The 115,343-nt window shown below is 37.6% G+C and carries 98 protein-coding genes and 1 tRNA gene (2 of these 99 only partly in view); 45 read left to right on the forward strand and 54 right to left on the reverse strand.

Annotated features, from left to right (window positions below; translation table 11 throughout):
• The 7 genes from APB85_RS11925 to APB85_RS11955 form a co-directional block, all read right to left on the reverse strand.
• Positions 1–281, reverse strand: partial view of a hypothetical protein gene (locus APB85_RS11925; RefSeq protein WP_037320628.1) — the 5' portion only. The gene continues 208 nt to the left of window position 1, outside the view; only the first 281 of its 489 coding nucleotides appear in the window; the start codon lies at positions 279–281; its stop codon lies off the left edge, out of view.
• Between the two features lie 475 nt (positions 282–756).
• Positions 757–1,215, reverse strand: a complete 459-nt coding sequence (locus APB85_RS11930; protein WP_057481495.1) for a DUF6730 family protein — start codon at positions 1,213–1,215, stop codon at positions 757–759.
• An 11-nt stretch (positions 1,216–1,226) separates the two neighbouring features.
• Positions 1,227–2,099, reverse strand: a complete 873-nt coding sequence (locus APB85_RS11935) for a relaxase/mobilization nuclease domain-containing protein (protein ID WP_057481494.1) — start codon at positions 2,097–2,099, stop codon at positions 1,227–1,229.
• A complete protein-coding gene (gene mbpA / locus APB85_RS11940) occupies positions 2,096–2,392 on the reverse strand; it encodes a mobilization protein MbpA (protein ID WP_057481493.1) in 297 nt (98 codons plus the stop codon). The genes APB85_RS11935 and mbpA overlap by 4 nt, the downstream gene beginning before the upstream one ends.
• A 124-nt stretch (positions 2,393–2,516) precedes the next feature.
• Positions 2,517–3,386 carry a toprim domain-containing protein gene (locus APB85_RS11945; protein ID WP_057481492.1) on the reverse strand — a complete coding sequence of 290 codons (870 nt, stop codon included), beginning with the start codon at positions 3,384–3,386 and terminating at the stop codon, positions 2,517–2,519.
• Between the two features lie 199 nt (positions 3,387–3,585).
• Positions 3,586–4,767, reverse strand: coding sequence for a VapE domain-containing protein (locus APB85_RS11950; RefSeq protein WP_057481491.1), 1,182 nt, complete (start codon positions 4,765–4,767; stop codon positions 3,586–3,588).
• An 11-nt stretch (positions 4,768–4,778) separates the two neighbouring features.
• On the reverse strand, positions 4,779–5,066 hold the full coding sequence (locus APB85_RS11955; protein WP_057481490.1) for a helix-turn-helix domain-containing protein: 288 nt from the start codon (positions 5,064–5,066) through the stop codon (positions 4,779–4,781).
• 483 nt (positions 5,067–5,549) lie between these two features.
• Here APB85_RS11955 and APB85_RS11960 point away from each other — a divergent pair, with 483 nt between their 5' ends.
• Complete coding sequence (locus APB85_RS11960; protein ID WP_057481489.1) at positions 5,550–7,187, forward strand: hypothetical protein; 1,638 nt, start codon at positions 5,550–5,552, stop codon at positions 7,185–7,187.
• A gap of 52 nt (positions 7,188–7,239) precedes the next feature.
• On the opposite strand, the gene APB85_RS11965 is transcribed toward APB85_RS11960, so the two are convergent.
• The 14 genes from APB85_RS11965 to mnmE form a co-directional block, all read right to left on the reverse strand.
• Entirely contained in the window at positions 7,240–8,484 is a 1,245-nt protein-coding gene (locus APB85_RS11965) for an NAD(P)/FAD-dependent oxidoreductase (RefSeq protein ID WP_057481488.1), read from the reverse strand.
• 34 nt (positions 8,485–8,518) lie between these two features.
• Positions 8,519–10,246: a gamma-glutamyltransferase gene (gene ggt, locus APB85_RS11970; RefSeq protein ID WP_083482191.1), complete on the reverse strand. Its 1,728-nt coding sequence runs from the start codon at positions 10,244–10,246 to the stop codon at positions 8,519–8,521.
• Between the two features lie 100 nt (positions 10,247–10,346).
• On the reverse strand, positions 10,347–11,933 hold the full coding sequence (locus APB85_RS11975; protein WP_057481487.1) for an N-acyl-D-amino-acid deacylase family protein: 1,587 nt from the start codon (positions 11,931–11,933) through the stop codon (positions 10,347–10,349).
• On the reverse strand, positions 11,934–13,487 hold the full coding sequence (locus tag APB85_RS11980) for a glutamate racemase (RefSeq protein WP_057481486.1): 1,554 nt from the start codon (positions 13,485–13,487) through the stop codon (positions 11,934–11,936).
• An 86-nt stretch (positions 13,488–13,573) separates the two neighbouring features.
• Positions 13,574–15,220 (reverse strand): hypothetical protein, encoded by a 1,647-nt coding sequence (locus APB85_RS11985; RefSeq protein WP_057481485.1) that lies wholly within the window; start codon positions 15,218–15,220, stop codon positions 13,574–13,576.
• Positions 15,221–15,250: 30 nt separating this feature from the next.
• On the reverse strand, positions 15,251–16,378 hold the full coding sequence (locus APB85_RS11990; protein WP_057481484.1) for a serine hydrolase domain-containing protein: 1,128 nt from the start codon (positions 16,376–16,378) through the stop codon (positions 15,251–15,253).
• A gap of 30 nt (positions 16,379–16,408) precedes the next feature.
• The gene (locus APB85_RS11995) at positions 16,409–16,891 is read right to left on the reverse strand and encodes a hypothetical protein (protein ID WP_057481483.1); all 483 of its coding nucleotides are present in this window, start codon (positions 16,889–16,891) and stop codon (positions 16,409–16,411) included.
• 11 nt (positions 16,892–16,902) lie between these two features.
• Positions 16,903–18,387 carry a SusD/RagB family nutrient-binding outer membrane lipoprotein gene (locus APB85_RS12000; protein WP_057481482.1) on the reverse strand — a complete coding sequence of 495 codons (1,485 nt, stop codon included), beginning with the start codon at positions 18,385–18,387 and terminating at the stop codon, positions 16,903–16,905.
• 11 nt (positions 18,388–18,398) lie between these two features.
• A complete protein-coding gene (locus APB85_RS12005) occupies positions 18,399–21,866 on the reverse strand; it encodes a SusC/RagA family TonB-linked outer membrane protein (RefSeq protein WP_083482190.1) in 3,468 nt (1,155 codons plus the stop codon).
• Between the two features lie 18 nt (positions 21,867–21,884).
• Positions 21,885–22,913 carry a FecR family protein gene (locus APB85_RS12010; RefSeq protein ID WP_057481480.1) on the reverse strand — a complete coding sequence of 343 codons (1,029 nt, stop codon included), beginning with the start codon at positions 22,911–22,913 and terminating at the stop codon, positions 21,885–21,887.
• 100 nt (positions 22,914–23,013) lie between these two features.
• Positions 23,014–23,586: an RNA polymerase sigma factor gene (locus tag APB85_RS12015; RefSeq protein ID WP_057481479.1), complete on the reverse strand. Its 573-nt coding sequence runs from the start codon at positions 23,584–23,586 to the stop codon at positions 23,014–23,016.
• 167 nt (positions 23,587–23,753) lie between these two features.
• Positions 23,754–24,473: a hypothetical protein gene (locus APB85_RS12020; RefSeq protein ID WP_057481478.1), complete on the reverse strand. Its 720-nt coding sequence runs from the start codon at positions 24,471–24,473 to the stop codon at positions 23,754–23,756.
• Positions 24,463–25,605 carry a site-specific integrase gene (locus APB85_RS12025; protein ID WP_057481845.1) on the reverse strand — a complete coding sequence of 381 codons (1,143 nt, stop codon included), beginning with the start codon at positions 25,603–25,605 and terminating at the stop codon, positions 24,463–24,465. The genes APB85_RS12020 and APB85_RS12025 overlap by 11 nt, the downstream gene beginning before the upstream one ends.
• A gap of 223 nt (positions 25,606–25,828) precedes the next feature.
• Entirely contained in the window at positions 25,829–27,265 is a 1,437-nt protein-coding gene (gene mnmE, locus APB85_RS12030; protein ID WP_057481844.1) for a tRNA uridine-5-carboxymethylaminomethyl(34) synthesis GTPase MnmE, read from the reverse strand.
• 130 nt (positions 27,266–27,395) lie between these two features.
• On the opposite strand from mnmE, the gene APB85_RS12035 reads away from it, so the two are divergent.
• Positions 27,396–27,734 carry a DUF4870 domain-containing protein gene (locus APB85_RS12035; RefSeq protein WP_057481477.1) on the forward strand — a complete coding sequence of 113 codons (339 nt, stop codon included), beginning with the start codon at positions 27,396–27,398 and terminating at the stop codon, positions 27,732–27,734.
• A 78-nt stretch (positions 27,735–27,812) separates the two neighbouring features.
• On the opposite strand, the gene dnaN is transcribed toward APB85_RS12035, so the two are convergent.
• From dnaN to APB85_RS12055, 5 genes are all read right to left on the reverse strand, one after another.
• Entirely contained in the window at positions 27,813–28,931 is a 1,119-nt protein-coding gene (dnaN, locus tag APB85_RS12040; RefSeq protein ID WP_057481476.1) for a DNA polymerase III subunit beta, read from the reverse strand.
• A 199-nt stretch (positions 28,932–29,130) separates the two neighbouring features.
• Complete coding sequence (gene gldG / locus APB85_RS12045; protein ID WP_057481475.1) at positions 29,131–30,801, reverse strand: gliding motility-associated ABC transporter substrate-binding protein GldG; 1,671 nt, start codon at positions 30,799–30,801, stop codon at positions 29,131–29,133.
• Between the two features lie 3 nt (positions 30,802–30,804).
• A complete protein-coding gene (gldF, locus tag APB85_RS17515) occupies positions 30,805–31,542 on the reverse strand; it encodes a gliding motility-associated ABC transporter permease subunit GldF (RefSeq protein WP_057481474.1) in 738 nt (245 codons plus the stop codon).
• A gap of 167 nt (positions 31,543–31,709) precedes the next feature.
• A complete protein-coding gene (locus APB85_RS12050) occupies positions 31,710–32,003 on the reverse strand; it encodes a putative quinol monooxygenase (protein ID WP_057481473.1) in 294 nt (97 codons plus the stop codon).
• Complete coding sequence (locus tag APB85_RS12055; RefSeq protein WP_057481472.1) at positions 32,000–32,839, reverse strand: SAM hydrolase/SAM-dependent halogenase family protein; 840 nt, start codon at positions 32,837–32,839, stop codon at positions 32,000–32,002. Before APB85_RS12055 ends, APB85_RS12050 begins: the two co-directional genes overlap by 4 nt.
• 219 nt (positions 32,840–33,058) lie before the next feature.
• Between APB85_RS12055 and APB85_RS12060 the strand changes: the two genes are divergently transcribed.
• The 3 genes from APB85_RS12060 (at position 33,059) to APB85_RS12070 (ending at position 36,193) form a co-directional block, all read left to right on the forward strand.
• On the forward strand, positions 33,059–34,012 hold the full coding sequence (locus APB85_RS12060) for a PhoH family protein (protein ID WP_057481471.1): 954 nt from the start codon (positions 33,059–33,061) through the stop codon (positions 34,010–34,012).
• A 52-nt stretch (positions 34,013–34,064) separates the two neighbouring features.
• A complete protein-coding gene (locus APB85_RS12065) occupies positions 34,065–35,009 on the forward strand; it encodes a phosphoribosylaminoimidazolesuccinocarboxamide synthase (RefSeq protein WP_057481470.1) in 945 nt (314 codons plus the stop codon).
• A 167-nt stretch (positions 35,010–35,176) separates the two neighbouring features.
• Positions 35,177–36,193, forward strand: coding sequence for a hypothetical protein (locus APB85_RS12070; protein ID WP_057481469.1), 1,017 nt, complete (start codon positions 35,177–35,179; stop codon positions 36,191–36,193).
• A gap of 157 nt (positions 36,194–36,350) precedes the next feature.
• On the opposite strand, the gene APB85_RS12075 is transcribed toward APB85_RS12070, so the two are convergent.
• Positions 36,351–39,323, reverse strand: a complete 2,973-nt coding sequence (locus tag APB85_RS12075) for a DNA polymerase III subunit alpha (RefSeq protein ID WP_083482189.1) — start codon at positions 39,321–39,323, stop codon at positions 36,351–36,353.
• Positions 39,320–40,537, reverse strand: coding sequence for a DNA polymerase IV (dinB, locus tag APB85_RS12080; RefSeq protein ID WP_057481468.1), 1,218 nt, complete (start codon positions 40,535–40,537; stop codon positions 39,320–39,322). The genes APB85_RS12075 and dinB overlap by 4 nt, the downstream gene beginning before the upstream one ends.
• 211 nt (positions 40,538–40,748) lie before the next feature.
• On the opposite strand from dinB, the gene APB85_RS12085 reads away from it, so the two are divergent.
• Entirely contained in the window at positions 40,749–41,300 is a 552-nt protein-coding gene (locus APB85_RS12085) for a hypothetical protein (protein ID WP_063870577.1), read from the forward strand.
• Complete coding sequence (locus tag APB85_RS12090; RefSeq protein WP_057481466.1) at positions 41,300–41,731, forward strand: hypothetical protein; 432 nt, start codon at positions 41,300–41,302, stop codon at positions 41,729–41,731. Before APB85_RS12085 ends, APB85_RS12090 begins: the two co-directional genes overlap by 1 nt.
• 4 nt (positions 41,732–41,735) lie before the next feature.
• On the opposite strand, the gene APB85_RS12095 is transcribed toward APB85_RS12090, so the two are convergent.
• The 9 genes from APB85_RS12095 to APB85_RS12135 all read right to left on the reverse strand — a co-directional run bounded on the left by APB85_RS12095 (position 41,736) and on the right by APB85_RS12135 (position 54,114).
• Complete coding sequence (locus APB85_RS12095) at positions 41,736–43,478, reverse strand: hypothetical protein (RefSeq protein WP_057481465.1); 1,743 nt, start codon at positions 43,476–43,478, stop codon at positions 41,736–41,738.
• Positions 43,471–45,696, reverse strand: coding sequence for a hypothetical protein (locus tag APB85_RS12100; protein ID WP_057481464.1), 2,226 nt, complete (start codon positions 45,694–45,696; stop codon positions 43,471–43,473). Before APB85_RS12100 ends, APB85_RS12095 begins: the two co-directional genes overlap by 8 nt.
• Positions 45,693–46,949: a BatA domain-containing protein gene (locus tag APB85_RS12105; protein ID WP_057481463.1), complete on the reverse strand. Its 1,257-nt coding sequence runs from the start codon at positions 46,947–46,949 to the stop codon at positions 45,693–45,695. Before APB85_RS12105 ends, APB85_RS12100 begins: the two co-directional genes overlap by 4 nt.
• 1 nt (position 46,950) lies before the next feature.
• Positions 46,951–47,847: a DUF58 domain-containing protein gene (locus APB85_RS12110; protein ID WP_057481462.1), complete on the reverse strand. Its 897-nt coding sequence runs from the start codon at positions 47,845–47,847 to the stop codon at positions 46,951–46,953.
• Positions 47,848–47,882: 35 nt separating this feature from the next.
• Complete coding sequence (locus APB85_RS12115; protein ID WP_057481461.1) at positions 47,883–48,899, reverse strand: AAA family ATPase; 1,017 nt, start codon at positions 48,897–48,899, stop codon at positions 47,883–47,885.
• A 193-nt stretch (positions 48,900–49,092) separates the two neighbouring features.
• Positions 49,093–49,710, reverse strand: coding sequence for a DUF4159 domain-containing protein (locus tag APB85_RS12120; RefSeq protein WP_057481460.1), 618 nt, complete (start codon positions 49,708–49,710; stop codon positions 49,093–49,095).
• Positions 49,711–49,990: 280 nt separating this feature from the next.
• Positions 49,991–51,304 (reverse strand): TldD/PmbA family protein, encoded by a 1,314-nt coding sequence (locus APB85_RS12125; RefSeq protein WP_057481459.1) that lies wholly within the window; start codon positions 51,302–51,304, stop codon positions 49,991–49,993.
• Between the two features lie 33 nt (positions 51,305–51,337).
• A complete protein-coding gene (locus APB85_RS12130) occupies positions 51,338–52,978 on the reverse strand; it encodes a TldD/PmbA family protein (RefSeq protein WP_057481458.1) in 1,641 nt (546 codons plus the stop codon).
• 443 nt (positions 52,979–53,421) lie between these two features.
• The gene (locus tag APB85_RS12135) at positions 53,422–54,114 is read right to left on the reverse strand and encodes an arylesterase (protein ID WP_057481457.1); all 693 of its coding nucleotides are present in this window, start codon (positions 54,112–54,114) and stop codon (positions 53,422–53,424) included.
• Between the two features lie 73 nt (positions 54,115–54,187).
• On the opposite strand from APB85_RS12135, the gene APB85_RS12140 reads away from it, so the two are divergent.
• The 3 genes from APB85_RS12140 to APB85_RS12150 are packed head-to-tail and all read left to right on the forward strand — an operon-like array spanning position 54,188 to position 58,064.
• Complete coding sequence (locus APB85_RS12140; RefSeq protein ID WP_057481456.1) at positions 54,188–54,874, forward strand: ABC transporter ATP-binding protein; 687 nt, start codon at positions 54,188–54,190, stop codon at positions 54,872–54,874.
• Entirely contained in the window at positions 54,874–57,423 is a 2,550-nt protein-coding gene (locus APB85_RS12145; protein WP_229792194.1) for an ABC transporter permease, read from the forward strand. The genes APB85_RS12140 and APB85_RS12145 overlap by 1 nt, the downstream gene beginning before the upstream one ends.
• 47 nt (positions 57,424–57,470) lie before the next feature.
• Positions 57,471–58,064 carry a hypothetical protein gene (locus APB85_RS12150; RefSeq protein WP_057481454.1) on the forward strand — a complete coding sequence of 198 codons (594 nt, stop codon included), beginning with the start codon at positions 57,471–57,473 and terminating at the stop codon, positions 58,062–58,064.
• Between the two features lie 16 nt (positions 58,065–58,080).
• On the opposite strand, the gene APB85_RS12155 is transcribed toward APB85_RS12150, so the two are convergent.
• Both APB85_RS12155 and APB85_RS12160 read right to left on the reverse strand, forming a co-directional pair.
• Positions 58,081–59,229 (reverse strand): MFS transporter, encoded by a 1,149-nt coding sequence (locus APB85_RS12155; RefSeq protein WP_057481453.1) that lies wholly within the window; start codon positions 59,227–59,229, stop codon positions 58,081–58,083.
• A gap of 34 nt (positions 59,230–59,263) precedes the next feature.
• On the reverse strand, positions 59,264–60,646 hold the full coding sequence (locus APB85_RS12160) for an MATE family efflux transporter (RefSeq protein WP_057481842.1): 1,383 nt from the start codon (positions 60,644–60,646) through the stop codon (positions 59,264–59,266).
• Positions 60,647–60,868: 222 nt separating this feature from the next.
• Here APB85_RS12160 and APB85_RS12165 point away from each other — a divergent pair, with 222 nt between their 5' ends.
• Together APB85_RS12165 and APB85_RS12170 are read left to right on the forward strand one after the other, a co-directional pair.
• Complete coding sequence (locus APB85_RS12165) at positions 60,869–61,090, forward strand: heavy-metal-associated domain-containing protein (RefSeq protein WP_057481452.1); 222 nt, start codon at positions 60,869–60,871, stop codon at positions 61,088–61,090.
• 18 nt (positions 61,091–61,108) lie between these two features.
• A complete protein-coding gene (locus tag APB85_RS12170; RefSeq protein WP_057481451.1) occupies positions 61,109–61,792 on the forward strand; it encodes an aspartate/glutamate racemase family protein in 684 nt (227 codons plus the stop codon).
• 21 nt (positions 61,793–61,813) lie between these two features.
• On the opposite strand, the gene APB85_RS17360 is transcribed toward APB85_RS12170, so the two are convergent.
• Entirely contained in the window at positions 61,814–61,987 is a 174-nt protein-coding gene (locus tag APB85_RS17360; RefSeq protein ID WP_160319241.1) for a hypothetical protein, read from the reverse strand.
• Positions 61,988–62,014: 27 nt separating this feature from the next.
• Between APB85_RS17360 and APB85_RS12175 the strand changes: the two genes are divergently transcribed.
• Positions 62,015–62,551: a 5' nucleotidase, NT5C type gene (locus APB85_RS12175; protein WP_057481450.1), complete on the forward strand. Its 537-nt coding sequence runs from the start codon at positions 62,015–62,017 to the stop codon at positions 62,549–62,551.
• A gap of 76 nt (positions 62,552–62,627) precedes the next feature.
• On the opposite strand, the gene serA is transcribed toward APB85_RS12175, so the two are convergent.
• Positions 62,628–64,520: a phosphoglycerate dehydrogenase gene (serA, locus tag APB85_RS12180; RefSeq protein WP_057481449.1), complete on the reverse strand. Its 1,893-nt coding sequence runs from the start codon at positions 64,518–64,520 to the stop codon at positions 62,628–62,630.
• A 323-nt stretch (positions 64,521–64,843) separates the two neighbouring features.
• A complete protein-coding gene (gene azu, locus APB85_RS12185) occupies positions 64,844–65,389 on the reverse strand; it encodes an azurin (RefSeq protein ID WP_057481448.1) in 546 nt (181 codons plus the stop codon).
• A 177-nt stretch (positions 65,390–65,566) separates the two neighbouring features.
• On the opposite strand from azu, the gene APB85_RS12190 reads away from it, so the two are divergent.
• Positions 65,567–67,720, forward strand: coding sequence for a M3 family metallopeptidase (locus APB85_RS12190; RefSeq protein WP_057481447.1), 2,154 nt, complete (start codon positions 65,567–65,569; stop codon positions 67,718–67,720).
• A gap of 76 nt (positions 67,721–67,796) precedes the next feature.
• Here APB85_RS12190 and APB85_RS12195 read toward each other — a convergent pair whose 3' ends face one another.
• Positions 67,797–68,216, reverse strand: a complete 420-nt coding sequence (locus APB85_RS12195) for a nucleoside-diphosphate kinase (protein WP_057481446.1) — start codon at positions 68,214–68,216, stop codon at positions 67,797–67,799.
• Between the two features lie 107 nt (positions 68,217–68,323).
• Positions 68,324–69,364, reverse strand: coding sequence for an alkaline phosphatase D family protein (locus APB85_RS12200; RefSeq protein WP_057481445.1), 1,041 nt, complete (start codon positions 69,362–69,364; stop codon positions 68,324–68,326).
• 257 nt (positions 69,365–69,621) lie between these two features.
• Here APB85_RS12200 and APB85_RS12205 point away from each other — a divergent pair, with 257 nt between their 5' ends.
• The 3 genes from APB85_RS12205 to APB85_RS12215 are packed head-to-tail and all read left to right on the forward strand — an operon-like array spanning position 69,622 to position 72,363.
• Complete coding sequence (locus APB85_RS12205; RefSeq protein WP_057481444.1) at positions 69,622–70,635, forward strand: DHH family phosphoesterase; 1,014 nt, start codon at positions 69,622–69,624, stop codon at positions 70,633–70,635.
• Positions 70,632–71,192 carry a gliding motility-associated peptidyl-prolyl isomerase GldI gene (gene gldI, locus APB85_RS12210; protein WP_057481443.1) on the forward strand — a complete coding sequence of 187 codons (561 nt, stop codon included), beginning with the start codon at positions 70,632–70,634 and terminating at the stop codon, positions 71,190–71,192. Before APB85_RS12205 ends, gldI begins: the two co-directional genes overlap by 4 nt.
• 43 nt (positions 71,193–71,235) lie before the next feature.
• Complete coding sequence (locus tag APB85_RS12215; protein WP_057481442.1) at positions 71,236–72,363, forward strand: peptidylprolyl isomerase; 1,128 nt, start codon at positions 71,236–71,238, stop codon at positions 72,361–72,363.
• A 78-nt stretch (positions 72,364–72,441) separates the two neighbouring features.
• Here the strand turns inward: APB85_RS12215 and APB85_RS12220 are convergent, their stop codons facing one another.
• On the reverse strand, positions 72,442–73,902 hold the full coding sequence (locus APB85_RS12220) for an aminoacyl-histidine dipeptidase (protein WP_057481441.1): 1,461 nt from the start codon (positions 73,900–73,902) through the stop codon (positions 72,442–72,444).
• A gap of 145 nt (positions 73,903–74,047) precedes the next feature.
• On the opposite strand from APB85_RS12220, the gene APB85_RS12225 reads away from it, so the two are divergent.
• The 8 genes from APB85_RS12225 to APB85_RS12260 all read left to right on the forward strand — a co-directional run bounded on the left by APB85_RS12225 (position 74,048) and on the right by APB85_RS12260 (position 85,750).
• Positions 74,048–75,121, forward strand: coding sequence for a DUF3810 domain-containing protein (locus tag APB85_RS12225; protein ID WP_057481440.1), 1,074 nt, complete (start codon positions 74,048–74,050; stop codon positions 75,119–75,121).
• Between the two features lie 102 nt (positions 75,122–75,223).
• Positions 75,224–78,229, forward strand: coding sequence for an amidohydrolase family protein (locus APB85_RS12230; protein WP_057481439.1), 3,006 nt, complete (start codon positions 75,224–75,226; stop codon positions 78,227–78,229).
• A 13-nt stretch (positions 78,230–78,242) separates the two neighbouring features.
• Entirely contained in the window at positions 78,243–79,544 is a 1,302-nt protein-coding gene (locus APB85_RS12235; RefSeq protein WP_103294460.1) for an amidohydrolase family protein, read from the forward strand.
• Positions 79,545–79,649: 105 nt separating this feature from the next.
• Positions 79,650–80,444, forward strand: a complete 795-nt coding sequence (locus APB85_RS12240) for a TrmH family RNA methyltransferase (protein ID WP_057481437.1) — start codon at positions 79,650–79,652, stop codon at positions 80,442–80,444.
• Between the two features lie 52 nt (positions 80,445–80,496).
• Positions 80,497–81,732 carry a M48 family metallopeptidase gene (locus tag APB85_RS12245; protein WP_057481436.1) on the forward strand — a complete coding sequence of 412 codons (1,236 nt, stop codon included), beginning with the start codon at positions 80,497–80,499 and terminating at the stop codon, positions 81,730–81,732.
• Positions 81,733–81,770: 38 nt separating this feature from the next.
• Entirely contained in the window at positions 81,771–83,981 is a 2,211-nt protein-coding gene (locus APB85_RS12250) for a RelA/SpoT family protein (protein ID WP_057481435.1), read from the forward strand.
• A 29-nt stretch (positions 83,982–84,010) separates the two neighbouring features.
• Positions 84,011–84,466, forward strand: a complete 456-nt coding sequence (locus tag APB85_RS12255) for a Fur family transcriptional regulator (RefSeq protein WP_057481434.1) — start codon at positions 84,011–84,013, stop codon at positions 84,464–84,466.
• Between the two features lie 12 nt (positions 84,467–84,478).
• Complete coding sequence (locus tag APB85_RS12260) at positions 84,479–85,750, forward strand: adenylosuccinate synthase (protein WP_057481433.1); 1,272 nt, start codon at positions 84,479–84,481, stop codon at positions 85,748–85,750.
• Between the two features lie 97 nt (positions 85,751–85,847).
• On the opposite strand, the gene APB85_RS12265 is transcribed toward APB85_RS12260, so the two are convergent.
• Together APB85_RS12265 and APB85_RS12270 are read right to left on the reverse strand one after the other, a co-directional pair.
• Positions 85,848–86,690 carry a ferritin-like domain-containing protein gene (locus APB85_RS12265; RefSeq protein ID WP_057481432.1) on the reverse strand — a complete coding sequence of 281 codons (843 nt, stop codon included), beginning with the start codon at positions 86,688–86,690 and terminating at the stop codon, positions 85,848–85,850.
• A 27-nt stretch (positions 86,691–86,717) separates the two neighbouring features.
• A complete protein-coding gene (locus tag APB85_RS12270; RefSeq protein ID WP_057481431.1) occupies positions 86,718–87,461 on the reverse strand; it encodes a ferritin-like domain-containing protein in 744 nt (247 codons plus the stop codon).
• 256 nt (positions 87,462–87,717) lie between these two features.
• On the opposite strand from APB85_RS12270, the gene APB85_RS12275 reads away from it, so the two are divergent.
• The 8 genes from APB85_RS12275 (at position 87,718) to APB85_RS12310 (ending at position 98,081) form a co-directional block, all read left to right on the forward strand.
• Positions 87,718–89,601: an OstA-like protein gene (locus APB85_RS12275; RefSeq protein ID WP_083482188.1), complete on the forward strand. Its 1,884-nt coding sequence runs from the start codon at positions 87,718–87,720 to the stop codon at positions 89,599–89,601.
• On the forward strand, positions 89,594–90,793 hold the full coding sequence (locus tag APB85_RS12280; protein ID WP_057481430.1) for an aspartate aminotransferase family protein: 1,200 nt from the start codon (positions 89,594–89,596) through the stop codon (positions 90,791–90,793). Before APB85_RS12275 ends, APB85_RS12280 begins: the two co-directional genes overlap by 8 nt.
• 179 nt (positions 90,794–90,972) lie before the next feature.
• Positions 90,973–92,370, forward strand: coding sequence for a tetratricopeptide repeat protein (locus APB85_RS12285; RefSeq protein ID WP_057481429.1), 1,398 nt, complete (start codon positions 90,973–90,975; stop codon positions 92,368–92,370).
• Between the two features lie 40 nt (positions 92,371–92,410).
• Entirely contained in the window at positions 92,411–93,349 is a 939-nt protein-coding gene (locus tag APB85_RS12290; protein ID WP_057481428.1) for a DUF368 domain-containing protein, read from the forward strand.
• Entirely contained in the window at positions 93,336–94,361 is a 1,026-nt protein-coding gene (locus tag APB85_RS12295) for a DUF368 domain-containing protein (RefSeq protein ID WP_057481427.1), read from the forward strand. Before APB85_RS12290 ends, APB85_RS12295 begins: the two co-directional genes overlap by 14 nt.
• On the forward strand, positions 94,358–95,086 hold the full coding sequence (locus tag APB85_RS12300; protein WP_057481426.1) for a shikimate dehydrogenase family protein: 729 nt from the start codon (positions 94,358–94,360) through the stop codon (positions 95,084–95,086). The genes APB85_RS12295 and APB85_RS12300 overlap by 4 nt, the downstream gene beginning before the upstream one ends.
• A gap of 104 nt (positions 95,087–95,190) precedes the next feature.
• Positions 95,191–97,443 carry a DUF349 domain-containing protein gene (locus APB85_RS12305; RefSeq protein WP_057481425.1) on the forward strand — a complete coding sequence of 751 codons (2,253 nt, stop codon included), beginning with the start codon at positions 95,191–95,193 and terminating at the stop codon, positions 97,441–97,443.
• Between the two features lie 11 nt (positions 97,444–97,454).
• On the forward strand, positions 97,455–98,081 hold the full coding sequence (locus APB85_RS12310) for a class I SAM-dependent methyltransferase (RefSeq protein WP_057481424.1): 627 nt from the start codon (positions 97,455–97,457) through the stop codon (positions 98,079–98,081).
• 2 nt (positions 98,082–98,083) lie between these two features.
• On the opposite strand, the gene mazG is transcribed toward APB85_RS12310, so the two are convergent.
• The 4 genes from mazG to APB85_RS12330 all read right to left on the reverse strand — a co-directional run bounded on the left by mazG (position 98,084) and on the right by APB85_RS12330 (position 101,424).
• The gene (gene mazG / locus APB85_RS12315; protein ID WP_057481423.1) at positions 98,084–98,857 is read right to left on the reverse strand and encodes a nucleoside triphosphate pyrophosphohydrolase; all 774 of its coding nucleotides are present in this window, start codon (positions 98,855–98,857) and stop codon (positions 98,084–98,086) included.
• A 387-nt stretch (positions 98,858–99,244) separates the two neighbouring features.
• Positions 99,245–99,320 (reverse strand) — tRNA-His (locus APB85_RS12320).
• A gap of 144 nt (positions 99,321–99,464) precedes the next feature.
• On the reverse strand, positions 99,465–100,181 hold the full coding sequence (gene bshB1 / locus APB85_RS12325) for a bacillithiol biosynthesis deacetylase BshB1 (RefSeq protein ID WP_057481422.1): 717 nt from the start codon (positions 100,179–100,181) through the stop codon (positions 99,465–99,467).
• Between the two features lie 88 nt (positions 100,182–100,269).
• Positions 100,270–101,424 (reverse strand): trans-sulfuration enzyme family protein, encoded by a 1,155-nt coding sequence (locus tag APB85_RS12330; RefSeq protein WP_057481421.1) that lies wholly within the window; start codon positions 101,422–101,424, stop codon positions 100,270–100,272.
• A 180-nt stretch (positions 101,425–101,604) separates the two neighbouring features.
• Here APB85_RS12330 and APB85_RS12335 point away from each other — a divergent pair, with 180 nt between their 5' ends.
• The 3 genes from APB85_RS12335 to APB85_RS12345 all read left to right on the forward strand — a co-directional run bounded on the left by APB85_RS12335 (position 101,605) and on the right by APB85_RS12345 (position 105,388).
• Complete coding sequence (locus APB85_RS12335; RefSeq protein ID WP_057481420.1) at positions 101,605–102,654, forward strand: NAD(P)-dependent alcohol dehydrogenase; 1,050 nt, start codon at positions 101,605–101,607, stop codon at positions 102,652–102,654.
• 488 nt (positions 102,655–103,142) lie between these two features.
• Positions 103,143–104,378: an imidazolonepropionase gene (gene hutI, locus APB85_RS12340; RefSeq protein WP_057481419.1), complete on the forward strand. Its 1,236-nt coding sequence runs from the start codon at positions 103,143–103,145 to the stop codon at positions 104,376–104,378.
• Between the two features lie 2 nt (positions 104,379–104,380).
• Positions 104,381–105,388: a formimidoylglutamase gene (locus APB85_RS12345; RefSeq protein WP_057481418.1), complete on the forward strand. Its 1,008-nt coding sequence runs from the start codon at positions 104,381–104,383 to the stop codon at positions 105,386–105,388.
• A gap of 98 nt (positions 105,389–105,486) precedes the next feature.
• Here APB85_RS12345 and treA read toward each other — a convergent pair whose 3' ends face one another.
• The gene (treA, locus tag APB85_RS12350; protein ID WP_083482187.1) at positions 105,487–107,091 is read right to left on the reverse strand and encodes an alpha,alpha-trehalase TreA; all 1,605 of its coding nucleotides are present in this window, start codon (positions 107,089–107,091) and stop codon (positions 105,487–105,489) included.
• Positions 107,092–107,216: 125 nt separating this feature from the next.
• On the opposite strand from treA, the gene APB85_RS12355 reads away from it, so the two are divergent.
• Positions 107,217–107,675: a GNAT family N-acetyltransferase gene (locus APB85_RS12355; protein WP_057481417.1), complete on the forward strand. Its 459-nt coding sequence runs from the start codon at positions 107,217–107,219 to the stop codon at positions 107,673–107,675.
• Positions 107,676–107,738: 63 nt separating this feature from the next.
• Entirely contained in the window at positions 107,739–108,548 is an 810-nt protein-coding gene (locus APB85_RS12360; protein ID WP_057481416.1) for an MBL fold metallo-hydrolase, read from the forward strand.
• A gap of 79 nt (positions 108,549–108,627) precedes the next feature.
• On the opposite strand, the gene APB85_RS12365 is transcribed toward APB85_RS12360, so the two are convergent.
• Positions 108,628–108,963, reverse strand: coding sequence for a hypothetical protein (locus tag APB85_RS12365; RefSeq protein WP_057481415.1), 336 nt, complete (start codon positions 108,961–108,963; stop codon positions 108,628–108,630).
• Between the two features lie 189 nt (positions 108,964–109,152).
• Positions 109,153–110,346: an ADP-forming succinate--CoA ligase subunit beta gene (gene sucC, locus APB85_RS12370; RefSeq protein WP_057481414.1), complete on the reverse strand. Its 1,194-nt coding sequence runs from the start codon at positions 110,344–110,346 to the stop codon at positions 109,153–109,155.
• Between the two features lie 268 nt (positions 110,347–110,614).
• On the opposite strand from sucC, the gene APB85_RS12375 reads away from it, so the two are divergent.
• The 7 genes from APB85_RS12375 to APB85_RS12400 form a co-directional block, all read left to right on the forward strand.
• Positions 110,615–111,787, forward strand: coding sequence for an MFS transporter (locus APB85_RS12375; protein WP_057481413.1), 1,173 nt, complete (start codon positions 110,615–110,617; stop codon positions 111,785–111,787).
• Positions 111,788–111,909: 122 nt separating this feature from the next.
• Positions 111,910–113,142, forward strand: a complete 1,233-nt coding sequence (lysA, locus tag APB85_RS12380; protein WP_057481412.1) for a diaminopimelate decarboxylase — start codon at positions 111,910–111,912, stop codon at positions 113,140–113,142.
• Positions 113,143–113,148: 6 nt separating this feature from the next.
• Entirely contained in the window at positions 113,149–113,526 is a 378-nt protein-coding gene (locus APB85_RS12385; protein WP_057481411.1) for a hypothetical protein, read from the forward strand.
• 99 nt (positions 113,527–113,625) lie between these two features.
• Positions 113,626–114,165, forward strand: a complete 540-nt coding sequence (locus APB85_RS12390; protein WP_057481410.1) for a 2'-5' RNA ligase family protein — start codon at positions 113,626–113,628, stop codon at positions 114,163–114,165.
• A 68-nt stretch (positions 114,166–114,233) separates the two neighbouring features.
• Complete coding sequence (locus APB85_RS17605) at positions 114,234–114,359, forward strand: hypothetical protein (RefSeq protein WP_262506241.1); 126 nt, start codon at positions 114,234–114,236, stop codon at positions 114,357–114,359.
• A 152-nt stretch (positions 114,360–114,511) separates the two neighbouring features.
• Positions 114,512–114,904, forward strand: a complete 393-nt coding sequence (locus tag APB85_RS12395) for a hypothetical protein (protein ID WP_057481409.1) — start codon at positions 114,512–114,514, stop codon at positions 114,902–114,904.
• A gap of 19 nt (positions 114,905–114,923) precedes the next feature.
• On the forward strand, positions 114,924–115,343 hold the beginning of the coding sequence (locus tag APB85_RS12400; protein ID WP_057481408.1) for a CPBP family intramembrane glutamic endopeptidase. It continues 432 nt past the right edge of the window; 420 of the gene's 852 nt are visible here — the first part of the coding sequence; its start codon is at positions 114,924–114,926; its stop codon lies beyond the right edge, outside the window.

Here is a 115,343-nt window from a genome sequence, read left to right on the forward strand (position 1 = left end):
TCATTAGCCAACTCACTTTTTAATTCTGGGATTAAAATAAATCCATCTTTAACTAATATCCCCGAAATAACATCCCTTGGATTTACGCTTTTGCTTGTTGAATAATATTGACCATTGACTGATGCGCCGGAGCTTGAAGTCAAGCTACTTGTTTGAGAAATAAAAATGTACTTGTAAGCACTAATGGATTTATTTTTAATTGATGTCACGGGTTGTAATGGAGCACAGCTACTTAAAATGATACTTGAAATTAAAAAAATTAACAGTCTTATTTTTTTCATTTTCTTAATGTTTTAATAAGAATTGCTGTATGTAGCTATAATTGGCGATATAAATTTAAAAATCAATAGTTTAACTATTTTCCTAGAGTTTCTAAAATACTACTTTTTTAGCAAAAACCTTTATAACAACCAATCAGATTTGGAAGTTCCTAAAACTAGTTTATTCGAAATACCCTGCCCCATAATCTACCATAATCTGCGCTGGATCCTCTGCTGTTTTTATAGCGTACGGGAAGTTAAGCGTAAAGTAAAAACAGCAGGGGGCGCAACCTATTTAATTTTATAAAACCAGTAAATTTCTGCCTGTTTTCAGGGTCTTTCAAGCCATTTACTGGTAATCTCCTCGCTTTGCACCAACTATTTAAAAAATTGCACTAAACTTTACTAAATTTTTGCCGCAAATTTCAACGGTTTTACTGAGGGTTACAGGGCATTTGCCGCAATTTTACTAATTTTTACACCAGGGCATTTGTCATTACAAACCCTGGTATCCACCCTGTATCCACTCGCAGTATGCCTGGTGGATTTTCGGATACGCTGCAAAATAATCTTCATATTGGGTATTCTGAGATTCCATAATCGTTCGGTAAACTTCAAAATTGTCTTCTACCTTTTCTTTGGAGGTATAACCAAAATACCCCACGAAGCCTAAAGCAATAATTCCCGATATTCCGAAAAGAATCAGCAGATAATTGGGTATGATCCTGGCGCGCTTTAATTTCCGGTCTATCTCCTTTAGTATTTCATCTGTTTTTCCCTTTTCTATTTCCTGTTTTTGCAGGAATGTGTTCAGGTTCTTTTCCAATGCTTCCGTACTAATGGGGATGCTCATCTTTTCTAACTGTTCCGAGAGCTTTTGAAGCTCCAGCACTGCCGTTTTGAAATCCTTCATTTCATCGGCCATCAGTTCCATAATCTCATCTAGTTTTTTCATCACTTAAAGTTTTAATATCCCATACCTATTCCGGTATCTCTTATAATTTTTATTGTTCCTTTTAAAATCTCTTTAGCTATTTTGGTTGAAAGGTTGCTGCTTAGTTGCACTGTCTTATCCAATACCTGGAAGGTTTTAGGTACTTCTTTTAGCCTTGTGAAACTTTTGTTTTGGGCGATCTGGGGAATTAATCTATTCCCACTCATCGACCGGTCCACTTCACTCGCTTTTAGATTTACTCCTTTGTATTCCACCCGGAACCCCTGTAGTTGATTGGCTTTATTGATGGTGGGAATCACTTCAACCTTTTGGGCTTTCATCTTACTGATATATTCATCTAGCGATTTTGGTCTGGACTGAAGTACGCGATCATGTATATTTTTAATTTCTTGTCGCAAGTGCTTTAATTCGTGTAGTTTTTCCTTTTGTACTTCCCGAACCCTAGTAAGTCCTAATTCTTTAGCAACATTATCTGCGGCTATCTGGCTTCGTTTTCCGATAAAGCTGTCATTGTAAGCTTTGCCATCAAAACCAATCCTGTTGGTATAGATATGAACGTGAGTATGCGCCTTATCCCGGTGTACAAACCCAATGGATTGATTGTTTTGCAGGTTCATTTCCTTTAAAAACTTCTTGGCAATCTCTTCCAGATCTGTTTTACTCAGATCCTGTCCATCTTCGATCGTCGGGCTTACGATAAAGCTTAAGGTATTATTAATACAGCGTTCATTTTGCGACTGGATAATCCTAAACTCTTCGGCTATTTCCGCTGGAGTATCTCCGGCCACGTGTTCTCTAAGCACAACTTCAGCATCTTTCTCCTGGTTCCAGCCATAGGAGATGGAAACCCTGGTGCCAGAAACGCTATGCCCCTTCCCAATCATTTTTTAAAGTTTTTTAAGTGATTCCTGATTTCTCTGGCAAGATCTTCCACTTCCCTGGCCAACTTCGGATCCCGTTTTTTAAACATATTTCCAATACGGGTAAAGTTATTCTTGTACTGTACCAGCATTTGGTAGGTTTCTACTTGTTCCGGGGTAATTCGTTCTACGATATCTTTATCAAAGGCCGTGGCTCTTATATATTCTGAAAGGGAAATTCCTGCCCTGGCCGCTCTTCTTTGAAGCAGCTTCTTCTCGTAGATCGAGCAGCGAACCTGGATGTATTCCCTTTTCATTTTTTCGTTTTAAAATCTTTGCAACCATCGGGCGCAAAGCAAGATTGTCATTACAATGACACATCTTGCTTTTCCCTTTCAACTGAAATTCTCCGATAGGGGTTCCCTATTTACCAAAGCCTCATTATTTTAAAGTCAGGGATTTTTCAGCTTTCAATTTTTCATTTAGATCTATATAGTCACAGTAGGAATTGCTGCAATCAGTCACATTCTGAAACTGATTTAAAAGCGAGCCAGCTGCTTTTTTACCTGCCGGATCATTATCCAGATAAAGCAGGGCCTTTTCATATTTAGGGATGAGCATTTTTATCCTTTCCAAAAAAGCCAGGGAGTTTAAAATGATGCAATCTGAATTTTGTACTAAGTCTTCATCAATAGTAGCCAGGGAAAGAAAATCAAACATCCCCTCCGTGATGATTAACTGCTTAGATTGTCTTTCAAAAAATGAAAAGGTTTTTGGTCTACTGGAAGTTTTAAAGTATTTATTTCTAAGTTCCCAGCCTCTTTTATAATTTTCAAGGCCAAGTGCAAAAAACCGTTTTCCTCTACAGCGATACCAAACCTGCGTGCAGTATTTTCTACCAATCTCATATGGTATATTGCGTGAATGCAGATAATCAATTAATGCTTTCAGGTGAATAATTTGAACGTCCAGGATACTAATTTCTGGTTCCTTAGAAATAGGTTCAATATTCGGCGGGCTAAAAGAAAGAGAGCTCATATCGTTCTTTAAAAATTCCAGGGTTTCCCTTACAGACCAGGATTTCATAAGCATAATGAGATCAATAGTATTCCCTCCTGTTCCTAACCCGAAGTCAAACCATAAATTTTTAATCAAAGAGACGCTAAAAGAGGCTTGCGTTTCTGACCGCAGGGGACTCAGAAACCAAGCTTCTTTTTCCGTTGTCCTGGTGGGAAAGTGCCCTAATTTTGCAAGCGTTTTTACGATGCAAATATTACGGGCACTTTTACACGATAAGTTATTTAAGTTCATTTTTTGATTTTTTAGTTACCTATTTACCCAAGGCTTATAAACACTGGGTTTTAATTCTTTTTTTGCTGTTTTTCCTATCTACCATAATTACCCTGAGAGTAGATAGGGTAGATAGTTTTTGATATCTATTTACCCAGTGAAACTCCCTTTGTTTATAGCCTCTTCAGGGCTTTTGGGTAATTAGGGTAAATAGATTTTATTAAAATTCTAAAGGAGAGGTCTTGAACCTTTGTTTGATCAGATAACCATAACTCCCATTTTGAGATGATTTTACCCTTTCATAATTCTGAGCTTTTAGAGCTCTTCCCATATAGTACATGTTCAATCGCGGATTGATACAATTTAGCGCTAGCACTATATCTGAGGCCGTTTTAAAGTCGGCGGGATCTGAACTCTTGCGATAGTATTTACAGAGCAGTTCTTCTTCCATACTGGCTTCCCGGTAAGTCTTGTTCCTTTCTTCATTTGCAATGATATCCTCCAGGGTCATTTCCGGGTTAAATTGTTCATCTACATAGGCTAAATAATAAGCCTGAGCCCATACTTTGTCTATATCTACTTCCCGGGAGTAAGCGAAATCAATCTTACCAATAAGCTCAAAACATAGCCAACGCACAGAACCGGTTTCATCATTAAGAAAGGTGGCTCTGTTTGTAGATCCTATAAAACTGCAGATCCTTCGCAGGTTTGAGTTTTTACGATCATAAGGCAGCCTTTCATTGATCATCGTTTTTGAGAAATAAGCTTTAAGCGCATTTATTTCTTTTCTGGCCAGCACAGATAATTCATCCAGATTGATGATAAAATTTCTGATAAGCTGAATCCTGGCGTCTTTATCTGTGGTCATATCTTCAGCAAAATACTTTGATAAAGCCGGTGGACAGAGAAACCTGCACCAGGTTGATTTTCCAGAGTTTTGTTCTGAATGCACTAAAACCAAACATTGCTTATTGAAGTAATTTTCATCCAATGTACCCTTAACTGTTCGCACCAGCCATTTTCTGAAATGATAAAGAAATTGTTCAGGTTCTTTAGCCGGAAGGTAGGAAGCGAGTGTTCTTATATGATCTCCACCAACCCATTTTGGAAGCTTATCAAAGTATTCCGCAATGGGGTTAAATCTGGGAATTAGATTAGACCGTAAATAGATGTCCAGTTTACCCGGATTAATCTCAATGTTCGATTTCGCTAATTCTATAAGTAGAGAATTCACTTCAAAATCTTCCCAGATATTGGACTCCTTAATCCGTATCTGAAACTCGTGAGATATTTCATTAAACCTGATATCATATTTATCAGAAACATACTCCTCCACGGCATCATAGATCGTTTTTTTCTTCTGCTCAGCAACCTGATAGAGTTTGGATTCAAATTTCTTCATAACCCAAGGCTTTAAAACCTTTTATTTCTAAAGGTATATTCCACTGCTCCTCTCTTAATTTCATCTTTAGAAGAATGACTATTATTAAGTAGCCAGTTATCCAGTTTTTCACGTGAGAAAAAGATTAATTTACCTTTGGGTTTAGAAAATGGAATTTCTCCCCTGGCGGTAAGTTTGTACATATAACTTCTTGAAATTCCTGTATAATCACAGGCCTGGTCAAAAGTCAATACGGCTTTTTGAGCGCGGACTAATTTCTCTATACGGTCCAGTTGCTCTAACATTTTTAGTTCGTTCATTTTTGAAAAATTTAAGATAGAAAATGAACAAAAGCGCTTTTGTAATTCGAATTCTGGAACCAAAACTAAGATGGGAAATAATAGGATGTGTATGCTTTACATACCACGTATGTAAAATACCAGGTTAGGTATACAATAGGGTTAATAAGGAAAAGTAGGAATTAAAAGTTATATGTAAGCACATATAAAATGGACAAGATTCTGCATATTATATGTCCATGCATACAATCCTGCAGTAATTAAATTTACACAGACAGATAAATTTGGTTCTCCATTACATTCTATTGAAAAATTGTGCTAAAGTATATGTCTGTTCAAACATCTAGCCTGTTCACGATTCGTGAACATTAAAAAACCTGAACAAAAATTTAACCAGTGTAAGATAAATGACAAACCTTCAAACTAATTAAGAATACATCGTTTTTCAAACTAATAAATTAGTTTTATATTGCCAACTACCGAAATACTTAGCTTTTAAAGTTTATGAAAAAATCATTTCTTTTTTTATTCATCATATTTCTTTTAGTTTCCTGTCAACCATATCATCCTTTAAGTAAACATAATTACTATAATCGAAGTAGACTATATAATGAACCACTGGAGCTTCAAGTGCAATACTTCGGTGATATTCAATTAAAATCTTTAAGCGACCTACCCTCCAGGGAAATCAAACGAAAAATTAAAGACGTTGAAGACGTAAAGGCTAAGGATCTATTAGCTTACGGCACCACTAATGTAAACCCGGAATACGAGGTCTTCCTATTTATCAAGGAAAATATCAGGAAAGTCAACGCGGGTAAAGGAACTTTGATTTCTAAAGATACTATATCCAGATCGGTACTTTTTAAAAAAGAAAATCCAGATCAAACGGCTTATTTATATATCAAGGCGAAAAACAACAATAATAGTTTAAACTCCCTCGTGAACGATGGAGAATCTATCATAAATTCGCATTCAACCGGTAAGGAAGGAAAAGAAAAGCTCACTTATAATAAAGTTTTCAATGCAGTCAAAAATTCCCCCAATTACCTAAAGGTAAGAAAGGAATTAAATACTGCGCCTGTAGAAGAAAGTGATGCCAATGAGTGGATGCAATTCCAGTACCTGGCTACCATAAATTCCCTTTTCTCAAACAATGATACGTATAAGGGGCAAATCGAAAATTTCGAGAAAAATCGAAGAGAACAATTAAAACCAATCCTAGATACCCTATTGCAAAACTCAGAGATCATAATAAATAAAGAAGTTACCGATGAAATTTCCGAATTAGCCAAAACTAAAAGGGTGGTGATGCTTAATGAAAATCACTGGTATCCAAAACATAGATTATTCGCAATATTATTATTGAAAAAATTAAAAAAGAGTGGTTATACGCATTTGGCATTAGAAGCACTTTTCCCAAACCAGGATCAAAAAATAAACGAAAGAGGATATCCTACTTTTAGTTCAGGGTATTATATAAGAGAACCCAATTTTGGTAAGCTAATTCGTAAGGCTAAAGAATTGGGTTTTGTAATCATTGGCTATGAGAATGAAAATCAGGAGATCAACAGGGAACTAGGCCAGGCTCAAAACCTTCAAAAAATCCTGGAAGAGCATCCGAATTATAAAATCTTTGTCTATGCCGGGCTGGATCATATTCTTGAAGAAGAAACCAAATCCGGTAAACGAATGGCTGTGTATTTTAAAGAACTTACAGGAATTGACCCGCTAACTATTAACCAGGCTGATATGGTAGGAAACACTCAAAATGAATTGAATTTGATACCTCAAAACCTGGTAAACTCCTTTGAGAAACTAGATAAGGCAGTTGATTTTTTTGTGATCAATAACCTAAAATTTAGTTCTCAAGACAGCATAGTCGGGGAAAATAACACTCAGAAACTCACCATTAAATCACATCGATTTGAGGAACTAAATGCTGAAGAAGTACTCATAAAAATATATAAGGAATCTGAATATGACATCTATAAAAGTGGAAGTATTCCAGTACGAGCAACTTTAAAAAAACCGTCTGACAAATCGATAAGTTTTAAGCTACCACCAGGAAACTATACTATTCATTTTAGCTCTTTAGAAAATGATAACATCATTATATTTAATAAAACTATTGATTTTTAGTAGATTACCTAAATTTTATCTCAGCTCTTTAGGCTATAATAATTAGCTCAGTCTAGAATTTTCTATGTAAAGAGAAGGGTTCAAGTTTTATGCTAGGTTCTTTCTCCGAAATTAACTGACTCACTAATTTTCCGGTTATAGGACCTAAGCTCCACCCAATCATTGCATGCCCAGTAGCAATAGTTATATTTTGGTATCTATGGGATTTCCCTATATATGGTAAACCATCAGGAGAAACAGGCCGCAGCCCCGACCTTACGTTTTTCATCTCTTTATCTGTTATATTTACATCTTTGTAATAAGTTTGGGCTGCTTTTTTTATAGCTGAAACTCTTTCTGATCGTATAATTTCATTTTGGCCTGAGAATTCCATAGTGCCAGCAAACCTGGTAAAACCATCCATAGGTGTAACCGCAACTTTTACTTCGGTTAAGATTGTAGGAATACTAATTTTATTTGCGGTAAAAGAGTCTATACTATAGCCTTTTCCTCCCTGCAAAGTTAAATTAAGACCAAGCTTTTTAGCCAAATTAGAACTCCAGCTTCCCGCAGACAATACAAATTCATCACCATCATAAAATGATTTAGAAGTTCGAATACCCAAAATTTTATTATCCTCGGTTTTAATTTCTGTAACCTCTTCTTCCGTATTAATTTCCACCCCCAGCTTCAGTAAATATTCATAGAAGTTTTTCATAAAATGATTGGGAGTGGTATGTGAATTATTTATATAGTGTACCGCGCCAGCTATTTTATCTGAAAGGGAAGGTTGTAAATCCAGGATTTCATCACGTGATAAAAAATTTACATTAACACCTTCATTTTCTATTTTCTTACCTTTCTCTATTTCTTCTTTTTCACATTTTCGGGAAGCAAAAACAGACAGTAGGCCTTTTTTATCGTAGTGAGGTTGAAATTCAACTAAATCCAGTAATTCTTCGTATAGCCGTTGACTTTCCGAAAGAAGTTCCTTTAGAACGGGAATTGACCTTTCTACGCGAAATTTTGTAGACGATTTTCTAAATTTCCACGCCCAGTTAAAGAATTCTGGGTCCCATCTTGGTTTAATATAAAATGGACTGGATTTATTCCACATCATCTTTAGCCCTTTGTTTATCATTCCTGGAGAGGCTAATGAAAGGATATGACTGGGTGCTATAAATCCTGCGTTAATATTTGAAGCTCCTTTGGTGAGATCTCCTTTCTCTATAACAGTAACTGAATAGCCTTCTTTTTTAAGGTAGTAGGCAGAGCATAGCCCTATAATTCCACCTCCTATTACTATTACTCTTTTCATTTTAACCGCTTTAGCTGATATAAATTACTAAAATTTATTCCAATCCCATAGCCCAATCATCACCTCGTGGATCAGCTGCGCCCTCATAGCTACCGTCGGGATTCACCAAAATAGCATCGACTTTTCCTATGGAGCCTCGAGTTTTAACTTTATGTCCCATTTTCTTCAATTCTTCAATTACTTCCTGATCTATGGCATTTTTTTCCATATAAATTTGATCCGGTTTCCATTGATGATGAAATCTTTTTTCGGAAACCGCTTCAGTCATGCTCATCCCGTGGTCAATAACATTTAATATAGTTTGATAAACAGAGGTAATAATCGTAGATCCTCCTGGTGTACCTACTACCATAAATAATTCCCCATCCTTTTCAATTAATGTTGGCGTCATAGCACTAAGCATTCGTTTCCCGGGCTGAATGGAATTTGCGGCACCGCCTAAAAGGCCGTATTTATTTGGAACACCGGGTTTACTGCTAAAATCGTCCATTTCATTGTTCATTAGAAAACCAGCACCTTCCACAAAAACTTTAGATCCGTAAGCTGAATTAATGGTAGTTGTAAGTGAAACTGCATTGCCCTGGCCGTCAATTATTGAGTAATGGGTGGTCTCCTCACTTTCAGCAATATTGTCAAGTTCCATTGCTCTTATTTCCTGGCTGGAAGTTGCTTGAGATAAATCGATTTCCCCTGCCCGCTCTTCAATATAATCATCGGCTAAAAGTTCATCTATTGGAACATCCCAGAAATCTGAATCTCCCAGGTGTTTGGCCCTATCTGCATAGACTCTTCTTTCTGCTTCAGTCATTATATGAATAGTCTTAGCCGATTTAGAGCCGTACTTAGAAATTGGAAAGTGTTCTGATATTTTGAGTAATTGTACCAACGCTATTCCTCCACTGCTTGAAGGTGCCATACTGTAAATTTTGTGCCCGCTATAATTTCCTTTAACAGGTTTTCTCCAGGTAGATTTATAGTTCTTCAAATCTTCAAGCTCTATAATCCCATTTCCTGCCTTCATTTCGGCCACAAGGAGCTCAGCTGTTTTTCCTTCATAAAATCCGGCCCTACCATTATTTTTTATACGTTTTAGGGTAGCTGCGAGATCTTTTTGAACTAAAAGATCACCTTCTTTCCACTCGGTTTTCTTTATTAGTTTGACCGTCCTGGGATTTCGGTTATTCTCTAAAAAAACCTTTTTATAATTATTATAATTTCTAGCCTGGTGTGCGGTAATTTTAAATCCTTTGTTCGCTAATTTAATAGCCGGTGTAATCAACTCTTCAAAAGAAAGTGTACCGAAACGCTCGTGTGCGGTAAACATTCCATCAACCGAGCCAGGTACACCCGAAGCTTTTTGTCCATAAAGGCTTTGTCCTTCAATTACATTGCCTTCCTCATCCAGATACATATCTTCGTGAGCTGCAGCTGGTGCCATTTCCCGAAAATCCAGTGATGAAATTTCGCCGGAATTTTCTCTATACATTAAAAAACCTCCTCCTCCAAGATTTCCAGCTGAGGGATAAACCACTGCGAGAGCAAAGTGAACACCGACCATAGCATCTATGGCATTCCCGCCTTTTTTTAGTATTTCATATCCTACTCTGGTAGCTTCCGGATGTGCGCTCACAATCATTCCGTTTTTAGCAAAGGCTGTTTTTCCGGAATTGGAAGTTTCGGTAAATACTTTGGTAGCATCTGCACAGCCCAGAAGACAAACAGAAATTAAAATATGAACTAGAATTCTTGAGTAAACTTTCATTAGAAAAATGAATTTTTGATTATTGACGTTTCTTATTCCCTGTGCAGAGTAATTTATTTCAAAACCTTATTAAAATTATAGGTACGAGTTCCTACTTAAATTAAGGTTTTGTATTTTGATGTTTCAGTGCTTTACCAGCCAATTTATTAGCAAATTCTCCATTTCGTAAAACAATTTCACCATTTACAATTACCAAATTCATTCCTGTGGCTAACTTTGAAGGATCCTCAAAAGTAGCGTGATCTTTCACTTCATCAGGATCAAATAAGATCAAATCGGCAAAATTACCTTCTTCGATTTTCCCTCTTTTTTCAAAACCAAATGTTTCCGCTACAAGGACTGACTGGTTGTGCAGTAGAAAAGGCAAATCTATAATACCATCTTCTTTATAATATTTTCTCATTTTTGTTGAAAACGAGCCGTATTTCCTAGGATGGCCAGGAGTTCCATCTGATCCGGTCATTACCCATTCCTGTTGCATAAATGAATTTAAATCTTCATCGGTCATATTATAGCTCACTACCCTAATTTCACCATCTGCTTTAAGCGCCTTTATCACAGTTTCAGTAGGAGTTATATCCCAGTTTGAAGCAATTTCCTTTAGGGAAAGTCCGTTTAACTTTTCGTCCTCCGCAGAAGAGAAAATAAGTGTTTCGGGGCCTCCTCGTCGCCTGATATTTTCTTTGATTCCAGCTTTTAGACTGTCTTGAAGTGTTGCGTCATTAAAACGTTCTATCAAACTTTCATAACCACCCTCTTCTGCCCATCTCGGGATTACCGCTGCGATAAGGTTGGTACGCGAAGCTGGGTACGGATATTGGTTTGCGGTTACTATTAGTCCTTTTTCCTGGGCTTCTTCAACCATTTTAATAACCTCGGCACTCTTTCCCCAAACATCTTTCCCAAGGGCTTTAATATGGGAAATATGAACAGGAATATCCGATTTTTCGGCAATCTCCAGTATTTCTTCAACAGATTTTATTAAGCCTATGGTATAGCTGCTTTCATCGCGCATATGCGTGTCGTAAATTCCTCCATATTTCGATGCCACTTTAGAAAGCTCGATAATCTCTTCGGTTTCTGAATAACTTCCAGGGGAATAAAAAAGCCCGGTAGAAATACCAAAAGCACCGTCTTTCATAGCCTGAGCCACGAGATCTTTCATTTGTTTCAAGTCATCGGCATTTGGCTGCACATCCTTTAATCCCAAAACTTCTTTACGAACAGAACCATGACCTACTAAAAGCGCGGCATTGGTGCCAATACCGTTACTTTGCCACTCATCTAGCTTTTCCCCAATCGGAATTGAGCTGGAACCATCGTTTCCGGTTACAATGGTGGTAACGCCCTGCATTAAATAAGGCAAATTGGCTTTACGATCTTCACGGGAAAGATCATAGGTTAAATGTGTATGCGGATCTATAAATCCCGGTGAAAGGATTTTTCCATCAGCTTCAATAATATTTGTGGTCTTAAAATTCTGGGAAGCGGCATCGCCCAAAAAAACGATTTTATCATCTTTAACTCCAACATCAAGGTTTTTAAAACCGGTTTCTTTATCTATAAAAACTCTGGAACCGGTAATTAAATAGTCTGGCTCCGTAATTTGAGCATTTGCACAACTACTTATTACAATAAACAACGCAGCCAATATTAAAAAACTGCTCAATCTAATTTCTTTCTTCATTTAATCTATTCTTGCTGATTCTTCTAGGTATTCGGTTTTGGGATTGGAACGCGTAAATTCTTCCACCAGTTTATAGGTTTCCGGTATTGAATTTTTAAAACGATCCAGAGTTTCTTCTGAAATATTATTTTTGCTAAAAGGCACTACTTTAACATATTCCTGAATTTCACCCTCGGTTCTTCCGTATTTATACTCGTAAGGAAATCTCCCGTTATCGTCCAACTGAACATTTTCATTTTCGGTATTAGGAACGCTTATAAAAAATTCGCTGTTCATCATATCCCCGGAAGGATTGAAAAGGTTTTTCTGCTTCATATACACATACAACTCCTCGGCAACATTAACAGCGGGATCTACAATAGCAATATCTTCTGCCATAAAATCACGATAGATATATTCGCCATCTTTCTGATAGTTATAAAGTTCATCCAACACCTGATTGATTTCTGCGGTTAAATAAGGATAATGCGTACAGCCCAATACAATAGCTTTTAAGGGCTTTGGATTATTGGCGTTTCTTATTTTTTCCAATAAACTCACCACATGGTAACGCACATAATTTTCAGAATCGTTAATCTGAAGAATTTGGCAATCATCAGTATCTTTATTATCACATAGCATTTTACCGTGATCAAAATCAAAATTGTAGATATCCATTAAAGTTTTGTCAATCTCGAATTTTTCATCATTTAGAGAAGGTCCCCGATAATCTTCCCGGGGCTTTTCCAGATCTTTATTTATAAAATCAGGTTCTTCATCTACTGCTTCAGCTATTCCGTGGCCACCCTGGTTAAAAACCTGGATTTCCCCGATATAGCCCAATTCATCTTTCACCTTTAACAACGTATTTTCATAACCTTTGGAAGCAATGGTACCCACCGTGGCCATTACGCCAATAGAGCCATTTTCATCCTTTCTCAGGGTAGCAAGAGTTCCGCGTGCACCTGCATCTATTACACCAATTACTTTTAATTCAATTCCCGTTTTATCAATAAATTCCCTAATAAATTCACTCCCGTAAGCGGTAGCGGTATTACAAGCAATTACAATTGATTTAACCGATTGCTTATCCTTTTGAAAAACAGTATCCCTGGCTTCTCGATAATATTTATCTGAAAGCAGGAACTGGGTATCTTTAAGGATATGTTCTATCAATAAATCGGTTTTTTCTTCGCTGGAATAATTGCCGTAGGGCATATTGGCCTGATCTGCCAAATAGATAAATTTCTCTGAAGTAAAATCGGGCGCACCATCGCTCCCTTTTTCCTGATTTTGATTATTGTAACTATCAAAATTAACCAGCGCATCCAATACCGTCAATCCGCCTGTACCAGAATCAAAAACCCCAATGGGTAAACTATTATCCATCTCAGGATAATCTTCAAAATTTACGTGGTAAAATGAATCTTCTTCCTCTAAAATAGTGGAAACAATTGCCCGGTCTTTTTCTTCGGAATTTTCATTTTTTGCAAGGTCTTTTTTACCGGAATCTTTACAAGAAAGCCCAAAGAATACCAGGAAAACTAATAAATACTGACTTTTAAAATTTTTCATTATAAATGTTTTAAAAAAGCAGAGCCTGACCATGAAGAACGAATTTGCTATCACCTAAGTCTTCAAGCCAGACTCCATTTAATTGGCTAATTTGCTGTCTTCATTTCAAAAATAACAGAACCGGAAGTCTCAGTAGCTAATTGATTGATTTTAAAGACGATCAAGGTACCATCTTCAACTTCGAAGAAAATCACATCATCTTGTTTAACTCTCCGTATTCTGTCCCCAGGACCATTTTCGTTTTCAACATAACCTGGCATATCTTCTACTTCTGCCAAAGCGTTTTGGTATGCTTCACTAAGTTCCTCTTCTGAAGAAAGCCCTTCAAAAAGAGCAGCTGTATCAGAATTACCGATATTTACAAACTGGCCATCATTTTTAGTATCCCAGCCTTCATAAACAGCAGTTTCAATATCAGAACCAAAATATTGTAAACCACTACTTGCAGGCGCCAGGAAATTAACTCCTGTACTGGCACCTACCAGCATTATGAAATTAACATCTGCTTGGTTAGTTGTAGCGTCTTCAAGACTGTAAACCGTCTGGTTAGCAATGTTAAAATAGCTTCCTACACTACTATTATCCTGGCCTCCCATTTCTATTTCAGGGAAATAAGCAAGCTCCCCTCCTTCATTATCATCATCATCATCTTCTCCTTCTCCCGGATCAACAGGTTCTACATCAGGATCGGCTGCGGTTTTCATTTCAAATTCTACCATTCCAGCTGTATCTGGCAGTATTGAGGTTATTTTCAATACGGCTATGGTACCACTTTCTGTTTTAAAGAAAATAATATCTCCAACATTTACTCTTCTAACCCTATCTCCAGGTCCGTTCTCATTTTCAACATAACCGGGCATACTGGTTACATTAGCCTGGGCTTCTTCAAAGGCAGAAATAATATCTGCTGAAAATTCTAAATTATTAAAAATAGCTTCGGCATCATCAAGATTACCAATATTCACAAATTCGCCATCATTTTTAATATCCCAGCCATCATATACAGCATCGCTAATTTCTGATCCGAAATATTGGAAACCACTACTTGCCGGTGCAAGAAAATTAATACCGGTAGAAGCTCCTACAAGCATACCCAGGTCAATTCTTTCCTGATTGCTGCTCGCTTCTGGAAGTGTATAATCTGTAGCTTCTTCTATATTGAAGAAACTTCCAATATCTGAATTATCCTGACCACCAAGGGCTAGTTGTGTATAATAGATGATATCATTTATTTCCTGAATTGGATCTTCTTCTGGAGCTTCCTTTTCTACCTCCAGGACCATAGCTTCGGAAACTTCATTTTCTTCCTGCTCTACCACGAAATCCAGGGTAATCTTATCTTTATCCTGGCGCTCCTCAGCTACGTGATATTCAAATTCGATAGTTTCGGTATCTTCTCCGCTCAAATCGCGGCGATATTCTGGAAGTTCTGTTCTTTCTTGTACTACAACACCCTCAGATATTATTTTTTCGTACACCGAGAAACCGGTAGCCACTTTTTGACCTTTATTGATCTTTACAGTAAATTGATGTGTGGAATCGGGTGCGGTATTAAAGCTTTGACCAAAATATTCAGGATCAAAACTTATTTGAGCATCCTGCCTGGCAGTATCTTCTTCTATATCCTCAAGATCATCATCAGATGAACAGGAAGAGGCTAAAAAACCTACTGTCATTAAGCAAAGAAGAATATAGCCTAATGAGCGCTGAATGTTTATATATTTTTTTTCCATTGTTTTAATTTTAAGTGAAAAGAATTACTTCTACTCCTCCAGTGAAGCGAGGATATAGTCTTCTACTAAACTGGCGATATCGGTGAAATGATCTCCCGGCGTACTTCCCTGACTTAAAGAAGTAAGTACTACAATAAGATCCAGTTCCGGAATTGTCATCATATATTGCCCACCGTGGCCAATAGCGGAGTAGGTGCTGTACTGGTTAGCTTTTACCAGCCACCACAAATAACCGTAACCTTCAATTTCAAAAGGTCTTGAAATGCCCTGTGGTTCCACTTGAAATTTTATACTTTCTTCTATCCAGTCTTCTGGAACAATACGTTGATCTTTATAAATCCCGCCGTTGCTAACCATTATGCCTATTTTGGCTAAATCGTAAGGTTTAACATATACATTATTACCCCCTTCGTTGTATCCCTGTGGATCGGTTTCCCAACGGGTTACTTCTATATCCATAGGTTCATAAAGGTATTTTTGCGCAAATTCTAGAGAACTCATTCCCGTAGCTTCGGTAAGAATAGCTGATAACAAATGGGTATCTCCTGTACTATAGGCATACCATTCACCTGGATCGGCTTCCATTGGTAATTCCAGCGCGTGGCGCAACCAATCATCACTATTTGTCCAGGCGGAATAATTATCCAGACTTGTAGACTCCAGGCCTGAAGTCATCGTCATAAGATGTTCTATCGTAATCTCCTTTTTTCGGGGATCCATCTCATCGTTGTATATCTCCGGTACGTAATCGTATAAAGTTTCATCTATACTTTCTATAAAACCTTCTTCAATAGCAATTCCAATTAAAAGATTAAGTATACTTTTTGATGATGATTTAAGGTTACTTGCCTGTCCTTCAGAAAAATTATTGTAATAATTTTCGAAAACCAGAGTATCATTTTTTATTACAAGTAGGCTATGTAAACGCCCCATTAGGGCAGCACGGCTGTCTACTTCTCTAAATTTTTCGGGATTAAAACCCAAATCTTCCGGTTCTGCTTCTGGAATGTCAAAAGACACTTCCTCATCGGGATTAGGATCCGGAACCTGACTTCCATTATCATCTGTATTATTTTCATCACCAGAACAGGAAACCGCACTCACTAAAAATGTAAGCACTACAATAAACTGTTGTAACATTATCTTATTTTTTTTCATTTTAATAAATTTTAAATGGCTCTAGAGCTATTACTCAACTTCAAAATCGATCACACCACCATCACGCCCTTGTGGAACACCGGTAGGACTCTCTCTCACCTCATCTAAAGTTGCGGTAAGGCCGTTTACATTTCTAACAACTACCTGGAACTCGAACTCGGTTCCGCTAGGTACATCGGGCACGGTATAATTAATTAAAAGGGAATCGGTTCTGCTTAGCTCAGAATAAGCTTCCTCATATGGGAAAACTCTTAAATCGTCCAGTTCGGGATGCCCATCTACCTGAGCAAAGAAGTCGACCTGTTCTATAGAATCATTAGACCAGTATCTTAGATCTAAAGTAATTTCTGAACCTGAGGAATAGTCTTCGTCAGACGTAGTGAAACTTGCAATTATAGGGGTACTTCTTCCGGTTTCCTCGACATTTTCTTCAAGCCAAAGATCATCGCTATAACAAGAGATAGCTGTGATGGCAATAAGGCCTGACAATAGTATTTTTGCTATATTTTTCATAATTATTTATTTTATTGATCCCACCATAACCTGGTAGATACGTCCTTTGTTGCTTCTTGTACATTTACATCATTTCGACTATATTCAGAATCCGGGTATCTCACCCTTCTTACCCACCGACCTTCAAGAAACGGATTGTGCGCCACTGGGAGTTCAAGATCTTTGTATACGTTGTCGTTATAATCGTAGCGACGCATATCAGTCCAAACTTCGGGATGGAGAAACATAGCAAGGTATTTCTCTTTCATAATTAGATCCAAACTAAGGTTGTCTGCTTCTACCGCAATACTAGCATCCGAAAGGTATAAATTAGCATTAGCTGAACTCACACCTACTTTATCCATATTAGCTTCAATTCCTTCCAGGTAAGCCTGGTAAGCTTCCTCGGTAGCTCCTTCGCTTCTGGCATCCCCGCCATTAAGTAAAAATCTTGCTTCTGCCTCGATAAACTTATGTTCTGCATAAGTCACCATTTCAATAGGCGAAGTCTGGGAAGTATAGTAACTGTCTTCGGCAAAACGCGCATTGGCATTACCTTTCCCGGCACCATTGATACCACCAATAAGGGGTTCTCCTTCTGCTTCGTTGAAAGCAATGATATCCAAACGTGGATCATTATCCAGTTCTGCACTGCCATATGGATAACTGGAACCATCCATATATTCTACAATCTGTTCAGAAACAATAAGGTTGGAGTTTCCTGTCTGACCTGCCAACACTACCCCAGCATACCAGGGGTTAAAGGTTCTGGTAGAGTAATCCAGTCCAAAATCATCGGCATTACTTTCCATTCCATGCTCCAAGGCATCCAAAGCATTTTGCGCAGCATCAACGGTACCTTTTTTAGTTAAATGAATAGCGTAGCGGGCTTTTAAGGTATAAGCCAATTTTATCCACTTAGAGATATCTCCTCCATAAACAAGATCTTCTTCACCAGGTTGATAAATAGTATTGTCTTCCATTTCAAGGTCCGCAATAGCGTCATCCAGTAAACCGGGAATTTGCGCATAAATATAGCTTTGGTCATTATAGGAAGGACTAAAATTTTCTTCCTCCATTAAAGCTTCATCAAAAGGAATGGCTCCCCAATGGTCTGTAGCAATCCCTATGTTCATTACCCTTAATACTTTTGCAATTCCACGGTAATGATAAGCTTCAGCTTCTGTTGCTTTATCAATAATGGTTTTTGCAGAAGTTAGCCCGTCTAGGTAAATATTTACCCAGGCCGATGTAAGCGAAAGTTCATTTTGATTACTTGGTCCATTATTACCTACTGAAGAGGACTGTTGTGTATACTGACTCGTATAATAGGCAATGTTGAAATAAGTGTCTGCTAGGTAGTAAATAGAAGTTGGTAAAATGACTTCCATTTCTACTTCTTCTTCACTTATCTTATTAGGATCATCGTTTGCATCCAAAAAATCTTCGCATCCAGTAGCTAGTAGTAAAATACTGAATATGAGAAGATATTGATATTTAAATTTTGTTTTTATCATCCTGTTAATTTTTAGAAATTAAGACTAAGCCCAAATATTACACTTCTGGTATTTGGGATGCTATATCCCGTTAATCCAAAAGCATTACTTCCAGCACTGTAGGTTGTTCCTTCCGGATCATAACCTTCGAAAGGTGTAATAAGCAATAGGTTATTCCCTGTGGCACTAAAGGTTACTCCACTAAAAAAAGTTCTGTCCAAAATTGATTTTGGTAAGCGGTAAGAGAGTGAGGCGCTTCTTAATCTTACCCAGGAAGCGTCCTGCATGAGAAGTTCTGAAGCAGCATTATAACGCGATAGCCTATAATAATCCTGATCTAAAATCACAGGTTGTGTATTAGGCTGTCCATCAGACGTCACCCCATCGAAAATCACTTCCTTATATCGTTGATTTGTTGCTGTAATGGTTCCAAATTCCCAATCGTTAATTCGACTTTCATCATAAGCATCCCCTCCTTGTTTAACTTCAACTAGAAAAGAAAAATTGAAATTCTTATAAGAAAAAGAGTTTGTTATTCCACCTGTCCAGTCCGGCATAGCTGAACCAACATATTTTAAAGAGTCTCTGTCTACATTTGGAAATCCAGCGTCATCTATCAGTAATTCGCCATCATCCGTACGTTCATAGCCATAACCATATAAATCTCCCGGAGAACCCCCTTCGAGAACCCGACTAGTTACACCTTCAGCAGAACTTTGAAATTCGATAACTTCTAAACCTTCTGGTAAACTTAGTACCTCACTTCTAATCCTAGACCAGTTTACGGTTACGTCCCACGAAAAATCTTTAGTTTGAATAGGTTTGAAATCTATTAAAGCTTCAATACCGGTACTTTCAATTTCTCCTGCATTGGTAGTAAACCTTGAAAGGCCACTTGGATTACTCACAGGAAAAGAAACAATTTGATTTTCACTGGCCTGTTGGAAATAGGTAAGGTCTACTCCTATTTTATTACCCCAAAACCTCAAATCTGTACCAAATTCATAAGAGGTGGTCGTTTCAGGCTTTAAATTTAAGTCTCCCGCTGAATTTGATTTTTTAAATCCTCCAATTCCATTTAAGGGGAAACCAGGAGTTCCTTCAAAATATTGGCCTACTACATAAGGGGAAGCATCTTTACCTACCTTAGCCCAGGATGCTCTTAATTTACCATAACTAAGAAAGTCATCCCGTTGTGCGCCCAAGGTTTCAGTAAAAATATATCCCATATTAACCGAAGGATAAAAGAAAGACCTGTTGTCCTTTGGAAGAGTAGATGCCCAGTCATTTCTTGCAGTTACATTTAAAAACAAGGTTTCCTTATAATTTAACTTTGCATCAGCAAAAACACCTACTAGCCTTCTGGTGTAAGCGTTTTTATTTGTAAATAAGTTAGTGGTATTACTTAGGTCTTTAAAATCTGGAAGATTAAAACCTTCCCCTCTAGTATTTAACCTGTCGTAATTTATATCGGTAACCTGATTACCTAACGTTAAGGAACCTGAGAAATCAGAATTGAATTCCTTTTGGAGAGTTACAAGAAAGTTTGAGTTAATTTCCTTATAGTTAATGTTCTCCTCTATCATAAATCCGTTTACCGGGATAGCTACTTTAATATCGTTGGCAGCAAATCTAACTCGACTGTCGTTATAATAATCCATACCGATTTTATAATCTACCGTCATCCACTTAAAAGGAGTATAGTTGAAACCTACAGCTCCAATAATCCTATTAACATCATCTTCAAAAGTGCTGTTCTCGGCAAGGTACAAAGGGTTATTTATAACTCCATTAGTATAATCCTTTTCAGAGCCATCAGGCATCACATGATCATTCACATCTATAGTTGGCGACCATCTTCTAAGGTTACTTACCACAGATTTGTCACCCCCGTTTGGACGGCTACCTCCGGAATTCGTGTAATTAGCACTTCCAGATACTTTAAAATTCTCAGCTAAAGTAGTTTCTCCGCTTATTTTTATAGTTGTTCTTTTATAATTAGTATTAGGAACAATTCCCTCCTGATCCATATGGGAAACTGAAGTATAAAAATTGGTTTTGCTATTTCCGCCAGATATACTTGCATAATTATTGAACCTCAAGCCAGTCTTGTAAAATTCTTCGTGAGGATTGGCCGGGTTATCCAAAGGCCCATTAGGCGGACCCCAGGTATAATAACCATAGGAATAGCCAAAACGACTATCGGGATCTTCAAAAGCCCTGGCGCGACCTCTCCATCCTTCACGATAGGTCATCTGAATATCCGGTGTTTTGCTTACCTCTTCAAACGCTATGGTACTTTTAACCCTAATCTGTGTTTTACCTTCTTTTCCTTTTTTAGTGGTTATAATCACCGCGCCGTTTGCCGCTCGAAGTCCATATAACGCGGTAGCGGAAGGACCTTTTAAGATAGAAATTGACTCAATATCCTCGGGATTAATATCAGCCGCACGGTTGGTAAATGAATATTGCTCGTTACTTCCGGATGCTGCTGAACCTTCGCTAGGCAATACACTCCCCGAAGTTGTTGAGTTGGAAATAGGCATTCCATCTACTACAAATAATGGTTGGTTATCGCCTGATGGACTAAGAGAAGTAATACCCCTTATTATAATATTGGAACCAGCTCCTGCTGCCCCACTCGAGCTATTAATTGAAACCCCGGCAACCTTTCCCCTAAGTGCATTAACCAGGTTTGGTTCTTCTGTACGGGCGATTTCTTCGCCTGAGACTTCCTGTACGGCATAACCTAAGGCTTTTTTCTCTTGTTTTATTCCAAAAGAAGTTACTACTACTTCATTTAAAGATTCAGAGGTGGTTCCTAAGGTAACATCTACAGTTTCCCTTCCCTCCAATGGAATTTCTTTGGTTTCGTAACCAACAAATGAAAAAACCAAAACTGCATTACTTTGAGAAACCTGCAAGGAATAATTTCCTTCCATATTAGTGACAGTCCCATTTGAAGTTCCTTTTTCTATTACAGTAACCCCTGGAATTGGTAAACCATCTTCATCTTCAACATACCCCTTTACTTCTATATCCTGTAACACGGAAGCCTGAGTTGCATTCAGTCTTTCTAAATTTTGTTTATTTGTTTCTGATGGTGTATTCCTATTTGAATTATTTCGAAGAGTTTTCCTAAGTGGATTATTGGGGGAATAAATAACAAAGTTATCTTTCTCTAATTTTTGAATATCGAGATTGACATTCCTAAGAATTTCTCTAAGTGATTTTTCAAGCTGTCCCTTCTCAAGCTTTACTTCATCTAAAGCAATTAACTGATTTTCTACCAGATTACTATCATAATTAAAATGAACTTCCAGTTCTTTGGAAATCTCGCTTAAGAGTTTCTTTAGGGAAATCTTCCCGGAGGACTTTCCTGTTTTTTCCTGAAGAGGTTGCACTGAAGCCAGCTGCTCCTGAGAGCTTACCGGATGAGTATATATGAATATACCCATGATCATCGTGACAGCCAGTAAAGGTTGTACAATTTTCAACATGTTTTAGCTAGTTTTTAGTTACTTTCGGAAAATTATTTTCCCATCTTTATTAGTAACATCTATATCAAATGAAAGTTCCAGGGTTCTAAGAAATTCTTCAATATTCCCGGTTTTAATAACTCCCGTAAACTTACGTTGCATAAGTTTTGGGTCTTCAAAAACCACTTCCAATCCAAAGTTATCTTCAAGAACGTACTTTATCTCACCTAGTTCTGTAGCTTCAAAAATCATCAAATCATCTACCCAACTTGCGTATTTACGGGTATTAACTTTCGATTTCTTTAGCACCTTATCTTTGGTAGAAACCTCGGCATGTTCACCAGGTTCAAGAATTAGGGGAGCTGCACTCTTATCCAGCTTGTTCTCTAATTTAACCTTACCGGTTAACAGGGTCACTTTTGTTTTCCCTCTACGCTCACCAACATTAAAGGACGTTCCTAAAACTTCTACATTTAAGTTTCCAGAATGAACCAGGAAAGTTTTGCGTACATTGTTTTCCCCACGGGTTTTGACCACCTCAAAGAAAGCTTCACCTTCCAACCATACTTCCCTAATATTTACCCCACTCCAATCTTTGGCATAGGATATTTCAGAGTTAGCATTAAGGATAACTGAAGAACCATCTGGCAACATCATTTCCCGCTTTTCAGCAAAATCTGTACTTATAGTAGTTCGCTGAAAATTGTTTAAAAAGAAATAACTTAGAAATGCGATAATAGCAAAGCTTGCTGCAATCCCGGTATAGCGGAGAATACTTCTTCGTTTTATACCTTTTGGCTGCTGATCTCCACTTTTTAAAGAATCTATCCTAGAGTTAATTTTTTCCAGAAGTTTTTCTTTTTGAAATGGATTTAATACTACCTCATCTTGAAACTCCAGAGACTTTATAATTTTAATAGCTTTATCAACCTCTTTTTGTTTTTGAGGATTTTCAGCCAGAAACTTTCTCCAGAATACTGCGGATTTTTTATCATCAGACAATACCCAGTTTAAAAAGGAATCATCTGAAATAAAATCGGTAGCATTATAGCTTTGATACTTCTCCATTTGATTTAAATGTTTAGATGAAAAACGCGCGAAATTCAACTAGTTTGTTACCAGTAAATGCACATATTTGAGATTTTACCCCATTTTTTTCACAAAAGTTTTAGAAAAACATAAAAATAAACACAAAATTGCCTCTAAGTCTTTCTATAGCGCGGGATAGGAGTTTATAAGTAGCTTTTACACTAAGATCCATTACTTCCGCGATTTCAGAGAATTCTAGTTTAGCGTAAAAACGTAAGTAAACAATTTCTTTCTGTCTATTAGTCAGCTTATTAAGACTTTGGTGGATTTTTTTTATGGTAGCTTCATCTAAATTCTCGGTGGCAGGTTCGGTTTTAAGCTTTTGGGCAATTGCTGATTCAGAAAAGTCATATTGAAATCCAAATTTTTGAGATTTCTTTAAATTTCTAAATATCCTTCGTTTTAAAGATTTAAATAAATAAAATTTAATGGAAGTAGTATCCTTTATTTTGTGTCGTTTTTCCCAAATAGTAATAAAAACTTCTTGAATACTGTCTTCTACAAGGCCATGGTCGGAAGTTATCTTTGCACCATAGCTATAAAGCACATCAATATTTCTGTGGTAAACTTCATTCAGGGCGGAACGTTCACCACTACACAATAAACTCCACAGCTCTGAATCTGAAAAACCTAAGTAATTTTCCTTACCCATCTAAGATGACTCCTATCTTTTTAAAATATCTCTATAATTCCCAAATTTAACAAGTGTTTCCAGTAAAATGACATTAAGTCCACATTTATTTCAACAATTTTAATTTCGCTTAAAAAAAGCTATTGGGAAATTTAAAAATGAAGTAGTTTCATGGATTCGATTAATTTTCACCTCAGATCCTGAAATATTTTATTCAAAGCTTGATTATTTTTTGAATACGGTGTACGAGTATGAGCATTTTTCAAGGTATTGTATTTATACTTTTTTCCATTAGCCCTCAACACTAGGTCGGAAGTAATAAATAGGTTCTTAATAGTCATCGTGTTCTTAGGAAATGTTTGCGAAAGAAATTCATAAAATTCACGAGAGCTAGGACCATCCATATTAAAATGGATTTTTGAATTATGAGCGTCCCAATCTTTAGATAATACATTCCTGAAATCCAGCAAGCTTGTTTTCTCAATATTTAAAAGATCATACTTCATTAAATTATGATACAACTTTTGAGCTTGATCTTCTGATATTTTTAAATTAAAATTTTTGTTCTTTTTTAGGGAGCCAGCGGACTTTTGGCTTTGTATACTATTTTTAAATTTATCGGTCCAGGGAAGAATGGAAAGAAAAAAGCCGGCTAAAAAAACAAGAAAACTTATTGCTAGGACTATAAGTGTATCTGATTCAATAGTATACCGCGAATAAAACGCAAGATGCATAACTCCCAAACCCATCCCCATAAAAAGGATCCTTGGTTTTTCAATTTTTGTATTCCATAAAATTCTTTCATTCATCATATAAGCCCAAAACATTTTACCATAGTGTAAAATAAGCCTTCCATAAATATAGATGAAGCCAAGGGTGGTCAGGTATTTGAATAAATCAAAACTCATAATCCATTTCGAGTTCAGGAATTAAATTAGCTGCTTCCTTCTTTTTCTTATCCACTATTTTGGCATATACTTGTGTAGTTCTTATTTCTTTATGTCCTAAGACTTTTGAAACCGTATAAATATCAGCTCCGTACTCTAATAGTAATACTGCGTGCGTATGCCTAGCGCTATGAAAAGTTATATGTTTAGTAATACCCGCCCGCATACACCATCTAAGTATTTCTGCATTAAAATGGGCACCATATTTTAACCCTTGAAACACACGGTCATTTTCCCTTTTCCGTTTTCCAATAATTTGTCTCGCCTGATCAGATATATATTGATATTCCTGTCCCGAAGTCTTCTTTTGTTTAAAAATTAGCCGTGAACCTTCCTCTTCATCTCTAACTTCAAGCCAGGTAAGTTTGTTAATATCGCTCCACCTTAGGCCGGTTAAACAACTAAACATAAAAGCATTCTTAAGAACTTGATGTTTACAATAAGCTTTAGCCATAGCCTGCAATTCATCTTGCGTAAGGTATTCTCTGGTTGTTTCTTCCTGTGCAAAACCTTTTACAGTAGTAGCGAAGTTTCTTCTGGTATAACCATCGTCAAAAGCCTGACGTAATGCGGCTTTAAATTTATTATAATAGGTATATTTAGAGTTCTGTGATAACAGCGTTTTAGATTTCGTTTTTGCTTTTTTACTCAAAAACTTTTTAAATCCTATAACGAAATCTTCATCAATGTCTTCAAAGGATATTTTCTTCTTTCCTATGTAGGCCTCTATATGATTTTGGGCCGCATCCCAATTATCATAATTTCCTTTACTTTCATATCGTTCCTCCTTTAATTTATCATAGTAGGTAATAAATAAAAGTTTGTTCTTGCTTTTATCTTTAATACCATATTTTCCCTGAGCATACTCTGCTCTTCTGATAGATAATATCTGTTCTGCCCTTTCAAGAGTTTCTTTATTTTCTCTCTTTTCAGAAGAAGTTTGAGGTGAAATAATCAGGTATTCTTTGAGATATTCAAACTCCCTATGACCCTTCGTTTTTCCGTTTTCATCTAAACTCGATCCTTTATAGTAATCAAGATAAAGACTGTATTTCCCGGAGGCTAATTTCTTTTTTCTAAGCTTTATTTTCATAACCACCTTATTTCCATAAAGATAGATCAAAAATTGATACCGAGGTACAAATTTTGTACCCCGTTAGTAATATTTAACATCGAGGTACAAACGAGGTACAAAAAAGGTCTAAAATGATATTATTAAAGTAAAAATGAGAATACTTTGGAAGAGCTCGTATCCATTAATTTCGTTGGGTTTTGATGTCATTTGATATCATTTGATATCAAATTTAATTACCCATTTACTTTCCAATACAGAAATTAGAAAATATATTCCCCAGTAATTCATCATTGGTAACCTGCCCGGTAATCTCACCGAAATATTCTAAAGCTTCGCGAATATCTATCGCTAACAAGTCGCCCGAAAGGTCGGTATTTAAGCCTTCTTCTACTTTGTTGATTTCTTCCAGGGCTTTTAGCAGCGCATTGTAATGACGGCTATTTGTTACAATGGTATTATTGTTTCTCAAAGCGCCGGTGTTTACAAACTCCAGTAATTTTTCTTTAAGTTCCTCTACACCAACTCCGGTTTTAGCCGATAATAATTGTAAACTGGTGCCCGAAATAGTACCCAGGCTCTCTTTCAATTTTAATAAAGAATCTTCAGAAAGCTGGTCTATTTTGTTGGGAACAATGATTAAAGGTTTCTGAGGAAATTGATTTTTAATTTTCTCAATTTCAACTATTAACTGGGCTAAACTTATTTTTCCCTGGGAAGAATTATCTTCAGATAACTCATCGAACCTAGAGGTATCAAACAAATACATAACTACTTGTGCCTGACCTATCTTTTCAAAAGTTCGCTTTATTCCGATGCTTTCCACCTCATCTTCCGTCTCTCTTATTCCGGCGGTATCAATGAACCTGAATCCAACACCACCAATACTCATTTCGTCCTCAATGGAATCCCGAGTGGTTCCGGCTACCTCAGAAACAATAGCGCGCTCCTCGTTTAAAAGTGAATTCAGTAAAGTAGATTTACCTACGTTAGGTTCCCCCACTATTGCCACAGGAATTCCATTTTTAAGCACGTTCCCGGTGGCAAAAGAATCTATTAAACGTTTTAATACCTGCTGAATCCTCGCTACCAATTCCTTAAATTGATCGCGATTAGCGAACTCCACATCTTCTTCAGAAAAGTCTAATTCTAATTCAATTAAAGATGCAAAATCTAATAATTCCTGGCGTAATCTATGAATTTCATTAGAAAATCCGCCGCGCATTTGTTGCATCGCCATTTGGTGTGAAGCCTGGTTTTCAGAAGAAATTAGATCAGCTACAGCTTCTGCCTGACTAAGATCCATTTTTCCATTTAGAAAAGCACGCATGGTGAATTCGCCGGCTTCTGCAGAGCGACAACCTTTTCTAATCATTAACTGGATAATCTCCTGCTGAATATATGGACTTCCGTGACAGGAAATTTCTACCGTTTCTTCGCCGGTATACGATTTAGGCGCTCTAAATATTGAAATTAAAACCTCATCTAAGGTACGATCATCGTCCATTAGATTTCCTAAATGTAAAGTATGGCTGGGCTGTTTGCTTAGCTTTTTTTTACTCTTTGCCTTAAAAAGCGGTGAAACAATATTAAATGCTTCAGGGCCGGAAACCCTAATAATAGCAATGGCACCTGCACCAGATGGTGTGGCAAGCGCTACAATAGTGTCGTTTAATTTCATAGTGCAAAGATAAGCCTCCCCCCAGCCCCCTCCAAAAGAGGGGGAGAAAAATTGCATCTTTTAAAAATTGTAACAAAGTATTAAAAAACCCGTCTATTAATAAAGAGACATCACATCAATCAAAGAAAAAATGAGAGAAGACAACCAAATGCTCGTTATTACCCACTTAAGTCAGTTACTGGATTTAGTTACCGGAATTGGCGGCTTTATAATTCCGCTAATCTTGTGGCTTACCCAAAAAGATAAAGTTGCCGGAATGGACTTTCACGGAAAAATGATCATCAATTTCCAAATAAGTATGTTTATATACAGCTTATTATGTATTCCGCTAATCTTTTTATTCGGACTTGGGATAATCGCTCTTATTGGTATTGCTGTTATTATGCTTATTCTACCAATAGTGAATGCCATTAAAGTAAGCAACGGGGAGATCCCGAATTATCCTTTAACCATAGAGATTATAAAGTAGACCAGAAACATTATTCAGAATAAAAAAAGCAGCCAAAAGGCTGCTTTTTACTATAAACTAAATTCTATTTACTCAATACTAGTTGTTGAGCATTACCGGCATAACCAGCATTGTAATTTTTTCTCCCGGGTCTAACCCATCTACAGGAGTTAAAATTCCAGCCCGGTTCGGCAGACTCATTTCCAGTTGAACTTCATCTGAAGTTAAATTATTCAACATTTCTGTAAGAAAACGAGAATTAAAACCAATTTGCATATCGTCTCCCTGGTAAGAACAGGTTAAACGCTCTTCGGCTTTATTACTGTAATCTACATCTTCTGCAGAAATATTTAATTCGGCACCGGCGATTTTTAATCTTACCTGGTGCGTAGTTTTATTAGAGAAAATAGAAACCCTACGAACTGAACTCAAAAACTGGTTGCGCTCAATAGTTAATTTATTCGGATTTTCTTTTGGAATTACCGCTTCGTAATTAGGATATTTCCCGTCTATTAAACGACAAACTAATTGCGTATCATCAAAAGTGAATTTCGCATTAGAATCGTTGTATTCTATAAGCACTTCACTTTCGCTACCGGCCAAAATCCCCTTTAAAAGGTTTAGTGGCTTTTTGGGCATAATAAAGTCTGAAGCCTGAGAAGCAGTAACATCTTCACGCTGATACTTTACTAATTTATGTGCATCAGTCGCTACAAAAGTTAAACCTTCAGTAGTAAATTGAAAGAAAACCCCGCTCATTACCGGACGAAGATCGTCGTTTCCTGAAGCAAAAATGGTTTTGCTAATCGCGGTAGCTAAAATATCACCTTCTAAAACAGTGCTGCTAGGATCTTCCAATTCCACAGGATTTGGAAACTCCTCCCCATCGGCATAAGCAAGTGCGTATTTACCGTGATTAGAGCTTAATTCTATAGTGTTGTTATCTTCAGCAACAAAAGTTAAGGGCTGCTCCGGGAAGGTTTTTAGCGTATCTAAAAGCAATTTTGCAGGAACCGCTATTTTTCCTTCGGAATCTGATTCTACCTTAAGTTTAGCAGACATTGTAGTTTCAAGATCTGAGGCAGAAACAGTAAGCTCGTCCTGCTTAAGATCGAATAAAAAGTTGTCTAAAATTGGAAGGGTGTTGGTGTTGTTAATAACCCCACCCAATATCTGAAGCTGTTTCAGCAAATAACTGCTGGATACAATAAATTTCATCGGCTTTGTGATTAATTAGAAATCATTACAAATATATTTTAATCTGTTAAAAATAAAGCTTGTGCCGACGAGTTTTTATTAACATCAAAAACAAAAATTTATGAAGCAAACTACTATAAAACAGACACTTACAACGAATAATCTTTTTAAGATTGTTAATATGTTGATTTTATTTCCTGAAAATTGAAGTCTAAGAAAGCTATTTTAGGTATTTCCTTTTTCTGAAATAATTAAATCCGAAAGCGAAAAGTCCCAGGATAACTAAAGGAAGAACAATATTAATCATCTGCCATTTTTCTCGCTCATCAGCAGTTTTTCGATCGTCCAGGAATGCGATATTTATTTCCTTGCTGCGAATATCTATAAGTCCGCTGTCATCAAGCATATAATTTACAGCATTTAGTAAAAATTCTTTATTTCCATAAGTATTCCCCGTGTAGCGTTCAAGCCCCAGTTCTAAAGGCTTTCCGCGCTGTACTTCATTTTTAATCACATCTCCATCTGAAATTACCAGCATTTTGGTTTCTTCACTTTGGTCTAAAGGCTTTTCAATTTCAAATGGTTTGATCCTATTTTTATAAACCGAAGTAAATTCTCCTTCCAATAAAACTGCCAGTGGTTGCTCGCCATCTTTATAGGAAGCCAAATTCGGTTCCTGGCTTACCATCTCCAGGCTAATTTCCCGCGGAGTACCTTCTACCCTGGTTTGAGGCGAACTGCTTAATAAAATTGTCTTTTCTATATTATTCTGAAGTGTATCAATTTGATTGGCATATTCAAATTTCACAGCTTCAATATTATTTATTATCGGGTGGTCGTTAGGCGAAGTGGTTAACGGACTGTAAAACCAGGGATAAGGATTAAACCGGGTGTTGTTTCCCTGCCCCGACGCCAAAATAATGGGTGCTGAATAAATATCATTGATCAGAACCGGGTTGATTCTAATTCCGTAGGAAAAGAAAAAATCGCCTAAATTAAGATCACGAGGTAAAGCAAAAGCTATGCCTGAAGGATTCAGCAAACTATCGGTTTCCATGGCAACGGCTTCGGTTAGCCAAAGTGATTTACCACCGCTCATTGTATATTGATCTAAAATATACTTTTCATTTTCGGTAAATGCCTCGGTAGGTTTTGCCTCGATAATTAAATCGTACTCCTTTAATTGCTGAAGGGTTTTTTGAGGATTTATTGCAGCAGAATCTAAAGTAAACGGCGCCATAAAATAATATTCCTGCAGCGTCTTTATAAAACTAGCTATTTGTGCATCGGGCAACTCACCGTTACCACGCATTACCGCGATTTTCTTTTTCCGCGGATAAACTAATTTATTCAATGCATTGGCAATAGCATACTCCAATTGTTGTACCGAGCTGGAAACCCGTTCCTCATCGGTAGCGCCCAGTTTATTTTTCAATAAGGGAATTTGAACCTTTTGGTCTCCCATAGTGGCTACGGCCCACGGAAAAACTAAAGCTTCAGAACTTTTACCGTTCTCCTGAACACTCACCCTTGCCGGCGGCATTCCCTGCTGGTAAAATTCCTGGGCGGTAGCTTCAGCATCCTTACTTTCTTCTAAGGGATTGGTAAAAGTGAATTTTATATTACTGTTATAAGCTGAAAACTCTTCCAGCATTTGCCTGGTTTCATTTCGAAGCCTTCTGAACTCTGATGGGAAATTTCCTTCTAAAAAGACTTCAATAACAATGGGAGAATCAGTATCTGAAACAATTTCCATTGCCGCAGGAGACAGCGTATAACGTTGATCTCGGGTAAGGTCTATACGCTCAAAAAAGTTTGCAGCCAGTAGGTTTATCGCTACAATTGCAACGAGCCACAGAAAAACGTTTTTATAGGTGTTTTCGTGTTTCAAAGCCTAAGAATTTTTCTGAATTGCTATTAATCTTAACTGCGTAAGTTTCAGAAAAAAAACTATGAAACTTAAAAAATAAATAAGATCCCGGGTATCTATCACGCCTCTGCTTATACTTTGATAATGAAAGCTGATCCCAAGGTATTCAGCGCCGTAATTAGTACTTCCAAAAAGATCCAAATCTCCCAGGCCTTCAAAAGCGAAATAACTTAAAAAACATAAAAAGACTGCGATAATAAATGCGATGATCTGATTTTGAGAAAGCGAAGAAGCAAAAATGCCAATAGCCGTATAGCAGCCTCCAAGAAAAATTAAGCCCAGGTAAGATCCAAGAGTTGCACCAAGGTCAAAATTTCCCACCGGACTTCCCAATTGATGAATGGTAATTACATATAAAATGCTGGGCAAAATACTTAAAATCACCAGGATTAAAGCACCAAAATATTTTCCTAAAACAAGTTGTGTAAAACCAATGGGACGCGTTAGCAACAACTCCATAGTGCCCTGGCGTTTCTCTTCAGAAAAGCTTTTCATGGTAATTGCCGGGATAAGAAAAATAAAGATCCAGGGGGCAAGATCAAAGAAGGGTTTTACATCGGCAAAACCATTATCCAGGATGTTATAATCACCTGTGAAGACAAATAAAAACAAGCCGCAAACCACCAAAAAGATTCCAATGACCAGGTAACCGATTGGTGATGAAAAAAAAGAGTTTATTTCCTTATTTAGTATGGCCAGCATTAATTTCGGTTATCGGTTATCTGTTTTGGTTATTAATAATCCTTGTTGATTTCTTTGAAGGTTTAATTATAATTTATGGTTTGGTGTATTACTCTGCTGTAACTTTTTTCTAATCGAAACTCTAATAACATTTCCTTCACGCTTCACTCCTAGCTCTTCACTCTGCATTATTCGCTACTTTTGATATTGGTGCTCCAGGCTACTGGTTTAGCATTAAAAAGCACCTTTGTTTTTGCCCAAACTCCTTTAAACAGCTCAGAATTCCGGTAATTTTCTAAAGATTGGTCGTCTACCCAGTAACTATACGTAAAAAATATATTTGTATTGTGTTTATCCTGAAGCAATTTTAGTTTATAACAACCTGCAAAAGACCTTATTTTACTTTTATTTTCCTCAAAATTAGAAAGGAATTCTTCTACTTTTGAAGGCTCAAATTCCATTTTCACAATTCTGTGTATCATTTTTCGTCAAATTTAATAGTGATTGTATCGCGGTGTTCCAGGCCAAAAAGCGTTGAAGCGCTACCTACCGTAGATGGATTGCTTTTATAAATAGCAAGTTCGATATAACCGGCAGAATTGAATAAGGCTAGTTTTTTGCCATCTTCTTCTCCTCTTTGGTCTTTTTCAACATCAAAATTTATCCAGTCAGAATAAGCTCCATAAATTTTTGGAAAAGTAACCATTCTTGCACTAATTATATAATTTCTTCCTTTTCCCACGCTCTCAAATAGCTTCCGACTTATATTGGTTACCACGTTTCCGTAATTGTCAACATAAATCACAAGGCCTATAATCTGGTTCTTCTCCGTATTTATTATCGGCTCAAACTGTTTAAGGTATTTAATTTCCTTAATATTCTTACCTATAACTTCCAGGGTACCACCCCGCGCTAAATGGCAGGCTACTTTTACAAAAACATCCAAAACCGGAAAATTCGTTTCAATAGCCTCGTGAATATTGATCTCTACAATCTTCTCGGGTTTAATTTCTGAAGCCAGCAAAGATAAAATTCCATTATTGGCGCAAATAAAATAATGGTCGTCTAACAAAACGGCCAAATGTTTATTTTCTGGCGTAAATTCTGAATCGATACCAATAATGTGAATACTACCTTTTGGAAAACTCTTATACGCGTTTTTAATAATGTAAGCAGCCTCGCTAATATGAAAGGGAGAAACCGAGTGCGAAATATCAACAATTCTCACATCGGGCAACTCGTTATAAATAGCTCCTTTAACCGCTCCTACAAAGTAATCTTTCTCTCCAAAATCGGTAGTTAAAGTAATAATTGCCATAGGTAATTGTTGATATTTTTTTAACTTTTAAGCGCTAATTTTATGTAAGTTTGTATAGAAGGCAAAGATAATTTTATTTAAATTTTCATTTAAAAATCAATGGCAATAAACTTAAAATTAGCCAGTCAAAATTAGCATTAAAACTTAGCAGCAACAAATAAAGAACCGCTATAAATAAAAATGTTTTGAACATCTTTTTTCAACTAAAACCATAAGCTTTTGAACGAAATTGTTATTGAACTTTCAGAGATTAATCCCCGCGAATTTTTTGGGCAAGGAAATGAACATATAGAACTTTTAAAAAAATATTTTCCCAAGCTGAAGATCGTAGCTCGTGGAAATAAAATTAAAGTTTTTGGAGACGAGGAAATGCTGGAAGAGTTTGATGAACGCATTACCATGCTTATGGATCACTTCGGAAAGTATAATAAACTGGATGAGAATGTGATTGAAAGAGTACTTACCAGCGAGAAAAGTTCAGATTATCAAACTTCAGCCGAAAGTGGCGAAGTTTTGGTTCACGGCGTTGGCGGTCGTTTGGTAAAAGCCCAAACCGCAAACCAGAGAAAACTGGTTGAGCTAATGCGTAAAAATGATATGGTATTTGCCATTGGCCCTGCAGGAACCGGAAAAACCTATACCGGTGTTGCCCTTGCTGTTAAAGCATTAAAAGAAAAACAGGTTCGCAGAATTATACTTACCCGTCCCGCGGTTGAGGCTGGGGAAAACCTGGGTTTCCTTCCCGGCGATCTTAAAGAAAAATTAGACCCTTATATGCAGCCGCTTTACGATGCACTTCGGGATATGATTCCGCAGGAAAGGCTTGATTCATTTATAGAGAAAGGAGTGATTCAAATCGCTCCACTTGCTTTTATGCGAGGCCGAACCTTAGATAATGCCTTTGTGATTTTGGATGAAGCCCAAAATACTACCCACGCACAAATGAAAATGTTTCTTACCCGAATGGGGAAAAGCGCCAAGTTTATGATTACCGGAGATCCCGGGCAAATAGATTTACCACGCAGGGTTATTTCAGGTTTAAAAGAAGCGTTGCTCGTGCTTAAAGAAGTAAAAGGCGTGGGGATAATTTACCTGGATGATAAAGATGTAATTCGCCACCGACTCGTGAAAAAGATAATTTCAGCCTATAAAGAAATTGAACATACAGAATAGAGTGTTTTCAATTTTCAAGTAATTCAGTTTCAAAATTCAGATATAGATTTTAATGAATACTATTATAAAAACCGATTTCAATTTTCCCGGACAAACCGATGTTTACAAAGGTAAAGTGCGGGATGTTTATACTTTAAAAAATAATAAACTCGTAATTGTTGCAACAGATAGGCTTTCGGCTTTTGATGTGGTTATGCCAAAGGGCATTCCTTACAAAGGCCAGATCCTTAATCAAATTGCTACCAAAATGATGGAAGCCACACGCGATCTTGTACCTAACTGGCTGGAAGCAACTCCAGATCCTAATGTTGCGGTTGGCCAGGCCTGTGAACCTTTTAAAATTGAAATGGTAATTCGCGGATATCTTGCGGGTCACGCTGCCCGGGAATACAAAGCCGGAAAACGTATGCTGTGTGGGGTAGAAATGCCAAATGGAATGAAGGAAAATGACAAATTCCCGGAACCCATTATTACTCCCGCCACTAAAGCCGAACAGGGCGATCACGATGAAGACATTTCTAAAGAAGAAATTCTAAAACGTGCTATTGTTTCTAAAGAAGATTACGAAATTCTTGAAAAATACACTCGAGATCTTTTTAAACGTGGAACTGAAATAGCTGCAAAGAGAGGATTGATTTTAGTTGATACCAAATATGAATTTGGTAAAAATGCTGATGGGGAAATTGTATTGATAGACGAAATTCACACTCCTGATTCATCCCGATATTTTTATGCCGATGGTTACCGGGAAAGACATGACAAGGATGAACCACAAAAGCAATTATCTAAAGAATTTGTGAGACAATGGCTTATTGAAAATAATTTCCAGGGAAAAGAAGGTCAGATTTTACCCGAAATGAGCGATGAATATATCGAATCGGTTTCTGAACGTTATATTGAATTATACGAAAAGATCACAGGAGAAACTTTTGTAAAAAGCGACATCAGCAATATTGAAACCCGTATTGAAAATAATGTGCTGGATTATTTTAAATAATGATTCTTGGTTTTCTAAGTCACACCGTTATCAGTGTTTCGGATCTTAATATTTTCATTTTTCGGTTTAAATTTTTTCTCCTTAGTCAGGAATTAATATTAATTAGAACAAATTCAAAATAAAATCTTTATTTGTTCACTCCTTCAGATATTTAAAATCAATCAAGTATGCTTATAATAAATAGAGTTTCAGTTTTGTGTCTAACTTTTTTTGTCTCTTTAATAATATCCTGTAGCCCAGATCAAAATAACAGTGAAATTATTGATGAAGAAAATGAAACTGAAGTATCATCAGAAGATGAAAATAAAGTCTATCCTGAAGGGGTGGCTTTTGAAACACAAGAAAAATTAAGTGAGTTTCTGGAAAAAGGTTACACAGAGATCAATGGCAGTCTATCTTTTATAGGAACAGAAATCGATGATGTAAGCGAATGCACACAACTGAAAAAAATAGATGGACCTCTTTCGGTGCTTGGCACAAATCTGGAAAATCTAAATGGCTTGAATAACATTGAATTGATTGATAATAGTCAAGCAACAATACAGATTAGCAATAACCCTAAACTCCACAATATTGAAGCATTGTCTAGTGTTGCTCATAAATTACGTGATTTGGATATAACCAATAATCCTAACCTGAGTTCACTAAAGGGCACCGAAAATATTACTGAAGTACGGGGGAATTTAAGTATTAGAGATAATGAGCAACTTACTAACCTAGATGCACTGCATAATATTCAAGGTGAAGTTAATTATGTTTATTTAATTAATTCAGGTATTGAAAATACTCATGGTTTATCAAAACTGGAAAGGATAAAAGAAAAACTTGTAATTTCCAATAACCCTAATTTGACTTCGATTAGTTTCCAAAATCTTAATGAAGTACCCGGGTTTATAGTCAACGAGAATAGCAGCTTATTAGAAATTATAGCTCAGCCAAATTTTACAGAAGCAGAAGCATTAATAATTACGGATAATACTCTTTTGGAAGATATAAGCGGTTTTGAGAATGTTGAAGGATATGAATATTTTGGTATAGAAATAAGAAAAAATGCCAAGTTAGATAATTTTTGCCCATTGATGAAAATCGCAAATGTGGCAGAATATGATTTCAATATTAAAGACAACCTATACAACCCTAGTAGGGAGAAAATTAAAACCGGTGACTGTCAGCCGGCTGAGTAGGTTTTAGAAATATAATTAGTTGCTACCTACAATTGTCAGACTTTTAAATACAAGATTGTGGAAATCTATTATTCTTAATGTCTCTGCTTTAACCTGGTACATTGATATTAAGTCCTGAAATAAATTCAGGGTGACGAAAACAAGCTTTTTTAAAACCCTACGAAAACTGGTAGCCCACCAACCTGGGGTCGGTTAAGGTGTCCTGGCGTTGCAGCCATTGTATGCTAATAGAAATATAATCGAGCTCGTTATTTACCCGGCCGTAGCATTTATAAATTCCTTTGCTGCGCAACGGATATTTTTCTGCGGTAGCAGGAAATTGAACCGTATCAAAAACATCACCCTCAGCATCAAAAAAAGTCCCGAAATACATATATTTCCCGTTAGAAGTCCCAGTTTTTTTGGCGGTGATCAGGGCACCATAGATCAAAATTTCCTTTCCCACATAATGTTTTAGATCTTTTGCTCTTACCGATTTTTCGATAGGATTTTTAAGCAATTTAAAATGCGAACAAAGCGGAAAACCTAGTAATTCCATCTGGTCAAAAGCTTCTATCAATGCTGAATATTCAAACTGCGGAAGTTCAAAATCCCGGTGAGCGGTATTAAATAACTTTTCCTGTGTAGTTACCGGTTTAGAGGCATTCAGTTTAAAGTGAGCTTTCCATAGTAAATGATGTTTATCTGTTTTAGTGAATCTAAAGGCATCAATTTTCAATAAAATACTTAGTTGTTCTATAGAGATAGAAACGCGATCTATAAAATCATCAAACGACTTAAAAACTCCAAAAAACTGCCGGTTTTCCAGGATTTGTTGCACGGTTTTAGTTTCTAATTCTTTGATATAGCCCAATCCCAGGTAGATATCTTTTCCAAAAATACTATTGGGGTGATCACTCCTATTGATGCAGGGCGGATGCACTCTCCCACCGCATTTTCTAATTTCCTGGATATAAGTTTCTACATCATAAAATCCGCCACCATTATTAAGCGCAGCTACCATAAATTCCAGCGGAAAATATTTCTTTAAATACAAACTTTGGTAACTTTCTACCGCATAAGAAGCCGAATGTCCCTTTGGAAATGCATACCCGGCAAAAGAAGAAATTTGCTCCCAAACTTCATCAATAATCTTTTTATTATAGCCTTTTTGCCTGCAGTTTTCTCTGAATTTAGCTTCAATTCGCTGCATCTGACCTTTCGATGTTTTCTTGCCACTCATTCCGCGCCGTAACACATCGGCATCTTCAAAACTAAGTCCGGCGAACTTATGCGCCACTTTCATCACATCTTCCTGGTAGACCATAATCCCATAAGTATCATCCATGATTTCGAGCATTACAGGATGGCCCTGCTTTCTTCTTGCGGGATCACGATGTCGCTTTATATATTCTTCTTTCATCCCTCCACTGGAAATCCCGGGCCTAATTATAGAACTTGCAGCCACTAAATTCAAATAATTATCGGTTTGTAGTTTGGTGAGTAGACCACGCATCGCCGGAGATTCTACATAAAAAACCCCCATGCAATCGCCAGTTTTTAGTAACTCGTTAATTTGTGGGTCTTCCTTAAAAGCAGCAATATTTTCAATATCCTCAATTTCAGCATTTGGCTGATTTTCCTTAATAATTTCAATGGCATCGGTAATCTTTGAAAGTCCGCGTTGGGCTAGAATATCGAATTTATGAATCCCCACTTCTTCCGCGATATTCATATCTATCTGGATCGTTTCGAAACCTTTCGGCGGTAAAAAAGTGGCGGCATAATTATAAACGCTGTCATTCAGAATTAAAATTCCACCGGAATGAACACTCAAATAATTGGGAAAACCTTCAATTAAAGCGCTGTAACGTAGCACTAATTTTTCCAATTGATCCAGCTCATTTATACTAAAAAATCCTGCCGAAAGTTTATCGATATTCTCTTTGGGCAAACCAAAAACCTTCCCCAATTCCCTGGCAACCGCGCGACGTTTAAAGGTGACGTAAGTACCCATTAAAGCAGTGAACTCGTATTTTTTAAAAATAAAATCGGTTACTTCGTTACGATCTTTCCAGGAAAAATCGATATCAAAATCGGGGGGAGAACTTCGACTTTCATTAATAAATCGTTCAAAATAAAGATCTAATTCAATAGGATCTACATTGGTAATTCCAATAATGTAAGCAATAATAGAATTGGCGCCACTTCCCCGCCCTATAAACGGAAAATTCTGCAACCGGGCATAACTCACAATGTCATAATTGATTAAAAAATAGGAAACGAACCCGAGTTTTATAATGGCATTCAGTTCTTTTTCTACCCGCTCCAAAACTTTTTTATTTGCATCAGGATAACGTTTTGGCAGGTTTTCATCACATAATTTTCTTAAACGGATAATATCAGCTTCAGGGCTATCACCTGAAACCAATAAATTTCGATTTTGGGTTTTTCCGAATTCAAAATCTACCCGGCAGGCTTTTACCAATTCCCGTGTGTTCTCTAAAATATGCGGAAAATCTTCAAATTCTGAAGCAATAATTTCTGAAGATATCATCTGCTGAGAAAAAGAACCCTGCTCGCTTTCGGGAAGCTGACTAAGTAAAACATTATTATCTATAGCTCGCAACAAACGGTGCGCATTGTAATCGCGCTTATTCCTGAAACTAACACTCTGTTGCAGTACCAGTCTATCTTTAAATTCCCGGTATTTAGAAAATTTAAGCTTCCGCAGACTTTCTACTGAAATTCCAATGAATTCATTGCTCTCGAAATTCCTCTTTTTGTTCGCTATTACTTTTTCGAAAGGATAAATAATAAAACAATCAGGTAAATTCGGGGCTTCGGGTTTAAAATCTTTTTTTGAATGAAGTTGTTGCGACAAGTGTTCGTTTAACTGCCTGAAACCTTCATTGTTTTTAGCGATCCCAACATATTGCTGTTCTGCTCCATTTCTAAAATCGATTCCCACAATTGGTTTTATACCATATTCTGAAGCGATTTTTATAAAATTTAAACAAGCCGAAGTATTATTAATATCGGTAAGCGCTAAAGATTCCACTTTAAATTCCCGGGCGAACTCACAGAGTTTTTCTACCGAAAAAGTTCCGTAGCGCAGCGAATACCAGGTATGACAGTTTAAATAAATCATTGTTTTCTATGCGCCAACACAATTGGCGGTTCGCCGTTAAACGGATTTCCCATTCGGCCAATGGTTTTTGTGCCCATGGTGACCGCGCGCATCACGCTATGTTCTCCAAAACGCTCTTTGATTTTATCTATGGAATTATATAAATTCAGCATTTCTTCAGAATCATCAAACAGGTTAATCTGGTAATTTCCACCTACAAGCCCGCTGAATTTCACCCCGATTAACCGAATTAACAACCGGCGGGAATAAAGTTGCTTAAAGAGCATTTCAACTTTAGGAATTAGAATATGATCGGCGCTGGTATAGGAGATTTTCACCTGCTTCGAATGCGTCTGATAATCTGAATACCTAATCTTCACACTTATCACGCTGGTTAATTTATTTCCACGCCGTAACTGGTACGCCAGGCTTTCGGCCATCGCCACCAAAGTGGCGTGCAGGCGAACCATATCTATAGTATCACGACCAAAAGTACGCTCGGTAGAGATAGATTTTCTTTCGTGATAAGGAATAATTGGTGTATCGTCCAAGCCATTAGCACGTTTCCAAATAGTTCGCCCGGCTTTTCCTAAAACACTTTCCAACATTTCTACCGGCATTTCCTGGATGGTTTTTATTTCCCTAACCCCTAAATTCAGTAGTTTTTGAAAGGTTTTATTTCCCACCATCGGGATTTTATTTACGCTTAATGGTGCAAGAAAGATTTTTTCATTTCCATGCGGAATTATAATTTCGGCATTAGGTTTAGCTTCTCCCGTAGCGATCTTGGAAACCACCTTGTTTTGTGAAAGTCCGAAAGAAATTGGCAAGCCGCTTTCCTTTATAATTGTCTGTCTCAACTCACTGGCAAATTGATTAATCCCGAAAAATTTATCCATCCCACTCAAATCGGCATAAAACTCATCTACACTGGCTTTTTCAAAACTGGGCACCTGGCTTTTAATAATCTCTGTAACTTCTTTCGAATGTTTGGTGTAAGTACTGGCATTCCCTTTAATTACGGTGGCCTGCGGACAAAGCTGCCGGGCTACTTTCATCGCCATTCCCGAGTGTACTCCAAACTTTCTCGTTTCATAACTACAGGCCGCCACTACCCCACGATCGCCAATTCCACCTACGATAAGCGGTTTACCATTCAATTCAGAATTTTGTTTACGTTCTACCGAAACAAAAAATGCATCGAGATCCAGATGTAAAATAGACTTATTCTTCATTATTTGGATTATTTCCTTTTTATAGGATATTTTCCAAATTTATAAAATATCTGAAATCAAAATAATTCTGCTCCGTTAAATTTTGAAAAGAATTTTTCAGCTTGATGATTCTAAAAAAGTCAAAATAAAAACCCTTTTATTATTAAAAATCTAACGGCCTAAACTTTATAGTTTTAGTAGTTTTGCCGACTTAAAGTACCAAGCCTGAAATATGACGAAAATATTCAGAAGATTATCTTTCTTTATTCTAATCCTGGTGCAGTTTATATTTTTGTTCGCTATATTTTTTGATAAGACGAATGCTCCCCTCGTACTTTTATTCTTGGGCATAATTTCGGTATTAATAAGTCTTGCTTATTTCAAATCGCCACGGCAAGAAGAAAGGTATTTTATAAAAGATCTTTATCTTATTCTTTTTGCGGTGACCGGCGCCCTAAGCACATTTTTTATAAATATTGAACTTAAATTTGGCCCCGTGATCGCTGCAGGATTTATAGGAACCCTGGCTTCTTTTGTGCCTTCAATAAACAGAAAATCACAACTTTTAAAAGAAGTGCCACCCGCCATTTACTGTGGTGCTTTTGTGGGAATGACTTCTGCCAGCGTAGCGCCCAATTTAAAATTTATTCTACTGGCCGGTATTATCGCGGGCAGCATTCTTATTCTTTCTAAAAACATTTTTAACGGCTTTGGCGGCAAATTGGGAACCATTGCTTTTGGTGGTGTAGCCATTACTTCAGCCATTTTATATACCCTGCTTTAATGGAAATAAGTATTCTTTTTTTTACTGGAATTATTTCTGCCATCTTAACTTATGTAGTTAACAACAAGTACAGGCAGGGCGCCGTACGAGCATCAGCAGGCCTCTCGCTTTTGGTAGGCCTGTTTTTCTATTTTTTTCCTGAACTTTTTAGCCACTATTTAACTAAAAACATTCCAATAGTTTTTATTGGCGCGACTTTTATAGGAATGGTTTCTTCAAAAATACTTCCCAGCTATTTATTGGTAGGTTTTTCAGGGTTTATCTTTTCTATTATCTACCTAAATGCGAGTCCGTTTTTTAAAGGTTACGGTGGTGCTTTGGGTACTACTGCCGCTATTTCTGTATTGGTTTCATTAAGCCTTGCAGTAGTTTCTAAGAGCGAAAAAATAAAAAGGATAAAAAAATACAGGCCTTGCCGAAAAAACAAATAACTCCTTACAGCTTAGGTTCTAGCCATAAACCACCCATCGAAATAAGAAATATTCCGTAAAACCATAATGAATTAATGGCAATTGGCATTTTCACAGATTTTTCTTCCACGATTTCCTGCTGAAAAAATCTATTATTTTCCTCTGAAGTTCGATTAGATTGTAAAGCTTGCCAATCTTCGGCATTATGCACAAAATAATTAAAAACCGAAGTAGAATCCTGTTCTATTTTCAATTTCTGCCAGCCGGTTTTTTGCGGATAAGTTTTACCCGTCCATAATTCTGAATTATTTAAATCCTGTTTTAGCGGAATTAAATAATCATTCTCATCCCGCACTCTCGGATTTTCTACTGAAGTCCGAAGTTGTAACTCAAAAGCTTGATCTTTAAATGCAAAATCGTTTTTGGCTTTCCAGGATGCCGTGACTGAAGTTCTTTTGCTTATTTGCTCCAACAGTTGAGACCAAATCTTTTGATAAGCTTCCTGCCTACCTTCAAGTTGCAACTGCCAGGTATTTTCTAACAGCGTTGTACCAATCCTGCCCTGCCCTATTCGCTTATAACCACTCAGAATTGAAGAATTTGAATTATGAATTTCCTCCAAACCAAATTCTTTTTTTAACTGAAACGGCTGTTTGGCAATAGAAACCTCAGGAAGATTATCTATTTCAGTTTCTGTACCTGAAACTCGTTCTAATTCAAAAACCGAAAAATCCCCTACGGAATTTAGCGTATTAGCTTCTCCCAATAGAAAAAGTCCCAACCCGGTTTCCCAAATCGAATTTTGCAGCGCACTGGTTTCTGAAGAAGAAAGATTGCGAAGTGCTCCTGTATCTGAAATAAGTAGATCAAAATCTTCTAAAGTTTCTTCATCTAAACGCCCTAGATTCGTATTTTCGGTATTAAAAAATTCAAATTTAAATCGTCCGGTGGTAATCCGGTTTTTTACCAGCAGTTCGTGACCGGATTCCGCTAAAAAATTCTTGAGGTATTTAAGCTCGAAAGTGGGGTAACTATTCAGTATTAAAATACGTAAAACTTCTTCTTTGTTCACTATTACCGGTAAAGCATCGCGACCTAAAATTTCTCCTAAAGAATCTTTTTCAGTTAGGTTGAAAATATAGTTACCATCAACTTTTAATTCAGTTTCCAGTTTAAAATTTTTATTTTCTTCCGAAGTAAAAACAATCGAATCCATTGCAGTTCCGCCGGCATCTTCTAAAACCAGCCGGTTACCGAATTTTGGTTTTAAAAACCTTCCCTGCACTTGCAAATTATTACCTACACGATTTTTGTGATTATAATTGAGCTTTACAATTCCTGCAAGAGTATCTCCCGCTAAATAAGTCACCGGTAAATCCTCGAATTGGTATAAATCAAAAACACTAATTCCACGCCCCAATACAAAGATTTGTTTTGAAGTTTTCAATTCAGGCAAAATCTCATCTTTTCGATAATCAATTACCTTTATTTTTCGATATGCTTTCTTCAAACTATCCAACTGATCTTGCTTAAAATCTTCAGTAATAATTAAAACATTTCCTTCCCGAACTTCTTCATTAATTGCAGGTTTTAAAGCGATAAGGGCCAAAGAAGAAACCGCTAAAACTGACAGGGAAATTTTCAATAAAAAGCGTTTTTTTCCCGCTTGTGACCATTCTTTCCAGAGAAAAACCAAGAGTAAAACAACCCAGCCTATAAGTACCGGCCAAAACCATGAAGTATTTAAAAAAGTTAGGTTACTACTCATTCAATTCCAGTTCTTTCAATAATAAATCGTTGATTTTTCCACTAAAACCGGTTCCTTTTTGCGGTTCAGCTTTAGCTTCCGGAAGTGCCTGCAACAAGCCTTTTTGTGTTTCAATTATAATTTCTTTTCCTATTTGCTGTTCTTCAGAAAGTCGTTTTAAGTCTTGTAAAACCTTTAGATATCTGCCGGGTTCAGTTATGGCTTTTTCGGCAAGTTCATTTCCAGCTTTTTCAAAAAGCTCCCGATTGGTTTCTGTAATATTTGAATTTGATTCTTTTAATTCTTCTAATCTTAAAACACTTTTCCGCATAAAAAGAAAATCATCATTTTCTTCAAATTCTTCATTTTTACGATAATTGCCCACCTCGTCAAGCTCTCCCGTAAGCCGTTTATCTTCCTTAATTGGTGGCGAATCAAAACCAATACGATGCACATAAATTCTTGCGCTATTCTTGATTTCCTGGATAAGCTCCAGGGCTTCATATTGAAAGGGCAGCGATTTTTCAGGCTCGTAAAGCCTTAAATGCAACTCGGCATCCCACATAATATTTAAGGCCTGCCGTAACATCGCTTTTAAATTATCGGTAAATAATGATGAAGATTCAGGGTCGCTATGATTGTGCAAATAATCGGCAAGCGGATCTTCTCCTTCTTCACTTTCTTCACCGTGGTCGTGACCATCATTTTCTTCTACCAAATTATGCTCATTGTCACCATCGTGATCGTGGGTGTAATCGGCTAAAGGATCTTCGTCGTGATCATGATCTTCTCCCAAAGTTTCACCGCCCATTTCCATTCCACCTTCAGCTTCATCACCCATAAACTGACCGTACTTTAACCGAAGCGCTTTTTGATCAAAACCAAGATCATTGCTGGTTTTATTAAATTTTTCTTTGGAAAGTTGCCCACGCTCACTAATAAGTTTCTCGGTGTCAATAATCAATTGCCGTTGACTCCTGAAATAATCGGGCATAAGGTCTACCCCGAGTCCACCTTCTACGCCTAGACCATAATCTACCGTGTCTTTTATCACCGCAAAATAGGTTTCACTACGGGCAATATTGGCTTGAGGTTGTTTAAGGTCGCTGGCTTCCACATAGAAATACAGCTCATCGCCTGGCTCCATTTCCATTTTATCCAAATCTATATTTTTGGTTAATTTCAGGCTTTTCTTTCCACTTTCTACGGTTTTATCAAAACTCAATTGTTCTTCCCTAAATTTCACCGATTCCCCGGTTCCCCTGCTCACCGTAGCAATAATATGAGCATTTGCAAGTCCAAAATCGTCGGTTATAGAAGCGCCGAATTTGATGCGTTTTTCATCATCATAATTAAAAGAATTGAATTGCTTTAACCCCTCTAAAATAATTACCGGCGCTTTGTCTTTAGTAACTTCAATCGCATAAAGATCTGAAACGTAGCTGGCGCCGGTCGTATCGGTAAATCTAAAATTATAGAAACCTGAATTTCCCAACATCGAAGTTCCAGAGTATGAACCATCATTTTCTTTCATCGGCCGAAGGCTGCCCATACTTTCAAGGCTTACGCTATCTACTGCTCCTTCAAAACTGAGTTTCCAGGTAACGCGAGAACCCTCTACGGCTTTGATATCCATTTTTGATGAAGTGGAATTTGCCAGGCCGGTATAAGCAGGATAATTGATTGTTAATTGCTGGTCTTCTAAAACCGGCGCTTTAGATTTAATTGAAGAAGAATCTGTAGGCCGAAAAACTATAATTTCTTCCTTCGGAATTTTATTTTCTTTTGAGAAATAATTTTCAGTTAGTCCGAAATAAAACGCGGAAACACCAATAGCAATCATTATTACAGAAGTAATCGCGGCGGTTCCCAGTTTATGTTCTGGCTGAATTTGCTTGCTTTCGGCTTCAACTTCTTTTGCAACTTTTTGCTGCTGAAGTTTTGCCAATCCTGAAAGTTCTTCGGTGGTTTTTAGTAATAATCCGCTGCTGTATTCCAGTTTAGTGGATTTTCGATCAATAAAACTACTGACTTTCTGCAAATCGATTTTCCAGGGTCTTTTCAAGAAAGTAGCCACGATAAAAACGATACCGAAGCCAATTATACTGATGAGTAAACTGAAAGAAAAGAACCAGGTGAAAACCGCAGCACCAATAGCGTAGAGGAATACCTCCAGCCAAAGCAACAATTGCCAGCGTTTTTGAAAACTGATTAATATGTCTTTTCCGGTTTTGCTCATTGTTTTCTAACTCTTGCCAGAGCGCGTTCTGATAAGATTAGTATGATTAATAATATCCACAGATATTTAGAAATATCCCTGCCATCACGGTTTTTGGACGATTCTGAAGCTTCTCCAAAAGTTGGTTTTAAAAGCGCTAAATCCATCATTCGTACATCGTACTTTGCAGCTTCCTTATTAATTTCTGGGTAAAGATTCAGTATCTCCAAAAGCTGCTCGGCAAAATATTCTTCTACAATGTTTTCTGAATTTAGATCGCCGGTTAAATAGTATTCATTTTTAGAATTTCCTTTCTTAATAAGTGAATTAGCTAAAGAATCTTTTCGAAATACCAATACTTTTCCTTCAGTTTTCGGAGCAGATTTTTCGCTTAACCAGATCAATATTTCTTCAGAATTTGAATTGAAATTTTCTTCTTCAAAATTTAAAATTTCAATAGGCTGTTCCAGGTATTTTTCCAAAGCCAACAACGAGGCTTTTATATATTTGCTTTCTGTCTGGAATTCTTCTTCGGCATATATTTGCACCTGCAACGTATCCAATTCCACTACCGGGATATTCCGGAATTCGGCTTTTATTTCTGAAGTGGTTAAATTTTGCTTTCCCTTCTGAAATTTAAAAATTTCAGCAGCGCTAATCACCGAAATCTTTTCAATTTCGTTACCTCTTTTAACCGCCCCAACCAAATTGGTTTTTGCAGTTCCGGGATTTAGGTTAATCCAATGGATATTTTTGCTGATTTCAGGTCGTTTTCCTTTAATACCGCTAACAAATACATTGGTAAAAACCACAACACTGTCGGTTTTTAAAGTTTCCATTTCTTTGGCGAGTTTCCAGTAATTCGGACTTTCAGACAAAGTGTCCTTTACAATTTCAGGCTGATATTCAGGAAAATCAGTTTCTAAAAATCGAACCTCAGCGGTATTATTTAAACTATCTGTTAGGCTTTTTACTTCCGAAGAAGAAAGCAAAGATTTTTCAACCAAATAAGTGATTGGTGAATTTTCGCTTTTATAACTTAAACGTGGTTCAGCAAGGATAAAAACCAAAATCGTGATAAGTAAGATTCTTAGCAACAACAACCAGAATTCATTCAATTTAATGCTATTGCTCTTTTGGGAATCAGATTCTTCCAAAAATTTCAAGCTCCCAACTTTAATGGTTTTCCCTTCTTTTTTGCTCCATAAATGAATCGCTACCGGAACGGCAAGTCCCAGTAAAGCCCATAAAAATGAAGGATTTAGAAAAAACATATTACATTAAATTATTGCGTTTTTTCAATAGCAATTGAAGCGCCTCTCCAATTGGTTCGTCAAGCCGCAAAAGTTGATAGGTAATAGCATTAGCCAGCATAGTTTCTTTAGTTGCTTTAATCGATTTCTCCAGGGAATCCAGGTATTGTTTTTTGGCTTCTTTTGCATCTATCTTCATTCGTGCACCAGTTTCCAGGTCTTCAAAAGTAAGCGAACCCTTGTAATCGAATTCCAATTCATTTTTACCCAAAAGATGCAAAACCACCACTTCATTTCGCGGAGTTTTTAATTTGGTGATCACATTGGTTAGTTCTGAAGATTCTTCGTGTAAATCTGAAATAAAAAAAATAAGTTCTTTGTGCCTTCTATCGTGAAGTTTTTCAGCGGCTTTTGCATTGTTAGGCCATTTTCCTTCAAGTTTAATATTGATTAATTCCAGCAATAACCTATTAAAATGCTTTTTTTGAACTTGTGGATAAAGAGCGTGTATATCGTGATCATTCAATGCAAAAAGCCCCACGGCATCTCCCTGCCCCTGTGCGAGCCAGGCCAAAGAAGCAACCAAAACCCGAACATAGTCCATTTTAGTGATTCCATCTTCCTCGTGTTGCATAGACTTACTGGAATCGAGAATAAATTTTACCGAAACATTGGTTTCTACCTCCGATTGTTTGATGTAGTATCTTCCAGATCGGGCCAGCATTTTCCAATCCAGCAGGCGCATATCATCGCCCGGCTCATAACCGCGATACTGACTAAATTCCATTCCGGGCCCCAGCCTTCGGCTGTGGTTTAGGCCAGAAAGATAGCCGTCTACCGTCACCCTGGCGATAAGTGCCAAACCACTCACGCTGTTGATGATCTCGGGTTTTAATAACTGTTGATAATCCTGCTTCACTCGATAATCGAGATTAAATGCTTCTCCGAAGTCGTTTACTTATTTTCTTGTTTTTCTGCCGGTATTATTGATTTTAGCAATTCTCGGGTTACTTCATCTGAAGTTATTCCTTCGGCTTCCGCTTTAAAATTTACGATTACTCTATGTCGCAAAACCGGGTAAGCACAATGTTCTAGATCTTCTGGAGTTACAGCCAGCCTGCCTTGTTGTAATGCTCTTGCCTTAGCGGTGAGGATCATTGCCTGGCCTGCTCTTGGTCCTGCTCCCCAGTTCACCCATTCTTTTACAAATTCGTTATTGCTGGTTTCAGGGCGAGTGTCCCGTATGAGTTTATTCACATAGGAAATCAACTCATCACTTATAGGAACTTCCCGCACTAATTGCTGAAGTCTCAAAATTTCAGCGCCACTAAGAATTGGATTAATCGTAGTCTTCTTAGATCCTGTGGTATGCTTTAGAATTTGGTTTTCTTCTATTTCTGTAGGATAGCCGATTTTAATATAAAAAAGGAACCTGTCCTGCTGGGCTTCCGGTAAAGGAAATGTTCCGGATTGTTCTATAGGGTTTTGCGTGGCCAAAATAAAAAACGGACGTTCCAATTCGTAGGTTTTCCCGGAATAAGTCACTTCAAACGCCTGCATAGCTTCTAAAAGCGCCGCCTGGGTTTTTGGTGGGGTTCGGTTAATTTCATCAGCAAGAATAATATTTGCGAAAATTGGCCCCTTATTAAATTCGAAAAATTTCTTTCCCGTGGTATGGTCTTCCTCCAGAATTTCAGTCCCAATAATATCAGACGGCATTAAATCTGGTGTAAACTGAATTCTTTTAAATTTTAAATCTATAGCCTGGGAAAGCGTTCTTATCATTAAAGTTTTCGCCAAACCGGGAACGCCTTCTAAAAGCGCATGCCCTCCCGCCAAAAAAGTAATAAGTAACTGGTCTACGGTTTCCTCCTGCCCAATAATTACCTTGGCGATCTCGGTCTTTAAGTCTTTAAGTTTCCCGGTAAGCATTTTTACTTCCCGGTCTAAATCGGCTAATTGCTGATCCATATTTTCATCTTATTATAAATTTACTCGATAATCGAGATTTAAATATTCCGTCCCGAACTATCGGGATATCTCGAATCAAAAATTTTTCAATGTATGTCTCTTAAGCTTTCATCCATAGTTTACTCAAAAGAATGAACTTGTAATAGGTTTCCAATTTTATAGCTAATATTGCGTCCAGCAGCCTGCTAACTGGTTAAGATGTAAGTGCATACATCACGATATTTACCCCAAAACGGGTATTATCTATTTTGTAAAATCGTTTGTTTCTAAAATCGTAATCCCATTCGCAACCGTAATCTTTGTTGCTGTAAAGCACGCCAATCCTTCCGTTTATTACAATGGCCTTTAAATATTCGTGCACCAGATCGTCTCCCCAGCCATTCAGTTCCTGGGAAGTAGTTGGCGGACCATCTTCAAACTCAAAAAACACATTGTAAATTTCGTGATCATTAGGAATTTTTGTTAGTTCTCCCGGGCCGAAGATCTCTTCCATTTGCCGCTCAAAAGATTTAGCGAAAAGTCCGTCGATATCGTGGTTACAGTCATCGGCAAAAACGAAACCTCCATTCTTTACATATTTTTCAAAATTATCTTTTTCCCTGGCCGTAAACTGAACCAGTTTATGCCCCGAAATATAACAAAACGGACATTTAAAAATCTCGTCACTGCTTAGCGGAACAATATTCTCTCGGGTATCTACTTCTAACGTGGTATACTCCACCAGGGAATTCAGCAAATTGGAGGGCATCCTTTGATCCACATCCCAATCTCCCGATTCATATTGAAGCCTGGTAAAGAAAAAGCTATTCATTTTTAATGTATAATGTAGATTGTATAGTGTATAATTTTTTTTGCCACGAATTCGCCAATAGTTTTTTGAAGCTTACCTAATTAATAATTAGACTCCGCATCTCTCAAAAAGTAAAAAATAGATTTCAATTTATTTAGTAATTCGACTTTATTCTCCCGCAAGGTCTCAGAAACCTTGTTATTCTGCAAAAAATCAAAGATTCAAAATTGACAAATTCATAAAAGTAAAACTGGTTGTAATGAAAACTCCACTACAACCAGTTTTTTAAGATCTATAGGTTTTAAACTGCGTCTGAAAGGCTGGTAAAAGTAAAGTCCCTTACTTTCATATACGGAATTAAATTCCCGTTGATTCTCACCTGTTCTCCAAGTGTTTCCAGGTTGTTCAACATAATTATCGGACTTTCGTTAAACCTGAAGTTTTTCACAGGATATCTTATTTCCCCATTTTCTATATAAAAAGTTCCGTCACGGGTAAGTCCGGTATACAGCAAAGTTTGCGGGTCTACACTTCTAATATACCATAACCTGGTTACCAGGATTCCTCGTTTGGTGCTTTTTATAAGTTCTTCTCGAGAAGCATCTCCACCTTCCATAATGAAATTAGATGGATAAGGTACAGGATCTACTCCCTTCTGCTCTGCCCAGTATCTACTATAAGCCAGGTTTTTAACCACGCCATTTTCAATCCATTTCATCTTTTTAAGTGGCATTCCTTCTCCATTCCAGGTAGAAGTCGGTACATCGGGATGTAGTGGGTCGCTCCAAATATTTACGCGCTCATCAACTATCTTTTCTCCCATTTTGGTACCATCGTCTTTAGACATAAAACTTCGGCCTTCATCGGCAGTACGGGCGTTAAATGCTCCAGACATATTACGAAGTAAATCTACAGAAGCTGCGGGTTCTAAAATCACCGTATATTTTCCGGGTTCGATAGCCCTGGCTTCACGAGACATCACTGCTTTATCTATAGCGACTTTTGCGGCTTCTTCGGGATTAAATTTTTTAACGTCATTGTAATCGCGGGTAACCCAGCCTGAACCTGTACCGTCGTTAGTTCGCATAGTCACCGTAAAATCCACATCGGTAGATTTATTATAGGCGAAAAGTCCGCTAGAATTCATCATCGCGCTAAATCCGGCAGAATCGTTAAGAAAACCGGCAGCGGTTACGTCTTTTTCAGATGCAGGATTTATACTTTTCGCGGCAACCTCAGCACGATATTCCGGAGAGATATTTGCCGTTGACTCTACAAAACTTACAGATTCATCGTAAGTTTGTGGGCCAAGTGGCGCCATAAATTCTGGATTTTCGGGGGCAAGTTTTGCTAATTCTTCAGCTCTTTTCACCACACTTTCTAATGATTCATCATCAAATTCATCTACAGTTGCTGTTCCAGATTTTTTTCCGAAGCTAGCTTCAACTGCAAGTGTTTGATTTGAGCGGTGTCCTGAAGTGGTAACCGTATTACGCGCATAACGAATGTTTCCACTTTCGCTACCTCCCATATTTATTACACAGGCATCTGCGGTAGAAAAGCTCAATGCTTTTTCCATAATTTGCCTGGCTTCTTCTTTTGTATATATTGCCATTTCTATATTTCTTTTTTAGTAAACCAGTTAGTATTAAACACTTCTACCCGTATTAATTACATTTACACCGTCAAACCTGGAGGTAGAACTTCCGTGGGAAACAGCGCTAACCTGCGAAGGCTGGCCTTTTCCATCAAAGAAGGATCCGAACATACGATAATCGCTTTCGTCACAAATTTTAGAGCAGGAATTCCAGAATTCCTGGGTGTTAGACTGGTAAGCTACATCGTCTAGCATGCCCACAATTTCTCCATCTTTAATTTCGAAAAATACGGTACCGCCAAACTGGAAGTTATAACGTTGCTGATCTATGGAATAAGAACCGCGCCCGGCGATATAAATACCTTTTTCCACATTTTTGATCATATCGTTTATAGAATATTTCTCTTTCCCTGGTTCTAATGAAACATTAGGCATACGTTGAAACTGAACATCATTCCAGCTTTGCGCGTAGCAACAACCGTGAGATTCATTCTGGTCTATCATATGTACCTGGTCGCGAATCGCCTGGTAGTTTGTTAAAACACCATTTCTTACAAGATCCCATTTCTTGGTCTTCACCCCTTCATCATCATAGCCTACGGCACCAAGGGAACCCGGTTGAGTTTTATCGGCTACCAGGTTTACAATATCACTTCCATATTGGAAATCTCCAGATCTCCATTTATCTAAAGTAGCAAAACTAGTCCCGGCATAATTGGCTTCGTAACCTAGTACACGGTCTAATTCTAATGGGTGACCTACAGATTCGTGAATAGTTAATCCTAAGTGGTTTGGTTCAAGAACCAGATCATATTTACCCGGCTCTACAGATTTAGCAGAAAGCATTTCTTTAGCTTGTTTTGCGGCCAAAGTGGCATCTTCTACCATATCATAACTATTACGATACAATCTTAATCCGCCGGGACCTTCCAGCTTTTCAGATTCCAGCCCATCCATATATTCATAACCCATTCCCATAGGCGCGCTCATCGCATCACGAGATTTAAATTTCCCAGCCTCACGGTCTATAGCAGTAACCCCAAAGGTTGGCCAGATTCTATGTATGTCCTGGTCTATATAAGAATCTTCAGTAGAGGCAAAATATTTTTGCTCATTCACCATAAAAAGTGCCGAATTCACAAAGTTGGCTCCATTATCCATGGCAGCAGCATTCGCGCTAAGCAATAAGTCTACTTTTTCTGAAACCGGAACTTCTTTAAAGTCTTTTTTAATTGGAGTTTTCCAGGAAACTTCCCCGTGAGATTCTACCGGAGCAAGTTTTACCGGTTCTTTCTGAATTTTAGAATTTGCCTTTGCAATAGCAACGGCTTGTTGTGTGGCTTTCATAATCCCATCTTCGGTAACGCTATTGGTAGAGGCAAATCCCCAGGTACCATTAGCTATTACTCGAATTCCTATTCCAAAAGACTCTGTATTTACCACGTTTTGAACTTTATCTTCACGCGTAAAAACGTATTGATTAAGGTAGCGGCCTATCCTGGCATCTGCATAGGTAGAACCAAGAGATTTAGCTGTGTTTAGCGCTACATCGGCGAGTTTTCTTTTGGTAAGAATATCCATACCGGGATGCAAAAGTGCTTCGGCAGAAACGTTACTTCCCATTAAATAGGAAGGAAGCATCAAAGCCCCTGTACCCATACCGGCTAATTGAACGAACTTTCTTCTTTTCATAAAAAATCTTCTGTTTTTAGATTGAATGAATCACTTTGAAATATTAAGAAAAGAAGCACTAAACTTTTAGAATTTGATTAGATCTTTAATTATTCGAAAACGAATTGAGACTGATTTTTAGAGCAAATATTCTTAATAAAAGCCTAAAATAGCATTTTTTCTAAATACTTTCTAATGAAATTATAAGAAGAGTTGAATTATTGGTAAGAATAAATCGTGGTTAGTAGAAATCCTTTTTTAGCTCCCCTGCTTTGAAACGAGAGGAATGAATTCGGCTTAGTTGAAGAAAGGGGTGGTTGAGATACCAACATCTTACAAAAGAACCCCTCCGACCTACGGCCACCTCCCCTTGAAAATAAGGGGAGGAGCTTGATGGTATTTTCAACAGACATTTCCATTAAAATAACGGGAATAGTTTAAAATGTTTATCTGAAATTATAATACTACTCCTTCTCTACCACATCTTCCAAAACACTCCACACATTATCGGCTACAATTTCGTAACCTTCGGCGGTAGGATGAATGCCGTCTTGCTGGTTTAACTTAGGATCTCCTGCTACGCCTTCAAGAAGAAAAGGAATAAGTTCCAGATTGTTTTCTTCGGCAAGTTCAGGGAAAATATTCCTGAATTCGGTGGTATATTCTTCTCCCATATTTGGAGGAATTTGCATTCCGGCCAGGACTATTTTAGTTTTAGGATTTTTATCCTTTACGGTGTTAATGATATCCTGAAGATTCTTCCGGGTTTCCTCCAAAGGAATTCCGCGTAAACCATCATTGGCTCCAAGTTCTAAAACAAAAACATCTACATCCTGATTTAAAACCCAATTGATCCTGTTTTTCCCGCTGGCGGTAGTTTCCCCGCTTAATCCGGCATTGATCACCTCATAATCATAATCCAGGGAATCCAATCTATTTTGAATAAGAGCCGGAAAAGCTTCAGAAGGTTCTAAACCCATTCCTGCTGTAAGGCTATTTCCGAAGAAAAGAATCACATCTTTTTCACTGTCCTGGGTTTCGGTTTCAGTTTGAGCTTCTTCAGTGTTATTTTTCTCTGATTTCTTTTCGGTATTTTCTCCGCAGGAAAACATCAGGAACATTAACAAAATCGAGGAATAACGTATCAAGTTTCTCATAGCAACAGGGTTTATAATCAAATGATTTGCTTATTTTGCCTTAATTCAAAAAAGACAATAAGCAAGTTCTAAGATGGCAAAGATATTAAACGTTCGTAACCTGGAGAAAAGCTATTCCAGCGGATCAAAAAAACTAAAAGTATTACAGGATATCAACTTTGAAGTTGAAGAACAAAAAACCTTTGCTATTGTGGGACCTTCGGGAAGTGGAAAAACAACCCTTCTTGGACTTTGCGCCGGTTTAGACAGGCCCGATTCCGGTTCTATTAATTTATGCGGAAGCGAACTGAGCACGCTGGGAGAAGATAAAAGAGCTCTTCTTCGTAATAAACATATTGGATTTGTATTCCAGGATTTTCAGCTACTCCCTACGCTTACGGCTTTAGAAAATGTGGCCGTTCCACTAGAACTGCAAGGCAACAAAGATGCTTCTAAAATTGGAAAAGAATTATTAACAAAAGTAGGATTAGGAGATCGTATTCACCATTATCCTTCCCAACTTTCTGGCGGAGAACAGCAACGCGTGGCTTTAGCCAGAGCGTTTTCTACGAGACCTTCGGTTTTATTTGCAGATGAACCTACCGGAAACCTCGATACTGAAACCGGTGAAAAAGTAGAACAATTACTTTTTGACTTAAATAAAGAAGCAGGAACTACGCTAATTATCGTTACCCACGATCTTGAACTAGCCGAAAAAACTCAGCATATTCTTAGACTCAAAGGAGGACGAATTGTTGAAAATCAGGTAAAGCACGTATAATGAGCAGCAACAAAACTTTTAAAGCGGACTTCTCCTGGCTCTTTAAAATGGCATGGCGTGATGGAAAAGCTAGTGGTAAGAAGTTGATGCTTTTTATGGCATCCATCGTATTAGGGATCTCTGCGGTAGTTTCTATTCAATCTTTTGGAGAAAATTTAAAAGACAATATCTCGCTGCAGTCTAAGGCTTTAATGGGTGCCGATTATAAGATAGACAGTGACAAACTACCCAATGAACGGGTAATGCAAATTATGGATTCGCTGGGCGGCGCTGAAGCTCAGGAAATCAAATTTGCATCTATGGCTGCTTTTCCTCAAAGCGAAGCCACAAAATTAATGCAGGTAAGAGGCATAGAAGGCGGGTTTCCTTTTTATGGGGAATTAGAAACTCAGCCTGCAAATGCTGCAAAAAGATATCAGGAAGAAGGAGCTGCTTTGGTTGATGCAACCGTAATGCTCCATTTAGGAATAAAACCCGGAGATAGCATCAAGATCGGAAAAGTTACTTTACCAATTGCAGGTGCACTTAATAAAGTACCCGGTAGCACCGCTATATTTAGTTCGGTAGCACCACCGGTACTTATTCCCTATAGATTTATTGAAGAGTCTGGTCTTGTACAAACCGGAAGCCGCATAGATTATGAATTCTATTTTACGGCGCCTTCCAATACCGATATGGAAAAACTGGATGAAACTCTGGATCCCATTCTTGATACTGAAGAGGCCGATTTAGATACACATACTTCTACCAGCGACAGGCTGGGAAGACGATACGAAAATTTCGGTAAATTTCTTAACCTGGTGGCCTTTATTGCTTTGCTATTGGGTTGTGTAGGGATTGCAAGTGCCATTCATATCTATATTAAAGAGAAGTTACGTGCCGTAGCCGTTTTAAAATGTTTGGGCGCGAGTAGAAAACAAACTTTTCTAATCTACCTTATCCAGGTAGCGTTTATGGGCTTAATTGGAGGGATTATAGGAACCGCCCTCGGGTTGGTTCTTCAGCAATTGTTTCCCTGGCTTTTGGAAGGCTTACTTCCTGTAGATGTACAAATCAGTTTTTCCTTACCGGTAATTTTAATGGGAATTTTACTGGGTATTTTAATGTCGGTTTTATTTGCTCTTTACCCTTTAATCGGGACGCTTTATATCTCTCCTTTACAGGCATTGCGAGTAATAAAAGAAGAAACTAAAAAATCGCGAAAGGCAATTATACTCGTTTCTCTGGGCATTTTTCTATTCATCTTTTTGTTTTCACTTTGGTTATTAGAAGACTGGAGATATTCTTTGGCTTTTGTAGGTGGAATTATAGTCACTTTCTCTATCCTGGCGGGAGTAGCTTACTTGTTTATGCAAGCACTGCGAAAATATTTCCCCCATAATTGGGGATTTGTAGCCAGACAAAGTTTACTAAACCTTTTTAGACCGCAAAATCAAACACTCACCCTTGTACTGGCTATTGGAGTGGGTACTTTTTTAATAAGTACGCTATATTTTAGTAAAGATCTTTTACTGGCCCAGGCTTCTATAGAATCCCAGGCCAATAGCCCAAATATGATTCTTTTAGACGTGCAAAGTGACCAACAGGAAGCTGTTGCCAAAACTATAAGAACTAACGATTTGCCGGTTTTGGACAATATTCCTATTGTGACCATGCGAGTACAGAACATAGCAGGGAGACCGGTTAATGAAATAAGAAAAGACACCACTTCCCAAATTAACGGATGGGTTTTAAATCACGAATTCCGCGTTACTTACCGTGATTCTTTAATTGCTTCTGAAAGTATTGAAAGTGGAGAATGGACGGCTGAAGCGGGTGATATGAGTCCCGTGCCGATCTCTATAAGTAATAATTTTGCGGAAGATGCTAAAGTTGGTGTTGGCGATGAATTGATCTTCAATGTGCAGGGTGTTCTGCTAAATACGGTTGTAGGCAGTGTGAGAACAGTTGATTGGTCACGAATGCAATTGAATTTCTCCCTCGTATTTCCAAAAGGTGTACTAGAAGATGCGCCACAATTTAATGTATTGACAACCAAAGTCCCGGGAGAAGAAAAGTCGGCTCAATTACAGCAAGAACTGGTTAAGGAATTTCCTAATGTATCTATCATAGATCTTCGGCAGGTATTAAGTGTTATAGAAGAGATTTTAGGAAGAATTTCATGGATCATTAATTTTATGGCATTTTTCAGTATTCTCACCGGAGTTATTGTTTTGTTAGGCGCCATAAGAACCAGTAAATATCAGCGAATAAGAGAAAGCGTTCTGCTGCGCACACTTGGTGCAAAAGGAAAACAAATATTAAATATTAATGCTTTAGAATATATTTATTTAGGAGTACTTGGAGGTCTTTCTGGCGTTTTATTATCATTAATCAGTAGTCAATTACTGGCCTGGTTGGTTTTTGAATCACCGTTTACGCCATCCCTAATTCCTTTTTTAGTTTTATTTCCGGGCATCGTACTGTTAGTTCTAATTATTGGACTAAGCAATAGTTTAAGTGTAATAAGAAAACCACCATTAGAAGTTCTACGCAAAGAAGTGACATAAAATAAGTAACTTTATCTAAAAGGATTACGAATTAAAATCAGTTTAAAATGAAAAATGCAATTTATAGCTTAATGATTCTGGCTTTTAGTTTTAACGGAATATCTCAGGAAAAATATCTTTCTGAAGAAACTCAGATAAAAATGGCAAGCATGGCTGCACCCGAAGAAGATAGGGATTCCGTTACAGTTTATGGCTATAATAAAGAAGGTAAAGTAGTTCTACTGAAAGAAGGCACCAATAACCTTGTTTGCATTGCTGACGATCCTAATATGAATGGTATTTCGGTAAGTTGTTATAATAAAAAACTTGAGCCCTTTATGTCCCGCGGAAGGGAATTGAAAGCTGAAGGTAAAGATATGATGGAAACCCGTGCAGTTCGCAAACAGGAAGTTGAAAGCGGAAAATTAAAAATGCCCGATGCCCCCAGTATGACCTATATTCTTTCAGGTAAAGAAGCAAACTTAAATCGCGAAACAGGAGAGCTTAAAGATGCAAAATTGCGATATGTAATTTATATGCCCTATGCTACCACTGAGGAAACAGGGCTTCCCGACAAACCGCATACTCCCGGAATGCCCTGGCTTATGGATCCAGGCACACACCGTGCACATATCATGATTACTCCGGCTGATAAGAATTAGACTTTTTTTATTCCAGTTATTCCTGAATATTCTCTTTTTTCTGTTTAAAGAAAAGCTGGGAAATAGGAATTAGCATTAATGCTGAAGTAAAAAAGAGGATAAAAGATATTTTTAAATTAAAAATATGGGCAAGGTATCCCACAAGTGGCGGCCCTAAAAGCATTCCTACAATAGCATAGGTAGTAATTATAGAAATAGCCATTCCCGGGGAATATTTCGTTGAAGAGCCCGCAAGAAGAAAGGTCATTGGAATTACAGCCGCCACTCCAATGCCTACTAAACAAAACCCGATTATTGCCGGCCAAAAATAAGGAAACACTATCATAAGTAAAACCCCTAAACATACCAGGGAAGCACTTATAATGTAATTTCTTTCCATACCTATTCTTTCCACAATTCTATCTGAAAAGAAACGGGAAAGGGCCATAAAAACCATAAAGATCAAGTACCCCAACGTAAAAACATCTTCATTTACCACTTCTTTAAAATAGACACCACTCCAATCAAACATTCCGCCCTCGGTAATTGCGGCAAGAAAAACTATGAAACCGAGATACATCGTAGGTTTATCTGGTTTTCCTAATCGAAGTTTATTTCCCTGCGTAGAACGATCTTTTTTCAGCAAAAATGAAAAAGCGGTAGAGGCTAGTATAAGCGTGAAAATAGCTACCGCCGGCAGATGCTGGTAAATAGGAATATTTAATTTTACGAGTAAGGTAGAAAGTGCAACCCCCAGAAGACCGCCGGTACTCCAAAGCCCGTGAAAAGAACCAATAATCTTCCTTTTAAAAGCTTTTTGTAATGTTATGGATTGCGTATTCATCGCGATATTGAAAATTCGCATGGAAAAAGCGAAACAAAAGATCCCAACTATAAGTAAAATAAGATTATCGGCTATTCCAATAAGACATAGCGATGCAGCTAGAAGTATAAAAGAAACAATTAGAGGATGTCTACTTTCAAAACGGGAAACTAACCACCCTGAAACCGGAAGTCCAATTAAGGAGCTTATAGGCATCACCATCAGCAAGTTTCCTAATTCTGCTTCATTTAGATCAAAAGCCATTTTGATGTTGGGAATTCGCGAAGCCCAGGTAGAAAAGCAAAACCCCGATAAGAAAAAGTAGGTGCTTAAAGCAATTCGTTGTTGCGTTTCAGTCTTCATTTTCAAAACTTTCAGATCGTAAAATTGCTAATTATTAAAGTTGACGATGTCGATACCGAATAGTTCTTAGCTTCCAATAACCCATTTTATAATATGCAAAAGCTACAATTGCAGCAATAAGATTAGAAATAGGAAAAGCCCACCATATACCTTCAAAAGAAAGATCGGTATTATTAGATAAAACAAAGGCAGTGGGAAAACGAATAATCCAAAGGGCAAAAACTGAAATTAGCAAAGAAGCTTTTGTAAATCCGGCGCCATTAAAAACTCCATTTAAAACCTGTTGCACTCCCAGCACACCAAAACTGGGTGCCATAATTTTTATAAATAAAGACCCGTCTCTAATCACGCTGGGATCGTTGGGAACAAAAAAGGCTGTAATGGGTTCGGCAAAAGCAAATAACAGAAGCCCTACCGCGGTTAATCCAAAGAAAGCGATCTTAGTACTTAAGTTTCCAATTCTTTCGGCACGCTTTATTTTGCCTGCACCAATATTCTGACCCACCAGGGTGGTGGTAGCCATAGCAAAACCAAGAGCTGGAACTACTATAAGGCTTAAAATCCTACTTCCAATTCCGTAGGCCGCCACAACTTCACTCCCAAAACTGGTTACCAGCATCACCATAACCGTCATTCCCGCTGCCCTGGTAGACATCTCTATACTGGAAGGAATACCAATCTTAAACATTTTTCTTGTCCAGGGAAAATCGAATTTCATCCTGCTGAAATTTATTTTAATTCCTTTATTTCCTCTAAAAAGAATAACTAAGCCGGTTAGAGCAGATAATCCCTGGGTAATAACACTGGCAACCGCAGCTCCTGCAACTCCAAATCCCGGGATAGGTCCAAGACCAAAAATAAAAAGTGGATCTAATATCAAGTTCAAAAAAACAGTTGCCAAAACTATATACATTGGCAGCAGTACATTTCCAATACCTCGCATTAAAGACTGAAATACATAAAACATAAACAGGAAAATGAAGCCGAAGGAGGAAACCTGAAAATAGCTTACCGAATCACTTAAAATTTCAGGACCCGCCCCAATTAGTTTCATTAGAGGTTTTGAAGAAAAGTAACCCACAATAGCCAGCAAAACCGAGATAAAAAAGATCACGAAAACAGTTTGTGAAGAGCTATAATTTACCTGGTCCTGGTTTTCTGCTCCTTTATATTGTGAAACTATTACAGTTCCTGCAAGCGTTAACCCGGCACCAAGCGAAAGAATTAGAAAAAGAATAGGAAAACTTATACTTACTGCCGCAACCGCATTAGCCCCTAACCTACCCAACCAAAAAGTATCTATTAACTGGTAGGCAGTTTGTAGAATATTAGCCAGGATTATTGGCCAGGCCAAATTAGCCAGAGAGCTAAAAATCTTCCCTTCGGTATATTTTATGGGCTGTTTTTTCTTTCGCAATTTCTTCAAAATTTAAGCTTTGCAAGTAAAGAAAAATATCTCCTAACTTCGTGTACCAGCTCACTTTTAACCATTCCTTAAAAGTATTTCATAAAAGTAACAAACACCTGCTATTTTCTATCCGAAATATGTAGTAAACTGATCTTCCTCATAAATATTCTAAAGCTTTACTGTTAATTTTACGGCAATATAGAATTACAGAAGATTAAAAATCAAAGAATTATGAAAGCTACTATCGCATTAGAAGAACTTAATTGTAGAAATTGTATAACATACATTACCCAGAAACTCTCTAAAATTAAGGATATCTATGAAATTTCGGCTGACGAACAAGCGTCAAGAATCTCGTTTATTTATAAATCTGAAGTTGCTGCTTTGGAGGCGGTGGGAATTATAACTTCATTTCGTAAATTCGACAAAGAAGAAGACCTTAAGATTGCCTAATTTCAAAAACAAAACAATATGAATTTACTGGGAATGATTGGAGGCACCTCCTGGCACTCCACTATAGAATATTACCGACTTTTAAATGAGCTGGTAGGTGATAAAATTGGAACGCAACAAAATCCGCCTTTACTTTTGTACAGCCTAAACGTGAAGTTGATGCGTGAAAACGATTCCGAAAAGATTAAAAATTCATATTTAGAAATTGCTCAGAAACTGGAAAGTGCAGGCAGCAAAGCAATAATAATTTGCGCCAACACACCACATATGGTCTATGATTTTGTGCAACCAAAAATTAAAGTACCAATACTTCATATAGCTGATGCAGTTGCCAGGGAAGCAAAACAAAAATCCTATAAAAAATTAGGGCTTTTAGGAACAAGACCAACAATGCAGGGAGATTTTCTCCAGGGAAGATTACGGGATAAACACCAAATAGAGACCTTGATCCCGGCCGATAATTTTATTGATGAAACCCACAGGTTTATTTCAGAAGAACTTACCCAGGGAAAATTTAGTGATGCGGCGAAGAGTTTCTATTTAGAACAAATGCAATTACTAAAAGAGCGAGGAGCTGAAGCCATTATTTTAGGATGCACTGAACTTCCCATGCTTATTCAAGAAAAAGATACAGAAATCCCCCTTTTAGATACTACAAAACTACACGCGGAAATGGCTACTGAATTTATCCTTAAAGACTAGGAACCCTCACACATTAAACTTTCAGCATATTATTAAATTCAATGCCAAAAAAAGGCCACAGCCTGGTTTACCCCTACCTAAACCTGCTGTAGCCTTTTTTGCCCCAAACGAAATATTTAACCAAATATATTTATAAGCCAAACTAATCACAATACCTAAATAAGGGTATATTTCATTTTTTTCACTTAAAATCATCTTATTTTAGTTCTTAAAAATTGAGTTATGAAGAAATCTATCGCAATAGATATGGACGGTGTTCTAGCCGATGTAGAAGCACATTTTATCACCTGGTATGAAAAGGAATACGGGGAAAGATTCAGCAAAAATGACTTGAAAGGAAAAACCGAAGAAAATGCATTTCCTAAAAAAGGGATGGTAAAAAAGTTTGCTTCAACTAAAGGTTTCTTTAGTACGGTTCCTGTTATGGATGGCGCGGTAGAAGCAATAAAAGAACTTCAGAAGAATTACGAGGTCTATATTGTTTCAGCAGCAATGGAATTTCCGCAGAGTTTAGTAGAAAAACGAAGCTGGTTAAGTGAACATTTCCCTTTTATTCACTGGAAAAACATCATCTTCTGTGGTGATAAAAGCGTGATTGGTACAGATATCATGATAGATGATCACCTCAAAAATCTCGATTATTTTAATGGAGAAACGATTATGTTTACCGCCTTTCATAATATAGATTTTGATAATCACACCAGAGCAAATAACTGGCGGGAAGTTTTAAAAATTTTAAAATCTTTAGAGAAGTTCTGAGTATTAAATCTCTAATAAAAAACCCGGGAATTATTACCTGAAATAATTCCCGGGTTTTATTTTCAAAATAAGTTTCCTAGTATAAAACTCTAAAACGAATAGTTCCTTTTAGTCCTTTTAAATCTTTTATTACGGCTTTATCGTAACGTTTATCAATATCGGTAATTACATACCCGATGGTCTCATTGGTTTTTAAATACTGTCCTTCAATATTAATATCGTGCCCGGCAAGAATCCTGTTGATTTCTGCCAGAATACCTGGCCTATTTTCGTGAATATGAATAAGCCTGTGCGCGTTATGTAACACCGGCAACTGTAAATTAGGGAAATTAACCGAGTTAGTAGTGCTTCCGGTATTAATGTATTCAATAATTTTCCCCGGAACAAAATTCCCAATGTTTTCCTGGGCTTCTAGCGTACTCCCACCAATATGTGGTGTTAAAATTACGTTAGGTAAATTCCGTAATTCTGAAACAAATTCTTCATTATTGGTTTTAGGTTCTTGCGGATAAACATCTATTCCCGCGCCCATAATTTTGCCAGATTCTATATTCTTTTTAAGCGCTTTAATATCTACCACGTGACCCCTGCTTAAATTAAGGAAGATCACGTTATCCTTCATATAACCAAACTCCTTTTCCCCAATAATATCTTTGTTTTCCTTTCTTCCGTCTACGTGAAGCGTAACAATATCTACGGTTTCTAAAAGCTCTTTAAGGGAATTGCATTTGGTAACATTACCCATTGGCAATTTTTCTTCAACATCATAGTAATAAACATCAAAACCAACAGATTCTGCCATTACAGAAAGTTGCGCGCCAATATTTCCATAACCTATAATTCCCAGTTTCTTACCACGGGTTTCAAAACTTTTGTTAGCAGATTTCTCCCACTTACCCTCGTGCATTAAACGCATTTTATCAGGAAGATTACGCATCAGTAAAATTATCTCTCCAATGGCAAGTTCTACTACCGAACGGGTATTACTATACGGAGCATTAAAAACCGCAACGCCTTTCTTTAAACAGGCCTGTAGATCTATTTGGTTAGTACCAATACAAAATGCTCCCACCGCAATTAAGCGGTTTGCATTTTCCAGGACTTTTTCGGTTAAATGCGTTTTAGATCTAATTCCTATTACTGAAACATCTTTAATTTTTTCGCAAAGTTCGTCTTCATCCATTGCGCCGGGATGTACGCTTACATTATATCCTTCTTTTTTCATAATGTCTACCGCGTCCTGGTGAACATTTTCTAGAAGAAGAACATTAATTCGGTTTTTGGGATAAGAGATCGCTTTGTTCATATTGTGTACAAATAAAAATTCGTCTAAACTTGGTGTGATATGGTCTGCCTTTTCAAGAATATTTGCTCTTTCTACATTTTCAGTAAAGGCATAAAACTTATTGGCTAGTCCGGCGGCTTTAATTTCATAATCGGTGTAACCATCGCCAATTACGTAAACATCGCCTTTTAGGTTTAATTTCTTTAACTGCTCTACTTTACCGTTGTTGGAGGATAACACATTATCGTGATCAAAACTTACAATATTTCCTTCCTCATCATACTCAAAAGTATTGGCAAAGACATTTTTAGGCTTAACTCCGTATGGTTCTACAATAGGCACTATAAACTCCTTAAAACCATTAGATACAATATAGATATTTTCGTGATGATCGTTGAAGAACTCCCGGTTTCTAACAAAAGACGAAGACACCCTTTCGCTTAAATTCTCTACCAGGGCCGGTAAATCATTTTTATTAGCTTTTAAAAGTCTTAGGCGTTCTACCAGGGATTCCCTAAAAGACATTTCTCCTTTCATCCCCTTATCGGTTAAGGCTTCCACCTCGGCAAGGTTCTTTTTTTTATCGGGATCGTTGGCCAGGGAAATCTCGCCCAAAACATCAAGGGCTTCAACCTGGGTAAACGTACTATCAAAATCTATTACAAAGTGCTTATTTTCACTCATAGTTTAGGTACTCTAAAATGAGCCCTAAAACTACTATTTTTAGCAATCTTAAGGCACTTTTTTCAATAAAAATACAGGCAGAAAAATCTTGTTCTTCATAGATTTTTAATATTTGATAAAATGAAGTAGCTTAAAATAAAAAGCTGATAAAATCCGCTGAAATTTAGGTTCTAAAAATGAAGTTTTCTCGGTTTTTAAAATAAAAAGTATTTCTGATACATTACCGGAGGTTTCAAAATCACATAATAGCCTGGCATAAAAAATGCCTTTATCAAACGGGTTTTCCGCAGTAAAGGCATTTTTAAAATAATATTATAAAAGCTCTATTCTTCTACAATAAACTTTCCGTTCATTACAGAATAGTGACCAGGAAAACTACAAATAAAATCGTATTCACCCGCTGCAGGAGCTTCAAATTCAATTGTTACTTCTTCTCCACCACCAATCATTTTGGTATGGGTAATCACGGCATCAGTTCCTTCAGGAATATAATCGTTATCTTTAGCCTGAACTGCCTTCTGACCAAATTCGTTAATTACGGTTCCTTGTTTTAATAACACCCAGTTGTGACCCATTACGCTTTTTTCCATCTCTCCAACGTGTTTCAAAGTAAGTCGCACGGTTTGCCCGGCTTTTACCTTAATTTCGTCTTTGTTAAAACGCATTTGGTCATTTCCTTCAATGCTAACTTCCACTACGTCCTCATCGGCAGAGTCACTGCTTGCAGAAGATTTTTCAGTAGTAGATTCAGTTTGTGGGCTGTTACCGTCACCAATTGTTATTTTATCCTCTTTTTCTTCTTTCTTATCTCCGCAGGCTATCATCGCCACGGCTCCTAAAATTAAAACAGATTTACTTAAAAATTTCATCCTTAATTATTTAATGTTTGTATTTAATTTTTATACTCTCTCAAAGATAAATTAATTTTAATTGCTAAAAGATTTCCAATAAGCTTTTTTGCCAAATCATTAGATATACAATCGCTGCGAGGTGTTTATTTTCCTAAAATCTCTTATCTTCATAGATTGAAAATAAAACCACAATCAATGAAAAAAGGAATTATAAAAAGCCTGGGAATTTTTGCGCTGGTCGCAGGATTTCAAGCCAATTCCCAGGAACAAAACGAAGAGACAAAAACTATGGATAATATTTTACTGGCCGAGTGGAGCGGACCGTACGCAGGAATTCCCGCTTTTGACCAAATGAAAGTAGAGCTCGTAAAACCCGCAATGCTTAAAGCGATGGATGCGCATCTTACTGAGATCGATAAAATTACCGAGAATCCAGAACCGGCAACTTTTGAAAATACTATCGTGCCATTCGAAGATTCTGGCGATCTTTTAAACCGTGTGTTTACCTACTACGGAATTTTTAGCAGTAATATTTCCAGTCCCGAGTTTAGAGAAGTACAGCGAGAACTTTCTCCCGAGATTTCTGAATACAGCTCAAAGATTTCTCAAAACACTGCATTATTTGAAAGGATTAAAACTGTATATGAGAATTCTCAGGAAAATCCGCTACCGGCTCCAGAGCAACGTGTAATTGACCTTATTTACGAAGAATTTGCCATGGAAGGTGCCAATTTGAATAAAGAAGACAAAGAGCGTTATGCTGAGATAAACAAAGAGCTGTCTGAACTTTATACCAAATTCTCAAATAATGTGCTTGCTGAAGAAGAAAACTATATTGTTTATCTAACCGAAGATCAACTTAGCGGCCTTCCGGAATCTTATGTGAAAGCTGCAGCCAACACTGCTGAAGCCAATGGGGAAAGCGGAAAATATGCCGTAACCAACACCCGTTCTTCTATGGATCCTTTTTTAACGTATTCAGATGAAAGAGAATTACGTGAAAAAGTATGGCTAAATTATTATTCCCGTGGTGATAATGATGATGAGTTTGATAATAATGAAGTGATTAAAAAAATCCTGAAACTGCGGGACGAACGTGTAGAATTGCTAGGCTACGATAATTTTGCCCAATGGCGTTTACAAAACCGAATGGCCAAAAATCCGGAAAACGCGATGGAACTTATGAAAGCTGTTTGGCCGGCTGCAATTGCCCGCGTTGAAGAAGAAGTTGAAGATATGCAAGCCGTTGCAAATCGTGAAGGTGCCAATATCACTATTGAGCCCTGGGATTATCGTTATTATGCAGAAAAAGTAAGAAAAGAAAAATATGATCTTGATAGTGAAGAAGTAAAACAATACCTGGAATTAGGTAATCTTACCCAGGCTTTATTCTTTACCGCAGGCGAACTTTTTAATTTCGACTTTAAACCGGTAGAAGAAGGCAGTGTTCCTGTTTTTCTTGAAGATGTAAAAGTTTGGGAAGTAAGCGATAAAGATTCAGGTGAACTTATTGGGCTTTGGTATTTAGACCCTTTTGCGCGTCCCGGAAAACGCTCAGGTGCCTGGGCTACTACCTATAGAAGTTATTCTGAATTAGAAGGTGCAAAACCCGTTTTGGCTTCCAATAATTCTAACTTTATAAAGCCAGCCCCAGGAGAACCCGTTTTGGTTTCATGGGATGACGCCGAAACTTTTTTCCACGAATTTGGCCACGCCCTACACTTTTTAGCGGCAGATATTAAATATCCTACCTTAAACAGCGGCGTTCGTGATTATACCGAATTCCAATCGCAATTATTAGAGCGTTGGTTATCTACAGATAAAGTGATAAATCGTTATTTAAAACATCACGAAACAGGAGAAGTAATTCCTGATGAATTGGTAGCTAAAATCAAAAAAGCGGCAACCTTTAACCAGGGATTTGCCACAACCGAATTTTTAGCTTCGGCTTTGATGGATATGAAATACCATACCACAGATCCTGATAAAATTGAACCAAGAAAGTTTGAAAAAGAAACGCTGGACGAATTAGGGATGCCCGATGAAATTGTGATGCGTCACCGTTCCCCACATTTTGGACACGTATTTTCCGGGGAAGGTTATGCTACCGGATATTACGGCTATCTATGGGCAGATGTTTTAACTTCTGATGCTGCAGAAGCTTTTGCTGAAGCTCCAGGCGGATTTTATGATGCCAACCTTGCAGAAAAGTTGGTTAAATATCTTTTTGCGCCAAGAAATGCTATGGATCCTGCTGAAGCTTACCGAAAGTTTAGAGGTAGGGATGCTAAGATTGACGCATTAATGCGTGATCGTGGCTTCCCGGTTCCTGAAGATGCAGAAGAATAGATTTTATTAAATAATTCAACAAAAAAAGCCATCAGTTATTCGCTGATGGCTTTTTATATTACTTAAAAAGTTCTGCTTAGAACATCTCTCTACCTGAAAAATGGAAAGCAGCTTCAATCTGTGCGTTTTCGTCGCTATCACTACCGTGTACAGCATTTTCACCAACAGATTTTGCGTATTTTTTTCTTATAGTTCCTTCAGCAGCATCTTCTGGATTTGTTGCTCCAATTAAAGCTCTAAAATCTTCTACGGCATTTTCTTTTTCTAACACAGCCGATACGATTGGCCCACGAGTCATAAACTCTACCAACTCCCCAAAGAAAGGACGTTCCTTGTGTACTGCGTAAAATTCTTCAGCATCAGCGGTAGTCATTTGAGTCATTTTCAAAGCTACAATTCTAAATCCTGAAGTAGTAATTTGTTCTAATATCGCACCTACATTCCCGGCTTCAACTGCATCGGGCTTTATCATGGTGAATGTTCTTTTTCCTGCCATTATATGGTTTTTAAAATTTTGGCAAAAATAAATAAATAAGCTGCATTTACAAGTTCCTTTTGGTTTTATATCAATTTAGCTTTCAGGCAGCTGCATTATTCAAGCTCTTAATCCTTATACTTTACCAGGTATTCCTGTTGAAGTTTATTTCCAACACCGCGCATTTGCATCATCACTTCACCGGTATTAAAATCGAATTTCAACAAGCCATAACTTAAATCGCTTACTACCTCGCCTATTCTATATTGATTGGGTTCGCCGCTAAAATTTGAATAGGAATGTGTCATCCCGCTGGAAGTGAAATCTACAAGCGGATAATCCAGTTCTTCAATATTCTTTTCTGAAAATTCTGAAATATGCCGGTCGCCACTAAGAAGAATTACATTTTTTGCTTTAGAAGTTTGTAAAAGCTTTTCCAGTTTCTCTACTTCTGATGGAAAATTACCCCAGGTTTCAAAACCGTGTTCTGCAGAAAGTATTTGAATTGAACTCAAGATCACATTGTAATCGGCAGTGCTATTCTTCAATTCGCTTTCCAACCACTCCCATTGCTTAGTTCCCAGGATGGTGCCGCTATAATCTGGTTCATAACGCTTTCCTTTTTCTTTGCTTTTTTGCAATTCAGACCTAAAATATCTCGTGTCTAAAACTATTACCTTTATGGTCTTCCCGGCTTCCCGGAAATTTTCAGCGTGGTAAACGCCTTCTCGTTCCCGGCGAGGGTCGTCTTCAGCAACATTAAAAAAATCCAGAAACAACTGCTGACTTTCCTCTTTATATTCCCAGTTTCTCCCGGCATCGTTCTTACCATAATCGTGATCGTCCCAGGTACCTAAAATTGGCGTGGTTTTTATTAATTTTTGATAATCGGGCTGTTTTTTCTGGATCTGGTAATCGGCTTCCAGTTCATCCATATCATCGGTATCAGCATAAATATTATCGCCACCCCAAAGAAATAGATCTGGTTTTTCCTGTAAAATAGCATTCCATAATGGCTGGGCTTCATCCTGGCGGTTACAACTTCCAAAAGCAATTACATAATCGTAATTCTCAGCAGATGTTTCAATTTCATTTTTCGTAGTCTCCGCATTGCTTCCGCAGGAAATAAAAAGAAAAAAGCTTATTAAGAGCGATAAAATTATCTTCATTTTTTGTTGATTTGTTGAGTACAAAAATACAGATTGGTTTTTTAAGCCAATATTAATAAATTGTATCTTTACTCGCTTCCCGATAAATGGGAATTAAAATAGTCTGAGCCGGGATTAGAAATGTTATGACTATTTAAAAAAATCTTAGGCTAAACCAGAGTAAATTAGATTAGAAATTTTTAGCATTTATGTAGAAAGTTTCTATTTTTTCAACATAATACCTTGTAGGATTGCTTCAGGGTATTTTATTTTACACTATGATAGAACAAGCAATTTTAGAGATTACCGCCGAACTTTCCCAGGCCAGAAATATAGTAATTGTTCCGCATAAAGGCCCCGATGGCGATGCCATAGGATCTTCTTTAGGACTTATGCATTTTTTAAAGAATAAAGGCCATAATGTAGATGTAATTGCTCCCAATGAATACCCAAGATTTCTGAAATGGTTACCCGGAAATGACCAGGTAATGATCTACGAAAAAGATAAAACCAAAGCCGATGAGCTTATAAATGATGCTGATATTGTCTTTGCTTTAGATTTTAACCATTTAAACCGCTCTGGCGATATGCAGGAAGTATTAACTGCATCGCAGGCTGTTTTTATAATGATAGACCACCATCGTGAACCATCTGACTTTGCTAATTATACCTATAGCGATGCCGAGATGAGTTCTACCTGCGAGATGGTTTATCACTTTATAGATAAACTACGCGCCGTTGAAAAAATCACACCAGAGATTGCAACCTGTCTTTATTCAGGAATTATGACCGATACCGGTTCGTTTAGGTTTAGCGCTACTAGCGCCGAAACACACCGGGTTATTGCACAACTAATAGATAAAGGTGCAGTAAACCACGAAATACACAATAATATATTTGATACATTTAATGAAAATAGGCTACAGCTTTTAGGAACAGCCTTGCAGAACCTACGTGTATTACCTGAATATAAAACCGCTTACATTACTTTATCACAGGAAGAACTGGATAAACATAATTTTCAAAAAGGAGATACAGAAGGTTTTGTGAATTATGGTCTTGCCATAGAAGATGTTATTTTCGCACTAATCTTTATTGAAAACAAACAGGAAGGAATCATTAAAATATCCTTTAGATCTAAGGGTGACTTTAATGTGAATGAATTTGCAAGAGCACATTTTGAAGGTGGCGGGCATAATAATGCTGCAGGTGGAAAAAGTGAACTTTCTATTGAAGATACCGTGGCTAAATTAAACAGCATCCTTCCAGACTATAAAGAACTAAAAGGATGAAAAAAGCTTTAGTCCTTATAGCCATATTAGCATTAGCGGCCTGCAAATCTCCAGAGGCCAGGTATCCTGTCACTCAAAAATCAGGTTCGCATATCAGTGAATCTATAGTTAAAAACCAGGAACTCCTGGAAAAGGAAATAGCACAAATTGAAGCCGTAATCAACAAAGATTCAACCAGCGAATACCAATCTTCGCAAGACGGTTTCTGGTATACTTACAACCAAAAAAGTAAAGATTCTGCTAACCTGGTTAAACCTGAATTTGGAGATGTTGTAGAGTTCGATTATAGTATCAAAACTTTAGATGGCCAGGTAATTTATGCCGAAGGCGAAAAAGCAACCAGAACCTATGCAATAGACCAGGAAAAGCTATTTAGCGGCTTAAGACAGGGGCTTAAACTAATGAAGGAAGGAGAAACGGTCACTTTTTTATTCCCGTCTTATAAAGCTTATGGTTATTATGGCGATAAAAATAAAATAGGCACCAACTGGCCATTAAAAACAAAAGTCACCTTAATTAAGATCATAGAAAAGGAAAAAATCCAAAATCAACAATAAGTTAAACCCAGGGCCATAAAGGGCCTTTTAATTTTTATACTAAATGAGAACCAGTAAATTTTTATTACTTTTTACCGTGGTATTTACCATGTTTGCGTGTAACGACGAATATCCAGATCTAGAAGATGGGATGTACGCCGAATTTAAAACCAATTACGGAACTTTTGTAGCCGAACTCTATTATGAGGCTACACCTATTACCGTATCCAGCTTTGTTTCTCTTGCAGAGGGCACAAACAAAATGGTAGATAGTACACACAAAGGAAAAAATTATTACAACGGACTTACTTTTCACAGAATTATAGATGGATTTGTAATTCAGGGTGGTGATCCTACCGGAACCGGTAGTGGTGGCCCGGGTTACAAGTTTCCAGATGAGATTGTAGACAGCTTAAGTCATGATTCTAAAGGTATTCTTTCTATGGCCAATGCCGGCCCCGGAACAAACGGAAGCCAGTTTTTTGTAACCCTTGCTCCTACCCAAAATCTTGATGGCAGACATACCGTTTTTGGTAAAGTAATTAAAGGCCAGGATGTTGTTGACGCTATTGGAAAAGTAGAAACCGCAGAGCGTGATAAGCCTGTAAAAACGGTTACTATGGAAGAAGTAAACATCGTTAGAAAGGGCAAATCGGCTAAGAATTTTGATGCTCCTAAGGTTTTTGAGGAAGAATTGCAGGCTATAAAAGACCAGGAAGAAGCAGAAGCTAAAAAACGCGAGGAAGCAAAAAATGAAAACGCTGAATATTTTAGCAGCAAAAAAGAAGAAGCTGAAAGCTTAGAAAGTGGTCTAAAAATCTACTTTGAAGAAAAAGGAGATGGTGAAACCCCAGAAACCGGACAGATGGTAGAAGTTTGGTACGAAGGCTATTTTGAAGATGGTGATATTTTTGACACCAACAAAAAAGAGCTTGCAGAGGAAATGGGACTTTTTAATCCAACTCGTGAAGCCCAGGGTGGTTATGCCAATCCAATGGTTGTACCTTATGGTCCTGATGCTCCAATGATTCCTGGTTTTAAAGAAGGTATTCAACAAATGAGTGTTGGAGATACTGCCTTACTTTTTGTACCAAGCCATTTAGGATATGGTGAGCGTGGTGCCGGTGGTGGTGTGATTCCTCCAAATACAAACCTTGTATTTAGGGTTGAATTAGCAGGGATTAAAAAATAATTTCCCTGAATAAAATAAAAAAGGCTGTTTGAAAAATTAATTTTTCAAACAGCCTTTTTACTTTTCAATATTTCCGAATTATTTCTTCGGAATATTCTTTAAAACTTCTAATAAGAATTTCCAGTATTTCTGAGCTGACAAAATACCAGCTCTTTCATCTGGGGAATGCGCTCCTCTAATTGTTGGGCCAAAAGAGATCATATCCATTTCAGGATAATGATTACCAATTATTCCACATTCCAAACCTGCGTGGCAGGCTGCAACATCAGCTTTCTCATTATGCAAGTTTTGATATAATCCATCTACAACTTTTAAGATAGCTGAATTAGGGTTTGGCGCCCATCCTGGGTACTCCCCGGAAAGTTTCACTTTAAATTTAGCCAACTCGAAAGTAGCTTCCAGACTATTAGCTAAATCATCTTTAGAAGATTCTACCGATGATCTGGTTAGGCAGTTAATCTTCACCTTTCCATCCCCTACTTTTACGCTGGCGATATTGTTAGAAGCTTCCACTAAACCTTCAATATCAGAGCTCATTCTATAAACTCCGTTATGCGCTGCAGAAATCGCTTTGATCACTTCCTGCTGGTCTTCCACCTTCATTACCTTATTAGGAACTTCGGTTTCAGAAATCTCAATATCCATATTAGGTTCTAAAGAAGCAAATTCAGCTTTAATCTCACGAACCTGTTGAATAATTTCAGTTAAAAAGGTTTCGGTATTCGATTTATCTACCACTACTATAGCTTCACTTTCTCTAGGAATGGCATTTCTTAATCCGCCACCATTAATGCTGGAAACACGCAGTCCAAAATCCCGATTGGCATCAAAAAGAACGCGAGCCATTATTTTATTAGCATTGGCCAGGCCTTTTATAATATCCATCCCCGAGTGACCGCCTTGCAATCCTTTAACTTTAATAAGGTATCCTACCGAATTATCTGGAGTATGCTCTTCTTCATAATCTCTTACCGCTGTAATGTCTACTCCGCCGGCACACCCAATGCCTATTTCATCATCTTCTTCGGTATCTAAATTTAGAAGAATATCACCCTGAAGTAAATTAGGATCTAAACCTTTGGCACCTGTCATTCCGGTTTCTTCATCTATAGTAAATAGCGCTTCAAGAGCAGGATGCTCAATCTCTTTACTTTCTAAAATTGCCATCATACTGGCAACACCCAAACCGTTATCGGCTCCAAGTGTTGTTCCCTTAGCTTTTACCCAATCTCCATCTACATACATATTGATACCGCTAGTTTCAAAATCAAAATCGGTATCATTATTTTTTTGGTGCACCATATCTAGATGCGCCTGCAGTACAATTGGTTTTCTATCTTCCATCCCGGCAGTAGCTGGTTTTCTAATCACCACGTTTCCGGTTTCATCAACCAGGGTTTCCAGGTTAAGATTATTCCCAAATTTTTTCATAAACTCAATTACCCGTTCTTCTTTTTTTGAAGGTCGTGGCACTTCGTTTAGATCGGCAAATTTATTCCATAAGATTTTCGGCTCTAATTCCCTTATTTCTTCGTTCATTGTTTTATATTTTGGTCTTTCACAAAGGTATTGGTAATTAGCAAAGAAGGAAAATTTACAGGCTTTTTAAAACTAATTTAACCAATACAGGATGAGCTGATTAAGATTTTAAGCCGTGTTTTGCTATTAATTGTATTTTTAGATCGTGAAGAAAAAAGGACTTTATATTCTAGCTTTTTTGCTGCCGGTGCAGATCGTTTTTATCATTTTCCTGGCAGGTTATCCCGAACTGGTTGAAAACTGGTACAGCCGACTTATATATCCGGAAATTTCAAAGTTAATGCGTTACGGGATTGGTTTTTTGCCTTTTTCGCTCGGTGATCTTTTATATACCTTCTTCGGAATTTTAATAGTACTTTGGATAATAAGACGTTTTAAACAGAAATTTAGAAATCCACGGTTTTGGTTAATAGACGCTATGGCTACTTTATCTATAGTTTATGCCTGTTTTCATATTTTCTGGGGATTTAATTACTATCGCCTTCCCCTTCATAAAGCTTTGGAAATTGAAAAAGATTATACTACCGAAGAACTTTATTCTCTTTCTGAAATTTTAATCACCGAATCTAACAAGCTCCATAATCAGCTTACCGAAAATGATTCTGTTAGCGTGGTGATTCCCTATTCTAAAGATGAAATATTTGAAAAGACTATCACCGGGTACGCCAATATTAGCAAAGATTATCCTGAACTAACTTATAAGGGTGAATCACTAAAACGGTCATTATATAGCATTCCGCTTTCCTATATGGGTTTTAATGGCTATCTGAATCCGCTTACCGGCGAGGCGCAGGTAAATACACAAATTGTTTCTTATAAAATACCCACCACTGCCAGCCACGAAATTGGGCATCAATTAGGATTTGCTAAAGAAAACGAAGCAAATTTTATAGCCTGCCTAAGCACAATGAACCATCCCGATGCTTATTTTAGATACTCGGGCTACACCTTTGCCTTGCGCTACTGCCTCAGCGAATTATACCGAAGAGATCCGGAAAAATTTGAAACTTTAAAAGCTAAGATGAACCTGGGAATATTAGAAAACTACCGCGAAGTAGAAGACTTCTGGCTGGCTCATCAAAATCCATTTGAACCGCTCTTTCAGGCTTTTTACAATCGTTTTCTTATAGTGAACAACCAGGCCGACGGAATGAAAAGCTACAGTTACGTAGTAGCACTCCTGGTGAATTACTTCTCAGAAGAAAAGAACAGACTTTAAATAAATTCTCGCTTAGTTTTTAAATCCAATTTCAGCTTTGTTATAATTTTCTTAATTTACGGCACTTTAAGTGCTAAACCACATTTAATCCAATTAAAATTTATGAAATTAAGACTTTTGCTATGTCTGGTATTTCTGGTCACCCTACAAAGTAAGGCGCAGGAATACTTCCCTAAAAATGATGGGGTAAAAAATCCCCAAACCAACCACACCGTATTTAAAAATGCTAAAATTCACGTAAGTCCGCAGGAAATTATTGAAAACGGAAGTTTCGTGGTAAAAGATGGTAAAATTACCGCCATTGGCAAATCGGTTAACGAACCTGCTAATAGTATAGTGATAGATCTGCAAGGAAAGGAAGTATATCCTTCTTTTATTGATCTTTACAGCAGCTTCGGAATAAAAGAACCTAAAGAGGTTGAAGGCGGTAATGGTCAGCCGCAATATGAGGCTAGCCGGGAAGGTTATTACTGGAACGACCATATTAGGCCTGAAACTGAAGCTGTAGCCGCTTTTAATTACGATGAAAAAGCCGCTGCTTCCCTGCATAAAGCCGGATTTAGCGTGGTAAACACCCACGTTCCCGATGGTATTATTCGCGGCACCGGAATGCTTGTAGCTTTAAATCCTGAAGGTACCGAAGGAGATCGCATTCTTAAAGATCGTTCGGCTCAATACCTTTCTTTAGACAAAAGTAAACTTTCGAGACAAGCTTATCCTACCTCAACAATGGGCGCCATGGCTTTAATTCGCCAAACTTATTTAGATGCAGAATGGTATGGAAAAGGAAAGTCTGAAAACAAAGATTTAGCCCTGGAAGCACTAAATAGAAATAAAAATCTCACACAAATATTTGCTACCGATAATCTTCTGGATGCTTTAAGAGCGGGGAAAATAGGGAAGGAATTCAACGTGGGTTATGTGATCTTAGGTGACGGAAAAGAATATCAGCGTCTCCAGGAAATTAAAGAAACCGGAAGTACGTTTATTGTACCTCTTAATTTCCCTGATGCTTACGATGTAGAAGACCCATTTATGGCCGAACACGTGACTTTAGAAGAAATGAAAACATGGAACCAGGCACCTGCAAACCTTAAAATGCTTGCAGAAAAAAACATCCCGTTTACCATAACTACCCACGATCTTGATGTTGAAAAAGATTTTAGAAACAACTTATTAAAAGCGGTTAAATACGGTTTAAGCAAAGAAGATGCTCTTGCCGCATTAACCACCACGCCAGCAAAGATTTTAGGAGAAGAAAATCGTTTGGGAACATTAAAGGAAGGCGCCTGGGCGAATTTCATCATTACATCGGGAGATTATTTTGATAAAGAAACCAGTATTTACGAAAACTGGATCCAGGGAAAAAAGGCGGTGATCAATAAAATGAAGACTACCGATATTACCGGAACTTACACTCTTAAGGTAGAGGAAAAAGATTACGAATTAAAAATAACCGGTAAACCGGAAGCGCCAAAAGCAAGTGTAACATCTGGCGATACAAAATTGGGCGCAAAGCTTAGTTTTTCTAATAACTGGATGAATTTATTACTTTCTTCGGCAGATACTACAAAAATAGGTTTCACCCGTTTAGTTGCTAAAACCGATGAAAATATTGATAAAATTTCAGGAACAGCCTATTTAAGTGATGGTTCAGAAACATCTTTTAGCGCGGTTAAAAAATCTTCAACCGAAATTACCGAAACCTCTGAAGAGGAAGAAGAAAATGGTGAGAAAGATGATGATGATAAGGACGAGGAAATACGGGAAATTATGTCGGTAAGTTTTCCGAATAAAGCTTACGGGTTTTCAGAAATGCCTAAAGAAGAAACCATTCTTTTTCAAAATGCCACGGTTTGGACCAATGAAGAGGAAGGAATTATAGAAAATACCGATGTTTTAGTAAAAGATGGTAAAATTTCCAGAATTGGAGAAAACCTTAAGGTTGGAAATGCCAGGGTAATTGACGCAACGGGAAAACACCTTACTTCTGGAATTATAGACGAGCATTCCCATATTGCAGCATCGGCCATTAACGAAGCCGGACACAATTCTACTGCCGAAGTAAGTATGGAAGATGTGGTAGACCCTACCGATATGAATATTTACCGAAACCTTGCCGGTGGAGTAACTACCGTTCAGCTTTTACACGGTTCGGCAAATCCCATTGGTGGACGTTCTGCGATTTTGAGGTTAAAATGGGGGGAAAATGCTGAAGACTTAATTTTTGAAAATTCCCCAAAATTTATAAAATTCGCATTAGGTGAAAACGTAAAGCAATCTAACTGGGGAAGCCGCTCGAGGTTTCCACAAACCCGTATGGGCGTAGAGCAGGTTTTTACCGATTATTTCACCAGGGCAAGAGAATACGAAGAGGCCAGGAAAACCGATAAGGATTTTAGAAAAGATCTTGAAATGGAAACGCTGGTTGAAATTCTTAACAGCGAACGTTTTGTTTCAGCACACTCTTATGTTCAGAGCGAAATTAATATGTTGATGAAAGTTGCTGAAAATTTTGATTTCAGAATTAATACTTTCACGCATATTTTAGAAGGTTATAAAGTAGCCGATAAAATGAAGGAACACGGTGCCGGCGGTTCTACTTTTTCTGACTGGTGGGCTTATAAATATGAGGTAAATGATGCTATTCCATTTAACGCCCCAATTATGCATAGCCAGGGAATTGTTACCGCTATTAATAGTGATGATGCCGAAATGAGCAGAAGATTAAACCAGGAGGCAGCAAAATCTGTAAAATACGGCGGAGTTTCCGAAGAAGATGCCTGGAAATTTGTAACATTGAACCCGGCAAAATTATTGCATATAGATGATAGAGTTGGAAGCATAAAAACAGGAAAAGACGCCGATCTTGTGCTATGGTCAGATAATCCATTATCTATCTACGCCAAAGCAGAAAAAACGCTGATTCAGGGAAAAGTTTTCTTTGATATTGAAAAAGACAAAAAACTTAGAGAAGAGATTCAGCAACAAAGAAGTACACTTATCACGCAAATGCTGCAAGCCAAAAACAAAGGTTTAAAAACGCAGCCGGTGACAAAGAAAGAAGAACAACATATCCATTGTAACCTATTGGAGGAAATACATTAAAAGAAAAATGAAGATGAAATATTTAGTAATACTTGCACTATTTACCTGCATAGGAAATTCTTTTGCCCAGCAAACCCCGGCTTCAAAGCAAACTGAAGCAGTAACGATTGTTGGCGCTACCGCTCACCTGGGGAACGGAGAAGTGATTGAAAATAGTTTGATAATCTTTGAAGACGGCAAGATCACCCAGGTAATGGATGCTACCGCTACAAAAATGCAATACCGCGGCCGAATTATTGAAGCCGAAGGAAAACATGTTTATCCGGGCTTTATTGCGCCAAACGCCACCTTAGGTTTAGTAGAGATCGACGCTGTTCGTGCTACAGACGATGAAGATGAAATAGGTTCTATGCTTCCGCACATTAGAAGTTTAATTGCCTACAATGCCGAAAGTAAGATCGTTGAAAGCATGCGCCCAAATGGTGTGCTCATGGGACAAATTGTTCCTCGTGGCGGCAGGATCTCGGGAACTTCTTCTATTGTGCAGTTTGATGCCTGGAATTGGGAAGACGCAGTAATTAAAGAAGACGATGGTTTACACATTAACTGGCCAAGTAGTTTTACAAGAGGACGCTGGTGGGCCGGTGAAGATCCCGGAATAAAAGTGAGTGACGACTACCAGGATGAAATTTCCAAGCTAAAAGAATTTTTTACCTCGGCTAAAGCTTATTTAAAGGGTAGCAAAGAGAAAACTAACCTGGCTTATGATGCGATGCAAAATGTTTTCACAGGAGATAAAAGGGTTTATGTTCACGTTGATGGAAAAAAGGAGATTCTGGACGTGATTGAATTTAAAAAAGACCAGAAACTGGAACATTTAGTTATTGTTGGCGGCTATGAAGCACATAAAACAATTCAGGATTTAAAGGAAAATAATATTCCAGTTTTGGTGCAGCGGCCTCATGACACGCCTAACAGCGAAGATCACGATTATGATTTTCCATATAAATTAGCCGGAATTTTACATAACCAGGGGGTTTTGGTTGCCCTGGAAAGCAGCGGTAGTATGGAAAGAATGAACACCAGAAATCTTCCGTTTTATGCTGGTACAGCAGGTGCTTATGGTTTGGGAAAAGAAGAAGCTCTAAAGTTAATCACTTCGAATACGGCAAAAATTCTTGGGATAGATAATATGCTTGGAACCCTGGAAAAAGGAAAAACCGCAACCTTATTTATAAGTGAAGGAGACGCATTGGATATGCGCGGAAATATTCTAACCCACGCTTTTATTCAAGGTCGCCAGGTAAGTTTAGATACTCACCAGACCGAACTTTACGAACGGTATATGAAGAAATACGATAGCGCAAGCAAATAATTCGTATTTCTCTATATTTATTAAGAGGTTAACAATTTTACCAGTACAGGTATTTTGTTGACCTCTTTTCTTTGCAATAGGTTTAAACTCTCTATTTTTACATTTATGGTCAAGCAAATTAGCAGCACACAGAACAAAGAGGTGAAACACCTGCTCCAACTGCAGGAAAAATCCCGCCTACGCCGAAAAGAAGGTATTTTCCTGGTAGAAGGTCAACGGGAAATTCAATTGGCTTTAAAGGGAGGTTTCGAACTGCAATCAATATATTTTTGTGCAGATTTAATCGATTTTAAAGCAATTGAAGAACTTATTTCAAACAAAGTTTTAATTACTGAAATCTCTGCCGAAGTTTACGAGAAAATAGCCTACCGAGGCAGTACCGAAGGTGTTTTGGCAATTTTTAAAGCAAAAGAAAACAACCTTAAAAGTATTAAATTTGAAATTAAAAACCCTTTAATTCTTATCGCTGAAGCTCCTGAAAAACCGGGAAATATAGGTGCGATCTTAAGAACTGCCGATGCTGCAAAAGTAGATGCTGTTTTTATCGCGAATCCAAAAACCGATCTCTACAATCCCAATATTATCCGCTCCAGTGTTGGTTGTGTATTCACCAATCAAATCGCCACGGGCAGCACTTCAGAAATCATTGATTTTCTAAAGAAAAATAATATTTCAATTTACGCTGCGACTTTGCAAGCTTCAAAACCTTATCACCAAATAGATTTCATCCAATCGGCAGCTATTGTAGTGGGAACTGAAGCCACCGGATTAAGCCAGGAATGGCGCGAAAGTTCAACACAAAATATTATTATTCCAATGAGTGGTGAAATTGATTCTATGAATGTTTCTGTTGCGGCAGGAATACTTATTTTTGAAGCCAAAAGACAACGCGGTTTTTAAAGAAAAAACACCGGCACTTTTAAGTATAATTCAGCATTAAAAATAAAAGCCTTTGAATCCCCAAACCCTATTTTATATAATTATTGCCATTATTATTATCGACTTTATCATCGATAAAATTCTGGATACTTTAAACGCAAAACATTTTGATGACCCGGTTCCGCAGGAACTCAATGATGTTTACGATAAAGAAGAATACGAGAAGTCACAACGCTATAAAAAGGAGCGCTACCGGTTTGGGATAATCACTTCCACTTTTTCAGTTTTACTGACATTGGGCTTTATTATTTTTGACGGGTTCGCCTGGGTAGATGGTATTGCCAGGAATTTTACCGACAACGCAATCCAGGTAGCGCTAATTTTCTTCGGAATAATTATGATAGGTAGCGATATTCTCACTACTCCGTTTTCCTGGTATAGCACTTTTGTGATCGAAGAAAAATATGGTTTTAATAAAACCACCAAAAAAACCTTCTTTCTGGATAAAATAAAAGGCTGGTTAATGATGGCAATTCTCGGCGGTGGAATCCTGGCGCTTATTGTTTGGTTTTATCAATTTGCCGGCAATGATTTCTGGTGGTATGCCTGGATCCTCGTAGCTGTTTTTTCTGTATTTCTCAATATGTTCTACGCCAAACTTATTGTCCCGTTATTCAATAAGCAAAGCCCGCTGGAAGAAGGTTCACTACGCACAAAAATTGAAACTTATGCCAAAAATGTAGGTTTTACGCTAGATAATATTTTTATAATAGATGGCTCTAAAAGAAGTACCAAAGCCAATGCTTATTTTTCAGGATTTGGAAAGGAAAAGCGTATCACACTTTTTGATACGTTGGTAAAAGACCTGGAAGAAGAGGAAATTGTGGCGGTACTGGCTCACGAAGTTGGACATTATAAGAAAAATCATATCATTGTAAATTTGGCCGCTTCTATTTTAACCACAGGTTTCACCTTGTGGCTTCTTTCTTTATTTGTAGGCAGCCCCGCCCTATCTCAAGCCCTTGGAGTGGCAGAACCCAGTTTTCATATTGGTTTAATTGCTTTCGGGATTTTGTACAGTCCTATTTCAGAAATTACCGGCTTGTTAATGAATTATTTATCTCGGAAATTTGAATACCAGGCAGATAATTATGCGAAGGAAACTTATGGTGCAGCCCCTTTAATTTCAAGCCTAAAGAAACTTACTAAAAACAGCTTAAGCAATCTTACGCCGCATAAAGCTTATGTTTTTATGCATTTTTCTCATCCTACGCTTCTGCAAAGATTCAGGAACTTAAAGCGCAGTTAGTAGTTGTTTCTTTATAATCTTAATTGTACTTTTAATTTATGACAGAAGCTGCTATAGAAAAAGAAAATAAGCAAATTGCAAGGCAGTATAAAGAACTGCTGCGCATAAGTTACCGAAGCTTAAATGACGAAGATAAAAAGCAAATTAGAAAGGCTTTTGATACTGCCGTAGAAGCACATAAAGACCAGCGCAGAAAATCTGGGGAAGCTTATATTTTTCACCCAATTGCGGTGGCAAAAATTGTGGCTTCAGAAATTGGTTTAGATGCCACTTCTATAGTTGCTGCGCTTCTGCACGATGTGGTGGAAGATACCATCTATACGCTAGAGGATATCGAAAAGATGTTTGGAAAAACCGTGGCGACCATCGTTGACGGACTTACAAAAATTTCCAGCTTAAAGAAAGATAAGGATGTTTCGTTGCAAGCCGAGAACTTCCGAAAAATGCTGCTTACCCTAAATGATGATATTCGGGTAATTATCATCAAAATTGCCGATAGGTTGCACAATATGCAAACTATGGATGCGATGCGCCGTGATAAGCAGGAAAAGATCGCCTCAGAAACACTTTATATTTATGCACCCCTGGCCCACAGGATCGGGCTTTATAATATCAAGACCGAACTTGAAGACCTTGGTCTAAAATATACCGAACCCGAGGTGTATAATGAAATTCACACTAAAATAAAGGAAAGCAAAGAAGAGCAGGATGCTTACATTAAAGAATTTTCTAAAGTAATAGAAGATTCCCTGAACCAGGAAGACCTTAGATACGACATTAAAGGAAGACCAAAATCTATCTACTCCATAAATCGTAAAATGCAAGCTCAGAATGTGAGTTTTGATGAGGTTTACGATAAATTCGCTATCCGGATTATTTATAAAAGTGACCAGGCTAATGAAAAGTTTCTCGCCTGGAAAATATATTCTATCGTTACAGACCATTTTAGACCCAATCCTACCCGACTTAGGGACTGGATTTCTTCGCCTAAATCTACGGGATATGAAGCCTTGCATATTACTGTGATGGGGCCAAAAGGCCGTTGGGTAGAAGTACAAATTAGAAGTCAGCGAATGAATGAGATTGCTGAAAAGGGTTATGCAGCACACTATAAATACAAACAAGGCGATGCCCAGGAAGATCACGGTATTGAGGAATGGTTGAATAGGCTTCAGGAAGCTTTGGAAAATCCCGATGTTAACGCGGTAGATTTTGTAGAGCATTTCAAGCTTAACCTTTATTCAAAAGAAATATTTGTTTTTACACCGCAGGGTGATCTAAAATCTTTACCCAAAGGCTCTACGCCTTTAGATTTTGCATTTAGTATTCATACCGAAATCGGTTTAAAAACCCGTGGCGCCAGAGTAAACAATAAATTAGTTCCTTTAAGCCACGAATTAAAAAGCGGAGACCAAGTTGAAATAATAACTTCTGAAAATGCGCAGCCAAATGTTAACTGGCTTGATTATGCAACCACTGCGAGAGCTCGCGCCAAAATAAAATCTTCTTTAAAAGATGAAAAACGTGAAATAGCAGAAGAAGGAAAAGCAATTCTCACCAGGAAATTGCGTGCTCAAAAAATACCTTTTAATGAAAAGGTAATTAATGAGTTGGTGGTTTACTTTAACCTTAAAACCAGCCTCGATCTATTTTACCGCGTTGGCATTGGTAAAATCGATAATCAGAAACTCAAAGAATTTGCTTCTTCCAGAAGTAATGCGCTGGTAAGTTACATTAAGCGAAAGATCACCAAGCCGATTATTGCTGAAGATCTTAATAAAGATGAAATTACTTCTAAATACGACCAGCTTGTCTTTGGAAGAGATGAAGATGAAACCTTAGAATATAAACTGGCCAATTGTTGTAATCCAATTCCGGGTGACCAGGTATTTGGTTTTGTAACGGTAAATGATGGGATTAAAGTTCATAAGAAAAACTGCCCCAATGCGCTTCAGCTTCAAAGCAATTATGCTTACCGAATTATTCCGGCAAAATGGATAGATTCTTCGCAACAAGACTTTAAAGCAGTAGTAAAACTAACCGGAATTGATAACTTAGGACTTGTGAGCGAGGTTACTAAAGAAATCTCCAGCAACCTGAACGTAAACATGCAAAAGGTGAGTTTTGAAAGTGTAGACGGCGTTTTTAGCGGGCAAATAACGCTTAAGGTGAAGAACAATGCCATACTCACTAAAATCATTAATCGCCTCAAAAAAATTAACGGCATCGATAAGGTTAGCCGTGAATAATCCTATACCTTTGTAAGCTACAAAGAACTATGAGCAAAAAAGTTGTAAATAAGAACGATCAGGCAGTAGTTAAAAACGTTTTCACCAAGTATTTGGAAGAAAAAGGGCATAGAAAAACCCCCGAACGTTTTGCGATACTTCAGGAAATTTATAATAACGACGATCATTTTGATATTGAATCACTTTATATCAAAATGAAAAACAAAAAATACCGGGTAAGTCGTGCAACCCTCTATAATACCATAGAATTATTACTGGAATGCGGACTTGTAAGAAAGCACCAGTTTGGGCAAAACCAGGCACAGTATGAGAAATCATATTTTGACCGGCAGCACGATCACGTTATTTTAACCGATACCGGCGAGGTTATAGAATTCTGTGATCCACGTATTCAGTCTATTAAAAAAACAATCGAAGAAGTGTTTGACATAGAAATTACCAAACATTCTTTATATTTTTACGGTAATAAAAAAACAACCAATTAACTTAAGATTTCAATGGCGGTAGATTTACTACTCGGTCTCCAATGGGGTGACGAAGGCAAAGGAAAAATTGTTGATGTACTCACCTCTAAATACGATATTATTGCTAGATTTCAGGGAGGACCAAACGCAGGACACACCCTCGAATTCGACGGGCAAAAACACGTACTCCACACTATTCCTTCCGGAATTTTTCACGATGAAACCATAAACCTTGTAGGTAATGGTGTAGTGATAGATCCCGTGATCTTTAAAAAGGAACTGGACAACCTTAGCAAGAACAATGTAGATTATAAATCTAAATTGCTTATTTCACGAAAAGCTCATTTAATCCTGCCAACACACAGGTTATTAGATGCAGCTTCTGAAGCTTCAAAAGGTAAGGCCAAAATTGGTTCTACCCTCAAAGGTATTGGCCCAACTTATATGGACAAAACCGGCAGAAACGGAATTCGTGTAGGTGACCTTGAATTGGAAAACTGGAAAGAGAAATACAGAACCCTTGCCGATAAGCACGAGAAAATGATCAAATTCTACGATGTAGACATACAATATGATCTCGCTGAATTGGAAAAGGAATTCTTTAATGCGGTAAAAACACTTAAATCACTAACTTTTATAGATAGTGAAGCTTACTTGCACGAAGCGCAAAAAGAAGGAAAAACCATTCTAGCTGAAGGCGCCCAGGGCTCTTTACTGGATATAGATTTTGGAACTTACCCTTTTGTAACTTCCTCTACCACTACAGCTGCCGGTGCCTGCACAGGGCTTGGCGTTGCACCAAACAAAATTGGTGAAGCTTATGGAATTTTTAAAGCTTATACTACAAGGGTTGGAAGCGGACCCTTTCCTACCGAACTTTTTGACGAAGATGGAGAAACTATGGGCCGTGTTGGTAATGAATTTGGCGCAACCACCGGACGAGCACGTAGATGTGGCTGGTTAGATTTAGTAGCCTTAAAATATGCTGTACAGGTAAACGGGATTACCCAGTTAATTATGATGAAAGGTGACGTACTTAGCGGATTTAAAACCCTAAAAGTATGTACCGCCTATAATTATAAGGGAAAGGAAATTCAGCATTTGCCGTATAATATAGAAGCAGAAAATGTAACACCCGTTTATACCGAAATTAAAGGTTGGGCTGCCGATCTTACCGGAATGACGAAAGTAGATGAACTTCCCAAGGAATTTAATGACTATGTAGAGTTTTTGGAAAAAGAACTGGAAATCCCAATTAAAGTGGTTTCAGTAGGTCCAGATAGAACCCAAACAATACAGCGTTAAGAAGTTTCAGTCTTTATAAAATCAAAAAGCCGTTTCAAATTGAAACGGCTTTTTTTATAACAAAATTCTTTATAACAAAAACTTAGAATTGAGTTACCTATCCATTGTTAGAAACAATGAATAATCCCGCAATTTGATTAGCTACTTCTCCACTTATAGGTTCATCGTAAGACTGCGAAACTGCTTCTGCGCTAAATCCGGTAGCGTCTACAAGATTTACTCCACCTTGTACTACATTTTCCTCGCCGTCATATACCGCTTGAGTAGCTTCAGGCATTCCCGGTCCGCGATTATTTAAGGTAATCCATCCTAATGCATTTTCATTAGAACTTTCGTTAATAACGTCTGCTCTTAATCTTCTAATTTCGGATGCGTGTCTCGCCTCTACAGAGTGTATCTGTAATGCAGGAGTAAGGAATTGAGTTCCCATTAGGTTTCCTGCCTGGCCTTTATAAGCTCTCACACCGGTATCTTCAAATGCCTGGGCTAATGCTAATAATTGAGCATAGGCCATATCATTATTTGGGTTAAAAGGATCAAAAGCTCCTCCCGCAGTAAAGTCGAATTCTGGCGAGTCTATAGAGTTATCTCCCAAACCGGTTTGTAAAAATGTAACGTGAGCAGATTCGTGTTTAGAAATCTGGTTATAAACTGCTTCGGCTCTACCACCGCTAGGTAAAACACCAGAATCTAAAGCTTTGATATAAAATTCGGCTTCAAGATATTCTAAGGTAAGTGCAAGCTGTAATGCAGAAGTGGCATCGTTACTACTGCTCTGTGCAAAGGCTTTACCAGATGTAGAAGCTAGTCCAAAAGGAACAGCTGCCATAGCCGCCTTCTTACCTAGATTTCCTAAGCTACCAAGCATTTCTCTCCTCGAAGAAGCTTTTTTGGTAAGGCTTTCCGAAGTAAATTCATCTAAAAATTTTATAATATCCATAATATTGTTTTTAAGTTGATTTATTAATTATTGAGGCAAGTTATTGGCCGTAAATTCTGTCACTACAAAGCCGGTATTTCCAACTTCGCTAAGAATTGTCTGTGGATCTTTAGCAAGATCAAGACCGTTGCTATCAATAATATCATCTCCTGCAAAAGCAGTATCACTTTCTAAGTAAATGGAACGAATAGCTGCTGCGTGCCTTGCTTCTACTGACACAATTTTTCCAGCAATTACAAGAAAATCTGGAGTTTGTAATAATCTACCTGCACCATTATAAGCGGCTACACCAGTATCTTCAAGCACTCTGGCCGTTCCTAAAACAGAATCCCTATCAGCAAAATTTACACTGCTAAAATCAAATTCAAGTTCTGGCAATACCTGGCTAGCTTCAGCGTTTGCACTAATTGCAGCCTTAAAAAATTCTCGGTGAATTACCTCGTGGTCATATAGATCCTCTAAAATCTTTTTTTCTTCAGTATTAGCTCCGGCCCAATAAGAACCATCTAATACATTAGTATAAAAAGCAGCTTCAAGCTGTTCTAATGCGTAGGCATAATTTAAAATTCCAACATCACCGCTTCCAAGATCAAAAACTTCTCCTGGAGGCATAGGATCGGGGTTCATATCGTCATCGTCGCTACATCCATAAAGTAACAATCCCGATCCTGCCATGGCAAGTCCTCCCATTTTAAGAAATTTTCTTCGGGAATTACTGTTTTTTGAAGGCTTTGCAGTAACTGCATCTACCTTAATACGTGGTTTTTCCATAATTTGAGTTTTAGTTATTTAGTAAACTTACGGGACAGGGTACACGTCGGTTTTATAATCGGCGTTAAAGTTTTCTAAAGAAAAATTTCCAAACCTTAAATTCTATTAATATTAACAAATTTTTGATGTATTTTATGAATTAAATAGGCATTCATCAATAAAAATAATCAAAATCAAAGGATTATCTAATAAATGAGCTTTTACATTTAAAATCCCATTCCCCTAAATTTTATTTACTTTTGAAAAAATTTTCGGCTTGAAAAAAATCATCCTTTTCTTAGTATTTGCAATTTTGTCTTTTCCTTCTTTAATCCAGGCTCAGGAAGCTAAAGAGATTGATTATAGTGCTGATAGAAATATCCAGGATCAAAAATACCCGGGAGCCTTTGTATTGAGTAAAGTAGAGAACCAGGTTTATTTTAAACACGAAGGCATAGAGGTTTGGTGTGATCTCGCCATTCATTATAAAGAGGAAAATTTCTTTAGAGCCTTCGGAAATGTTAGAATGCAACAGGGCGATACGGTAAAGCTTAATAGTAATTATGCCGAATATAATGGGAACTCCCAGTTTGCTTTTGCCAGTGGTGATGTAGTGATGAAGCGGCCACAAACCACTTTAGAATCAGACAGTTTATTCTTTGACCGCCTAAAACAACAGGCTTATTATAGAAGTGGCGGAAAAGTGATAGATACCGGCGGAGTTATTACCAGCAATATAGGTAGATATTATATGGAACAGGATAAATATTCATTTGTTTCAGACGTGGTGCTTACCAATCCTGAGTATATAATTAATTCTGAACAACTAGATTTTTACGGCGAAACCGGACACGCTTATCTTTATGGGCCTTCTACTATAGAAAGTGAGACCAGCACCGTCTATTGTGAACGCGGTTTTTATGATACGCGTGGTGATACAGGCTATTTTGTGAAAAATTCGAGGATAGATTATAACAATAGAACAGTGAAAGGCGACAGTCTTTATTTTAACAGGAATACCAATTTTGCTTCCGCCACCAACAATATTAGGGTTATAGATACTATTAATAAGAGCGTCGTCACCGGGCATTATGCGGAAGTCTTTAGAGACAAAGATTCCGTTTTTATCACTAAAAGAGCGGTTGCTGCCAGCGTTCAGGATAAGGATTCGCTTTTTATTCACGGCGATACTATTATGATTACCGGGAAACCAGACAAACGTATAATTCGCGGGTTTTATGATGTTCGACTTTTTAAAAGCGATATGAGCGGAAAAAGTGATTCGGTTCATATTAACCAGGAAACCGGATTAACCAAAATGATCAATATTACCAAAGGACCTATTTCTTCTGTAGACAAAAGACGAAGCCCCGTACTTTGGAGCGGACTTAGCCAAATGACCGGTGATACCATTCATCTGCAAAGCAATACCAAAACAGAACAACTGGATTCTATGCGGGTTTTTAATAATGCCTTTTTAATTCAGAAAGACACTATAGAAGGTTATAACCAGGTAAAAGGAATGGATCTGGTAGGCTTGTTTGAAGATAATGAATTGTACCAGGTAGATATTAATAAGAATACCGAAACACTTTATTACAGCCGAAATAGCGAGCAGGAACTTATAGGAATAAATAAAACTCTTTCCAGTTCTATAAAAATCTTATTTGAAGAACAGGAAATTCAGGAGATCTATTACTATCAAAATGTAGATGGAAATTTAACTCCGGAAGAAGATTTTCCTGTAAATGTTCGGCAATTATTAGGTTTTAACTGGCGTGGAGACGAAAGGTTACTTACCAAAGAAGATCTTTTTAAGGGAAAACCTGAACCCGATCTGGTGAAAATTCAAGGAATATCTTTACCCGAAGAATCGGAAGAATTTTTTGATGAACGTGAGGAAGGAGATGACCTGCTCTTAAATGATAAGTCCAGGCTAAAACCTGAAGATCTTCAAAACAGGGCAAAAGATAGTATTCCACAACTAAAAGAACCACAGAACTTGCTAGATGCTATAGATGACGATACTAAAACTGAAGCTGAAGATTTACAGGAGAGAGTAAAAGATTCTATTCCTCAATTAAAGAAACCCCAGTCGCTTCTAAGAGCTGAAAAAGATAATGGGGCCGAACCTGAAACTAAAGAGAATAAGGATGAATAAAGATTTCCTTACCTACCAGGCGCAAACCACTCCGCATCCTTTAGGTTTGGAAGTAGCCTCAGCCAAAGGTTCTTATATTTTCACCACCGATGGAAAAAAGCACCTGGATTTTGTAGCGGGTGTTTCGGCCTGCAGTTTAGGCCATTGCCACCCTAAGGTTGTAAACGCCATTAAAGAACAGGCCGAAAAGTACCTGCATGTAATGGTTTACGGCGAATATGCCCAGCAACCGGCCGTTGAGCTAACTAAATTGCTAGCAGAACATTTTCCAAAGCCACTGGAAAAAACTTACCTCACCAATTCTGGTACAGAGGCCATAGAAGGCGCTTTAAAACTCGCCCGGCGCTATACCGGTAGAGCTGAGATTATAGCGACTCACCAGGCTTACCACGGTAATACCATGGGCTCACTTAGTTTAATGGATTATGAAGAACGTCAAAAACCTTTTAGACCTCTCTTAGGCGGAATTTCTTTTATTCAGTTTAACGAAGAGAAAGATCTGGAAAAAATTACTGAAAAAACCGCAGCTGTAATCCTGGAAAGTATCCAGGGAGGTGCGGGATTTATTATTCCGAAGAATAATTATTTAAAAAAGGTCAAACAACGTTGCGAGGAAGTTGACGCATTATTAATTCTGGATGAAATTCAACCCGGTTTTGGGAGAACAGGAACACTGTTTGGATTTGAGAATTTTGACATGGTTCCAGATATCGTTGCTTTAGGAAAAGGAATGGGCGGCGGAATGCCTATTGGTGCTTTTTCGGCCTCAGCTAAAATGATGGATAGCCTTTCAGACAACCCAAAAATGGGACATATTACTACGTTTGGGGGAAATCCTGTAATTGCCGCTTCAGCTCTGGCTACATTAAAAGAAATTACCGGTTCAGACTTAATGACAGAAAGTCTTGAGAAAGAAAAGCTATTCAGAAAATTGCTGGTGCATCCGCTAATTTCAGAAGTTAGAGGAATGGGCTTAATGCTTGCTATTATTACCACTTCCGAAGAAATAGCGAATCAATTAGTTTTAAAAAGTAAGGAAGAAAACCTCATTCTCTTTTGGTTATTATTCGAGAAAAAAGCCGTGCGAATTACTCCTCCCCTCACCATTTCAGAAGAAGAAATAAAAGAAGGCTGTGGCATCATTATTGCCGTATTGGATGAAATAATGAAGCAGGTTAAAACTGTTAATTAGTTTGTTAACAACAATCTTGGTATTTGAGCTTTTAAAGCAGATTCATTTTTAATTTTAAGAAATGCCTTGAGGTTTAGCCGCAAGACAGAAAGTTCAAAAGATCAAGCAATTTCAACTTAAGCGTTGAAATATTTTAAATCTCACTTAGTGAGTAGTAGAAATCCCGTAATTACCTACGTATGCAATTAAGCCATAACGACGAAAACAATTTCTCACTTTCCCGATTTGAATCCATGCTTAAAACAAATGATGTTTTATTCTTTGATTCAGCAGAATTTGAGGACATTATTAATTATTATTTAGAGAACGGGAAATTTGCACTGGCTAAAAAGGCAGTTAAATTAGGCCTGGCTCAACATCCAACTTCTACAAACTTAAAGCTCTTTAAAATTGAGATTCTGGTTTTTGAAGATAAACTGGATGTAGCCGAATCTATGCTTACCGAATTACAACAATTAGAATCTTCTAACGAAGAAGTATATATACAAAAAGCACAAATTCTTTCTAAAAGAGATCGCCACGCTAAGGCCATAGAGGTTTTGGAAATGGCGCTTGATATTACCCTGGATCCTGCCGAAATTTACTCGCTAATTGGGATGGAACACCTGTTTCTTGAAGATTTTGAAAATGCGAAGTTCAGCTTTATGAAGTGTTTGGAGGCCGATGAAGAAGATTATTCGGCACTATACAATATTATGTACTGCTTTGATTTTCTGGATCAAAAAACCGAAGCCATCGAATACCTGAATATGTATTTAGATAAAAATCCTTACTGCGAGGTAGCCTGGCACCAGGTAGGAAAACAATATTTTGATCTAAAAGATTATGAAAAGGCTTTATCGGCTTTCGATTTTGCAATAATTAGTGACGATTATTTTATTGGTGCTTACCTTGAAAAAGGAAAAGTACTGGAGAAATTGGGCCGTTACCACGAAGCCATAGAAAACTACCGTTTAACTTTAGAGTTAGACGACCCTACTTCTTTTGCTTATTTACGAATCGGAAAATGTTTCGAAAAACTTGGTTTAAACGAGCTTGCACTTAAACATTATAAAGATTGCGTTCACGAAGATCCGCTTTTGGATAAAGGCTGGATTGCGATCACCGATTTTTATATCAAAAAGAGAAACTACCAGAAGGCGCTTTACTATATCAACAAAGCGATAAATATAGACGAAGAAAACGTGCTTTACTGGAAGCGCTACGCTAAAATAAATAACCGCTTAAAGTTTTACGAAGAAGCAGAGCGGGGTTATAAAAAAAGTCTGGATCTTGGAAACTACGAATTAGAAACCTGGATTAGACGTTGCGATATCTTAATAGACCTTGGAGAATTTGATACTGCTATTCAAAATTTGAATCAGGCGCTGGAGTTTTACCCGGATACTGCCGAGATTGAATTCCGTTTGGCCGGACTTTATTTTAGTCATAATGAAGGTGAAAAAGCTTACTTCCACCTAAATAAAGGTTTAAAGTTAGATGCCGAGTATTATATAGTTATCGAAGAATTATTCCCTCAAATCTTTAACCGAAAAAGCGTAAAGCAAATTATAAATTCCTTTATAAATCTCTCTTAGTTATTTTACTAACTTTGACCCGGAATTTTAATTTGTACACATGCAGAAAAGCTTTAAAGACCATCTTTCAGTAACCTTAAAAGGTATGGCGATGGGCGCGGCAGATGTGGTTCCTGGAGTTTCAGGAGGCACGATCGCTTTTATTTCAGGAATTTACGAAGAACTGATCTCTACCATTAGCGGGGTTAATTTTTCACTAATCACTACCTGGAAAGAGCAAGGCTTTAAAGCCATGTGGCAGCAGCTTAACGGGCCTTTTATTTTAGCACTTTTTACCGGCATCCTCATCAGCGTGTTCTCACTGATGCGAATCGCAAATTATTTATTGGAAAATCATCCAATATTAATATGGTCCTTTTTCTTTGGCCTTGTGCTTGCCAGCATCTGGTTTGTAGGTAAACAAATTCCCAGGTGGAATGTAAAGATCTTTCTCGCCCTTTTAATAGGAGCTGCCGTAGCTTTCTACATCGTTTCCCTACCTCCAATGGCAGCAAATGACAGCTATTTATACATCTTTTTTTCTGGAGCTATTGCTATTTGCGCTATGATCTTACCCGGAATCTCGGGTGCGTTTATCTTAGTACTACTTGGAGCTTATAAAAGAATTACAGAAGCCGCTCACGATTTCGATTTTCAAACATTGGGAGTATTTGGCATTGGAGCCATAATTGGCTTACTTAGCTTTTCTAAAATTTTAAAATGGCTGTTTGTACATTACAGCAATCTAACCCTGGCTGTCTTAACCGGTTTTATAGCAGGATCGCTAAACAAGATCTGGCCCTGGAAACACGTATTGCAAACAGAAATGTACGGAGATAAGGAAGTTGTGCTAAAAGAAGCCTCGGTTTTACCCTGGAATTTTAATGGTGAACCACAAACGGTATATGCTATCGTTTTAATGCTGGCAGGATTTTTCTTAATTCTAGGCCTGGAAATTTTCGCCTCAAAAAGCTCACAAAACGCCAATGCAACAAACTAGAACCTTTACAGATAAAGTGCTTTTAGTGCTTAAAGGTTTGGCTATGGGAGCAGCTAATAAAGTTCCCGGTGTGTCTGGTGGTGTAGTAGCTTTTGTTGCAGGTTTTTACGAGGAATTTATCTATTCTCTCCAAAAAATTAATTACAAGGCTTTTATATTGCTAATAAACGGGCGATTTAGAAGCTTGTATCATTATACCAATGGAAAGTTTCTGAGTTTGCTTATCCTGGGGATGCTTATTAGTTATTTTAGTGTTTCAAAATTACTCGATTATTTAATACTTCATTACGAACTCTACGTGTGGGCCTCTTTCTTCGGAATGATTATAGGCTCTATATATTATATCAGTAAAGATTTTGACGAATGGAGTAAACGCTCCCTGGTTTTCGTTTTCCTCGGAATAATTGCCGGGGTGGCCATTAGCTTCCTGGAGCCGGCAAAGGAAAACGATAATCTTTGGTTCGTATTTTTTTGCGGAATGGTAGGCGTTTCCGGAATGACCTTACCCGGACTCTCAGGTTCCTTCATACTTATCTTATTTGGAAATTATGTATTGCTTCTCGTAGATTCAGTAAATGCACTTTACGATACTCTTGCCGATTTGGTAGTGCTAGATTTTAATTTTATAAATAATCCCGATAGAATTAGATTATTAGAGGTGATATTGGTGTTTGGCGCTGGTTCCCTGGCCGGTTTGGTTACGCTTTCCCATTTTCTGGGTTATGTTTTAAAACACTATAAAAAAGATACTTTCGCCGCGATTATTGGTTTTATTACCGGCTCTCTTGGAGTGGTTTGGCCCTGGAAAGAAAAGATCTTTAAACTAAACCAGAACGGAAAAATAATTCTGGACAGCCAGGGCAATGGTGTAATAGATTATTACGACCGTTATTTCCCAACTTTTTCTTCTGCGGAAACCTGGCTGGCAATTTTCTTTATCTTTGTAGGTATACTCATTGTATTAGGACTCGCCTGGTACGAAAAGAAAAACCAAAAACCCGCAACGCGATGAAAACTTTTGGCTTAATTGGAAAAAACATCAGCTACTCATTTTCCCGAACTTATTTTACCGAAAAATTTAAGAAAGAGAATATTGACGCTAAATACTATAATTTCGACCTGGAAGAAATCAATCAATTTCGGGATGTAATTAAAGAAATGCCAGATCTTGGCGGCCTAAACGTTACCATTCCTTACAAGCAGATGATCATTACATTTTTAGACGATTTAGCTCCTGAGGCCAGAGAAATTGGCGCGGTAAATACTATTAAGATAAAAGGCAATCGGCTTATTGGTTACAATACAGATTATATCGGGTTTTCAGAATCTATAAAACCCCTGCTTAAATCTCACCATAACAAAGCACTTATTCTGGGGACCGGCGGAGCTTCGAAAGCTATAGCCTACGCCTTAAAAAAACTGGATATTGAATATAAATTTGTCTCAAGATCTTCAGGAAAAGGCAAATTAGGGTACGATGATCTTTCCGAAGAAGTTATAAAAGATCACAATATTATCATCAATACTACACCTGTAGGGACCTTTCCAGACGTAGAAGAATATCCGGAATTCCCAGTCGAATATCTTACCAAAAATCATCTGGTTTACGACCTTATCTACAATCCGGAAATCACCCAATTATTAGCATTGGCAAAAAAACAGGGAGCCACGGTTAAAAATGGTTTAAAAATGCTGGAATTACAGGCCGAAAGCGCCTGGAACATTTGGAATAAATAGCGCTAATTTTTCTTTTTAAATTCTACAAAAAAAGGGAATTGTTTGCCCAATTTTAGTGGAGTTACTATCTTTCAGGCTAATTAAGAACCTTAACATTGAAAGATATGTCTCAGCAAGAAAATGATAAAAGCAAAGAAGAGTTTTCTAACGAAGCTACTAATAATTCTGAAAAAGCTAAGAATGAAAAGAAGCTTACCGAAGAAAACCAGGATGAAAATGTAGAAGAAAAATCATTTTCTGAAAAGTCTGAAGCCGAAGAAACCTCAACAGAGAAAGAAACGGTTATAGAACCTGCCGAAACTGCTTCTGAAATTAAAACTGATGATGATAAACTGGAAGATGCTATGATCGCTGAGGCCGGTGACAAGAAGAACACTTCAGAAGAAAATAAAGCAAGCAGCGAGGAAGACGATGAGAACGACGCTATTCTTGAAGAAAGCAGAAAAAAAACCCGTCCGGAAGAAGAAAAGGTTCAGGCAGAAACAGGAGCTAAAGCTGAAGATACATCTCATGAAGATGATGAGGACGAAGATGAAACTTCTGAAGAAGAAGGACGCACATCAAAACACCACCAGGAGCATATAGACGATTCAGTTGCTGAAGACAGTGAAGATGAGTCAAAAGCTGAGCGCCACGATATTCCGAAGAAAGATTATCACGCTATGAGTAAAGAGCAACTCGTAGATGAGTTTGAATCTTTGCTAAAAAAGGAAAAAGTACAGGCTATTAAAGAGCACGTGATTGAAATTCGTGCTGAATTTAATGCCAAGTTTAATGAAGAGGAAGAGGAGAAAAAAGAGGAATTCCTTGCCGATGGCGGGAATATTATAGACTTCCACTACTCCACTCCGATTAAAAAACGTTTTAATTCCCTTTATTTCGATTATCGGGAAAAACGCAATAATTATTACAAGCAACTTAAACAAGACCTTAATAAAAACCTGGATAAACGCTTGGAAATAATTGCAGAATTAAAAGGTCTTATTGATGTTGAAGAAAATATAAACACCACTTACAAGCACTTTAAGGAACTTCAGGATCGCTGGCGCGTTGCAGGGCCTATTCCGCGAGAAAAATACAACGATGTTTGGAATACCTATCACCATCATGTAGAGAACTTCTATGATTTTCTGCATTTAAATCGTGAGTTCCGGGATTTGGATTTTAAACATAATCTTGATCAAAAATTAAAAGTAATTGACCGTGCTGAAGAATTGGCACAGGAAGCCGATGTAAACCGTGCATTTAGGGAATTACAAATGCTTCACAAAATGTGGAAAGAAGAGCTTGGGCCGGTTGCCAAAGAGTTTCGTGAAGATATTTGGGATCGTTTTAGCAGCGCCACCAAACAAATTCACGATAAACGCCAGGAGTATTTCAATACGTTAGATGAACGCTACGAAGAGAACTGGAAAGCCAAGCAAGTTATTATTGAGAAGATAAGAGTAATTGCCGACGAAGATTATAAAAGCCACAATAAATGGCAACAGAAGATTAAAGAGATAGAAGCGCTTCGGGAAGCATTCTTTAATGCGGGGAAAGTTCCGCGTAGTAAAAATGAAGAAACCTGGACAGATTTCAAACAAACCGTTCGCCGATTTAACCGAAATAAAAACGCATTCTATAAAAATCTAAAAAAACAACAATACGATAACCTCGAAAAGAAAAAAGAGCTTATTCAAATTGCCGAAGACAATAAAGATAGTGACGATTTTAAAACGGTCACACCTTTAATGAAAAAGATCCAGGCAGACTGGAAGAAGGTTGGCCACGTACCTAGAAAAGATAGCGACAAGGTTTGGAAACAATTTAAAGCGGCCTGTAACCATTATTTTGAACGCCTCCACGAAACACGTAAAGACGAGAATAAAGAAGAATTCGAAGCTTTTGATAAGAAGAAGGAATTATTGGAGCAGGTAAAATCTTTTGAACTTAGCGGTGATAAAAAAGAAGATCTACCTAAAATAAAACAATTTATTGAAGACTGGAAAAATTTAGGCCGTGTACCTTATAACAAGCGTTTTATTGAAGGGAAATTCAATAAAGCTTTAGATCAGCTTTTCAATAAACTGGACGTAGATCATACCAAAGCTGAAATGCTTAAATATGAGAACAAAGTACAGGCTATAAACGATGCAGATGATGATAAAAAGCTTCGCAACGAGCATTATTTCTTAACCAAAAAAATAGAAGAAACCAGAGCTGAAATTAGACAGTTGGAAAATAATCTGCAATTCTTCTCAAATGTAGACGAAGACAATCCTTTGGTACAGGACGTACACAAAAATATAGCTGACCACAAAGAGCAGCTTGAAGTCTGGAAAGAAAAATTACGTAAAATCAAGTCGCTTTATTAAATAAAGCGGCCATGAACTGCATCCTTTGCGAAGGCACTACTAAAAAATTTTGGGAGAGTAAAAACAGGGAGTTTGTTGAATGCACCAATTGCGGTGGCATTCAACTTCTACCTCAATTTTATATTTCAGAAAAGGCAGAGGAAGCACGTTATCTTACCCATAATAACGATGTAAATGATCCAGGATACCAGGATTTCGTAAAGCCCATAACTTCAAGAATCTTAAAAGATTTCTCTCCAAAGCATACCGGTTTGGATTACGGTTGTGGTAACGGTCCCGTTATAACTGCTCAATTAGAAAAAATAGGATATACTATCTCGTTGTATGATCTTTACTTTTATCCCAATACAGAAGTATTAAAGACCCAATACGATTTTATAATTTGCTGCGAAGTAATGGAACATTTCTCTGCTCCAAAACGGGAATTTAGTGAATTAGCTTCCCTTTTAAAACCTGGCGGAAAACTCTACTGCAAAACCTCTCTCTATTCTAAAGAAATTGATTTTGATAACTGGTACTATAAAAATGATGTCACCCACATCTTTTTTTACACAGTAAAAAGCCTCGAATGGATAAAAACCAATCTTACTTTTTCAGCTTTGGAAATTCATCCAAATACAATTATTTTTAGCAAGTAGTTCTACAAAAGCTTAGCTTCATTCCAAAAGACATCCATTTCAGCCAAAGTCATATCTTTTAAAGCTTTATTTTTCTCAGCTGCTTTAGCTTCCAAATACTGAAAACGAGATATAAATTTCTTGTTAGTACGTTCTAAAGCATTTTCAGGGTTTATACCAAGGAAACGGGCATAATTGATCATGGAGAACATCACATCGCCAAATTCGGCTTCCATTTTATCTTTGTTTTCTGTCTCTATCTCGTGCTGCAATTCTCCCAGTTCTTCCTTCAGTTTCTCAAAAACCTGTTCTGGTTTTTTCCAGTCAAAACCAACACCCGCTACTTTCTCCTGAATTCTACTTGCCTTCACAACAGCCGGCAAAGAACGTGGCACACCTTCTAATACGCTTTTCTTGCCCTCTTTTAATTTTAGATTTTCCCAATTTCTTTTTACTTCTTCTTCATCGGCAACCTCAACGTCTCCGTAAATATGAGGGTGACGATCTATTAATTTATCGCAAATTCCATTGGCAACATCAGCAATATCAAAATCATTGGTTTCACTACCTATTTTAGCATAAAAAACCAGGTGAAGCAAAAGGTCCCCTAACTCTTTTCTCACTTCCTCCAGATCCTTGTCTAAAATCGCATCTCCGAGCTCGTAAGTTTCTTCAATAGTAAGATGCCGCAGCGATTCCATCGTTTGCTTTCTATCCCAGGGACATTGCTCTCTAAGCTCATCCATAATAGTGAGTAAACGATCAAATGCTTTTAGCTGCTCTTCTCTGGAGTTCATTGGTAGTAATTTTTGATTTCGGTAAAAATAAGGATTGCTTTTAGGATTTTAGAAACTTAGGCGGGAAAATAAATACTTGAAACTGTCATTCTGAATTCACATCAGAATCTAAGCTCGTCTAATTCAAAACTTAGAAGATGCTGAAACAATCCCGAAGCATTTGGGCAGCATGACGTTATTTCTTTATTCTCCTTCTTCAAAGCTTATTCTCAAATTTATCCCATAAAAAAAGCCTTCAGTAAACTGAAGGCTTGAATAAAGGGTGGAAGACCGGTTTTCCCGATATTTCGTCTGTAAGACTCCAATCGGGACAGGCTTCTCAACCGTATTTGATATCATTGATTTTAGGGAATAAAAAAGCCCCTCGTTTCCGAAGGGCTGAATAAAGGGTGGAAGACCGGTTTCGAACCGGCGACCTCCGGAACCACAATCCGGCGCTCTAACCAGCTGAGCTACAACCACCATTTTAATTGCGGTTGCAAATGTAGTTTATTTTAGCAATTTCCCAAAGAAAAAATTTCAATATTAAATTGAAATTTAAAGCTATTTCAAGTCTATGCGGCTAAAAAGCTTCAAATTAAATAATTAGCAAATGCTAAAAATCAACCTAAATTAAATCAAAGATCGAATCTACTGCGGGATATCGTTCAACAGTATAGCCTTCGGCGTGCTCGGTATTGATCAATCTTCCCAGGTCTCTTGCTCTATAGGTAATACTTTCCAGGAAATTACTGCTGGAAATGGGAGTCTGCGGTTCTTTACTGTTTTCATCAAAAAACTGACTCTTATAAGCTTTTACCGCCTCCATTTTTTTATCAATATAGCCCGAAATGTCTACCACTACATCGGGTGTTAAGTTTTTCCACTGAATATAATGATACACATGCTTTGGACGCCAGGCCTGCTGGCTCTCGCCATCGTAGATAGTTTCAATCTTTCGAAGCCCGCTTAAAAAACAGGCATCACTCGTGAGTTTTGATCCTTTGCCGTGATCTATATGCCTATCGTCTACCGCGTTGCACAAGACAATTTCAGGGCGATATTTTCGCAATATTTTTATAATTTCCAGCTGATGTGCGGTGTTATTTATAAAAAAAGCATCGCTAAATTCCAGGTTTTCCCTTACAGAAACCCCTAAAATTTCAGCTGCATTTCTTGCCTCTTTATCCCTGGTTTCTGCCGTACCACGGGTTCCTAATTCTCCCCGGGTAAGATCTAAAATTCCTACTTTTTTACCTCTGTCTACTTCTTTTGCTATAGTGCCCGAACAACTTAGTTCAACATCATCGGGATGCGAGCCTATAGCCAATATATCTAGTTTCATAATAATTACTTTGTCATTTCCGTCCCTATAAAAAATCGGGACGGAAATCTAATTTAAGTTAGTTCTTTAAACGTCTCTACTCGTCTTTCTAGCCTCTAATTTCTTTTAAAGCCTGTTCCAGGTCTTCCATTAAATCTTCTTTCTCCTCTATCCCTACAGAAAATCGCATTAAACCATCTTTGATTCCCTGGGCTTCCCGTTCTTCAGGAGAAAGCAACCCGTGCGAGGTTTTTGAGGGAGAAAGAATAGTTGATTCTACTCCTGCCAGGCTCATAGAAGATTTTATTAATTTTAATTTCTTCTGAAAAAGGTCAAAATCAAGTCCGTCACGCAGTTCAAAAGACATCATGCCTCCAAAACCTTTCATTTGAGATTTAGCCAGTTCGTGATCGGGGTGAGACTCAAGTCCGGGATAAAAAACCCTTGAAATATCTTCATGTTTTTCCAGAAAACGAGCTAATTCCAATGCATTTTCATTCTGAGCTCTTACCCTTAAGCCCATGGTTTTTAAGCTGCGTTCCAGCATCCAAACCGTAAAATCGCTTAAGTTACCGCCAAAATTCTTAGCCAGCTGAAAGATCTTATCTATATGTTCTTCAGAAGCTATAACGGTTCCCGCAAGAATATCACTATGTCCACCCATATATTTTGTTGCTGAATGCAAGACTACATCAATTCCAAAATCTATAGGATTCTGGTTCACCGGGGAAGCAAACGTATTATCTATCATACTTACCAGGTTGTGCTTTTTAGCAATTTCAGCAATCGCTTTAATATCGGTTACGGTAAGCAGTGGGTTTGAAGGTGTTTCTATATAGATCACCTTTGTATTTTTTTTGATTTCGGCTTCAAAAGATTCAGGTTTTGAATCTTTAGTAAATGAATATTCCAATCCGAATTTCTCAAATTCCTCGGTGATCAAATTACTGGTTCCGCCATAAAGGGTATTTTGAAAAACCACGTGATCTCCCTTTTGGGCAAAAGCCATAAGTGAAGTACTTACCGCTGCCATTCCGCTGCCAAAGATCAATGCAGCTTCCCCGTGTTCCAGAGCTGCCATTTTTTTAGCTAAGGCAACCTGGTTTGGAGTATTGAAATAACGTGGATAACGCTTTACCTCTACATCTTCAAAAGCATAAGAAGTAGCCATATACAATGGCGAAACCGCGCCTTTAAATTGTTTGTCTTCCAATTCTCCGCTATGGGTGCAAATAGTATTTATTCCGGGATGTTTTTTTGTCATTTCTAGTGCTTTCAAAATTCGCCCTAATGTAAAAAGAAATATTCTAAATGTCCTGCGTTTTCAGGCTGTTTCCTATATGCGGGAAATTATTATTTGAAACAATAGTTAAATAAAGTTAAAGCAATATTTGTATTAAAAATTGCTCTCCTAATTTCTTTATCTTTAAGAAAAACAATTGATATGAGTAAAGTAAAAGCATATGGCGCGCAAGCCAGCGACGCCAAGTTAGAAGCCCTGGATATTGAACGCAGGGAAATTACTGCGGACGATGTGAAGATAGAAATAGATTACTGTGGTGTTTGTCACAGCGATATTCACCAGGTTAGAAACGACTGGAAGAATTCTAAATATCCTGTTGTACCGGGTCACGAAATTATAGGCCGTGTAACCCAGGTTGGGAAAAATGTGAGCAACTTCAAAGAAGGTGATCTTGTAGGAGTGGGCTGTATGGTAGATTCCTGCCAGGAGTGTGATTCCTGTAAAGAAGACCCGGAGCAATTTTGTGAAAATGGTGCCACATTAACTTACAATAGTAAAGATGAGCATTTAGGTGGGCATACTTTTGGAGGTTACGCAGAACAAATTGTGGTAGACAAAGAATTTGTACTTAAAGTTCCAGAAAACATTGATGCTAAAGCAGCTGCACCATTACTTTGTGCAGGGATTACCACCTATTCTCCACTACGCCACTGGAATGTAAAAAAAGGAGATAAAGTTGGTGTAATTGGTCTTGGCGGACTTGGCCATATGGGAGTTAAATTTGCGCACGCTATAGGCGCGCACGTGGTAATGATCACTACTTCTCCCTCCAAATCTGAAGACGCGAAAAAACTTGGCGCCGATGAAGTGCTGATCTCGAAAAATGAAGAAGATATGAAAAAGCAAGCCGGTACTTTCGATTTTCTTCTGAATACAGTTCCGGTTGGTCACGATATGAACCCTTACGTAGCTTTACTAAAAAGAGATGCCACTATGGTTCTGGTTGGTGCAATTGAACCTCTTGATCCTGTTCACGGCGGCGGATTGATTGGCGGCCGTAAACGTATTGCCGGTTCTGTGATTGGCGGCATTAAAGAAACCCAGGAAATGCTGGATTTTTGCGGTGAGCATAATATTGTTTCAGATATTGAAATGATCGATATGCAAAATATCAACGAAGCTTTTGATAGGGTGGTAAAATCTGATGTAAAATATCGTTTCGTGATCGATATGAAATCGCTGAAGAATTAGAATTCATAAAAAGTTAACTAAAGAGCTTAGTATCGTCAGTCAAAATAATTTTAGACTGACGATTTTTTTATATTTAATGGGAAGCTAGAAATAATGCATCATTGTGCGGAGACATTAGCCAACGTGGGAATCTGTTCTGCTTCAGTTTTCGGTTTTGAGATTTAGGTTTATTGATCAAAACGGTGCGTCAGTTCGAGTAGCGTTACTTGAGCCAGGGGCGAAAATAACGGCATATCGAGAACCAATAGAAGTTCTGATTAAGAAACATTTCTCGATATATCCCGATTCTATCTGGATACTCGAAATGACGGCCAGGTCTTAAACAAAAGATCGCCGCGCTACGTTTTACTTCGATTGCGATGATTTCTATAATTTCCTATTAATTCAACCTGTTTGTTTCTGCTGAAAAATCGAGTTTTCACGGCTTAGTTTTTATCTTTGTTTAACTGGAGTTTTCAACAGAGAACAAATACCAAAAACTAACCACAATGAAACAATTATTCACTAACATAAAAGAACTTCTTCAGGTAAGGGAAAACACGATAGATAAACTATCTGGTGTTGAGATGAAGGAGTTACCAACTATAAAAAACGCCTGGTTACTTATTGAAGATGATAAGATCGCCGATTACGGCGAAATGAATTCAATCCCAGAAATCAAGGCAGATAAAACTATTGATGCTGAAGGAAAAATAATCCTGCCCAGCTGGTGCGATTCTCATACGCATATTGTTTATGCCGGAAACAGGGAATTAGAATTTGCAGACCGAATTAACGGACTTTCCTACGAGGAAATAGCCAATCGCGGTGGCGGAATTTTAAACTCTGCTAAAACCCTACAGGAGACTCCAGAAGAAGAAGTTTATAAGCAGTCGGCAAAAAGGCTGGAAGAAGTAATGAAGCTTGGTACCGGTGCGGTAGAAATCAAATCGGGTTACGGTTTAACCGAAGAAGGCGAGTTAAAAATGCTTCGGGTCATAAAGAAACTTCAGCAAAATTATGAAATTCCCATTAAAGCTACTTTCTTAGGAGCACACGCTATTCCGAAGGAATACAAAGAAAAACCAGATGCTTATATGGATTTGGTTATTGAAAAAATCTTACCAAAAGTAGCCGAGGAAAACCTGGCAGAATACATAGATATTTTTTGTGAAAAAGGATATTTCAGCGTGGCGGATACTCATAAACTGCTTTCCGCAGCGAAAAATTTTGGTTTAAAACCTAAAATACACGTTAATCAATTTAATCCTATTGGCGGCATTCAGGCCGGAATAGAACACGAAGCTTTAAGCGTAGACCACCTGGAAGTAATGCGCCCGGAAGATATTGAAAGTTTAAAAGGAACAACTACAATGCCGGTTGCGCTTCCCTCCTGTTCTCTGTTTCTAAGTATTCCTTACACCCCGGCACGGGAAATACTGGACGCTGGATTGCCATTAGCCTTAGCTACCGATTTTAATCCGGGAAGTACACCCAGCGGAAATATGAATTTAGTAGTTTCCCTGGCTTGTATAAAAATGAAAATGACTCCCGAAGAAGCCATAAACGCTGCCACAATAAACGGCGCTTACGCCTTGGAACTTAGCGAAACCCACGGTAGTATCACCAAAGGAAAACAAGCTAATTTTATACTAACTAAAGAAATTCCTTCTTATACCTTTTTACCCTATGCTTTCGGTACAAATTCTATTGAGTCGGTTTTTATAAACGGAAAAGCGGTATAACAATGGACGGTTTAAAATTATCCAACTATAAAACCATAGAAAAACTGGTCTCGAAAAGAGAGGGTGAAACGCGCCTGGGAGAAAAAATCAGTTTTATTGAAAACCTTGAAGATATATCAAAGAGTAAGGCCAAATTTGTGCTTTTTGGAATTCCGGAAGATATTGGGATTAGAGCTAACCACGGGAAACCTGGTGCTTCAAAAGCCTGGGAAGCCTGTTTGAATTCATTTTTAAATATTCAGGAAAACGAATTTACCAATGCTGAAAATATTATTCTGCTCGGTGAAATTGACTGCAAAACCGAAATGCAAAAAGCAGCCAATATAGATGATGAGGATCCTAATTATTATGCGAAACTTGGTGACCTGGTAGAAAAGATCGATGAGAAAGTAAGCTTTCTTGTAGAGAAAATAGTTTCCGCAGGAAAAATTCCAATTATAATTGGCGGGGGTCACAACAATGCTTTTGGTAATATAAAAGGCACTTCTAAAGCGATAAAAAAACCACTGAATATTTTAAATATAGACGCGCACACCGATCTTAGGAAGTTAGAACACCGGCATAGTGGCAATGGTTTCAGTTTTGCCCAGCGTGACGGGTTCCTCGGGAAATATGCAATTTTCGGTTTACATAAAAATTACACCCCACAATATATTTTCGATGAAATAAAGTCCGTCTCCAATATTAAATTTCATCTTTTTGAAGACCTTATTTTACAAACTCACCAGGGGAAAATGGCCGCTTTTAATTCCCAGCTTGAATTTATAAATAAACAGCCTTTTGGTTTAGAATTAGATTGTGATGCGATCATAAATTTTCCCAGCAGTGCACAATCTCCTTCAGGGTTTGCTTTAAATATGGTTCGCAACTTTCTTCAGCTTACTTCTGAAGAAAAGAATTGTAAATATTTACATATTTGCGAAGCTGCTCCAAGCTCTGCAAGTCCGGTGCAGGTTGGCAAAGCATTATCGTTTTTTATCACAGATTTCATCAAAGAACCTTATAAATAATAAGCTACAAAAACATAATAAAATAATGTTATAGTTACTGAATCTATAAGCTACAGCCTATCAGATCGAATAAGAAAGGAAATTCTGGATTTTCTTTTTCATTCTTCTTTTGACAGTTTTTGATAAACTCCATTGGTCCATCCAAAACCATCCTGGGTAGGGTATTCTCCGCCTCCGCTTTCTTTACTCAAGTCTTCCACATTATATTTTTCTAGCAACTTATAAGTATTTTCATACACGTTTTGGTTAAGATCTAACCACCGCCGCTTGATCTCTGAAGCTAGCTCAGCTTTACCATAATTACGAAGCCCTTCTATACTCATATATTGCAACGGCGCCCAGCCATTAGGCGCATCCCACTGCTGCCCTGTATTATGCGGGGTGCTTACCAGGCCACCGGGCCTAAGGAAAACCCTTTCAAGAGAATTGGCGACTTTATTTGCCTGATCTTCTTCTGCAATTTCAAGAAAAAGCGGGTAGATTCCGGCCAGGGAATAGATTCCTGTGGTATTTTCATTTTTAAAATTATAATCGAAATAAAAACCTGTCTCTTCTTCCCACAGATATTTCTGAATAGCAGCTTTTCTATTTTCTGCTTTTCTTCGGAAGGTTTCAGCCTTTTCTACAGCATCATCTAATTCATACGCATGAGCAAGTGTTTCCTCCAGGTTAAAGAGCAAGCTGTTAAGATCTACCGGAATTATTTGCGTAGTATGAATGCTGTAAAGATTAAAATCGCCATTACCGTTAATACTTAGCCACCTGCTTGAAAAATCCCATCCAGATTCGGCGGCGGCTCTTAAGTCTCGATATGCTTCTTCCCTGCTTCGATCTGGATTTTTAATCACCGCTTTTTCAGCGGTTTCCACATCCTCGCGATAACTCTCAGGTCTTGGGGTGTTTTTATCATCCCAATAGCGATTAAGGATTTCGCCACCCGGAAGTTTCACAACTCTTTTGTAAGCCTCTAATTCTTCATTTTCGTTGCCTTTCATCCAGAAATCATATTCTGTTTGCAAAGCGGGAAGATATTCTGAATAAACTTGTTCTCCCTCAATATCGGCTAGTAGTTCTATCATTTTTGCGAAAAATGGTGGTTGAGAACGACTTAAATAATAGGTGCGATTTCCGTTAGGAATGAAACCATAGGTTTCGATGAGCCAGGCAAAATTATCTACCATATTTCTAATGGTTTTAATTTCCCCATCTTCCTGAAGCCCCAGCATCGTAAAATAACTATCCCAATAATAGATCTCACGAAACCTCCCGCCGGGAACAATATACGGATTTGGCAAAGGGATCAAAGTACCTGAAACCTGTTCATCGGCAGGGCGTTTAAGCACATCCCATAATTTTTTTATATGCAGGTTAATCGAAGAAGAATCGGTTTTATAAGTGCTGGCTTCTTCCGGAATTCTAAAATTCTGGTTTATAAAATTTTTTAATTCAGCATTGGTTTCCGGTTGTTCTTCCGCATATTTTTCCCTGATCACTTTGGGAGCGGTACGTGGCACCGCATCTACGAAAGTCTTACTATCGGCAAACAAATTTTCATTTTCCTGCACTTCATAAAACAAGTCGCCATAAAGTTCTTCAGGAGGAAAAATACTAACCGATTTCTCCTCGGTCTTTACTGCTGAAGAGCAGGCATTCAATAGTATAAAAGAACACAGAAACAGGAAATTCAACGAAAGCTTTTTCATAAATTTAATTTTGATTAATCAGCCAAGCGTGAATGTAAAGAATAATTTGCAATTCGCTCTTTACTTTAAGGCAATCTACTTAAAAAGCTTTATTTATTATTTTAGCCAGAAATTTCAGTAAAAAAATGGAAATAATCTCTTACCAATCACAATATGCCGAAGATTTTAAGAACCTTAACCTGGCCTGGTTAGAAAAGTATTTTTGGGTAGAACCCCACGATGAAGAAGTGCTGGGGAAACCTAAAAAATATATTATTGAAACCGGGGGAAATATTTTTTTCGTAAAAGATGACGAAAAGATCATTGGTTGTGTAGCTCTAATGAAAATGGAAGAAGGTGTTTTTGAACTTACTAAAATGGCAGTTAGCCCCGAATACCAGGGAAAGAAAATAGGCCAGAAATTAATGGAACACACTCTAAATTTCGCTAAAAAGCAAGGTTGGGATCATCTTATTATTTTTTCTAATCGAAAGCTTGAAAATGCGATCTATATCTATAAAAAACATGGGTTCAGGGAAATTCCTATTGGAGAAAATAATCCTTACTCACGAGGCGATATCAAAATGCGATTGAATCTTTCTTAAAATTTTACAAATCCTAAGTCAGTTTATCTTTGGTTCCTTATTTTTAATACAAAACAACCAAATATGAAATATTTATTGACTTTACTTGCAGTGGGAATTCTATTTACTGGCTGTAAAAATGAAAACAAAGAAAACGAAGATACAGAAGCAAAAAAAGAAAACACTTCTGAAGTAGCACAAAACGAAACAGCGGCTGACACTGCTTCTATAGACATTCAGCCCATTTCTCACGCTACCGCAGTAATAAATTGGGGAGACGCAACTTTTTACCTGGATCCCGTTGGAGGTGCTGAAGCATTTGAGGGAATGGAAAAACCAGATTTCATTCTTATAACCGATATTCACGGGGATCATATGAGTGCCGAGACTTTACAGGCTATGGATCTTGAAGGCGTTCATGTAATCGTACCACAGGCCGTAAAAGAACAATTGCCTGAAGAATTAAACAGCGTTCTTAGAACTTTAGACAACGGCGCGACTACAAAGGTAATGGACTTTTATATTGAAGCCATTCCTATGTATAATCTTCCGGAAGATCCCAATGCTTTTCATACTAAAGGCCGTGGTAATGGCTATGTAGTTGAAAGAAACGGACAAAGACTTTATATTGCCGGCGATACCGAAGATATTCCTGAAATGCGAAATATGGAGGATATAGATATCGCTTTGGTGCCTATGAATTTACCATACACCATGACCGTAGAAGATGCGGCAGATGGAGTTTTAGCTTTTGCCCCTAAAAAGGTAATTCCTTTCCATTTTAGAGGTAAAGATGGTTTTGCCGATGTGGAAAAATTTAAGACGCTGGTTAACGAAGGAAACCAGGATATTGAAGTGGAAATGCTAGAATGGTATCCCGATAGAGCAGAATAAATTTGGATCTCTTATAAAAAATAGAACCCGGTGATGAACCGGGTTTTTTATTTCTTTTCATTTTTTGATTGAAGCAATACTAGGCTTTTAATCTTACTGGCAGCTTATAGGTTTTAATTGAAGGATCTAAAACAGTTTTTATCTCTTTATTGTTTAAACACTTTTTAATCTTTTTTCCGGCTTCCACATTTTTTGACCCAACGTAAAGAACTTCCATTTCATTCTTGCAATTAAACCTAACTATTAAATAGGCAACTACATCTTTTTCAACCGTGATCTCAACGTTTTTCAATAACTGCTGAATTTCCTTGTTAAAAGCAACTTCTGAGGTTTCGGGCAAATCTTTTGGTGCAGCGTGAAGTAGGCTTCCGGCGCTAATAGCTAATGCAAATAATACTACTTTTAAGGTTTTCATAATATAAATTTTAAAGGTTATACATTTTAAAGACTGGGTTAAACCTCTAAATGTTACAGGTTTATATTATTTTAACAGAAACAACCACTTAAAATTAGCGCATAAAAAAACTGTCTAAAGTTTATCTTATTAAACTTTAGACAGTCTTTGATTCAACAGGAAATAAATTCCTATCCCGAAGCTTCGGGATTATTTAAGTACTTCCTGTACTTTATCTGCAGCTTCCTGGAATTGAACAGCAGAGTGGATCTTAAATCCGCTATCGTCAATTAATTTCTTGGCAATATCTGCATTAGTTCCCTGTAAACGCACAATAATTGGCACATTCACAGCGTCACCCATATTCTTATAAGCATCTACAATTCCCTGTGCCACACGGTCACAACGAACAATACCTCCAAAGATATTTACCAGGATAGCTTCTACTTTATCATCTTTTAAGATCAAACGGAAAGCTTCTTCAACTCGCTTGGCATCGGCTGTACCACCAACGTCAAGGAAGTTTGCAGGTTCTCCACCAGCTTGCTTAATAAGGTCCATTGTTGCCATTGCAAGTCCGGCACCGTTTACCATACAACCAACGTTCCCGTCAAGGTCTACATAGTTAAGTCCAACTTCCTTAGCTTCAACTTCAGTTTGATTTTCTTCACGAATATCACGCATTTCAGCATAGTCTTTGTGACGGAAAAGCGCATTATCATCAAGTGTTACTTTGGCATCTACTGCAAGAATTTTATCATCACTTGTTTTTAAAACCGGGTTAATCTCAAAAAGAGAAGAATCAGATTTATCAAAAGCTGTGTAAAGTGACATTACAAACTTGGTCATCTCTTTAAAAGCAGTACCGCTAAGCTTAAGGTTAAAAGCTATTCTTCTAGCCTGAAACGGCATAAGTCCTGTTGCAGGATCTATTTCTTCGGTGAAAATTAAATGCGGAGTTTCCTCAGCAACAGTTTCAATATCTACACCACCTTCAGTAGAATACATAATCATATTACGCCCGGTTGCTCGGTTAAGCAATACAGACATGTAGTATTCTTCTGGTTCGTTATCTCCAGGATAATAAACATCCTCGGCAACCAACACCTGGTGTACTTTTTTACCTTCGGCAGAAGTTTGTGGTGTTACCAGGTCCATTCCAATAATGTTTCCTGCAACTTCTTCTACCTCCTTTAAGTTCTTGGCAAGTTTTACACCACCACCTTTTCCACGGCCTCCCGCGTGTACCTGGGCCTTTATAACGTGCCATCCGGTACCGGTTTGTTCGGTTAGTTCTTTAGCGGCATCTACGGCCTCTTTTGCATTATGTGCAACTAAACCACGCTGAATGCGTACGCCAAAACTGCTTAAAATTTCTTTTCCTTGATATTCGTGTATGTTCATAATCAGCTATTTCTTCAGTATTAATTACGGTTAGCAAAAGTAACAAATGTATAGCTATTGTACCAATCTTTTTTAGGATATCCCCAGCCCTGCTATAATCTATTTCCACAGAAAAATTTAGCTTTTCTTTAAGGATTGCCAATTTTCAAAATGTGCGCCATTACTGCGATTTAGCAACTATAAGCTTATCGTAGAATTTTAGCCATTTTATATTTTATTAGTATTATCTCTTTTAATTTTGTCCTTTGCTAAAAACTGAACCTAAAAAATGAATAAAGCACTTATTGCCCTTGCTATTGGAGGCTTCGGAATTGGAATGACCGAATTCGTGATCATGGGAATTCTGCCAGATGTAGCTTCGGCTTTAGACATCAGTATTCCGCAGGCCGGGCATTTTATTTCTGCCTATGCTTTAGGGGTGGTGATTGGTGCTCCAATATTAACTGCTTTTGGCGGTAAGTGGCCTGCGCATAAAACCCTACTCCTACTTATGGTTTGGTTTACAGTGTTTAATTCGTTTTCGGCTTTTGCTAATTCTTATGAACTTTTATTGGTTTCCCGTTTCTTATCGGGTTTACCGCACGGAGCTTTCTTCGGAATTGGCGCCGTAGTTGCCGGGCAACTCGCAAAACCCGGGAAATCGGCCCAGGCGATCGCTACAATGTTCACCGGATTAACCTTAGCCAACGTAATTGGCGTACCGCTGGGCACTTATTTAGGGCATAACTTTAGTTGGAATGTTTCGTTTATGCTCGTGGGTGTAGTAGGTTTAATGGCTATTGCCAGTGTAAAATTCTGGATGCCAGAATTACCAAAATCTTCTTCTGAAGGAATTAGAAAAGACCTGAACGTTTTGAAACGCGGCGAACTCTGGATGGTGATCTTGCTTACTACTATTGGCACAGGAGGCTTTTTTGCCTGGTATAGTTATATCGCTCCCTTAATTACCAAAGTAGCCGGGCATCCCGAATGGATTGTAAGCTACGTAATGATCTTAGCGGGACTGGGAATGGTTATCGGAAATTTGATAGGCGCAAAACTGGCCGAGAAATTTTCACCGATCTATGCTGTGATTATGAGTATGATCTTAATGGTTATCGCTCTTATCACCAATGCCTATGTTGCCGAAAATCAAATCGCAATTTTGGTCATGACTTTCCTTATTGCCACGATCGCTTTTTGTCTTTCCACTCCAATTCAAATGGTCATGATCAACTCTGCTAAGGGCTCAGAAAGTTTAGGATCTTCTATGAATCAAAGCGCTTTTAATATGGGGAATGCCTCCGGTGCTTATTTTGCCGGCCTACCTATTGCCTTTGGGTATAGCTTTACTTCGGCCTCGCTGGTAGGAGCAATTATGGCCGGACTCGGTGTTTTTATCGCCACGGCAATTATTCTTTTAAGAAAACGAAGAGAAAGCGCCATAGCCGCTGCAAGCTAAGACCCTGGAAAAAGATGTGTTTCTTTAATCTTAACAATTTAAGGGAATTCGTTATTTTTGGAACTTGCGTTTGTAAGAGTTGATATTTCTCCTCTTTTTTGCCAACTAATTTTTTAGCTGTTATGACCAATCAAGATCTACTTGCTGTTGCCCGGGAATTCGGAAGCCCGGTATATGTATACGATGCCGAAAAAATTGCTTTTCAGTACAATCGTTTAAAAAATGCTTTTTCAGAAATTAAAGATCTGCGCATTCATTACGCCGTAAAAGCACTTTCTAATATTTCTATTCTAAAATATTTAAACTCTCTTGGCAGTGGGATGGATACCGTTTCTATCCAGGAAGTAAGACTTGCACTGGAAGCCGGGGTTGCACCAAAAGATATTATTTACACTCCAAACGGAGTTTCCTTAGAAGAAATTGAACAAGTAGTAAGATTGGGCGTTCAAATAAATATAGACAACCTTTCTATTTTGGAACAATTTGGAGCCAAGCATCCAGAGGTGCCGGTTTGTATTCGTATAAATCCGCATATTTTAGCCGGTGGAAACTCCAAAATTTCAGTAGGTCACGTAGATTCAAAATTTGGAATTTCTATTCATCAAATGCCGCTTTTGCTGCGTATTGTTGAAAATACGGGGATGACCATAAACGGGATCCATATGCACACCGGAAGCGATATCCTGGATATTGAAGTTTTTCTTCGCGCTTCTGAAATTCTTTTTGACTCGGCTAAAAATTTTAAAAACCTTGAGTTCCTTGACTTTGGGAGTGGTTTTAAAGTGCCTTACCGGGAAAATGATATTGAAACCGATATAGAGGAATTAGGAGAAAAGCTCACGCAGCGTTTTGAAAATTTCTGTGAAGAATACGGCCGTGAACTTACCCTGGTTTTTGAACCGGGAAAATTTTTGGTGAGCGAAGCCGGTAAATTCCTTGCTAAAGTAAACGTTATAAAACAAACAACCTCCACGGTTTTTGCCGGGGTAGACTCAGGTTTTAATCATTTAATTAGGCCTATGTTCTATGGGTCCCACCACGATATTAAAAACATTTCCAATCCCGATGGGAAATTCAGATTTTACTCGGTGGTAGGTTATATTTGCGAAACCGATACCTTCGCCAACAACCGTAGAATAGCCGAAATTACCGAAGGCGATATCCTCGCTTTTAGCAATGCCGGCGCCTATTCTTTCTCTATGGCCAGCAATTTTAATTCCCGCTACCGTCCCACCGAAGTTTTATGGTATAACGGCAAAGCGCATTTAATTAGGGAGCGCGAAACTTTTGAAGATCTGCTGAGACATCAAAAAATTGTAGATTTAGAAGCACCAGCCATAAAAGCTACAAAATAAGTCCCTATGGAAATGGTTTTTAAAAATAAGTGGTTTTACCGACTGCTTATTGTTTATATTTTTCTTTTGCTAATATGGAACACCTATATGGTGGTTACCGGCAACCTCCTGGGATTAATTGCAGTAGTTATAGAATTAGCGCTGTTATATTTACTATTTAATAAGCACAGACTGGCCAAAACGGCCATCCACTTTTGGGCGATTATCATGATGATTGGTCCCGGACTCTCCATACTTGGAAAACTCATAAAAGTAGCCACAGGAGACGATCTAAATTTTATGGTAGACAGCCTGGTGCAAAATCTACTGTTGTTCACTTTTGGTTTGATCATCTATTATTTTAATAAAAAAACCGTTTTTATTGCTGAAAGAAGTCAGTTTTAAATTCCTGGCAGTTTGTGCAGGTAGTTAAAAGCGTTTTTCTAAGGGTTTGTAAAATTTTCTTCGGAAATTAAAGCAGTGTCAATTCAAATTTCAACTGAAATGCCATTATATTTTCTCGCAATAATTCCTCCGGAAGAAATAAGTAAGCGAATAAAATCGCTAAAGCTGGAGATCGCTAAAAAATACGGGGCAAAACACGCGTTGAAACTGCCGGCGCATATTACGCTGCAAATTCCATTTAAAATTCCAGAAACCGAAGAAGGAAAGCTAATTGATAGTTTAAAAAGCTTTGCTGAAAATCAAAAAAGCTTCCCGCTCAATTTAAAAGATTTTGGTCGATTCGGTCAAAAAGTGATCTTTATAAATATTGAGAATCACAAAGAAATAATCAACCTGCACGCCGAATTACAGCAAATTTCAATGAAACATTTCAGCTTAAAAAAGCACGAAACTTTTTCTAAGATCCATCCGCATATCACCCTCGCATCTCGAGATCTTCATCATAAACAATTCCCCAAAACCTGGGCAGATTTTAAAACGCGCGAATTTAGTGATTCATTTTCGATCGAAAATTTCAGCCTTTTAAAGCATGATGGGAAAATTTGGCATGCTTACCGGGATTTTCACTTTAATCAATAAAAATCAATTTTTCCAGTAGTTTTTTGTAACATTTTGATATTTTTATCAACTTATCACGAAAACAAGCTATGGAAAAACAGAAAACTCAAAAATTCTCCAAAACCAGTATTTTTTTAATAGGTGTAGCGCTTATCGTTGTGTATTTAATACTTTCAGATTGGGAGCATTTTAAACAAGGACTTTTAGGAATTTAATACATCTATGAAACGCAACTATACTTTCCTGGAAATCATAGGGATCATCGGTTTAATAATTATGGCAGTTTACCTACTCGATTTCACTATAGAAGCCGCGTTAGACGGTTGGAATAACCCAATATAAATGCACTTTAAAAGTATCTTAAACCGTGATTATCTATTACCAAAAGAAAAAGCTTAATTATCAACTTTATTCCGGGATAGGATTTTTAATTATTGGAATTGCAATAGTGCTTCTAAATAATTTCTCGCTTATTTATTATACCTGGGTTTTACTTGGGCTACTGCAGCTGGGCACCTGGTATTTTAAAAAGAAACATCAATACTTATATATTACGGAAGGCAGACTAACCAAAAATTCTCTTTTCCCTAAAAGCATAAAACTTAATGAACTTACCGCAATTTGGAAGTTTAAAAGCAGTTTTACACTTGAAACCAGGCAAGCTAAAATTAAGATCGACAAAGATTTAATGGAAGATGAGTCATTATTCAAACTCACCGATTTCTTAAACCAAATTGAACTGAAACCCCAAGAAACATAAGCATTCCCAAATATTAAAAATGGAAAGAGACGATAAAAAAATGGGGTGGATAAGAGTACTACTTCTTATTTTCCCTTATGTTATTATTGTAGGTATATTTCAAATAATAGGATATATAATTGGAGGTATATCTTTTGAGGAAGAATTACAACTAACCACCACCCAGTCATTTATTATAACCATAGCAACATTACTGGGAACACTTACAGTCCTCTATCTCTTTATGAGATTTGTTGAAAAAAGAAAATTTAAAGAGCTGGGCTTAAAGATTAAAGATCGCGGGTTCGATCTTCTTGCAGGCGTTATAATAGGACTTATAGTAATGGCTACAGGCTTCTTTCTGCTCATAGTATTAAATGAAATTAATGTTCAAAATTTCAACCTCGATCTAGAGGAAGTTTTATTATCTATTGGAGTTTTTATGGCTGTAAGTATTAGC

The organism is Salegentibacter mishustinae (genome assembly GCF_002900095.1).
GTDB lineage: Bacteria > Bacteroidota > Bacteroidia > Flavobacteriales > Flavobacteriaceae > Salegentibacter > Salegentibacter mishustinae.

What these genes read in the sequence shown, in the direction of transcription:
- APB85_RS11930 (WP_057481495.1), bottom strand. Translation starts at nt 1,215, where the DNA reads ATGAAAAAACTAGATGAGATTATGGAACTGATGGCCGATGAAATGAAG.
- APB85_RS11935 (WP_057481494.1), bottom strand. Translation starts at nt 2,099, where the DNA reads ATGATTGGGAAGGGGCATAGCGTTTCTGGCACCAGGGTTTCCATCTCC.
- mbpA (WP_057481493.1), bottom strand. Translation starts at nt 2,392, where the DNA reads ATGAAAAGGGAATACATCCAGGTTCGCTGCTCGATCTACGAGAAGAAG.
- APB85_RS11945 (WP_057481492.1), bottom strand. Translation starts at nt 3,386, where the DNA reads ATGAACTTAAATAACTTATCGTGTAAAAGTGCCCGTAATATTTGCATC.
- APB85_RS11950 (WP_057481491.1), bottom strand. Translation starts at nt 4,767, where the DNA reads ATGAAGAAATTTGAATCCAAACTCTATCAGGTTGCTGAGCAGAAGAAA.
- APB85_RS11955 (WP_057481490.1), bottom strand. Translation starts at nt 5,066, where the DNA reads ATGAACGAACTAAAAATGTTAGAGCAACTGGACCGTATAGAGAAATTA.
- APB85_RS11960 (WP_057481489.1), top strand. Translation starts at nt 5,550, where the DNA reads ATGAAAAAATCATTTCTTTTTTTATTCATCATATTTCTTTTAGTTTCC.
- APB85_RS11965 (WP_057481488.1), bottom strand. Translation starts at nt 8,484, where the DNA reads ATGAAAAGAGTAATAGTAATAGGAGGTGGAATTATAGGGCTATGCTCT.
- ggt (WP_083482191.1), bottom strand. Translation starts at nt 10,246, where the DNA reads ATGAAAGTTTACTCAAGAATTCTAGTTCATATTTTAATTTCTGTTTGT.
- APB85_RS11975 (WP_057481487.1), bottom strand. Translation starts at nt 11,933, where the DNA reads ATGAAGAAAGAAATTAGATTGAGCAGTTTTTTAATATTGGCTGCGTTG.
- APB85_RS11980 (WP_057481486.1), bottom strand. Translation starts at nt 13,487, where the DNA reads ATGAAAAATTTTAAAAGTCAGTATTTATTAGTTTTCCTGGTATTCTTT.
- APB85_RS11985 (WP_057481485.1), bottom strand. Translation starts at nt 15,220, where the DNA reads ATGGAAAAAAAATATATAAACATTCAGCGCTCATTAGGCTATATTCTT.
- APB85_RS11990 (WP_057481484.1), bottom strand. Translation starts at nt 16,378, where the DNA reads ATGAAAAAAAATAAGATAATGTTACAACAGTTTATTGTAGTGCTTACA.
- APB85_RS11995 (WP_057481483.1), bottom strand. Translation starts at nt 16,891, where the DNA reads ATGAAAAATATAGCAAAAATACTATTGTCAGGCCTTATTGCCATCACA.
- APB85_RS12000 (WP_057481482.1), bottom strand. Translation starts at nt 18,387, where the DNA reads ATGATAAAAACAAAATTTAAATATCAATATCTTCTCATATTCAGTATT.
- APB85_RS12005 (WP_083482190.1), bottom strand. Translation starts at nt 21,866, where the DNA reads ATGTTGAAAATTGTACAACCTTTACTGGCTGTCACGATGATCATGGGT.
- APB85_RS12010 (WP_057481480.1), bottom strand. Translation starts at nt 22,913, where the DNA reads ATGGAGAAGTATCAAAGCTATAATGCTACCGATTTTATTTCAGATGAT.
- APB85_RS12015 (WP_057481479.1), bottom strand. Translation starts at nt 23,586, where the DNA reads ATGGGTAAGGAAAATTACTTAGGTTTTTCAGATTCAGAGCTGTGGAGT.
- APB85_RS12020 (WP_057481478.1), bottom strand. Translation starts at nt 24,473, where the DNA reads ATGAGTTTTGATTTATTCAAATACCTGACCACCCTTGGCTTCATCTAT.
- APB85_RS12025 (WP_057481845.1), bottom strand. Translation starts at nt 25,605, where the DNA reads ATGAAAATAAAGCTTAGAAAAAAGAAATTAGCCTCCGGGAAATACAGT.
- mnmE (WP_057481844.1), bottom strand. Translation starts at nt 27,265, where the DNA reads ATGAAATTAAACGACACTATTGTAGCGCTTGCCACACCATCTGGTGCA.
- APB85_RS12035 (WP_057481477.1), top strand. Translation starts at nt 27,396, where the DNA reads ATGAGAGAAGACAACCAAATGCTCGTTATTACCCACTTAAGTCAGTTA.
- dnaN (WP_057481476.1), bottom strand. Translation starts at nt 28,931, where the DNA reads ATGAAATTTATTGTATCCAGCAGTTATTTGCTGAAACAGCTTCAGATA.
- gldF (WP_057481474.1), bottom strand. Translation starts at nt 31,542, where the DNA reads ATGCTGGCCATACTAAATAAGGAAATAAACTCTTTTTTTTCATCACCA.
- APB85_RS12050 (WP_057481473.1), bottom strand. Translation starts at nt 32,003, where the DNA reads ATGATACACAGAATTGTGAAAATGGAATTTGAGCCTTCAAAAGTAGAA.
- APB85_RS12055 (WP_057481472.1), bottom strand. Translation starts at nt 32,839, where the DNA reads ATGGCAATTATTACTTTAACTACCGATTTTGGAGAGAAAGATTACTTT.
- APB85_RS12065 (WP_057481470.1), top strand. Translation starts at nt 34,065, where the DNA reads ATGAATACTATTATAAAAACCGATTTCAATTTTCCCGGACAAACCGAT.
- APB85_RS12070 (WP_057481469.1), top strand. Translation starts at nt 35,177, where the DNA reads ATGCTTATAATAAATAGAGTTTCAGTTTTGTGTCTAACTTTTTTTGTC.
- APB85_RS12075 (WP_083482189.1), bottom strand. Translation starts at nt 39,323, where the DNA reads ATGATTTATTTAAACTGTCATACCTGGTATTCGCTGCGCTACGGAACT.
- dinB (WP_057481468.1), bottom strand. Translation starts at nt 40,537, where the DNA reads ATGAAGAATAAGTCTATTTTACATCTGGATCTCGATGCATTTTTTGTT.
- APB85_RS12085 (WP_063870577.1), top strand. Translation starts at nt 40,749, where the DNA reads ATGACGAAAATATTCAGAAGATTATCTTTCTTTATTCTAATCCTGGTG.
- APB85_RS12090 (WP_057481466.1), top strand. Translation starts at nt 41,300, where the DNA reads ATGGAAATAAGTATTCTTTTTTTTACTGGAATTATTTCTGCCATCTTA.
- APB85_RS12095 (WP_057481465.1), bottom strand. Translation starts at nt 43,478, where the DNA reads ATGAGTAGTAACCTAACTTTTTTAAATACTTCATGGTTTTGGCCGGTA.
- APB85_RS12100 (WP_057481464.1), bottom strand. Translation starts at nt 45,696, where the DNA reads ATGAGCAAAACCGGAAAAGACATATTAATCAGTTTTCAAAAACGCTGG.
- APB85_RS12105 (WP_057481463.1), bottom strand. Translation starts at nt 46,949, where the DNA reads ATGTTTTTTCTAAATCCTTCATTTTTATGGGCTTTACTGGGACTTGCC.
- APB85_RS12115 (WP_057481461.1), bottom strand. Translation starts at nt 48,899, where the DNA reads ATGGATCAGCAATTAGCCGATTTAGACCGGGAAGTAAAAATGCTTACC.
- APB85_RS12120 (WP_057481460.1), bottom strand. Translation starts at nt 49,710, where the DNA reads ATGAATAGCTTTTTCTTTACCAGGCTTCAATATGAATCGGGAGATTGG.
- APB85_RS12125 (WP_057481459.1), bottom strand. Translation starts at nt 51,304, where the DNA reads ATGGCAATATATACAAAAGAAGAAGCCAGGCAAATTATGGAAAAAGCA.
- APB85_RS12130 (WP_057481458.1), bottom strand. Translation starts at nt 52,978, where the DNA reads ATGAAAAGAAGAAAGTTCGTTCAATTAGCCGGTATGGGTACAGGGGCT.
- APB85_RS12135 (WP_057481457.1), bottom strand. Translation starts at nt 54,114, where the DNA reads ATGAGAAACTTGATACGTTATTCCTCGATTTTGTTAATGTTCCTGATG.
- APB85_RS12140 (WP_057481456.1), top strand. Translation starts at nt 54,188, where the DNA reads ATGGCAAAGATATTAAACGTTCGTAACCTGGAGAAAAGCTATTCCAGC.
- APB85_RS12145 (WP_229792194.1), top strand. Translation starts at nt 54,874, where the DNA reads ATGAGCAGCAACAAAACTTTTAAAGCGGACTTCTCCTGGCTCTTTAAA.
- APB85_RS12150 (WP_057481454.1), top strand. Translation starts at nt 57,471, where the DNA reads ATGAAAAATGCAATTTATAGCTTAATGATTCTGGCTTTTAGTTTTAAC.
- APB85_RS12155 (WP_057481453.1), bottom strand. Translation starts at nt 59,229, where the DNA reads ATGAAGACTGAAACGCAACAACGAATTGCTTTAAGCACCTACTTTTTC.
- APB85_RS12165 (WP_057481452.1), top strand. Translation starts at nt 60,869, where the DNA reads ATGAAAGCTACTATCGCATTAGAAGAACTTAATTGTAGAAATTGTATA.
- APB85_RS12170 (WP_057481451.1), top strand. Translation starts at nt 61,109, where the DNA reads ATGAATTTACTGGGAATGATTGGAGGCACCTCCTGGCACTCCACTATA.
- APB85_RS17360 (WP_160319241.1), bottom strand. Translation starts at nt 61,987, where the DNA reads ATGATTTTAAGTGAAAAAAATGAAATATACCCTTATTTAGGTATTGTG.
- APB85_RS12175 (WP_057481450.1), top strand. Translation starts at nt 62,015, where the DNA reads ATGAAGAAATCTATCGCAATAGATATGGACGGTGTTCTAGCCGATGTA.
- serA (WP_057481449.1), bottom strand. Translation starts at nt 64,520, where the DNA reads ATGAGTGAAAATAAGCACTTTGTAATAGATTTTGATAGTACGTTTACC.
- azu (WP_057481448.1), bottom strand. Translation starts at nt 65,389, where the DNA reads ATGAAATTTTTAAGTAAATCTGTTTTAATTTTAGGAGCCGTGGCGATG.
- APB85_RS12190 (WP_057481447.1), top strand. Translation starts at nt 65,567, where the DNA reads ATGAAAAAAGGAATTATAAAAAGCCTGGGAATTTTTGCGCTGGTCGCA.
- APB85_RS12195 (WP_057481446.1), bottom strand. Translation starts at nt 68,216, where the DNA reads ATGGCAGGAAAAAGAACATTCACCATGATAAAGCCCGATGCAGTTGAA.
- APB85_RS12200 (WP_057481445.1), bottom strand. Translation starts at nt 69,364, where the DNA reads ATGAAGATAATTTTATCGCTCTTAATAAGCTTTTTTCTTTTTATTTCC.
- APB85_RS12205 (WP_057481444.1), top strand. Translation starts at nt 69,622, where the DNA reads ATGATAGAACAAGCAATTTTAGAGATTACCGCCGAACTTTCCCAGGCC.
- gldI (WP_057481443.1), top strand. Translation starts at nt 70,632, where the DNA reads ATGAAAAAAGCTTTAGTCCTTATAGCCATATTAGCATTAGCGGCCTGC.
- APB85_RS12215 (WP_057481442.1), top strand. Translation starts at nt 71,236, where the DNA reads ATGAGAACCAGTAAATTTTTATTACTTTTTACCGTGGTATTTACCATG.
- APB85_RS12220 (WP_057481441.1), bottom strand. Translation starts at nt 73,902, where the DNA reads ATGAACGAAGAAATAAGGGAATTAGAGCCGAAAATCTTATGGAATAAA.
- APB85_RS12230 (WP_057481439.1), top strand. Translation starts at nt 75,224, where the DNA reads ATGAAATTAAGACTTTTGCTATGTCTGGTATTTCTGGTCACCCTACAA.
- APB85_RS12235 (WP_103294460.1), top strand. Translation starts at nt 78,243, where the DNA reads ATGAAATATTTAGTAATACTTGCACTATTTACCTGCATAGGAAATTCT.
- APB85_RS12240 (WP_057481437.1), top strand. Translation starts at nt 79,650, where the DNA reads ATGGTCAAGCAAATTAGCAGCACACAGAACAAAGAGGTGAAACACCTG.
- APB85_RS12250 (WP_057481435.1), top strand. Translation starts at nt 81,771, where the DNA reads ATGACAGAAGCTGCTATAGAAAAAGAAAATAAGCAAATTGCAAGGCAG.
- APB85_RS12255 (WP_057481434.1), top strand. Translation starts at nt 84,011, where the DNA reads ATGAGCAAAAAAGTTGTAAATAAGAACGATCAGGCAGTAGTTAAAAAC.
- APB85_RS12260 (WP_057481433.1), top strand. Translation starts at nt 84,479, where the DNA reads ATGGCGGTAGATTTACTACTCGGTCTCCAATGGGGTGACGAAGGCAAA.
- APB85_RS12265 (WP_057481432.1), bottom strand. Translation starts at nt 86,690, where the DNA reads ATGGATATTATAAAATTTTTAGATGAATTTACTTCGGAAAGCCTTACC.
- APB85_RS12270 (WP_057481431.1), bottom strand. Translation starts at nt 87,461, where the DNA reads ATGGAAAAACCACGTATTAAGGTAGATGCAGTTACTGCAAAGCCTTCA.
- APB85_RS12280 (WP_057481430.1), top strand. Translation starts at nt 89,594, where the DNA reads ATGAATAAAGATTTCCTTACCTACCAGGCGCAAACCACTCCGCATCCT.
- APB85_RS12285 (WP_057481429.1), top strand. Translation starts at nt 90,973, where the DNA reads ATGCAATTAAGCCATAACGACGAAAACAATTTCTCACTTTCCCGATTT.
- APB85_RS12290 (WP_057481428.1), top strand. Translation starts at nt 92,411, where the DNA reads ATGCAGAAAAGCTTTAAAGACCATCTTTCAGTAACCTTAAAAGGTATG.
- APB85_RS12295 (WP_057481427.1), top strand. Translation starts at nt 93,336, where the DNA reads ATGCAACAAACTAGAACCTTTACAGATAAAGTGCTTTTAGTGCTTAAA.
- APB85_RS12300 (WP_057481426.1), top strand. Translation starts at nt 94,358, where the DNA reads ATGAAAACTTTTGGCTTAATTGGAAAAAACATCAGCTACTCATTTTCC.
- APB85_RS12305 (WP_057481425.1), top strand. Translation starts at nt 95,191, where the DNA reads ATGTCTCAGCAAGAAAATGATAAAAGCAAAGAAGAGTTTTCTAACGAA.
- APB85_RS12310 (WP_057481424.1), top strand. Translation starts at nt 97,455, where the DNA reads ATGAACTGCATCCTTTGCGAAGGCACTACTAAAAAATTTTGGGAGAGT.
- mazG (WP_057481423.1), bottom strand. Translation starts at nt 98,857, where the DNA reads ATGAACTCCAGAGAAGAGCAGCTAAAAGCATTTGATCGTTTACTCACT.
- bshB1 (WP_057481422.1), bottom strand. Translation starts at nt 100,181, where the DNA reads ATGAAACTAGATATATTGGCTATAGGCTCGCATCCCGATGATGTTGAA.
- APB85_RS12330 (WP_057481421.1), bottom strand. Translation starts at nt 101,424, where the DNA reads ATGACAAAAAAACATCCCGGAATAAATACTATTTGCACCCATAGCGGA.
- APB85_RS12335 (WP_057481420.1), top strand. Translation starts at nt 101,605, where the DNA reads ATGAGTAAAGTAAAAGCATATGGCGCGCAAGCCAGCGACGCCAAGTTA.
- hutI (WP_057481419.1), top strand. Translation starts at nt 103,143, where the DNA reads ATGAAACAATTATTCACTAACATAAAAGAACTTCTTCAGGTAAGGGAA.
- APB85_RS12345 (WP_057481418.1), top strand. Translation starts at nt 104,381, where the DNA reads ATGGACGGTTTAAAATTATCCAACTATAAAACCATAGAAAAACTGGTC.
- treA (WP_083482187.1), bottom strand. Translation starts at nt 107,091, where the DNA reads ATGAAAAAGCTTTCGTTGAATTTCCTGTTTCTGTGTTCTTTTATACTA.
- APB85_RS12355 (WP_057481417.1), top strand. Translation starts at nt 107,217, where the DNA reads ATGGAAATAATCTCTTACCAATCACAATATGCCGAAGATTTTAAGAAC.
- APB85_RS12360 (WP_057481416.1), top strand. Translation starts at nt 107,739, where the DNA reads ATGAAATATTTATTGACTTTACTTGCAGTGGGAATTCTATTTACTGGC.
- APB85_RS12365 (WP_057481415.1), bottom strand. Translation starts at nt 108,963, where the DNA reads ATGAAAACCTTAAAAGTAGTATTATTTGCATTAGCTATTAGCGCCGGA.
- sucC (WP_057481414.1), bottom strand. Translation starts at nt 110,346, where the DNA reads ATGAACATACACGAATATCAAGGAAAAGAAATTTTAAGCAGTTTTGGC.
- APB85_RS12375 (WP_057481413.1), top strand. Translation starts at nt 110,615, where the DNA reads ATGAATAAAGCACTTATTGCCCTTGCTATTGGAGGCTTCGGAATTGGA.
- lysA (WP_057481412.1), top strand. Translation starts at nt 111,910, where the DNA reads ATGACCAATCAAGATCTACTTGCTGTTGCCCGGGAATTCGGAAGCCCG.
- APB85_RS12385 (WP_057481411.1), top strand. Translation starts at nt 113,149, where the DNA reads ATGGAAATGGTTTTTAAAAATAAGTGGTTTTACCGACTGCTTATTGTT.
- APB85_RS12390 (WP_057481410.1), top strand. Translation starts at nt 113,626, where the DNA reads ATGCCATTATATTTTCTCGCAATAATTCCTCCGGAAGAAATAAGTAAG.
- APB85_RS17605 (WP_262506241.1), top strand. Translation starts at nt 114,234, where the DNA reads ATGGAAAAACAGAAAACTCAAAAATTCTCCAAAACCAGTATTTTTTTA.